General features: G+C 39.1%; 110 protein-coding genes and 1 tRNA gene (1 of these 111 cut by a window edge). 85 read left to right on the top strand and 26 right to left on the bottom strand.

Annotated elements, in window-relative coordinates; genetic code table 11:
- From H5092_RS00680 to fliD, 14 genes are all read left to right on the top strand, one after another.
- Positions 1-676, top strand: the 3' portion of a protein-coding gene (locus H5092_RS00680) for a flagellar hook assembly protein FlgD (protein WP_002959427.1). The gene continues 5 nt to the left of window position 1, outside the view; 676 of the gene's 681 nt are visible here — the last part of the coding sequence; the start codon falls outside the window, past its left edge; its stop codon occupies positions 674-676.
- A 60-nt stretch (positions 677-736) separates the two neighbouring features.
- Positions 737-2,104: a flagellar hook protein FlgE gene (gene flgE / locus H5092_RS00675; protein ID WP_182732722.1), complete on the top strand. Its 1,368-nt coding sequence runs from the start codon at positions 737-739 to the stop codon at positions 2,102-2,104.
- 157 nt (positions 2,105-2,261) lie between these two features.
- Positions 2,262-3,005 carry a flagellar basal body rod protein FlgF gene (locus H5092_RS00670; protein ID WP_024589964.1) on the top strand — a complete coding sequence of 248 codons (744 nt, stop codon included), beginning with the start codon at positions 2,262-2,264 and terminating at the stop codon, positions 3,003-3,005.
- 21 nt (positions 3,006-3,026) lie between these two features.
- Complete coding sequence (gene flgG, locus H5092_RS00665) at positions 3,027-3,815, top strand: flagellar basal-body rod protein FlgG (RefSeq protein ID WP_002959420.1); 789 nt, start codon at positions 3,027-3,029, stop codon at positions 3,813-3,815.
- A gap of 16 nt (positions 3,816-3,831) precedes the next feature.
- A complete protein-coding gene (gene flgH, locus H5092_RS00660; RefSeq protein ID WP_002959418.1) occupies positions 3,832-4,515 on the top strand; it encodes a flagellar basal body L-ring protein FlgH in 684 nt (227 codons plus the stop codon).
- Between the two features lie 11 nt (positions 4,516-4,526).
- Complete coding sequence (locus H5092_RS00655) at positions 4,527-5,621, top strand: flagellar basal body P-ring protein FlgI (RefSeq protein ID WP_182732721.1); 1,095 nt, start codon at positions 4,527-4,529, stop codon at positions 5,619-5,621.
- Between the two features lie 172 nt (positions 5,622-5,793).
- Positions 5,794-6,810 (top strand): flagellar assembly peptidoglycan hydrolase FlgJ, encoded by a 1,017-nt coding sequence (gene flgJ / locus H5092_RS00650; protein ID WP_182732720.1) that lies wholly within the window; start codon positions 5,794-5,796, stop codon positions 6,808-6,810.
- Between the two features lies 1 nt (position 6,811).
- Complete coding sequence (gene flgK, locus H5092_RS00645; RefSeq protein WP_182732719.1) at positions 6,812-8,815, top strand: flagellar hook-associated protein FlgK; 2,004 nt, start codon at positions 6,812-6,814, stop codon at positions 8,813-8,815.
- Positions 8,816-8,817: 2 nt separating this feature from the next.
- Complete coding sequence (gene flgL / locus H5092_RS00640; protein WP_182732718.1) at positions 8,818-10,071, top strand: flagellar hook-associated protein FlgL; 1,254 nt, start codon at positions 8,818-8,820, stop codon at positions 10,069-10,071.
- A 276-nt stretch (positions 10,072-10,347) separates the two neighbouring features.
- Positions 10,348-11,835: a flagellin gene (locus H5092_RS00635; RefSeq protein ID WP_182712647.1), complete on the top strand. Its 1,488-nt coding sequence runs from the start codon at positions 10,348-10,350 to the stop codon at positions 11,833-11,835.
- Between the two features lie 67 nt (positions 11,836-11,902).
- Positions 11,903-13,339, top strand: coding sequence for a tetratricopeptide repeat protein (locus H5092_RS00630; protein ID WP_182732717.1), 1,437 nt, complete (start codon positions 11,903-11,905; stop codon positions 13,337-13,339).
- A 133-nt stretch (positions 13,340-13,472) separates the two neighbouring features.
- On the top strand, positions 13,473-14,957 hold the full coding sequence (locus H5092_RS20795; RefSeq protein ID WP_182712670.1) for a flagellin: 1,485 nt from the start codon (positions 13,473-13,475) through the stop codon (positions 14,955-14,957).
- Positions 14,958-15,112: 155 nt separating this feature from the next.
- Positions 15,113-15,538, top strand: a complete 426-nt coding sequence (locus tag H5092_RS00620; protein WP_182712649.1) for a flagellar protein FlaG — start codon at positions 15,113-15,115, stop codon at positions 15,536-15,538.
- A gap of 61 nt (positions 15,539-15,599) precedes the next feature.
- The gene (gene fliD, locus H5092_RS00615; RefSeq protein WP_182721216.1) at positions 15,600-17,000 is read left to right on the top strand and encodes a flagellar filament capping protein FliD; all 1,401 of its coding nucleotides are present in this window, start codon (positions 15,600-15,602) and stop codon (positions 16,998-17,000) included.
- Positions 17,001-17,096: 96 nt separating this feature from the next.
- On the opposite strand, the gene H5092_RS00610 is transcribed toward fliD, so the two are convergent.
- Complete coding sequence (locus tag H5092_RS00610; RefSeq protein WP_182716012.1) at positions 17,097-17,411, bottom strand: hypothetical protein; 315 nt, start codon at positions 17,409-17,411, stop codon at positions 17,097-17,099.
- Between the two features lie 8 nt (positions 17,412-17,419).
- Entirely contained in the window at positions 17,420-17,821 is a 402-nt protein-coding gene (gene fliS / locus H5092_RS00605; RefSeq protein WP_182712652.1) for a flagellar export chaperone FliS, read from the bottom strand.
- Positions 17,822-18,242: 421 nt separating this feature from the next.
- Between fliS and H5092_RS00600 the strand changes: the two genes are divergently transcribed.
- Positions 18,243-19,679, top strand: coding sequence for a sigma-54-dependent Fis family transcriptional regulator (locus tag H5092_RS00600; RefSeq protein ID WP_182682706.1), 1,437 nt, complete (start codon positions 18,243-18,245; stop codon positions 19,677-19,679).
- Between the two features lie 339 nt (positions 19,680-20,018).
- Here H5092_RS00600 and H5092_RS00595 read toward each other — a convergent pair whose 3' ends face one another.
- Positions 20,019-20,612 (bottom strand): DNA-3-methyladenine glycosylase I, encoded by a 594-nt coding sequence (locus H5092_RS00595; protein ID WP_182732716.1) that lies wholly within the window; start codon positions 20,610-20,612, stop codon positions 20,019-20,021.
- A 132-nt stretch (positions 20,613-20,744) separates the two neighbouring features.
- On the opposite strand from H5092_RS00595, the gene H5092_RS00590 reads away from it, so the two are divergent.
- The 31 genes from H5092_RS00590 to H5092_RS00440 all read left to right on the top strand — a co-directional run bounded on the left by H5092_RS00590 (position 20,745) and on the right by H5092_RS00440 (position 50,949).
- The gene (locus tag H5092_RS00590; protein ID WP_024608170.1) at positions 20,745-21,857 is read left to right on the top strand and encodes a PAS domain-containing sensor histidine kinase; all 1,113 of its coding nucleotides are present in this window, start codon (positions 20,745-20,747) and stop codon (positions 21,855-21,857) included.
- Positions 21,854-23,320, top strand: a complete 1,467-nt coding sequence (locus tag H5092_RS00585; protein ID WP_182732715.1) for a sigma-54 dependent transcriptional regulator — start codon at positions 21,854-21,856, stop codon at positions 23,318-23,320. Before H5092_RS00590 ends, H5092_RS00585 begins: the two co-directional genes overlap by 4 nt.
- Positions 23,321-23,476: 156 nt before the next feature.
- Complete coding sequence (gene fliE / locus H5092_RS00580; RefSeq protein ID WP_039484631.1) at positions 23,477-23,809, top strand: flagellar hook-basal body complex protein FliE; 333 nt, start codon at positions 23,477-23,479, stop codon at positions 23,807-23,809.
- Positions 23,810-23,829: 20 nt separating this feature from the next.
- On the top strand, positions 23,830-25,545 hold the full coding sequence (gene fliF, locus H5092_RS00575) for a flagellar basal-body MS-ring/collar protein FliF (RefSeq protein ID WP_039484629.1): 1,716 nt from the start codon (positions 23,830-23,832) through the stop codon (positions 25,543-25,545).
- Entirely contained in the window at positions 25,538-26,578 is a 1,041-nt protein-coding gene (gene fliG / locus H5092_RS00570; protein ID WP_007581881.1) for a flagellar motor switch protein FliG, read from the top strand. The genes fliF and fliG overlap by 8 nt, the downstream gene beginning before the upstream one ends.
- Positions 26,579-26,581: 3 nt before the next feature.
- Positions 26,582-27,388 carry a flagellar assembly protein FliH gene (gene fliH / locus H5092_RS00565; protein ID WP_182732714.1) on the top strand — a complete coding sequence of 269 codons (807 nt, stop codon included), beginning with the start codon at positions 26,582-26,584 and terminating at the stop codon, positions 27,386-27,388.
- A gap of 18 nt (positions 27,389-27,406) precedes the next feature.
- Positions 27,407-28,741 (top strand): flagellar protein export ATPase FliI, encoded by a 1,335-nt coding sequence (gene fliI / locus H5092_RS00560; RefSeq protein WP_002959338.1) that lies wholly within the window; start codon positions 27,407-27,409, stop codon positions 28,739-28,741.
- Positions 28,741-29,187 (top strand): flagellar export protein FliJ, encoded by a 447-nt coding sequence (fliJ, locus tag H5092_RS00555; protein ID WP_182732713.1) that lies wholly within the window; start codon positions 28,741-28,743, stop codon positions 29,185-29,187. The genes fliI and fliJ overlap by 1 nt, the downstream gene beginning before the upstream one ends.
- Before the next feature lie 89 nt (positions 29,188-29,276).
- Complete coding sequence (locus H5092_RS00550; RefSeq protein ID WP_182732712.1) at positions 29,277-31,298, top strand: flagellar hook-length control protein FliK; 2,022 nt, start codon at positions 29,277-29,279, stop codon at positions 31,296-31,298.
- A gap of 57 nt (positions 31,299-31,355) precedes the next feature.
- A complete protein-coding gene (fliL, locus tag H5092_RS00545; RefSeq protein ID WP_002959335.1) occupies positions 31,356-31,886 on the top strand; it encodes a flagellar basal body-associated protein FliL in 531 nt (176 codons plus the stop codon).
- Between the two features lie 9 nt (positions 31,887-31,895).
- The gene (gene fliM, locus H5092_RS00540; protein ID WP_002959334.1) at positions 31,896-32,987 is read left to right on the top strand and encodes a flagellar motor switch protein FliM; all 1,092 of its coding nucleotides are present in this window, start codon (positions 31,896-31,898) and stop codon (positions 32,985-32,987) included.
- Positions 32,988-33,007: 20 nt separating this feature from the next.
- Positions 33,008-33,406, top strand: a complete 399-nt coding sequence (gene fliN, locus H5092_RS00535) for a flagellar motor switch protein FliN (protein WP_002959332.1) — start codon at positions 33,008-33,010, stop codon at positions 33,404-33,406.
- A complete protein-coding gene (gene fliO / locus H5092_RS00530) occupies positions 33,403-33,786 on the top strand; it encodes a flagellar biosynthetic protein FliO (RefSeq protein ID WP_002959331.1) in 384 nt (127 codons plus the stop codon). Before fliN ends, fliO begins: the two co-directional genes overlap by 4 nt.
- 4 nt (positions 33,787-33,790) lie before the next feature.
- Positions 33,791-34,531: a flagellar type III secretion system pore protein FliP gene (gene fliP / locus H5092_RS00525; RefSeq protein WP_002959327.1), complete on the top strand. Its 741-nt coding sequence runs from the start codon at positions 33,791-33,793 to the stop codon at positions 34,529-34,531.
- 40 nt (positions 34,532-34,571) lie between these two features.
- Complete coding sequence (gene fliQ, locus H5092_RS00520) at positions 34,572-34,841, top strand: flagellar biosynthesis protein FliQ (protein ID WP_002959325.1); 270 nt, start codon at positions 34,572-34,574, stop codon at positions 34,839-34,841.
- Positions 34,842-34,843: 2 nt separating this feature from the next.
- Positions 34,844-35,623: a flagellar biosynthetic protein FliR gene (gene fliR, locus H5092_RS00515; protein WP_024596364.1), complete on the top strand. Its 780-nt coding sequence runs from the start codon at positions 34,844-34,846 to the stop codon at positions 35,621-35,623.
- A gap of 9 nt (positions 35,624-35,632) precedes the next feature.
- Complete coding sequence (gene flhB, locus H5092_RS00510) at positions 35,633-36,763, top strand: flagellar biosynthesis protein FlhB (RefSeq protein WP_024596365.1); 1,131 nt, start codon at positions 35,633-35,635, stop codon at positions 36,761-36,763.
- Positions 36,764-36,835: 72 nt separating this feature from the next.
- Positions 36,836-38,947 (top strand): flagellar biosynthesis protein FlhA, encoded by a 2,112-nt coding sequence (gene flhA, locus H5092_RS00505; protein ID WP_039484610.1) that lies wholly within the window; start codon positions 36,836-36,838, stop codon positions 38,945-38,947.
- 21 nt (positions 38,948-38,968) lie between these two features.
- Positions 38,969-40,450, top strand: a complete 1,482-nt coding sequence (gene flhF / locus H5092_RS00500) for a flagellar biosynthesis protein FlhF (RefSeq protein WP_182732711.1) — start codon at positions 38,969-38,971, stop codon at positions 40,448-40,450.
- Positions 40,443-41,303 carry a MinD/ParA family protein gene (locus H5092_RS00495; RefSeq protein ID WP_002959312.1) on the top strand — a complete coding sequence of 287 codons (861 nt, stop codon included), beginning with the start codon at positions 40,443-40,445 and terminating at the stop codon, positions 41,301-41,303. The genes flhF and H5092_RS00495 overlap by 8 nt, the downstream gene beginning before the upstream one ends.
- A 26-nt stretch (positions 41,304-41,329) precedes the next feature.
- A complete protein-coding gene (locus H5092_RS00490) occupies positions 41,330-42,040 on the top strand; it encodes an RNA polymerase sigma factor FliA (RefSeq protein ID WP_002959310.1) in 711 nt (236 codons plus the stop codon).
- Between the two features lie 40 nt (positions 42,041-42,080).
- Positions 42,081-42,464 carry a chemotaxis response regulator CheY gene (cheY, locus tag H5092_RS00485; protein ID WP_004588308.1) on the top strand — a complete coding sequence of 128 codons (384 nt, stop codon included), beginning with the start codon at positions 42,081-42,083 and terminating at the stop codon, positions 42,462-42,464.
- A gap of 17 nt (positions 42,465-42,481) precedes the next feature.
- The gene (locus tag H5092_RS00480; RefSeq protein WP_024595388.1) at positions 42,482-43,255 is read left to right on the top strand and encodes a protein phosphatase CheZ; all 774 of its coding nucleotides are present in this window, start codon (positions 42,482-42,484) and stop codon (positions 43,253-43,255) included.
- A gap of 15 nt (positions 43,256-43,270) precedes the next feature.
- A complete protein-coding gene (locus H5092_RS00475; RefSeq protein ID WP_182732710.1) occupies positions 43,271-45,490 on the top strand; it encodes a chemotaxis protein CheA in 2,220 nt (739 codons plus the stop codon).
- 58 nt (positions 45,491-45,548) lie between these two features.
- Positions 45,549-46,712: a chemotaxis response regulator protein-glutamate methylesterase gene (locus H5092_RS00470; RefSeq protein WP_182724514.1), complete on the top strand. Its 1,164-nt coding sequence runs from the start codon at positions 45,549-45,551 to the stop codon at positions 46,710-46,712.
- On the top strand, positions 46,705-47,469 hold the full coding sequence (locus tag H5092_RS00465; protein ID WP_024606204.1) for a flagellar motor protein: 765 nt from the start codon (positions 46,705-46,707) through the stop codon (positions 47,467-47,469). Before H5092_RS00470 ends, H5092_RS00465 begins: the two co-directional genes overlap by 8 nt.
- A 1-nt stretch (position 47,470) precedes the next feature.
- Positions 47,471-48,430, top strand: coding sequence for a flagellar motor protein MotB (locus H5092_RS00460; protein ID WP_182721174.1), 960 nt, complete (start codon positions 47,471-47,473; stop codon positions 48,428-48,430).
- Between the two features lie 12 nt (positions 48,431-48,442).
- Complete coding sequence (locus H5092_RS00455; protein WP_002959298.1) at positions 48,443-49,213, top strand: ParA family protein; 771 nt, start codon at positions 48,443-48,445, stop codon at positions 49,211-49,213.
- Between the two features lie 3 nt (positions 49,214-49,216).
- Positions 49,217-50,008, top strand: coding sequence for a chemotaxis protein CheW (locus H5092_RS00450; protein WP_024595393.1), 792 nt, complete (start codon positions 49,217-49,219; stop codon positions 50,006-50,008).
- Between the two features lie 24 nt (positions 50,009-50,032).
- Positions 50,033-50,530, top strand: coding sequence for a chemotaxis protein CheW (locus H5092_RS00445; RefSeq protein WP_002959294.1), 498 nt, complete (start codon positions 50,033-50,035; stop codon positions 50,528-50,530).
- Positions 50,531-50,547: 17 nt separating this feature from the next.
- A complete protein-coding gene (locus H5092_RS00440; RefSeq protein ID WP_024595394.1) occupies positions 50,548-50,949 on the top strand; it encodes a DUF2802 domain-containing protein in 402 nt (133 codons plus the stop codon).
- Between the two features lie 29 nt (positions 50,950-50,978).
- Here the strand turns inward: H5092_RS00440 and H5092_RS00435 are convergent, their stop codons facing one another.
- The gene (locus tag H5092_RS00435) at positions 50,979-51,287 is read right to left on the bottom strand and encodes an EscU/YscU/HrcU family type III secretion system export apparatus switch protein (RefSeq protein WP_138488715.1); all 309 of its coding nucleotides are present in this window, start codon (positions 51,285-51,287) and stop codon (positions 50,979-50,981) included.
- Positions 51,288-51,289: 2 nt separating this feature from the next.
- Positions 51,290-53,743 (bottom strand): flagellar hook-length control protein FliK, encoded by a 2,454-nt coding sequence (locus H5092_RS00430; RefSeq protein ID WP_182732709.1) that lies wholly within the window; start codon positions 53,741-53,743, stop codon positions 51,290-51,292.
- Between the two features lie 103 nt (positions 53,744-53,846).
- On the opposite strand from H5092_RS00430, the gene ccmA reads away from it, so the two are divergent.
- Genes ccmA through H5092_RS00380 form a run of 10 tightly spaced genes read left to right on the top strand, consistent with a single transcriptional unit; the run spans position 53,847 to position 61,567 of the window.
- Positions 53,847-54,467, top strand: coding sequence for a cytochrome c biogenesis heme-transporting ATPase CcmA (gene ccmA, locus H5092_RS00425; RefSeq protein WP_152609331.1), 621 nt, complete (start codon positions 53,847-53,849; stop codon positions 54,465-54,467).
- A complete protein-coding gene (gene ccmB / locus H5092_RS00420) occupies positions 54,467-55,153 on the top strand; it encodes a heme exporter protein CcmB (protein ID WP_182732708.1) in 687 nt (228 codons plus the stop codon). Before ccmA ends, ccmB begins: the two co-directional genes overlap by 1 nt.
- Complete coding sequence (locus H5092_RS00415; protein WP_002959285.1) at positions 55,153-55,890, top strand: heme ABC transporter permease; 738 nt, start codon at positions 55,153-55,155, stop codon at positions 55,888-55,890. The genes ccmB and H5092_RS00415 overlap by 1 nt, the downstream gene beginning before the upstream one ends.
- A gap of 2 nt (positions 55,891-55,892) precedes the next feature.
- Positions 55,893-56,096 (top strand): heme exporter protein CcmD, encoded by a 204-nt coding sequence (ccmD, locus tag H5092_RS00410; protein WP_182732707.1) that lies wholly within the window; start codon positions 55,893-55,895, stop codon positions 56,094-56,096.
- Positions 56,093-56,572, top strand: a complete 480-nt coding sequence (gene ccmE, locus H5092_RS00405) for a cytochrome c maturation protein CcmE (RefSeq protein WP_002959283.1) — start codon at positions 56,093-56,095, stop codon at positions 56,570-56,572. The genes ccmD and ccmE overlap by 4 nt, the downstream gene beginning before the upstream one ends.
- A gap of 2 nt (positions 56,573-56,574) precedes the next feature.
- A complete protein-coding gene (locus H5092_RS00400) occupies positions 56,575-58,545 on the top strand; it encodes a heme lyase CcmF/NrfE family subunit (protein WP_182672316.1) in 1,971 nt (656 codons plus the stop codon).
- A complete protein-coding gene (locus H5092_RS00395; protein ID WP_182732706.1) occupies positions 58,542-59,111 on the top strand; it encodes a redoxin family protein in 570 nt (189 codons plus the stop codon). Before H5092_RS00400 ends, H5092_RS00395 begins: the two co-directional genes overlap by 4 nt.
- The gene (locus tag H5092_RS00390; protein ID WP_002959280.1) at positions 59,111-59,572 is read left to right on the top strand and encodes a cytochrome c-type biogenesis protein; all 462 of its coding nucleotides are present in this window, start codon (positions 59,111-59,113) and stop codon (positions 59,570-59,572) included. Before H5092_RS00395 ends, H5092_RS00390 begins: the two co-directional genes overlap by 1 nt.
- Positions 59,573-60,826 carry a c-type cytochrome biogenesis protein CcmI gene (ccmI, locus tag H5092_RS00385; protein ID WP_024595353.1) on the top strand — a complete coding sequence of 418 codons (1,254 nt, stop codon included), beginning with the start codon at positions 59,573-59,575 and terminating at the stop codon, positions 60,824-60,826.
- A 9-nt stretch (positions 60,827-60,835) separates the two neighbouring features.
- Positions 60,836-61,567 carry a VacJ family lipoprotein gene (locus tag H5092_RS00380; RefSeq protein ID WP_182732705.1) on the top strand — a complete coding sequence of 244 codons (732 nt, stop codon included), beginning with the start codon at positions 60,836-60,838 and terminating at the stop codon, positions 61,565-61,567.
- A 147-nt stretch (positions 61,568-61,714) separates the two neighbouring features.
- Here the strand turns inward: H5092_RS00380 and H5092_RS00375 are convergent, their stop codons facing one another.
- On the bottom strand, positions 61,715-62,941 hold the full coding sequence (locus tag H5092_RS00375; RefSeq protein WP_004335679.1) for an EAL and HDOD domain-containing protein: 1,227 nt from the start codon (positions 62,939-62,941) through the stop codon (positions 61,715-61,717).
- A 331-nt stretch (positions 62,942-63,272) separates the two neighbouring features.
- Here H5092_RS00375 and putP point away from each other — a divergent pair, with 331 nt between their 5' ends.
- On the top strand, positions 63,273-64,751 hold the full coding sequence (gene putP, locus H5092_RS00370; protein ID WP_149602304.1) for a sodium/proline symporter PutP: 1,479 nt from the start codon (positions 63,273-63,275) through the stop codon (positions 64,749-64,751).
- Between the two features lie 272 nt (positions 64,752-65,023).
- On the opposite strand, the gene H5092_RS00365 is transcribed toward putP, so the two are convergent.
- On the bottom strand, positions 65,024-65,341 hold the full coding sequence (locus tag H5092_RS00365; RefSeq protein ID WP_004335683.1) for a YebG family protein: 318 nt from the start codon (positions 65,339-65,341) through the stop codon (positions 65,024-65,026).
- A 314-nt stretch (positions 65,342-65,655) separates the two neighbouring features.
- Between H5092_RS00365 and H5092_RS00360 the strand changes: the two genes are divergently transcribed.
- A complete protein-coding gene (locus tag H5092_RS00360) occupies positions 65,656-65,952 on the top strand; it encodes a helix-hairpin-helix domain-containing protein (RefSeq protein ID WP_024595349.1) in 297 nt (98 codons plus the stop codon).
- Between the two features lie 24 nt (positions 65,953-65,976).
- On the opposite strand, the gene H5092_RS00355 is transcribed toward H5092_RS00360, so the two are convergent.
- Positions 65,977-66,279 carry a DUF6170 family protein gene (locus tag H5092_RS00355; protein ID WP_024595348.1) on the bottom strand — a complete coding sequence of 101 codons (303 nt, stop codon included), beginning with the start codon at positions 66,277-66,279 and terminating at the stop codon, positions 65,977-65,979.
- Position 66,280: 1 nt separating this feature from the next.
- Positions 66,281-66,799 (bottom strand): disulfide bond formation protein DsbB, encoded by a 519-nt coding sequence (gene dsbB, locus H5092_RS00350; RefSeq protein WP_024595347.1) that lies wholly within the window; start codon positions 66,797-66,799, stop codon positions 66,281-66,283.
- A gap of 530 nt (positions 66,800-67,329) precedes the next feature.
- Between dsbB and fadR the strand changes: the two genes are divergently transcribed.
- A complete protein-coding gene (fadR, locus tag H5092_RS00345) occupies positions 67,330-68,043 on the top strand; it encodes a fatty acid metabolism transcriptional regulator FadR (protein ID WP_004335692.1) in 714 nt (237 codons plus the stop codon).
- 362 nt (positions 68,044-68,405) lie between these two features.
- Entirely contained in the window at positions 68,406-69,011 is a 606-nt protein-coding gene (locus tag H5092_RS00340) for a peroxiredoxin (protein ID WP_182732704.1), read from the top strand.
- An 87-nt stretch (positions 69,012-69,098) separates the two neighbouring features.
- On the opposite strand, the gene H5092_RS00335 is transcribed toward H5092_RS00340, so the two are convergent.
- Both H5092_RS00335 and smpB read right to left on the bottom strand, forming a co-directional pair.
- Complete coding sequence (locus tag H5092_RS00335; RefSeq protein WP_182732703.1) at positions 69,099-71,690, bottom strand: TonB-dependent receptor; 2,592 nt, start codon at positions 71,688-71,690, stop codon at positions 69,099-69,101.
- Between the two features lie 428 nt (positions 71,691-72,118).
- Entirely contained in the window at positions 72,119-72,598 is a 480-nt protein-coding gene (smpB, locus tag H5092_RS00330; RefSeq protein ID WP_004335699.1) for an SsrA-binding protein SmpB, read from the bottom strand.
- 146 nt (positions 72,599-72,744) lie between these two features.
- Between smpB and H5092_RS00325 the strand changes: the two genes are divergently transcribed.
- Positions 72,745-73,185: a type II toxin-antitoxin system RatA family toxin gene (locus H5092_RS00325; protein ID WP_182715998.1), complete on the top strand. Its 441-nt coding sequence runs from the start codon at positions 72,745-72,747 to the stop codon at positions 73,183-73,185.
- A complete protein-coding gene (locus H5092_RS00320; protein WP_138488725.1) occupies positions 73,182-73,505 on the top strand; it encodes an RnfH family protein in 324 nt (107 codons plus the stop codon). The genes H5092_RS00325 and H5092_RS00320 overlap by 4 nt, the downstream gene beginning before the upstream one ends.
- 132 nt (positions 73,506-73,637) lie before the next feature.
- Here H5092_RS00320 and H5092_RS00315 read toward each other — a convergent pair whose 3' ends face one another.
- Positions 73,638-73,997: an outer membrane protein assembly factor BamE gene (locus tag H5092_RS00315; RefSeq protein WP_004335706.1), complete on the bottom strand. Its 360-nt coding sequence runs from the start codon at positions 73,995-73,997 to the stop codon at positions 73,638-73,640.
- A gap of 107 nt (positions 73,998-74,104) precedes the next feature.
- On the opposite strand from H5092_RS00315, the gene H5092_RS00310 reads away from it, so the two are divergent.
- On the top strand, positions 74,105-74,434 hold the full coding sequence (locus H5092_RS00310; RefSeq protein WP_024594786.1) for a GIY-YIG nuclease family protein: 330 nt from the start codon (positions 74,105-74,107) through the stop codon (positions 74,432-74,434).
- A gap of 94 nt (positions 74,435-74,528) precedes the next feature.
- On the opposite strand, the gene H5092_RS00305 is transcribed toward H5092_RS00310, so the two are convergent.
- Positions 74,529-76,448, bottom strand: coding sequence for a methyl-accepting chemotaxis protein (locus H5092_RS00305; RefSeq protein WP_024594785.1), 1,920 nt, complete (start codon positions 76,446-76,448; stop codon positions 74,529-74,531).
- A gap of 192 nt (positions 76,449-76,640) precedes the next feature.
- On the bottom strand, positions 76,641-78,113 hold the full coding sequence (gene ilvC, locus H5092_RS00300) for a ketol-acid reductoisomerase (RefSeq protein WP_004335714.1): 1,473 nt from the start codon (positions 78,111-78,113) through the stop codon (positions 76,641-76,643).
- 138 nt (positions 78,114-78,251) lie between these two features.
- Between ilvC and ilvY the strand changes: the two genes are divergently transcribed.
- From ilvY to H5092_RS00270, 6 genes are all read left to right on the top strand, one after another.
- Positions 78,252-79,157, top strand: coding sequence for an HTH-type transcriptional activator IlvY (ilvY, locus tag H5092_RS00295; protein WP_024594947.1), 906 nt, complete (start codon positions 78,252-78,254; stop codon positions 79,155-79,157).
- 116 nt (positions 79,158-79,273) lie between these two features.
- Positions 79,274-80,320, top strand: a complete 1,047-nt coding sequence (locus H5092_RS00290; protein ID WP_182715995.1) for a GGDEF domain-containing protein — start codon at positions 79,274-79,276, stop codon at positions 80,318-80,320.
- A 400-nt stretch (positions 80,321-80,720) separates the two neighbouring features.
- Positions 80,721-81,533: a MipA/OmpV family protein gene (locus H5092_RS00285; RefSeq protein WP_024594945.1), complete on the top strand. Its 813-nt coding sequence runs from the start codon at positions 80,721-80,723 to the stop codon at positions 81,531-81,533.
- 1 nt (position 81,534) lies between these two features.
- Positions 81,535-81,915 (top strand): DUF3019 domain-containing protein, encoded by a 381-nt coding sequence (locus tag H5092_RS00280; RefSeq protein WP_024594944.1) that lies wholly within the window; start codon positions 81,535-81,537, stop codon positions 81,913-81,915.
- 14 nt (positions 81,916-81,929) lie between these two features.
- On the top strand, positions 81,930-82,622 hold the full coding sequence (locus tag H5092_RS00275; protein ID WP_024589922.1) for a response regulator: 693 nt from the start codon (positions 81,930-81,932) through the stop codon (positions 82,620-82,622).
- 25 nt (positions 82,623-82,647) lie between these two features.
- Positions 82,648-83,895, top strand: coding sequence for an ATP-binding protein (locus H5092_RS00270; protein ID WP_004335732.1), 1,248 nt, complete (start codon positions 82,648-82,650; stop codon positions 83,893-83,895).
- A 91-nt stretch (positions 83,896-83,986) separates the two neighbouring features.
- Here H5092_RS00270 and H5092_RS00265 read toward each other — a convergent pair whose 3' ends face one another.
- Entirely contained in the window at positions 83,987-84,208 is a 222-nt protein-coding gene (locus tag H5092_RS00265) for a DUF3820 family protein (protein ID WP_024594942.1), read from the bottom strand.
- A 350-nt stretch (positions 84,209-84,558) separates the two neighbouring features.
- Complete coding sequence (locus tag H5092_RS00260) at positions 84,559-86,133, bottom strand: cation:proton antiporter family protein (protein WP_004335737.1); 1,575 nt, start codon at positions 86,131-86,133, stop codon at positions 84,559-84,561.
- Positions 86,134-86,399: 266 nt separating this feature from the next.
- Here H5092_RS00260 and H5092_RS00255 point away from each other — a divergent pair, with 266 nt between their 5' ends.
- Both H5092_RS00255 and H5092_RS00250 read left to right on the top strand, forming a co-directional pair.
- Positions 86,400-87,143 carry a sporulation protein gene (locus H5092_RS00255; protein WP_182720956.1) on the top strand — a complete coding sequence of 248 codons (744 nt, stop codon included), beginning with the start codon at positions 86,400-86,402 and terminating at the stop codon, positions 87,141-87,143.
- 69 nt (positions 87,144-87,212) lie between these two features.
- Complete coding sequence (locus tag H5092_RS00250) at positions 87,213-87,662, top strand: GNAT family N-acetyltransferase (protein ID WP_004335742.1); 450 nt, start codon at positions 87,213-87,215, stop codon at positions 87,660-87,662.
- 78 nt (positions 87,663-87,740) lie between these two features.
- Here the strand turns inward: H5092_RS00250 and H5092_RS00245 are convergent, their stop codons facing one another.
- From H5092_RS00245 to H5092_RS00220, 6 genes are all read right to left on the bottom strand, one after another.
- On the bottom strand, positions 87,741-89,096 hold the full coding sequence (locus H5092_RS00245) for a sodium-dependent transporter (protein ID WP_182720957.1): 1,356 nt from the start codon (positions 89,094-89,096) through the stop codon (positions 87,741-87,743).
- A gap of 204 nt (positions 89,097-89,300) precedes the next feature.
- Positions 89,301-90,593 carry a HAMP domain-containing sensor histidine kinase gene (locus H5092_RS00240; protein ID WP_182682682.1) on the bottom strand — a complete coding sequence of 431 codons (1,293 nt, stop codon included), beginning with the start codon at positions 90,591-90,593 and terminating at the stop codon, positions 89,301-89,303.
- 19 nt (positions 90,594-90,612) lie between these two features.
- Positions 90,613-91,317 carry a response regulator transcription factor gene (locus tag H5092_RS00235; RefSeq protein ID WP_004335749.1) on the bottom strand — a complete coding sequence of 235 codons (705 nt, stop codon included), beginning with the start codon at positions 91,315-91,317 and terminating at the stop codon, positions 90,613-90,615.
- Positions 91,318-91,341: 24 nt separating this feature from the next.
- On the bottom strand, positions 91,342-91,725 hold the full coding sequence (locus tag H5092_RS00230) for a DUF3019 domain-containing protein (RefSeq protein ID WP_182720958.1): 384 nt from the start codon (positions 91,723-91,725) through the stop codon (positions 91,342-91,344).
- Positions 91,715-92,497, bottom strand: a complete 783-nt coding sequence (locus H5092_RS00225) for a MipA/OmpV family protein (RefSeq protein WP_259395072.1) — start codon at positions 92,495-92,497, stop codon at positions 91,715-91,717. The genes H5092_RS00230 and H5092_RS00225 overlap by 11 nt, the downstream gene beginning before the upstream one ends.
- A gap of 478 nt (positions 92,498-92,975) precedes the next feature.
- Positions 92,976-93,779 (bottom strand): hypothetical protein, encoded by an 804-nt coding sequence (locus H5092_RS00220; protein WP_002963149.1) that lies wholly within the window; start codon positions 93,777-93,779, stop codon positions 92,976-92,978.
- A 112-nt stretch (positions 93,780-93,891) separates the two neighbouring features.
- On the opposite strand from H5092_RS00220, the gene H5092_RS00215 reads away from it, so the two are divergent.
- Together H5092_RS00215 and H5092_RS00210 are read left to right on the top strand one after the other, a co-directional pair.
- Complete coding sequence (locus H5092_RS00215) at positions 93,892-95,046, top strand: serine hydrolase (RefSeq protein WP_182695454.1); 1,155 nt, start codon at positions 93,892-93,894, stop codon at positions 95,044-95,046.
- The gene (locus tag H5092_RS00210) at positions 95,043-95,543 is read left to right on the top strand and encodes a histidine phosphatase family protein (protein WP_002963152.1); all 501 of its coding nucleotides are present in this window, start codon (positions 95,043-95,045) and stop codon (positions 95,541-95,543) included. The genes H5092_RS00215 and H5092_RS00210 overlap by 4 nt, the downstream gene beginning before the upstream one ends.
- An 82-nt stretch (positions 95,544-95,625) precedes the next feature.
- Here the strand turns inward: H5092_RS00210 and yhbY are convergent, their stop codons facing one another.
- Positions 95,626-95,922, bottom strand: a complete 297-nt coding sequence (gene yhbY, locus H5092_RS00205; protein ID WP_002963153.1) for a ribosome assembly RNA-binding protein YhbY — start codon at positions 95,920-95,922, stop codon at positions 95,626-95,628.
- Between the two features lie 88 nt (positions 95,923-96,010).
- Between yhbY and rlmE the strand changes: the two genes are divergently transcribed.
- From rlmE to H5092_RS00165, 8 genes are all read left to right on the top strand, one after another.
- Positions 96,011-96,640, top strand: coding sequence for a 23S rRNA (uridine(2552)-2'-O)-methyltransferase RlmE (rlmE, locus tag H5092_RS00200; RefSeq protein WP_002963155.1), 630 nt, complete (start codon positions 96,011-96,013; stop codon positions 96,638-96,640).
- A gap of 66 nt (positions 96,641-96,706) precedes the next feature.
- A complete protein-coding gene (gene ftsH, locus H5092_RS00195; RefSeq protein WP_039485975.1) occupies positions 96,707-98,650 on the top strand; it encodes an ATP-dependent zinc metalloprotease FtsH in 1,944 nt (647 codons plus the stop codon).
- A 78-nt stretch (positions 98,651-98,728) separates the two neighbouring features.
- Positions 98,729-99,574, top strand: coding sequence for a dihydropteroate synthase (folP, locus tag H5092_RS00190; RefSeq protein WP_182720960.1), 846 nt, complete (start codon positions 98,729-98,731; stop codon positions 99,572-99,574).
- On the top strand, positions 99,574-100,923 hold the full coding sequence (gene glmM, locus H5092_RS00185; protein ID WP_002962765.1) for a phosphoglucosamine mutase: 1,350 nt from the start codon (positions 99,574-99,576) through the stop codon (positions 100,921-100,923). Before folP ends, glmM begins: the two co-directional genes overlap by 1 nt.
- Before the next feature lie 71 nt (positions 100,924-100,994).
- Positions 100,995-101,744, top strand: a complete 750-nt coding sequence (gene tpiA / locus H5092_RS00180) for a triose-phosphate isomerase (protein ID WP_002962767.1) — start codon at positions 100,995-100,997, stop codon at positions 101,742-101,744.
- Between the two features lies 1 nt (position 101,745).
- Positions 101,746-102,099 (top strand): preprotein translocase subunit SecG, encoded by a 354-nt coding sequence (gene secG, locus H5092_RS00175; protein WP_002962769.1) that lies wholly within the window; start codon positions 101,746-101,748, stop codon positions 102,097-102,099.
- Positions 102,100-102,179: 80 nt separating this feature from the next.
- Positions 102,180-102,264, top strand: a tRNA-Leu gene (locus H5092_RS00170).
- Between the two features lie 209 nt (positions 102,265-102,473).
- Entirely contained in the window at positions 102,474-104,099 is a 1,626-nt protein-coding gene (locus tag H5092_RS00165; protein ID WP_024594860.1) for a methyl-accepting chemotaxis protein, read from the top strand.
- Between the two features lie 188 nt (positions 104,100-104,287).
- Here the strand turns inward: H5092_RS00165 and H5092_RS00160 are convergent, their stop codons facing one another.
- The 3 genes from H5092_RS00160 to H5092_RS00150 form a co-directional block, all read right to left on the bottom strand.
- Positions 104,288-104,695 (bottom strand): phosphate ABC transporter substrate-binding protein, encoded by a 408-nt coding sequence (locus H5092_RS00160; protein ID WP_182732702.1) that lies wholly within the window; start codon positions 104,693-104,695, stop codon positions 104,288-104,290.
- Positions 104,696-104,707: 12 nt separating this feature from the next.
- On the bottom strand, positions 104,708-105,838 hold the full coding sequence (locus H5092_RS00155; protein WP_024594859.1) for a porin: 1,131 nt from the start codon (positions 105,836-105,838) through the stop codon (positions 104,708-104,710).
- 320 nt (positions 105,839-106,158) lie between these two features.
- The gene (locus H5092_RS00150; protein ID WP_182695491.1) at positions 106,159-106,749 is read right to left on the bottom strand and encodes a LuxR C-terminal-related transcriptional regulator; all 591 of its coding nucleotides are present in this window, start codon (positions 106,747-106,749) and stop codon (positions 106,159-106,161) included.
- Between the two features lie 409 nt (positions 106,750-107,158).
- On the opposite strand from H5092_RS00150, the gene H5092_RS00145 reads away from it, so the two are divergent.
- From H5092_RS00145 to H5092_RS00130, 4 genes are all read left to right on the top strand, one after another.
- Positions 107,159-109,381, top strand: a complete 2,223-nt coding sequence (locus tag H5092_RS00145) for a TonB-dependent receptor (protein WP_149602317.1) — start codon at positions 107,159-107,161, stop codon at positions 109,379-109,381.
- 265 nt (positions 109,382-109,646) lie between these two features.
- Positions 109,647-110,768, top strand: coding sequence for a 4-phosphoerythronate dehydrogenase (locus tag H5092_RS00140; RefSeq protein ID WP_024594856.1), 1,122 nt, complete (start codon positions 109,647-109,649; stop codon positions 110,766-110,768).
- A 48-nt stretch (positions 110,769-110,816) separates the two neighbouring features.
- Positions 110,817-111,833, top strand: a complete 1,017-nt coding sequence (locus H5092_RS00135) for an aspartate-semialdehyde dehydrogenase (RefSeq protein ID WP_024594855.1) — start codon at positions 110,817-110,819, stop codon at positions 111,831-111,833.
- Positions 111,834-112,187: 354 nt separating this feature from the next.
- On the top strand, positions 112,188-115,343 hold a 3,156-nt coding region (locus H5092_RS00130; protein WP_310735999.1), incomplete at its 3' end, for a FimV/HubP family polar landmark protein.

Genomic DNA, 115,343 nt, shown 5'->3' with positions numbered 1-115,343 from the left:
TAACGATATTAGTACATCTTCATCCTATTTAGACTCTATACGCTGGCAAGAGCAACAAGTTGCTACCAGTGATAATGAGAGTGATGCGTTAACACAAGAAGACTTTTTCTCTTTGTTAACTCAGCAATTATCGTATCAGGATCCCAGTAACCCTGCGGATAATGACCAAATGATTGCTCAAATGACCAGCTTTACGATGGCGCAAGGGATTACAGATTTAAATACTAACTTTGAATCTTTAGCCTCTTCAATGACATCTAATTCAGCACTGCAAGCATCTACACTTGTAGGCAAACAAGCTTTACTAGAGTCAAACACCCTGGATTTAAATGAAACAGGTGATGCCAGAGGCTCTGCAGTGGCAGAAGAAGCCGTTGATAACTTAAAAATTAAAGTTACTGATGCATCAGGTCAGCTAGTAAGAACTATTGATATGGGTTCTCAGCCAGCAGGTGCGGTACGTTTTGCGTGGGATGGCAAAAATGAAGCTGGTGAGCGTTTACCTGAAGGTGAATACTCAGTAACCGCCGAAGGAAGTACTGACGGTGAATTTTCAAGCTTACCCATTGCTACATTTAAGAACATTGAAAGCGTTAATATTAATGGCTCAAGTGGCATTATTATTAACACTAAAGAAGGTGCGGTTAGGTTGACAGACGTCGCAGAAATCGCGTAATAAATTTTAATTATACTTCGCCTGTCAGCAGGCTAAATATTAACAGGTTAGAGGTGAATTATGAGCTTCAATATTGCATTAACTGGCTTAGCTGCCGCACAAAAAGATTTAGACGTAACTGCAAATAATATTGCAAACGTTAATACCACAGGTTTTAAAGAGTCACGCGCTGAGTTTGCCGATGTTTACGCTTCATCAGTGTTTAGCTCTGGTAAGACTAAAAATGGTGACGGTGTGCAAACAACCATGGTTGCGCAGCAGTTTCACCAAGGCTCACTGCAATTTACAAATAACTCACTTGATTTAGCAATCACTGGTGAAGGTTATTTTGCGATGACCGACGATTTATCTTCGCAAGATTTAACATATACACGTGCGGGTGCATTTAAGCTTAACCAAGATAACTTTATGGTTGACGCAAAAGGTAACTTTTTACAAGCATTCCCAGTTGATTCATCTACAGGTGATACAACGTCGGTAAGTTTGAGCACAACTGATCCAATTCAAATCCCTGATTCGTCTGGTTCACCTCGCGCAACAGAAAATGTATTTTTGTCGTTTAACTTAGATGCAACAGCAGATGCTCCGGGTATTGCTTTTGACCCAACATCTAGTGGTACTTATAACTCATCTACGTCAACAACGGTATATGATTCACTAGGTGAACCACATATTTTACAGTACTTTTTTGCTAAAGAAGATGATGCCGCAGCAGGTGGTACAGATAACAGTTGGGAAGTATACGCAACACTCGATGGCAAAGTAGTTGATGCCACAACTGGTGGAGAACAAACCGCGCCTTATACACCACTTACCACCCTTGGTTTTAACTCAAGTGGTTTGCCATCAACAACAGGTGGTGTGGCAAATACAAATACAACTACTTTTGATGAAATACTACTACCAGCGGGTTCTGGTGCTGGTTTATCAACATTACTAGACAATGGTGCAACTTTCCCAGGTACTGGTATTGAGCTTAACTGGCGCGATGAAAATAACACAGCAGGACGTATCCCAACTCAGTATTCAAGTGGTTTTGAAGTAAAAGCACTCGATCAAGATGGCTCAACAGTAGGTCGTTTAGCCGGAATTGATATAGGAACAGACGGTAAAATTGTCGCTTCTTACAGTAATGGTGACTCAACATTCCTAGGCCAAGTGGCTATGGTACGTTTTCCAAATTCACAAGGGTTATCACAAGTGGGTGATACAAGCTGGAAGCAAAGTATTGATTCAGGTGAACCTGTAGCGGGTGAAGCTGGTTCGGGTACGTTTGGTGGAATTAACTCATCAGCGCTTGAGCAATCAAATACTAACCTTACAAACGAGCTTGTAGACTTAATTACTGCACAGCGTAATTACCAAGCAAACTCACGTGCGCTTGAAGTTAACTCAACTATTCAGCAAAGTATTTTGCAGATTCGATAAGCTAAACCCTATTAAATATATGAGGCTGCATTTTTGCAGCCTTTTTTATAAGTCCTCTTTGCAAGCCCTTCTAAATACCTCTCAATGTTGCGTCAAATTTAATCTGGCACCTATTTTGCATTTGTAAGTTCAGAGATTTTTTATGTGAGTCGATACTATGGACAAAATGGTCTACATTGCGGCCTCTGGCGCTAAGCAAAGCCTACAAGGGCTTGCGCTTAAAGCCAATAATTTGGCGAATGCAAATACAACAGGATTTAAAGCTGACTTTGCCCAGGCGCGTTCTATGCAAGCGTTTGGCGAAGGTTTGCCTACACGTGTATTTTCAATGCAAGAGCGTCCGGGTTCAAACATGGTATCGGGTGGCATTGTTCAAACCGGGCGAGACTTAGATATCGCAATGAGCGATAACGCATGGCTTGCTGTGCAAGATGCCTCCGGTAATGAAGCTTACACAAAAGTGGGTACGTTAAACATTACAGCTCAAGGTATGCTCGTAACCAGCCATGGTCGTCAAGTTATTGGCGAAGGGGGACCTGTTATTTTACCCGTCCCAGTCGAAAAAATAGGGTTTAGCCAAGATGGCGCTATTCAAGTTCGACCACAAGGCGCTCCTGCTAACTTTTTAGAAGAAATCGACACGCTTAGAGTTGTTGAAGCAAATAGCTCACAGCTCGAAAAAGGTAACGACGGTTTATTTAGACCAAAAGCAAATGTAACAGTAGATACCTCTGCCAATGTAAAAGTTTTAAGTGGTTCGCTTGAAATGTCGAATGTGAATCCGGTTCACGAAATGGTCGACATGATAAGCCACCAGCGCCAATTTGAATTACAAGTGAAATTAATGAAAACAGCTGAAGAAATTGACGAGCGTCAAGATCAGTTATTACGCATAGTTTAACTTTAAAGTGAGGACACGATTATGAATCCAGCATTGTGGATCAGTAAAACGGGGCTAGACGCTCAACAAACCGATATATCGGTTATCTCAAATAATTTAGCGAATGCGAGTACCGTAGGTTACAAAAAAAGCCGCGCTATATTTGAAGATTTACTTTATCAAAATATTAATCAACCGGGTGGTCGTTCATCGCAAGATACCGAAATGCCGTCGGGCTTAATGTTAGGTGCGGGTGCTAAAGTTGTAGCTAACCAAAAAGAGTTTACGCAAGGCAACATGTTGACCACCGAAAACTCACTAGATTGGATGATTTCTGGCGAAGGTTTTTTTGAAGTACTGCAACCTGATGGCAATATTGCTTACTCGCGCAATGGTCAGTTTACTACTGATGGCGATGGACGAATTGTAACATCGGGCGCAGGTTACGTTATTCAGCCAGAAATGAATGTACCAGATGACGCGCAATCAATTACGGTTTCCCAAGACGGCGAAGTATCTGTACGTGTTGCAGGCCAAGCCGATAACGTTGTAATTGGTCAGCTGACTATTAGTGACTTTATTAATCCATCGGGTCTTGAGCCAATTGGTCAAAACCTTTATACCGAAACGGCTGTAAGTGGTGCGCCTGTACAAGGTAATCCTGGTGTTGAAGGGTTAGGTAGTATTATTCAAGGCTCACTCGAAACATCTAACGTAAATGTGACTGAAGAGCTGGTAAATCTAATAGAAACTCAGCGTATTTACGAAATGAACTCAAAAGTAATTTCGGCCGTTGACGAAATGATGAGTTACATCAATCAACAGCTTTAATAGAATAGGGGGAATTATGCGTAATATTATTTTATTTGCAGCGGGCACATTATTTTTAAGTGGCTGTATGTCTACGCAAAATAGTGAGGTAGTGCAGGACGACCCTTACTACGCACCTATGTACCCCGAGCCTATTTTAGAGCCGCTGGTAGCCACAGGTTCACTGTTTAATACTCATACATCAAACGACTTATATTCTGATAAAAAAGCGCTACGTACTGGCGATATAATTACGGTTAAATTGCAAGAGTCTACTCAAGCAACAAAAGCCGCTAAAACAGAAACAGACAAAGAAACTGACGCAAGCTTAGATCCCGTTATTGGCTTAGGTGGTCTACCTGTAAATATAGGTGGTGACAGCATTCAGTTTGGTATTGGTAGTGATTCGTCGTTTACGGGCGATTCAAAATCTAACCAGTCAAACAGCTTAGTAGGCGATATTTCGGTTAATGTAATGCGCGTTTTACCTAACGGTAATTTAGTTATACGCGGTGAAAAATGGCTAACGCTTAATACCGGTGAAGAGTTTATTCGTTTAGAAGGGCTAGTACGCCCTCAAGACGTAAGCGCCGATAATACGGTTGAATCAAACCGCATTGCTAATGCACGTATTCAATACTCAGGTAAAGGGCAAACGCAAGAGGCGCAAAGTCCTGGTTGGCTTACACGTTTCTTTAGCAGTTCGCTGTTTCCATTTTAGAGGGTAACAACATGAATAGCCTTAAAGCTTTATGTTTAGTTGTGTTATTAGGTTGGCAGTTTACTGCCAGTGCTGAGCGCATAAAAGATGTGTCTATGGTTGAAGGCGTACGCTCTAACCAATTAGTCGGTTATGGCTTAGTAGTTGGTTTGCCAGGCACTGGCGAGCAAAACTCATATACACAACAAAGTTTTAGAGGCATGTTGAACAGCTTTGGTATTACGCTACCTTCAACTCAAAGTCCTAAAATTAAAAATGTTGCCGCTGTGGCGGTGCATGCAGAATTACCCGCATTTAGAAAACCCGGACAAACAATAGATATTACGGTTTCTTCTATTGGTAGTGCAGGCAGCTTACGTGGCGGTACTTTACTACAAACTTTTTTAAAAGGTGTAGACGGTAACGTGTACGCAATTGCACAAGGTAGTTTAATTGTCGGTGGCCTAGGCGCACAAGGTCTTGATGGCAGTAGAGTTGTAATTAACACCCCTACAGTTGGTCGTATACCAAATGGCGCAACAGTGGAGCGCACCGTAGAAAGCCCATTTATGCAAGGCGATTACATTACCTTCAACCTAAACCGCCCAGACTTTACGACGGCAAAACGCCTAGAAAAAACAATTAATGACTTAGTTGGCCCAAATAGCGCACAAGCAATAGATTCTGTTTCTATTCGTGTTATAGCACCACGCGATGCATCCCAGCGTGTATCGTATTTATCAACACTCGAAAACTTAGAATTTAAACCAGCTGACATGGCCGCTAAAATTATAGTTAACTCGCGCACCGGTACAATTGTCATTGGCAAAAACGTTAAGCTTCAGCCTGCGGCTATAACTCATGGTGGCTTAACAGTAACAATTGCAGAACAACAAAACGTGTCACAACCAAATCCGCTAGCAAACGGTGATACAGTTGTCACGCAGCAGAGCATTATTGATGTAAACCAAGACGACTCGCGCGCCTTTGTATTTAATCCAGGTGTAAGCCTTGACGATTTAGTTCGCGCAATTAACGAAGTAGGCGCAGCGCCTGGTGATCTAATGGCTATTTTAGAAGCACTAAAAGAAGCCGGCGCAATTAACGGACAGTTAGTTGTTATATAAATAATTCAAGCCAATAAATAACGTATTACTTAAGCCCTATATTTTTGAAACAAGATATAGGGCTTTTTATTTACAGCAACTTAAGTTTATTATTTTTATCTTCCTTGTTTTATCGGTAGTGGCTCAATTTTTGCATTTTTAACTGCATTATTCATTTTGTGTCAAAAAGCCGATGGAAACTAATCACCTCGATAAACAAAACTTTTTTGATTTAGGCAACTTAGATTCACTTCGTAAAGAAGCCTTAACCAGTGGCGATGCATCAACTGATGCCTCTAAAGCTGCGCTCAAAAAAGCGGCCGCACAATTTGAAGCTATTTTTACGCAAATGCTGCTCAAAGGAATGCGCAAAGCAAACGAAGCGTTTGAAGACAAAGACAGCCCATTTAATTCAAGTGGTGTAAAGTTTTTTGAAGAAATGCACGATCAGCAACTTTCAACAGAGCTTTCATCAAATGGCTCGTTAGGCCTTGCCGATTTAATAGTTCAGCAGTTATCGCCTGAGTCTAAAAACTTTATGCCAGGCTCGGTGCTTAGAACAACCAACGATATCTTTAGCGATACACAAGTCGGTTCCGCTCTTCCTCATGAGCAAAAAAATAAGCAACCCGATCTTATCGTTAAGAGTACTAAAGCCGATATTGCTGAGCCTAAAGTCGATACTGCAGAGACTAAAACCGATAGCCCAACATTTAAAAATGCAGAAGAGTTTGTAAGTTCAGTGTGGGAACACGCTAAAACGGCAGCGCAAAAAATTGGTTTAAATCCTGCGGTAATGGTTGCACAAGCGGCACTTGAAACCGGTTGGGGTAAACACATTATTAATAAAAGTGACGGTGGCAGCTCAAATAACTTGTTTAATATTAAGTCAGATAAAAGCTGGGAAGGTGATAAAGCAAGCAAAATAACGCTTGAGTTTGAGCAAGGTACACCCGTTAAAAAACAAGCCAGCTTTAGAGCCTACGATTCAATTAAAGACAGCGTGAACGACTTCGTTGATTTTTTAACGCAAAACCCACGCTACAAAGAAGCATTACAAAATACAGCTAAACCAAACGACTTTTTAGATTCATTACAAAAAGCAGGTTATGCAACCGATCCAAATTATGCCAACAAAATAAAACAAGTGCTCAATAGCAGTCAGCTAAAAGACATTGCGGCAAACGTGATCCGCCAAGGAGTAGAGTAACATGTCGTTTAATTTATTGAACATTGCCAGTTCTGGGGTTAGAGCAAGCTCGGAGCTACTGCAAACGACAAGTAAAAATATCGCCAATGTAAATACCGAAGGCTATGTGCGTGAGCGTACAGAGTTTACCACTATGGTTGATAACCAAGTGGGGCGAGGCGAAACATACCGATTATTAAACGAGTTTGCTCAGTCACAGCTAAATCGTGACACCTCTAATAAATCGTTTTTCGATCAGTTTATTACTGAGGCTAATCGAGTTGATACTATTTTTTCTGAAGAGTCGAATAATCTTTCGACTGGTATTAACTCTTTATTTAATAACGTGCAAGAAGCGCTAAATCAGCCCTCGTCTACTGTTGCTCGCTCATTAGTGATGACAGATGCGCAAAGCTTAATTGATCAAATGGATAGGCTTTCGGGCATCGTGCTTGATCAAAAAAGTATAGTAAACGAGCAGCTCGAAATATTTTCAGATGAAGCAAACTCACTCATTCAAAGTATTAGTACACTAAATCAAAATATTGCAGCAGTTAATGGCACTAATAACGCCGCAGATGCCAGCTCTACCTATAACGAACGCGATAAAGCAATACGCGACTTATCAGAGCTAATAGACATAGAAACGCTTGATGGTCCAAATGGCGAAAAACTCGTTTTTATGGGCACAGGCGAAGCAGTTGTTATGCAAAATGGCGCATTTAACTTATTTTCGATGACAGGGGATCCTGATCCTAATTTTAAAGAATTCACGCTTGACGTTAATGGTGGCAAAGCTGTGCCGCTTGAAGTTGATGTAAGTAAGCTTAAAGGAAAAATTGGCGGCTTACTTGCTTTTAGAGATGACATATTAGTCCCTGCGCAAAACCAAATTGGTCAAATGGGCTTAGCTATTGCTGATGCATTTAACGAACAAAACAAATTGGGTATGGATGCAACAGGTCAGCTAGGGGGTAATATTTTTAATATACCTACCGTTGGCGCATATGCGTATCAAGCTAACACGGGCACTGCTGGTATGACTGCAACGGTAGAGCCAGGTAAAGGCAGTGAACTTCCTGCCAGTGACTTTATTATTACCTATACAGGCAATGCCAACGAAGTAAGTATTCAGCCTATAGATAACAAAGGCGATCCGTTAGGGCAGCCTTCACTTGCTGATATATCGTCAGGTGTTATTGATTCATCGACTATAACCTCAGGCGAATCATTTGGTCTTCAAGTAAATGTATCTGGGGTAGGTGTTGAGGGGGATCAATTTCAAATAAAGCTTAATTCAGATGCCGCTTCAAGTATTACACTTGCAACAGGGCGCGCAGAAGATTTAGCACTAGCATCGCCAATCCGTACTGCTAACGATTTAAATAATATAGGTACCGCTACTATTTCAGCGGGAGAAGTAACAAGTGTTACCTCCGGTGGTTTTACTACAGCACCAGGCTTAACAAACGGTGAAATAACGCTTGTAAAAACAGGTAATGCTAACGAATATCAAATTACTGATAATAGCGGAACGAGTACTTTTACTATTACGCCTCCTGCAAAAGGAATGTTATCGCAAGCGGGTGCTCCATTTGATACCTACGGATACGATTTTGATATAGAAGGTACACCAGCAACAGGCGACACCTTTACACTTGAGTTTAATGAAGGCGGCTTTGACGATAACCGTAATGGTTTAAAATTAGCTGATTTACAAAATGGCGAGTTAGTACGCTTAAACGTAGAAACAACAGCAACGGCCGATAACCATAAAACGTTCAACCAAGCTTATTCAGGATTAGTGAGTGATATAGGTGTTATAACTGGCCAAGCAATCACAAGTGGGGCTGCATTTGACGCTCTAGCACAGCAATCTGAGGCATGGTACGAGTCGTTATCGGGTGTGAACCTTGATGAAGAGGCTGCAAATTTACTGCGTTTTCAGCAATCATACTCAGCATCAGCACAAGTTTTAGCAGCAGCTCAAGAAATTTTTGACACCTTATTAAATGCGGCGAGGTAATTATGCGTTTATCAAATAATTTAATGTACCAAAACAACATAAATAAAATACTCGACAACCAACAAGGTGTTGCAAATGCTCAAGAGCGAGTAACAACAGGTAAAAAGTATTTAACCACCTCAGAAGCACCAGCTGCTATTTCGCAAGCTATGCTCTATTCAAATAAAATACAAACGAATGAGCAATATACTAAAAATATCGATCAGCTGAATGGCCGCCTAGAAACAGAAGAAAGCGTATTACAAAGCATAAATAGTAATATTCAACAAGCGCAAGAGCTCACTATTCAAGCAGGTAATGGTGCATATACTAAAGATGATTTAAAGACGTTTGCATCAGAACTTAGTGGCATTCAGCAAACGTTAGCTAACTTAATGAACACCCGCTCAGAAGACGGAAAGTTCATATTTTCAGGATATCAAGACAGCACGCAGCCGTATCAGTTTGATTCTGCAGCGGGTAAGTACACCTATAATGGCGACCAGGGCCAGCACCAGATAACTATAGCTGAAGGTGTTTCAATTAAGGCAAGTGATAACGGCTTTGATACGTTTGAAAAAACTAACGCGCGATTAAATGTAGAATCTAACACGGCAAGTGTTTCAGGCTCTATTACAGCGGCAAGTGTATATGTTGACGGCCAAGCTGAGTTTGATAAGTTTCATCAAGCAAATTACAACGCAGACCCAACAGCTCTAGCAACTGCAAATACATATAGTGTATTAGTAAGCCCAGGTGTTACAGCAACAGATCCACAAACCTACGAAATATACCGAGACGGCGCAGCATTAACCCCCGCAGTAACAGGTGAAGTTACTGATGAGCCTATCGATTTTGCAGGTATGAAAATTGAATTTGAAGGCACTGCACCAGGCCAACTCGATTTTAGCCTTGAAAAACCAGGCAAAGAAAACGTACTCAATACACTACAAGCACTTATTACCGGCCTTAACGATGGCACACTTGAAGGTGATGACTTTCAGCAAGTACTTGCTGATGGCTTAGTGCAATTACAAAACGCCAGTGAGCAAGTCGTGTTTACCCAAGCAAGTTTAGGTGGGCGTATGAATGCACTTGAAAGAGTAAGTGATTCAAACTTAGCACTCGATATTCAAAATAAAAGTAATCGCTCTAACTTAGTTGAAGTTGATATGGCAGAAGCTATTAGCGAACTAACCAAACAAGAAACGGCACTGCAAGCATCGCAAGCTACTTTTGGCCGTTTAACTAACCTTTCATTATTCGATTACTTATAAGCAGAAATACCTTGCCGCTTTACCTACTTTAAAGCGGCAATACTTTGCGGCAAAAATTGGCTACAAAACCGCGGCAAAAAAATGTCACTCCCTTCTAAACCACTTCACTATTTATTTACAATTTAATAAGCGTCATATTTATCAATAAAAACAGCATCTTAAAAATAAATTAAAGTTGGCACAGTAAATGCTTTTCTTACTGTAAGAAATTATCGAACAGTGGTTCCTGTTAAATCGTGTTGAACCACACTCTGTTTAAACCTAGGAGATGGTAAAATGGCATTAACAGTAAATACTAATGTGTCGTCACTAAACGCACAACGTAACTTAACTAAATCTGGCGAAGGCTTAGCAACTTCGATGGAGCGTTTGTCATCAGGTATGCGTATTAATAGCGCAAAAGATGATGCCGCCGGCCTACAAATTTCAAACCGGTTGACTACTCAGATTAACGGTCTAGCGGTTGCGCAGCGTAATGCTAACGATGGTATTTCAATGGCACAAACTGCTGAAGGTGCTATGAATGAATCTACTAATATTCTCCAACGTATGCGAGAGTTAGCTCTTCAATCAGCGAATGGTTCAAACTCCGCTTCTGATCGAGAGGCATTACAAAAAGAGGTTTCGGCATTACAGACCGAATTAACTCGAATATCAGATACTACCTCTTTTGGTGGGCAACAGCTGCTTAATGGTGACTTTGGCACTAAGCAGTTTCAAGTAGGGGCTAATGCAAATGAAACTATTTCTTTGTCATTAAATAGTGTTGCGGCAAGTGATATTGGTATTCAGTCATTTGATTTAGCTGGGACTGCTGCTGGCTTAGGTGAAGCTGGAGTTGCGGCAGCTGATGCAAGCTCAGTAACGGCTAATGGTGTTACAGCCGGTGGTCTTACTTTAGTTGGTAAGGATGGTGCAAACACACCTGTTACAAATGCAGCCGGTGCAAGTGCAAATACTATTGCCGATTCTATAAATGCTAATCAAGAATCTACTGGTATTACCGCAGATGCGAGAACTCAAGTTGAACTTTCAGGGTTGAGCAATGCAGGAGCCTTATCGTTTAAAATAAATGGTAATGTTATTTCAGCAAACCCAACATCAACAACAGATATGACTGCTATAGCTAATGCAGTAAACGCTCGAGCCGGTGAAACAGGTGTTTCTGCAGCCGTTGCTGAGACAGGGAATTTAATTCTAACGGATGAATCTGGTGAGAATATAAAGATTGAAGACTTTTTAGATTCCACAGGAACAGGAACTATTGTAGCTAAAGGTGTCGAATATGATGGAACAATTGGTGCAACAGCAATAACTTTAACTGGTGGTGGTAATGACTCTACTTCAGTTGCCGGTACCATTAGACTATCCTCTACTCAGGCTTTTTCTGTTACTGCTGGGGATGTAACATTAGGTGCAGATACCGCCGCTAATGTATCTGAATTAGATACTGTTGGATCTATAGATATTCAAACCCAATCAGGTTCACAAAATGCGCTATCTATAATTGATGGTGCAATTGCTCAGATTGATAGTCAAAGAGCTGATTTGGGTGCTGTGCAAAATCGTTTTGGCCATACAATTAGTAACCTAGCAAATATATCTGAAAATGTTTCTGCATCACGAAGTCGTATTCAAGATACAGACTTTGCGACAGAGACAGCGCATATGACTAAAAACCAAATATTGCAACAAGCAGGGACTTCAATTCTTTCTCAAGCTAATCAAATACCTCAGGCGGCTATTAGCCTTCTTGGCGGTTAAGTTTAATCTTGTTTTTTAAATATTTAAAAAAGGCTAATATCATAGCCTTTTTTTATGGGGATAAATTATGGGAATTAAGGAAAAAATTAGCAGAGCTAGTGAGCTATACAAACAAAGGGAATTTGACCTACTATCTGTATTATTAGAGCAGATATTAAAAAAAAATTCGAATCTTTTTGACGCGCTTCATTTAAAAGCTCTCATGCAGCATCAGCTCGGCGAGTTAGATGAGTCTATAAATATTTTTAATCGGTTAATAAAAAAAACTCCCTACAGAGCTTCGCTTTTTAATAACCTAGGTAATGTTTTTGTTGATAAAAAAGAATTCAAATCAGCAGAAAATAGCTACCATAAAGCACTGCAGATTAAAAAAAATTACTGTGAAGCTTTAATTAACCTAGCAAATACTCAAAAAAGGTTGAGTAAACACATTGATGCCGAGAAAAACTTCCAAAAAGCTATTCAAAGTAATCCAATTGAAGCTAAGTATTTACTAGACTTTAGTATTTTCCTTACAGAGCAAGGACGTTTCCATGACGCACTTAACCTGCAATTAAAAATTTTAGAAATGGATTCAAAGCAATCAGAAGTTTACTTTCAGATATTCAGTAACTTTATGTTTCTACATCAATATGAAGATGCTCTTGAGTTTGCTGATATTGGCTTAATGAGCCACCGGCTTGATGACTTTCAATTATGTGAGTTATTAATAGGTAAAGCTATTTTATTTTGGCTTTTCGATAATGATATTGAAGGAATGCAGGCTATATTGTTAAGTGAAAAAATACATACTATTGAGTCTAAAAATTTAAACTTAAAAAATCATCGTATTTTCCACCACTACCTCAAGCAACTATTTATATATCGTCAATCGAATCAGTTTAGCTATACAGCAGAAATACAACCCAGCATTTACTTTATATCTGAAAGTAATGGTTTTGCACCTAATGGAATGACAGTAAAATATCAAAATAAGAAAAATACAGTAAAGTCTCTTTTTATTACTGGTACAAAAATATTTCACCTGATAGGTGATTACAACCAGTACAAATCCAGCCTAAAAGTTGTTTTTAGCGGTCTGCCTAAAAGTAGTACTATTATTCTAGGTTTTGGTGAAATTGATTGCAGGGTTAACGAAGGCATATTTAATTACAGTTTAAAGCATGGTAAAGATCCTTTGTTAGTGGTTGATTCCATGCTAGAAAAATATTTTAATATGCTAAAAGAAGAAAATAAAAATAGGCATACTTTTATTATATATGGTGTTCCTTCCCCGCACCCCCAAGCTATATTGAGTCTTGATGTTAACAAAAAAAATGAATTTAAGCTTTTAATTGCCTACTTTAACTCTAAACTTAAAAAACTTTGTAAAACTAATTCCATGCCTTTTTTAGATGTGTACAAATTAACTGACGACAATGGCGTAAGTAATCTTAAGTATCATATAGATGTTCATCATGTTAAACCGAATACTGTTTCTGAACTTTTCGAATTACAAAAATAAATAAAAATACAAAAAAGATTAAAGTTATTTTTTTTGCTGCCGTTAACCTAATCAGTAAGGAGCTTGAACATATAATTGTGATAGCTCTTGGTTAAACTTAAACAGCAACATTACGAAAGTAATCAGGAGTTTTATTATGATTTCAGTAAATACAAACGTATCTTCACTAAACGCTCAACGTAACCTTTCAGCTTCAGGTTCTGACCTTGCAACGTCAATGGAGCGTTTATCATCGGGTATGCGTATAAATAGCGCAAAAGATGATGCGGCAGGTCTGCAAATTTCAAACCGTTTAACTTCACAGGTAAATGGTTTAGCGGTTGCACAACGTAACGCTAACGACGGTATCTCAATGGCGCAAACGGCTGAAGGTGCAATGAATGAGTCTACCAACATACTACAACGTATGCGTGAACTTGCATTACAATCATCTAATGGTTCAAACTCAGCTACTGACCGTGAAGCATTACAAAAAGAAGTTTCAGCGTTACAAACAGAACTAACACGCATTTCAGATACGACTTCGTTTGGTGGGCAGCAATTGCTAGATGGTAGCTTTGGTACAAAACAATTCCAAGTTGGTGCTAATGCTAACGAAACAATTTCTGTATCTTTAAAGAATATTAGTGCGAGTAACATTGGTGTACAGTCATTCGATTTGGCTGGTACCGCTGCCGGCTTAGGTGAAGCAGGTACTGCTGGTGCAACTGCAGCAACAAACGGTAATGGTGTTACTAATGGTGGTCTTACGTTAGTAGGTAAAGATGGTGCTAATACTCCTATTACAAATGCTGCGGGAGCTAGCGCTTCTACCATTGCCGATTCTATAAATGCTAATCAAGCAGATACCGGTATAACAGCTGATGCTCGTACGCAAGTTGAACTTTCTGCGTTAAGTAACTCAGGAGCGTTATCTTTCAGCTTAAACGGAAGCGTTATTTCTGCTAATCCAACATCAACAACAGATATGGCTGCAATTGCCGATGCTGTTAACGAAAGAGCTGGCGAAACAGGGGTTTCGGCTCAGGTTGCAGAAACTGGTAACCTAATATTAACTGATGAGTCTGGTGATGATATTAATATTGAGGATTTCGTTGATTCTACAGGAGCAGGCACAATAGTAGCTAAAGGTGTAGAATATGATGGAACAGTTGGTGCAACAGCAATAACCTTAACTGCTGGCGGTACTGCGGACTCTACATCAGTTGCTGGGAGTATTCGATTATCATCTACTCAAGCGTTTTCTGTAACATCAGGTGATGTAACTTTAGGTGCAGATACTGCAGCGAATGTTTCTGCATTGGATACTATTGGTGATGTTGATTTATCTACAGCTTCAGGCTCTCAAAATGCGTTGGCTGTTATTGATGGTGCGATTGCTCAAATCGATAGTCAGCGAGCAGATTTAGGTGCGGTACAAAATCGATTGGATTTTACTATCAGTAACCTCTCTAATATCTCAGAAAACGTATCTGCATCACGCAGTCGTATTCAAGATACTGACTTTGCAACTGAAACTGCAGAGATGACGAAAAACCAAATCTTGCAACAAGCGGGTACATCAATCTTGTCGCAAGCGAATCAGTTGCCACAAACAGCACTTAGCTTATTAGGTTAATAAGTCAAAAGTAATAGCTTAATGGTTAGCTAACTAATACATAAAGTCAGTATTAGTATTCTAAAAAAGGAGGTGGCTTTAGCTACCTCCTTTTGTGGTTTAAGAATATAAACTAAGCTATTGTTGGTTTAATTAAGTACACATAGGAATCTGTTATGAATACAATTACTTCAAACGCAGAAATTACAACATTACCGACTCCCATTGCTGGTGATGATAAGCAAATAGGACAAGCTGCTCACTCTTTAACTGAGCGAGCAATTGATGATGTAAAGCAGACGGATGCACAAAATCAACAAAAATTACAGCAAAATCAATACAACAATAATAATCAAGATGAAAAAGCTCAGCCGTTAGAACGCGAACAGCTAGAACAAATGGCGCAACAATTGCAGGATTTTATGGGTGAAATGAACCGCAGCTTACAATTTAAAGTTGATGAAGATTCAGGCCGCGATGTGATTAAAGTGCTCGATAAAAACAGTGGCGAAGTTATTAAGCAATACCCTTCTGAGGAAGTATTAAGTTTAGTGTCTAAACTGTCTGAATCTGCAGGAATTTTAATTGACCAAACAGTTTAGTTGGTAGTTGTAATTACCAATATTAAGTTAATATATTTTTAAGTATTCAAAGAGGTGAAGTATGGCTATTTCGTTTACTGGTTTAGGTTCAGGGCTAGCGGTATCAGATATTGTTGATGCACTTGTCAATGCTGAACAAGCACCGGCTGAGTCTCGCTTAAATACTACAGAAGGTAAATTAACGACAGATATTTCTGCTGTTGGTGCACTTAAGTCAGCGCTTGAAAAAGTGCAAACCTCAATGGAAGCATTGGGTGATAGCGACAAATACCAACAACGTAGTACATCAGGTACTGATGACTTTATATCTATAAGTGCAGACGAAGATGCTCAACCAGGTGGTTATGATGTAAAAGTTAACAACTTAGCCACGGAGCATAAAATATTGTCGCAAGCATTCGATGCTGATACGGCGGTAGGTGAGGGAACAATGACCCTAACCTCTGGTGATAATAGCTTTGAAATTGAAGTCTCAGATACTGCGACACTTAGTGAAATTCGTGATGCGATAAACGATAGCAACGATAACGACAGTATTAATGCGACTATCATTACTGATGATAGTGGCCAGCATTTGGTTATGTCCGCTAAAAATAGCGGTGCAGAAAATGAAATTAAAATAGAGATTGCTGATACCGATGGTAATAACACTGATGTAAATGGTCTTTCCCGTTTGGCATTTGACACTGCTGGTGTGCAAAATGCGAGTGAAGTAATTGCAGCAATTGATGCATCAATTACCATTGATGGCTCGCTAACTGTAAGTAGTTCATCTAATGAATTTGCCGGAGTGATTGACGGTATAACAATAACAGCTAAAAAACCGCACGATATCGATGACGACATAAGCGACATATCAATTACCGAAAATAATAATAATATTAGAGCAGGCTTAAATAGCTTTATTGAAAGTTATAATGAGCTGTTAGAGCTGAGCAATAACCTAGGTGCCTCAAGTGAAGCGGGTGCAGGAGTCATGGCTGGAGATTCACTACTTCGAGGCGTTATGTCAAAGCTTCGTAGTGAAATAACTGAATCAGTTGATTTAGGTGACGGTAACTCGTTATCACTTTCGCGGCTAGGTGTAGAAACAGACCGTTATGGTGTTTTAACGCTAAATACAGAAACACTCGATGAGCAAATAGACGCAGATGTAAATTTAGTGCAGCAGTTTTTTGTAGGTAATGACGATGATGGCTTCGCACAGTCTTTTGATGAGCTAATGAGCTTTTATACAGATTCTGACGGCATTATCCAAAACCGAATTGATAGTAAAACAAATCAGCTAGACGATTTAGATGATCAGCGCTTGGACCTTGCCAGTAAAATGGAGTCGCTATCGTCTCGCTTATATGCTCAATATAATGCGATGGATTTATTAGTGGCGAGCCTTAATAACACCAGCAGTTATGTTCAAGCTCAATTAGAGAATATGCCAGGCGTAGTACGAGATAACTCTTAGTAGATAAGTATGATATTAAATTAATAACTAAATTAAGAAAGCACAAAAAAACCGTTATTTAAAACGGTTTTTTTGTGTTTTCTATTTGAGTAGATTTTAGCGACTTGCTTTATAAGCTTTAATCGCCTTACCTGATTTTTTATGTTTAATAATAGCTTTAGATGACTCGTTTTTTGCACTATTCGCTTTTACTAAAATGGTATTTATACTAAGCTGAATTAATTCTAATTGCTTTGCGCTTGGGCCGTCGCTGCTTTCGCACCATTGCTTTAGTTCAACATTTAAAGTGTCTAAAAGAGGCCGAGCTTCGTCTGCGTTATTATCATTTACTAACACTTCAATATTACTAAGCAACGTTTGTATGAGCTCAGAGTAGTTTGTTAGTTGCTCTGAAGATGTTGGCGAGTCCATAATTTAAATTAAACCGCAGGGCTTCGTTGATCTAGTGGAATGTTATCCCAGCCTTCTTTAATTTCTTTAACAATACTTGATACTTCCACAATTGCTTCAATATCGTTGTTTATGTTCGCTTGCGTTAAACGGCGTTGGCAGTAGTCGTACAGTGCCAATAAATTGTTAGAAATACTAGGGTCTTGTTCTACTTCTAAATTAAGTGCGTCTTGCAGTGCACCAAATAATAAAACACAGGCCGAAATATTTTCACCTTTTTTTTGTATTTCTTTGCGCTCAATAAACCCTTTTGTTGCTGCTAAGCGACCGATGATATTACTGAATATAAGGTTTATTTGTTCGTAAGGGGCCATTTCGGCAATACTACTGGCACGAACTTGACTGTATTTTTTTACTGAGACATGAGCCATGGGAAAATCCTAAAATTTAAAACGATAAAATTATGTGAAAGCTAATATAAAAAATTAATTAAGCTTTTATACTTTTATAAGAACAAAGCAATATTAATGCCAAGCATTTTCACTTATTTATGTATCGGCATTTGTAACTTCAACTTAAATTTATAATTGAGTTTATTTACTAACAATAGCATTTTTATTGCAGAGTAAATTAATTTTTAGGGCTAAGTTATAGTTAGGTAATAGTTAAGTAATGGCTAAGTTAAAACTATAACCCATACTTAATGATTAACTATTAAGTATGATTGACTTAACTAGCCCGCCTGTTTTTTGGCGTTTATGTCAAAAAACTGCCGCTATCACTTGCATCCATGCTGAACTGGCTTACAATTTAACTAATTATACAAATTAGTGAAAGTACGGCTCGCTAAATATGATCTTGATTTTAGATAATAATAACAACCGCGCAATAGGATTAAATGCTTCACTTGGCTTTATTGGTGAAGCTGTTCAACTATTAAGCGAAGACTGCTTTGAACAAGAATGCAAAAAATATCAGCAGCAAGAATGCATGATCATTTTAGGAGCATTGCAATCACTTGACCACGAAAGCTTAATTAAACGCTATCCAACATTACCCTTTTTGTTAATTGGCGAAACGCTAAAACCACTATTAAGTATAGCTAATGTAGTGGGGCTTATTTGCGAGCCGTTTAATCACGAAGTAACAACTCAGTTACTTCACGATTGCCAGCAGTATCAGCGCATGTTGCCAAATGAGCATAAGCATTCTAAACCACATAAAACTTTTGACGGACTTGTTGGTGAAACAGAAGCCGTAAAAGATGTTCGCTTTTTAATTGAACAAGTGGCAAAAACCGACGCTAATGTTTTAATTTTAGGCGAATCAGGCACAGGTAAAGAAGTGGTTGCCCGTAATGTACACTTGCTTTCAAAGCGTATTAATGGACCGTTTGTACCTGTAAACTGTGGTGCTATTCCGGCTGAGCTGCTCGAAAGTGAACTCTTTGGCCACGAAAAAGGCGCGTTTACTGGTGCTATATCGGCTCGTAAAGGGCGCTTTGAACTAGCTCAAGGCGGGACGCTATTTTTAGATGAAATAGGCGATATGCCACTGCAAATGCAAGTTAAGTTGCTGCGAGTATTGCAAGAACGCAGCTACGAACGTGTTGGTGGTACAAAGGCAATCCAAGCTGATGTACGCGTTATTGCGGCCACGCATCGTAATCTTGAAACAATGATTGAAGAGGGTAGTTTTAGGGAAGATTTATATTACCGTTTAAATGTATTCCCTATCGAAAACCCATCGCTGAGTGAACGTGCTGATGATATACCGCTGCTTTTAAAAGAGTTAATGCGCCGTGTTAACGACCAGACTGGTTCTACCGCTAAGTTTACAGAGCGCGCAGTTGAGAGCTTAAAAGAACATGCTTGGCCTGGTAATATTCGTGAGCTTGCTAATTTGGTGGAGCGTATGGTTATTATGTTCCCTGACAAAGTGGTCGATATTCCTGATTTACCTAACAAATATCGTTACATTGAAGTTGAAGCCTACGAGCCAGAATACCCTGAAGAGTTAATGGAAAAAGACGCCTTTAACGATATATTTAGCACAGGCTTTAGTGATTACGAAAGTGAGCCAGACGCTGAGTTTAGCCAAACGGGTAGTGGGCTATTACCTGATGATGGTATTGAACTTAAAGATTATTTAGCCGAACTTGAAATAAGCTTAATTACCCAAGCGTTAGAGCGCTATGATTACGTTGTAGCTCGCGCTGCAGAGATATTAGGGGTTCGCAGAACAACACTCGTTGAGAAAATGAAAAAGTATAATCTTTCAAGAGATTAAGGTTTAAAAGCAGCTGTCAGTGTTAAGTTATAAATTGGCCAAACACAGTAGATAAAGAACCCCTCGTTTTGTAGGTGCGGTTTTATACCGCACTTTACTTAAAAAATATTAGCAAGAGCGCGAAGTAAATTCGCACCTACACGGTTTTTACTTTTGTTGTAGACGCTAGACTTGCTCGCGTGAAAAGCGTAGCTTTTAATCATTTAAATAAAACGTTATTTCACAAAGAGAAAAAACGAGGATAAATGAGAAACCATAGCCAACTTACGCGTTACTTCTCTATAGCGCAGCGTCTCTTAACCTCTTTGTGAACTCATCACTTTTATGGTTAGAAATCACTTACTCACTAAAAGTCTTAATAATTTCTTCTTTTCTAAAACAATCATTACTGTGATCGTTAACCATACCGCAGGCCTGCATATGCGCATATACCGTTGTTGGGCCTAAAAACTTAAAACCCCGTTTTTTTAAATCTTTAGCAAATGCAGTTGATGCCTCTGTAATTGCTGGGTAGTCCTCAGCGTTATTTAAATTACTTATAATCGGTTTATTATCGACAAACTGCCATTGGTAGTTACTAAAACTTCCAAATTCTTTTTGTATTTCTATAAAGAACTTTGCGTTGTTAACAGTTGCCGCAATTTTTAAGCGATTGCGCACAATACCCTCATCAAGCATTAATCTCTCAATGTCATCTTGTGTGAATTGTGCCACTTTATCTACATCAAAATTAGCAAATGCTTTTTTATAACCGCTGCGCTTTTTTAAAATTGTGTACCAGCTTAAGCCGGCTTGCGCTGATTCAAGAGTGATAAATTCAAACAGCTTTGTATCATCATAAAGAGGGACGCCCCATTCTTCATCATGGTAAATAACGTAGTCGGGTTTAGTGGTGTCGAGCCACGGGCAACGGCACTTTTTTTGCTCACTCATTATTATTCCTTTTTGTGTGCGTCATTTTTATGTCGCTCAAATTATTGATGTAACTCAATGATATGTATGCAAATAAATTTTGGTATAAATCGTGCATTTAGACATATATCTACATCAATTCGAGATTTGATTATGGCCCTTGCCAGCGTGCTAAAACCACAGTTTTTTTCTGCAAATCAGTATAACCCATGTTTACTTCAAGAGGAGTACATTGGTGAATTAAGCGATCTGCGCAAGCAAGCAAGTTGGCTTTCGCATTTGGTTGATACCATGCCTGCAGGCGTGGTTGTACTTGATGGCAAAGGGTTGATTGCAAAAGCGAATCAAATAGCGATTGATATGCTTGGCGAGCCACTTGAAGGCGAACGCTGGTTTAATGTTATTCAGCGCTCTTTTAGGCCACATCAAGATGATGGCCATGAAGTGTCTTTAAAAGACGGACGCCTAATAAAGCTTGATATTACTGCTTTAGCACCAGAGCCTGGGCAACTTATTTTAATGACGGATTTAACCGAAACTCGCCGCTTACAAAAACGTGTTGCACATATGCAGCGATTAAGCGCGCTGGGTAAAATGGTTGCATCATTAGCGCATCAAGTACGTACGCCGCTTTCAGCCGCTATGCTTTACGCAGCTAATTTAGGGTCTAAGCGCTTACCCGAAGCATCTCGCGATAACTTTCAAACAAAGTTAATGTCGCGTTTAAAAGATTTAGAAACTCAAGTAAACGACATGCTGTTATTTGCTAAAAGTGGCGATCAGCAAGTTGTTGAGCAAGTTTCAATGCAGCAGCTTTTAACCGAAGTTAAAGCGGGTGCTGATGCGATGGTCGCACTTAATGAAAGTGAACTGGATGTAAGCTTACCAGAACCCGATATACAAATAGTTGGTAATAAAACGGCATTGGCCAGTGCTATTCAAAATCTTGTGCACAATAGTATTCAAGTTATTGGCAGCGGCGCAAAAGTAAAAATTAGCGCACAAAGAGATTTAAAAGATTTAGATATGGTTCGTATTAGTGTGAGCGACAATGGCCCAGGTGTTGATTTAAGCCAAAGCGATAAAATTTTTGAACCATTTTTTACTACAAAAAGTCAGGGCACAGGTTTAGGGCTTGCTGTAGTGAGTTCGGTGGCTAGTGCGCACCAAGGCCGTGTTGATGTGACTAATAATACGCATGGTGGTGCCTGCTTTAGCTTGTTACTGCCTATTAAGGCAACATCTAAATTAGAGGGGTCATTATGAGTAACACTATTTTAGTTGTCGAAGATGACGCAGGGCTTCGTGAAGCCTTAATAGATACCCTTGAAATGTCGGGTATTGAATGTGTTGCAGCGAGCAGTGCTGAGCAAGCAATGTTACTACTTAAAAAAGATCAATTTTCGCTTGTTGTAAGCGACGTGCAAATGGGCGCAATGAGTGGGCTTGATTTACTACGCAGTATTAAATTAAACCATCCTGATTTACCTGTATTGATGATGACGGCGTATGCCACAATTGACGATGCGGTAGAGGCCATGCGCCTAGGTGCAATTGACTACATGGCAAAACCATTTGCACCTGAAGTGCTGTTAAATATGGTGAGCCGTTATTTGCCTGAAAAAGAAAAAGAAACCGACGGCCCCATTGTTGCTGACCCAACTAGTATTCAATTATTGGAGCTTGCAAGTAAAGTAGCACGCTCTGATGCAAGTGTAATGGTACTTGGTCCAAGTGGTTCAGGTAAGGAAGTACTTGCGCGTTATATTCATGATAAGTCGAGCCGATGTAATGAGCCATTTGTAGCGATTAACTGCGCGGCTATTCCTGAAAATATGCTCGAAGCCACGTTATTTGGTTACGAAAAAGGGGCTTTTACGGGCGCGATTCAAGCATGTCCGGGTAAGTTTGAGCAAGCACAAGGCGGCACTATTTTACTTGATGAAATTACTGAAATGGACTTAGGGCTACAAGCTAAACTTTTACGCGTACTGCAAGAACGTGAAGTAGAGCGTTTAGGGGGGCGTAAAACAATTCAGCTCGATGTACGTATTTTGGCAACCAGTAATCGTGATTTAAAAGAAGCTGTGTCTGAAAATCAGTTTAGAGAAGATTTATATTACAGGCTTAATGTTTTTCCACTTATGTGGCGACCATTGTGCCAACGCCCTGGCGATATTATTGTATTGGCTAAGCATTTAATTGAGCGCCATATAAGTAAAAGCAAAGAGCCTATGGCGTATTTAGATAAAGCTGCTGAGCAAAAGTTACTGGCTCACGCGTGGCCTGGTAATGTACGCGAGCTTGATAATGTTATACAGCGTGCGCTTATACTGCGCACGGGTAACACAATAAACGAGCATGCTATTTTTATCGAAAACTTAGTATCTAATAACTTTGTTATGGAGCCTTCATTGGCACCGGCGCAAACCGTATCGCCAACAGAATTAGCTCATGCAGATAAAGGTGTTGATAAAAGCACGTTAAGCTCTGCATATTATGATGAAAAATCGCATGCTGAGGATGAGCCTAATCAAGGTTTGCTAGCGGCAGATACCGGTAGCTATAAAGATGAGCTTAAAGACAAAGAGCATCGTATTATTTTAGAAACCCTTGCACGTTGCCAAGGTAAGCGTAAAGACGTTGCTGAAACGTTGGGTATAAGCCCACGAACTTTACGTTATAAACTAGCGCAAATGCGCGATTTAGGTATTTCACTTCCTGCATAACCTCCTATAAACCCTAAGTTTGCGCTGCGAGCTTAGGGTTGTCAAAACTCTGACTCACACAAATTAAAGTTAACCTACTGTATTTTAATGATTAATTATTTGGCATGCTTTGTGCTTTATTACTTATAAGAGTTCACTGCGTGTCAGAGATAAATTATGAAAATTCAAAACAGTGCTGTATTTCAAGAAATGCAATCAATGGCTTTAGAAGCCGGCCGTAATAATCAAACTAATAAACTGCCAACTCAGGTGCAGTCTACTTCTACAGCACAATTTGGCGACATGCTAAGTGATGCAATAAATTCAGTGCACGGGTTACAACAAGATGCCGCGCAAAAAGTAACAGCAGTTGAGATGGGGGATCGAAGTGTATCTCTTGCTGAGGCGATGATTGCTTCTCAAAAATCGTCAGTTGCTTTTGAGGCTACAGTACAGGTTCGTAATAAACTTGTTGAAGCTTATAAAGAAATCATGAACATGCCCGTTTAATTAGGTAGTGGAGAATTATTGTGGCGCAATCTAACCAATCTACAGACCTAGCACTTGCTGGTGGCGGTATTGACCAAAGTGGTGGTGATGATCAACAAGAACAAAAGTCAGGCTACTTAAGTGCTTTAAATGGTGTTGATGTATTGCGCCAAGTAACATTGGTTATAGCATTGGCTATTTGTTTAGCTATCGCGATTTTTATTATTATTTGGGCTCGTCAGCCAGATATGCGTCCGTTAGGCAAAATGCAAACAGAAGAGCTTATTCAAACATTAGACTTTTTAGATGCGCAAAAAATTGAATACCAACTAGATGGCAATGTTGTATCGGTTGATGAAAGCGAATACCAAAACATTAAATTGCTAATGACCCGCGAAGGGTTAGAGCAAGGCCCTGCATCTGGCTCCGACATAATTATGCAAGATATGGGCTTTGGTGTAAGCCAACGCTTGGAGCGTGAACGTTTAAAACATGGTCGTGAACAGCAATTAGCACGCACCATTGAAGAGCTAAATAACATTACTCGCGCCAAAGTATTGTTAGCCATCCCTAAAGAAAACGTATTTGCCCGCAGAGAGAAAAAACCATCCGCTACTGTTGTATTAACACTTAAGCGTGGCCGCTCACTTGACCGTGAAGAAGTAGACTCTGTTGTTGATATGATTGCTTCAGCAGTACAAGGCTTAGAGCCTGCACGTGTTACGGTTACTGACCAAAATGGTCGATTATTAAATTCAGGTTCGCAAAGCTCATTAGCAGCACGCTCTCGTAAAGAATACGATTTAGAACGTAAGCGCGAACAAGAGTATCTTGAAAAAATAGACAGTATTTTAATACCGGTTGTTGGGCTTGCAAACTATACAGCTCAAGTTGATTTGAGCATGGACTTTAGCTCAGTTGAGGAAACTCAAAAGCGTTATAACCCAGACCTACCAGCGGTTAGAAGCGAAACCACATTTGAAGAAAATAACATTGGTGGTTTAGCTGTTGGTATTCCTGGTGCGCTTACAAATCAACCACCGCTAAACTCAAACATCCCTGAAGTTGCAGGACAAGGCGGCGCAGGCACAGCTACGTCACCAACACGTAGCCACAAAGAAGCAACACGTAATTATGAACTCGATACAACTATTTCTCACAAGCGCCAGCAAAGTGGTGTAATACGCAGAATAAGTGTGTCAGTTGCTGTTGACTATGTCCCTAAAGTGGGAGAAAACGGCGAAACAACTATGGCCCCGCGCTCGGTAGAGGCATTGTCAAATATTCGTCGCTTATTACAAGGTGGTGTAGGTTTTGATATGCAACGTGGTGATGCACTTGAAGTAGTAACAGTGCCGTTTGTACGTGAAGCAACAAATTTAGCAATAGAAGTGCCACTGTGGGAACAAGACTGGTTTATGAAAATAGCCCGCCTTGTACTAGGCGCCTTAGTTATCATTGTATTGATAATGGCAGTAGTAAAACCAATGCTTAAGCGCTTAATTTACCCAGACGATACACTAGAAGAATACGACGAAGATGCATTAAGTTCAGGCGTAGATATTGGCGACAATACACTTGATATGCTAAATAAAGACTTTGATTCTGCTTCGGTTGGTTTCTCAAGTGATGGTACACTGCAGTTACCGGATTTACATGGCGACGAAGATTTACTCAAAGCAATTCGTGCCCTTGTAGCTAACGAACCAGAACTATCATCACAAGTAGTGAAAGCGTGGTTAACAGAAGATGACTGATCAAGAACAAAAACAACTCCCGCCAGCCTTTGATGTTGATAAGCTAGATGGGGTAGATAAAGCCGCTATATTACTTTTGAGTTTATCAGAAGAAGATGCTGCGCAAATTCTTAAACACTTAGAACCTAAACAGGTGCAAAAAGTGGGTATGGCGATGGCTGGGCTACAGGATTTATCTCAAGCTAAAATTAGCGCTGTACACAACTTGTTTATAGAACAAATTCAAAGCTTTAGTACCATTGGTTTTCAGTCAGAAGACTTTATTAAAAAAGCGCTTACAGCAGCACTTGGTGAAGACAAAGCCGCTAGCCTTATTGACCAAATTGTTATGGGCTCAGGTGCTAAAGGCTTGGATTCATTAAAATGGATGGACTCTAAGCAGGTAGCAAACATTATTCGTAATGAGCATCCGCAAATTCAAACCATTGTATTATCGTATTTAGAGCCAGAACAGTCAGCTGAGATTATTGCTCAGTTCCCTGAAAAAGTGCGTTTAGATTTAACAATGCGTATTGCAAACCTTGAAGAAGTTCAGCCAGCAGCACTGCAAGAGCTAAACGAAATTATGGAAAAACAATTTGCCGGCCAAGCAGGTGCACAAGCCGCTAAAATGGGTGGCTTAAAAGCAGCTGCAGATATAATGAACTACCTAGATACCAATGTAGAAGGGCAGTTAATGGACTCTATTCGTGAGCATGACGAAGAGATGTCGCAGCAAATTCAAGACTTAATGTTTGTGTTTGAAAACTTAATGGATGTTGAAGACCGTGGTATTCAAGCAATCCTGCGAGAAGTACAACAAGACGTATTAATGAAAGCAATTAAAGGCACCGACGATGCCCTTAAAGATAAGATACTGGGCAATATGTCTAAGCGTGCAGCCGAAATGCTTGCTGATGATTTAGAAGCTATGGCACCTGTTCGTATAAGTGAAGTAGAAGCGGCGCAAAAAGAGATTTTATCAACAGCGCGTCGTTTATCTGACTCAGGTGAAATTCAGCTGGGCGGCGGCGGTGGCGAGGAGTTCTTGTAAACCATGAGCAAACTCAAAGGGCGCACACTTCGGGCTGATGAAGCAGATGAATTATTAAAAAACTGGGCTATTCCAGATGTAGCACTAGATGAGAGCAGCTTTGGCAATCGCTCTACAGCTTACGGTACACCGCTTAGTGATCTGTATAAAAAAGAATTAGCTGAAGAAATGCCAATTGATGAGCCACAAGAACCAGAATTGCCTGCGCTTACTATGGTTGAGCTTGAACGCATTAGGCAAGACGCCTACGAAGAAGGCCTCAAGCAAGGTCATGAGCAAGGCTACATAGACGGTTTTGAAAAAGGCGTTGGCGAAGGCAAAGAGGCTGGCTACAAAGAAGGCTTAGAGCAAGGTAAAACCAAAGGCCTTGATGACGTAAAACCATTAATTGAAGAGCAGTTAACAAGTTTAAAAACTATTTTAGAGGGACTTACTGCACCGCTAGATAAAGTCGATGAACAAGCTGAAAAGCAATTAGTACAACTTGCTAGTATGTTAGCGGAAGCTGTTATTTATCAAGAAGTAAAAACATCGCCAGATGTGATTTTACATACGTTAAAGCAAAGTATAGATTCTCTTAATGCCGAGCAAGAAAAAGTACGAATTCATTTAAACCCCGAAGATTTAGAGCTCATAAAAGAGAGTTACGGTGAACAAACCATTATTGATAATAACTGGCAATTAATGGCAGAGCCCACTCTTGAGCGCGGTGGCTGTGAAGTTAAAACAGCGCAATCATCACTCGATATGACCCTTAAAACACGTGTCAAAGAAACGTTGGATAGTTTTTTGCATAATAGTGGTATCTAACTATTTTATTGGCGTGTTATGTCAACTCAACGTGCACCTTTAAGCGAACGCTTATCTCAATATCAACAACATATAAAAACCCCAGCGCCTGCTGTGGCAGGTATTTTAACGCGTGTTGTTGGCCTTACCCTTGAGGCTAGAGGTTTACGTGCTCCCGTTGGTAGCCAATGTAAAATAGAAACTATGAACGGCTTTGTAGACGCCGAAATAGTCGGTTTTAACGATCAAACTTTGTACTTAATGCCTAATGATCATATCTCTGGTGTACTTCCTGGTGCGCGTGTAATTCCTCAAGTTAATAACTTAGGTTTACCTGTAGGGATGAGTTTACTAGGGCGCGTGGTTGATGGCTTAGGGCGACCGCTAGATGGCCTTGGTAAAATTAATGCTGAGCATCATTTAAAGTTTGCACAAAATACTATAAACCCGCTTTCAAGAAGACCAATCACTAAGCCTATGGATGTAGGTGTACGCGCTATTAACTCGGTTATTACAGTAGGGCAAGGCCAGCGCATGGGCTTGTTTGCAGGCTCTGGTGTGGGTAAATCAGTACTTCTCGGTATGATGACCCGAGGTAGCGAAGCCGATGTCATTGTTGTTGGTTTAGTGGGGGAGCGTGGTCGCGAAGTAAAAGAATTTATTGAAGAAATACTCGGTGTAGAGGGGCGCAAACGTTCAGTTGTTGTCGCAGCGCCCGCTGATTCATCACCGCTTATGCGTTTAAAAGGCTGTGAGAGCGCCGTAACTATTGCAGAGTATTTTAGAGATCAGGGTTTAAACGTATTATTGTTACTCGATTCGGTAACGCGTTATGCAATGGCGCAACGTGAAATTGCACTTGCTGTAGGCGAGCCGCCTGCTACAAAGGGTTATCCGCCTTCGGTGTTTGCTAAATTACCTGCGCTGGTGGAACGTGCTGGTAATGGCGGTGAAGGGCAAGGTTCAATTACCGCCTTTTTTACGGTGTTGAGTGAAGGCGATGATATGCAAGACCCTATTGCTGATGCAGCGCGAGCTATTTTAGATGGCCACATTGTATTATCGCGTGATTTAGCCGACAGCGGGCACTATCCCGCTATAGATATAGAAAAATCGATTTCGCGTGTTATGCCTCAAGTCGTTTCTGAACCACACATGCAACAAGCCCGTGTACTTAAGCAAGTTTATTCAATGTATCAACAAAACAAAGATATGATTACTTTAGGTGCTTATCAAAAAGGGACCGATCAAATGCTCGACCAAGCCATAAATATGATGCCAAGAGTAAATGCATTTTTACAACAAGGTATGCGAGATGTCATTAGTTACGATGATGGTCTGCAAGGTCTTGCTCAGTTACTAGGACAAGCATAATGGCTAAAAATAAACTCGATTTATTGCTCAAAATTGAAAATGATAAAGAAGAAAATTTGCGCATGAGTTACTTACAAGCCAATCAAAATTTGCAAGCAAATCAACAAAAGCTGCAAGGCTTAAATAACTTTAGACTTGAATATTCTCAACAGTTACACCTAAAAGGTAAGTCGGGTTTATCTAGTGCAGGGTTTGGTCAGTACCATGCTTTTATAGCTAAAATTGAAGAGGCAATTCGCCAACAAGCAAGTACAGTAAATACCGCTAAGCAAGTTGTTGCTCAACGTAAAACGCTATGGCTTAAGCAGCAAATTAAAGCTAAAGCAGTTGCCAAATTAATCGAGAATCAAAAACTCAAAGCAAATGCGTTAATGGCTAAAAACGAGCAAAAAATGTTAGATGAGTTTTCAGCTAATCAATTTTTTCAACGTCGGAAAGCTTTGTAATTCAGGCACGTTAATTGCTTTGTTACTTAGTGGTATTTAACTTTTGGCGGTATGCGGTGGCATATTGCCGTAATGGTATTAGGTGATTTATGGCGATGAATAACATTTCGTTTTTAGTTTCTTCTGAAAAAGATTCACTGTTAGCTTTTAAAGACAATAGCTTAGCTAATGGCGAAGGAAATTTAGGCGAGGAATTTTTAAGCCAGCTAAACGAAGCGCATAACGCTATGGGGCCTTTGCTTAAGGGCAATAAAAATCCCGATGCCGAAAACTCGATTGCCATACCGAAGCATAAACAGCCAGAAGAAAATGAAAATCTGAGCGTAAAGCTAGATGAAATAACAACAGACGAAGTTACTTTTGTATCTGTTGAGATGCTTGATCAAATTAATTCAGCACAAGCAATGAGCACCTCGATTAATAAGCCGTTCGATGCAACTAAAAGTATAGAATCAGAAAATGCAGAGTTAGAAACCATCACAGTAATTTTATCTGCTAATACAAGTGATGAAGTAACGACTGAAGAAGCGAATACAGCGAGTGTAGTGCAAAATCCAATTGCCACTAATGTAGACTCTAAAACGGCTAAATTAATTGATTCAAAAAGCGATAACTTAAGCTCACTACCTTTGAGCTCTTTACCATTAAATGAAGGCAAGCATCGGAAAAGTGGTGTTGCTGATGCTATTGAAGGGTCATTAAATTCTATAAATAAAAAGCCAGATGACAGCCCTGGCTCTACAGTAGAAAAACCTGAATTTGCATTAATGAGTTCTAAAGAGCAGCTAGGACAAAATAAGTCTGCTGATAAAAATAATACAGTTTTGCCAACACCCGCCGACAAAGCGAGCGTTACTCAGTCTCCTTTAGCCACAACTGAAGGTGATAATAATGCAGCAATAGATACGTTAATGACTAAAGATGCGAGCTTAATTAAAGCTAATAGCGTTATTGCTAGTTTAACGTCTGAGCAGCGCTCACAACTTAACGCGCAAGTTAAGGTATTAGAGAACGCTGATTCAACAAATAGCGCAACTAGTAACACTTCAAATCTTAAGCAAATGCTTGCACAATTTATTACTGATAACGAAAAAGCGCAAAGCACGGTAACAAAACACTCTTTTAGCGCAGAAATAAATTCACTTAATACAACTGAAAAACAAAGTTTATTAACGCAATTAAACGCATATATTAAAACAGAGCAGCCTAAAGGCGATCAGTTGTCAGTGCTTAAGCAAACAGTTAATGAGTTAAAAGCTTCTATTGAAATTGGGCTTGCTGATACCGCTAAATCAGACTCAAAAACGTTTGTGGCCTCAGAGACTCCTAATACAGTATATGATCCACAAAAGTTAAGCTTAAAGGCATCTACAAACGAAGGCGCGGATATTAATAAAGCCGTAGCAACCTCAGCTAAGCGTGATGATTTATTAAAATCATTTGAAGAGTTACAAAAAGATGGGCTTAGAAAAATAACGGCAGAACAAACTCCTGGACGCGTAGCACAAGTATTTACGCAAATTACAGCCGCTTTAAATACTCAGCAAACGAGCACATTAAGCCAATACGACTCATTAAGTTACGAGCAGAGCTTACTTGATACCCAAATAATTCAAACTCAACAATTACAAAGTACATCACAAGTTAAGCAAGTAAGTATTGATCCAGGTGTAATGCAGGCAATTAATATTGTTAAAAGTGATGCAGCTAAATTACTGCAAGAGCGCGTTAGCTCAATGTTGAGCATTAATAATAAAGAAGCAGAAATTCGCCTCGATCCTCCAGAAATGGGCAGCATGCAAATACGTATTCGTAGCGATGCAGAACAAGCACATATAAACTTTGTTGTACAAAACCAGCAAGCCAAAGAAGCGCTTGAACAATCAATGCCGCGCTTACGTGAAATGTTAGCGCAACAAGGGTTAGAGCTTGGTGAAAGCACTATTTCTTATGGGCAATCAGGTGGTGAAACAGCTGAGCAAAGTGAGAGTGGAGCCCAAGGTAATTTGGCTAATAATAAGTCAGTTAATGATGAAAATGACGAGCAAGCAAATAACACTGCACAAAGTTCTCGACAACAAACTTCATCATCAATAGATTACTATGCCTAAGTACTGCTATTATAATAGTTAAAACAAGCAAGTACCTTTGCGATTAAAGGAATCATGATGGCTGAAGAAGCAAGTTTAGAAATCGAAGAAACCGGTAAAAGTAAAAAGAAACTAATAATAATCATAGTAGCTGTACTACTTATTGCAGGTGGTGCTGCGGGTTACTTTTTTATGTCAGGTTCGGATGCGCCAGTTGAAACCTTAGATGAAGAGACTGCGATGTCGACTGATGCTGCTCCTGCAGCTTCTGGTTCATCAGCAGAAGTTGGTAGTGCTTTATATGTTGCTATGCCACGCCCATTTGTATTTAACGTGCCTGGCTCAAGTCGCGATAGAATTGTACAAATTAAAGTACAATTATTAGTACGTGGCGAAGTAAATGAAGAAACAGCCAAAAAACATATTCCACTAATAGAAGGGACGCTATTAAGCGTGTTTTCTACTACAACAGCTGATGAATTAAGTACGAGCTCTGGTAAAGAAACACTTCGTTTTTCTGCACTTGAAAAGGTACAAAAAGCCTTAATGGATGTTGAAGGCAGTAAAGTAATTGAGCGGGTATTGTTTACCGGCTTTGTGATGCAATAAGGGGTTAGCGTGAGCGATTTATTATCCCAAGACGAAATTGATGCGCTATTACATGGCGTTGATGACGTTGAAGAGGAAGATATACACGAAGGTGAAGATGGCGGGGGAAGTACGCTTCAGTACGATTTTTCTTCGCAAGATCGGATCGTACGTGGTCGTATGCCGACGCTGGAAATTGTTAACGAACGCTTTGCTCGTCATATGCGAATTAGCCTATTTAATATGATGCGTCGCACCGCAGAGGTGTCTATTAACGGCGTGCAAATGATTAAGTTTGGCGAATATATTCATACTTTATTTGTTCCAACCAGTTTAAATATGGTCCGTTTTAGGCCTTTAAAAGGCACTGGCCTGATTACCATGGAAGCACGACTTGTGTTTATTTTGGTAGATAACTTTTTTGGTGGTGACGGGCGTTATCATGCAAAGATAGAGGGCCGAGAATTTACCCCAACAGAGCGCCGGATTGTACAAATGCTCCTTAAAATAATCTTTGAAGATTATAAAGAAGCATGGGCACCGGTTATGGATGTATCGTTTGAATATCTCGATTCAGAAGTAAACCCAGCTATGGCGAATATTGTAAGTCCAACAGAGGTTGTGGTTATTAGCTCTTTTCATATTGAGCTTGATGGCGGTGGCGGCGATTTTCATATTGCACTTCCGTATTCGATGCTTGAGCCAATCCGAGAGCTTTTAGATGCGGGTGTTCAATCTGATACAGAGGATACCGACTTACGTTGGAGCAAAGCACTTCGCGATGAAATAATGGATGTTGAGGTTGATATGTCGACTCAGTTACTTGAAGTTGATTTGACCTTAAAGCAAATTATGGAATTAAAAGCAGGTGATATTATTCCGGTTGAAATGCCTGAGCATATAACCGTATTTGTTGAGGAACTCCCTACATTTAGAGCCAAGATGGGTCGCTCTCGCGATAATGTTGCGCTTCAAATTAGTGAAAAAATTAAACGACCTGATTCAGTTAAATCTGAGCTGCATGTGTTTACCAAAGGCGGCAAGAAAATTGACTCAGATGCAGAATTAGCAGAACTAGAAGATGATTTACACCTCTCTGACGGTGTAGACTTAGACTGGTAATTGATTAAAAGGTTAAAAGTATGAGCGATGATCAAGACACAATGGATGAATGGGCAGCAGCATTAGCAGAAGCCGAAGGCCCAGATGATAGTGGCGAAGCACATGTTGCAGAGCTTGATGAGTTAAGTGATTCAAAACATGAAATGAGTGGTGATGAAAAACGAAAACTCGACACTATTTTAGATATCCCCGTTACTATTTCAATGGAAGTAGGGCGCTCTAAAATCAACATTCGTAACTTACTGCAACTTAATCAAGGCTCTGTTGTTGAGCTTGACCGTGTTGCGGGTGAGCCGCTAGACGTGCTAGTTAATGGTACTTTAATCGCTCATGGCGAAGTAGTTGTAGTAAACGACAAATTTGGTATTCGCTTAACTGACGTGATAAGCCAAGTAGAGCGGATCAAAAAATTACGATGAGCTTATTAGTTGCTTTAACGACTACCGTTTTTTCAAAAGCAGATGTGGCAACACCCACTGGGGATATACTCTCTATGGTGCTGTCGCTTGTAATGGTGCTAGTACTGATTATTGTACTGGCATTTTTTGTTAAAAAGCTTAACCCTAATTTAGCAAATAGTGATGAGTTTAAAGTAGTTAGAAGTCTACCTTTAGGTTCTCGCGAGCGTTTAATGGTTGTTGAGATAGATAATGCTCAGCATTTACTTGGTGTAACTCCCCACAGTATTAATTATTTACACAAGTTAGAAACCCCATTAAGTGAAAAAGAACTGCCTGAACTCGCTAAACGATTTGGTAAACTTTTAAACCCGCAATCAAACCAAAATAAAAAGAATTAAACCTATGACAAAGTGGCTGCTTATTATTTTTGCCATGGTGTTTGTACCAAATGTAAGTGCAGAAGGAATTGATGCCCTTACCATTACAACAAACGCTGATGGCACACAAGATTACTCAGTAACGTTACAAGTTTTAGCAATTATGACGGCGCTGAGTTTTATACCGGCCGCCATAATTATGATGACCTCTTTTACACGAATTATTGTTGTACTCGCCATTTTGCGCCAAGCAATTGGCTTACAGCAAACACCGTCAAACCAAGTGTTATTAGGTATGTCACTTTTTTTAAGTATTTTTATAATGGCGCCTATTTATCAGCAGGTAAACGAGCGAGCTATAGAGCCTTACTTAAATGAGCAGGTTACATCAGTAGAGGCTTTAGAGCTTGCTAAAGAGCCAATGAAAGCATTTATGCTTTCACAGGTGCGTTTAAAAGATTTAGAAACGTTCGCTAAAATTGCTGGTTACGATCAGCTAAATTCGCCACAAGATACGCCATTAATAGTGTTAATACCGGCCTTTGTAACCAGCGAACTGCAAACGGCATTTATAATTGGGTTTATGTTTTTTATCCCATTTTTAATTGTTGATTTAGTGGTCGCTTCGGTATTAATGGCGATGGGTATGATGATGCTTTCCCCCATGATAGTGTCCTTACCGTTTAAAATTATGCTGTTTGTACTTGTTGATGGTTGGAGCTTAGTGATGGGGACTCTAGCTAAAAGCTTTGGTTTAGGGACTTAGTATGCAAAGCATTAACATGACCCAACAATAGGAGTACAACATGGAACCGGAAATTTTTGTTGATATTCTAAGTGACGCGCTGTTTTTAGTTATTAAATTGGTGTCTGCAATCGTTGTCCCAGGCCTAATTATTGGTTTAGTGGTTGCTGTGTTTCAGGCGGCAACATCAATCAATGAACAAACGTTGAGCTTTTTACCTCGTTTATTAATTACCATTAGTGCGCTAATTGTAGGTGGGCACTGGCTTACTCAAGAACTGATGGATTTTTTTACTCGCCTAGTATTACTTATTCCTGAAATTGCAGGTTAAACGTGGAATACCCCTTTGCTGTCGTTATTCAATGGTTGAGCGATTTTTTGCTGCCCCTGGTACGCATTAGCTCAATGATTATGATTATGGCTGGTTTAGGGGCTAAAAATGTCCCTACGCGTATAAAAATGGGTTTATCAGTTGTTGTAACTTTTCTTGTTGTTCCTGTTCTGCCGCCAGCTACATTCACTAATTTATTTTCGTTTGAGATGATTTTAGTCGTTATTCAACAAATGCTGATTGGTGTTGCTATTGGTTTTGCATCTATACTTTTATTAAATACCTTTGTTTTAGCAGGGCAAATACTTGCGATGCAAACCGGTTTAGGTTTTGCTTCGGTTATTGACCCCTCTAATGGCGCAAGCGTCCCAGCGGTTGGCCAGTTTTTCCTTATTTTGGCCACCTTGTTATTTTTTGCTTTTAACGGTCATTTAATGATGATTCAAATGGTGGTGCATAGCTTTCAAGTGCTACCCATTGATGGCACATGGTGGTCTGTAGATCATTACTGGGACATAGTGACTTGGGGCGGCTGGATGTTTACTACAGCACTGGTACTCTCACTTGCACCGCTTACCGCAATGCTCGTTATTAATATGTCGTTTGGGATTATGACGCGTGCAGCGCCGCAATTAAATATTTTCTCTATTGGTTTTCCGTTTACCTTGGTAGCGGGACTTATTATTATTTGGGCAACACTAGGTAACTTTGTTACTCAGTTTGAGTTTCAATGGTTAAAAATGGTTGAGCTAATGTGTACTTTAGTTGGTTGCTCACCTTAGGAGAAAGTCATGTCTGAAGACTCAGGACAAGAAAAAACAGAAGAACCGACATCCAAAAAGCTTGAAGAATCTAAAAAGAAAGGCCAAATAGCACGCTCAAAAGAGTTAGGTACCATGTTTGTGCTTATTTTTTCGGCTATATCGCTTTTGATGTATGGTCCTGAAATTGGTAAAGGTTTATACAATGTAATGGGCCGAACCCTTAGCTTAAACCGCAACGAAGCCTTTGATACCACTAAAATGTTTGCCGTGTGGGGAGAGGTTGCAGACGCGTTGATGTTTCCTATGGCTATGTTTGTGTTAATTATTGTTTTGGCCGCATTTATTGGTAATACGTTACTCGGTGGTTTTAACTTTAGCTGGGAAGCTGCTGCACCTAAAGCAAGTAAAATGTCGCCAATGAAGGGCTTTAAGCGGATGTTTGGCCCACAAGCGGCTATTGAGCTTGTAAAGTCACTTTTAAAATTTGGTTTAGTAGCAAGTTTTGCAGTGTTTTTAATTAATACTTATTTTGATGAAATACTGCATTTAAGTTTAGAAAGTGCGCCGGGTAATATTATTCATGCCTTAGAGATTTTAGGGTGGATGTTTTTAGGCCTTTCGTGCACTTTAATTGTTATTGCCGCCATTGATGCACCATTTCAAAGTTACAACCATAACAAACAACTTAAAATGACAATGCAAGAAATTAAAGATGAGTATAAAAACTCTGAAGGTGACCCACAAATAAAAGCGCGCATTAGGCAAACACAAAGGCAAATGTCGCAAAACCGCATGATGCAAGATGTTCCTGACGCTGATGTTATTGTTACCAACCCAACTCACTACTCTGTAGCATTAAAATACGACACGGAGCGCGCAGGTGCGCCTATAGTGCTTGCTAAAGGCATTGATGAAATGGCGATGCAAATTCGAAAAGTAGCAATAGGGAATGAAGTACCTATATTAGAATCCCCCATGTTGACCCGAGCGCTTTATCATACGGCTGAAGTAGGAGAGCAAATACCCGATCAGCTATTTACCGCAGTAGCGCAAGTTTTAGCGTATGTATTTCAGCTTAAGCGCTTTAATAAAGGGCGCGGTAAACGTCCAACTAAGCTCAATAAAAAGCTGCCAATCCCCGATGCCTACAAGTATTAAACCGTTAACTGAGTAACTTGGAATAGTTATTGCAAATTCTACGTAGTGTCAATTTTTTGAAATTGTAGAATTATGAGTTTTAAAGCGGTATTACAACAACTTAACAGAGACAAAAAAGACTATGCCAAAGGGGTAGGTACACCTTTGCTTGTGCTTGCTGCCTTGGGAATGGTGATTTTACCACTACCGCCATTTTTACTCGATATCCTTTTCTCGTTTAATATTGCTCTCGCGTTAGTGGTTTTACTTGTAACTGTTTACACGATGAAACCAGTTGAATTTGGTATTTTCCCCTCTGTATTACTAATCGCTACAATTATGCGCTTAGCACTTAACGTTGCCAGTACTCGAGTTGTGTTACTTGAAGGCCATAATGGTGGTGACTCTGCCGGTAAAGTAATTGAAGCGTTTGGCTCAGTTGTTATTGGTGGTAACTACGCAGTTGGTTTGGTTGTGTTTTTAATCCTGATCATTATTAACTTTGTAGTAATTACTAAAGGTGCTGGTCGTATTTCTGAGGTATCTGCGCGTTTCACCCTTGATGCAATGCCAGGTAAACAAATGGCAATTGACGCCGATTTGAACGCAGGCTTTATCAGCGCAGAACAAGCGCGTGACCGCCGCGAGGAAGTAACTCGCGAAGCTGATTTTTACGGCTCAATGGATGGTGCGAGTAAATTTGTAAAAGGTGATGCGATTGCAGGTATTGTTATACTAATCATCAATATTGTTGGTGGTTTATTTGTCGGTATGATCCAGCACAATTTGAGTTTTGGCAATGCAATGGAAGTATATACATTACTTACCATTGGCGATGGCTTAGTTGCTCAACTCCCTTCTTTACTGCTTTCAATTGGTACCGCGATTGTTGTAACACGCCAAAATGAGTCGCTCAATATGGGGGACCAATTTAAGAAACAACTAGGCAACGAAAAGTCACTCTTTATTGCATCTGGTATTTTGATCATCATGGGCTTAGTGCCTGGTATGCCGCATATTGCTTTTTTAAGTTTAGGTGCGTTACTGGGTTACTTAGCTTACTACACACAGCAAAGTAAATTAAAAGCTGCTGCGGCAGAAGCTGAAGAGGCCGCTAATGGCGGAAGCGTTGCAACGGGTGTTGCTAATAAACAAGAACAAAAAGAACTAGGCTGGGATGACGTTCAGCAGGTTGATGTAATTGGCTTAGAAGTCGGTTATAGATTAATTCCGTTAGTGGACCAATCACAAGGTGGTGAGCTACTTAATCGTATTAAGGGGGTGCGTAAAAAGCTTTCTCAAGAGCTTGGTTTTTTAGTGCCGCCAGTACATATACGCGACAACTTAGAGCTTGACCCTAACGCTTACAGAATAACACTAATGGGGGTTTCAACCGGTGAAAGCGAGCTTAAGCATGGCGACGAGCTAGCGATTAACCCAGGACAAGTATTTGGTCCAATTAAAGGGGTTGAGACAAAAGATCCTGCGTTTGGCCTTGATGCAGTATGGATCAAGCCAGATCAAAAAGATGAAGCACAATCACTAGGTTATACCGTTGTAGATTCAGCCACGGTAGTTGCCACTCATATTAGCCAGTTATTAACTAACAGTGCAGCGTTATTACTAGGGCATGAAGAAGTTCAAAACCTACTTGATATGCTTGCTAAAAGCCATCCTCGCTTAGTGGAAGGACTAGTACCTGATGTATTGCCATTAACTGCTATTGTAAAAGTACTACAAAATTTATTAAATGAAGGCGTGGCTATTCGCGATATGCGCTCAATTGTTCAAACCCTTGTTGAGTATGGCCCACGTAGTCAAGACCCTGATGTATTAACGGCTGCAGTGCGTATTTCACTGCGTAGATTAATTGTTCAAGATGCGGTGGGAATGTCATCAGAAATCCCTGTCATAACCTTGGCGCCTGAGTTGGAACAGATGTTGCATCAGTCATTACAAAATGCAGGCGATGAAGGTGCCGGTATTGAGCCAGGACTTGCAGAGCGACTTCAAGTGTCATTGACACAAGCGCATCAAAATCAAGAAATGGCCGGCGAACCTTCTATACTGCTAACGTCAGGAATGTTACGCACTGTGTTATCTCGTTTTGTTAAGTACACCATTCCAGGATTGAGAGTGATGTCTTATCAAGAGGTACCAGACGAAAGACAGATCAAAATTGTAAGCTCGGTAGGCCAACAATAAGATTTTAACAGGGGTTGAATCATGAAAATTAAACGTTTTTTTGCTAAAGATATGCGCACAGCACTTAAAGAAGTTAAAGATGAGTTAGGTGTTGATGCGGTTATTATGTCAAATAAAAAACTGGCTAACGGTGTAGAAATTGTAGCGGCAGTTGATTATGACAAAGCAGCCCCTAAAGTAGCAGCGCAACCACAACGCCCTGCAGAGCCGCGTACTCAGGCGCCACAACAAAGCATCCATAACTTTGTAAAACCAGAGCCACAGCGTGCCAAGCCTGAGCCTCAGGCAAAAGTTGCTGACAGCCTACAAGCATTATTAGAGCGTCAATCACCGCGTCCTCGTTCTCCTGAGCTTGCATCAATGTTTTCACAATCGGGTATTGATACTACTGATAACTATCAAGAACCAGATATGGGGCAGCGTACTAAAAATATGTTTGCTCCTGAAGCTGCTGCGCCAGTTCGTCCACAAACTCAAGCGGATAGCTTAGGTTTTGATGATTTAGACCGCGACTTTGATGATTTAGATAGCCCCGTAACCACTCGCCAACAAGCACCTAATAATGAAAGCGAAGAAATGACAACAATGCGTGAAGAAATGAACGCAATTCGTCAATTACTTGAGCACCAAGTATCAGGCTTGATGCAGCAAGATATGGCGCGTCGCGATCCAACACGCGCTTGTATGGTTGACCGTTTAGTCGGTATGGGTATCGATAAAGAAGTAGCACAGCAAATGGCATGTTTTATACCTGATGATGTGTCTCGTAAGCAAGGTTGGAAAGCATTGTTAACTATGGTCGAAGATCAAATGCAAACAACCAATAATGAAATACTTCGCCAAGGTGGTGTATATGCGTTAGTGGGTCCAACAGGTGTGGGTAAAACAACGACTGTTGCTAAGCTTGCAGCTCTAGGCGCACAAAAATATGGTGCCGATAAAGTGGCGTTAATAACCACTGATACATACAGAATTGGTGCTTATGAACAACTTGCAACATATGGTCGTATTATTGGTTGTGGTGTTAAGCAAGTTAAAGATGCTAATGAATTAGCTGAAGTTTTATATCATTTACGAAATAAACGTCTAGTATTAATTGACACAGCAGGTATGAGCCAGCGAGATTTACGTTTAACTGAGCAATTAAACACATTAATGCGTAACCAACGTGTAGATATTCGCAGCTACTTAGTACTTAGCGCGACAGCACAAATTAATGTATTGCAAGAAACTGTACGCCACTTTAAAAAAGTACAGTTAAGTGGCTGTATTTTCACTAAGTTAGACGAATCATTAAGTTTGGGCGAGATTATTAGTATTGCGATTCAAAATCGCCTTCCAATAGGGTATCTTACTAATGGTCAACGAGTACCAGAGGATATTCGTGTTGCAAATGCTGAGAAACTAGTTAAAAAGGCTGAGCAATTATATTTAAAAAGAACAAAAGCACAACATTCAAGGCACCAAGCAGTGGCGTCAAGCACAGTAGGGATGTATGATTAACACAGTATTAGATCAAGCAAGCGGCCTGCGCAAAATGAGTCAAAACAATAACAACGGCGTAAAAGTTATCGCTGTAACCGGTGGTAAAGGTGGAGTAGGGAAAACAAATGTTTCTCTAAATACAGCTATTGCACTTGGGCAGCAAGGTAATCGAGTATTAGTGTTGGATGCTGACTTGGGTTTAGCAAACTGTGATGTGATGCTTGGTTTACGTGTAGAGCGTAACTTGTCACATGTCTTGTCTGGTGAATGTGAGCTTGATGAAATTTTAGTTGAAGGCCCTGCAGGAATTAAAATTGTACCCGCTACATCGGGTTCGCAAAGTATGGTTGAATTATCACCATCTGAGCATGCTGGGCTAATTCGTGCGTTTAGCGAATTGAATACCGAATTTGATATTTTAATTGTAGATACAGCTGCTGGTATTTCAGACATGGTACTGAGCTTCTCGCGTGCAGCGCAAGATGTAATGGTTGTTGTATGCGATGAGCCGACATCAATCACCGACGCTTACGCACTTATTAAAGTATTAAGTCGTGAGCACGGCGTTTATAAATTTAAAATTGTTGCCAATATGGTGCGCAGTATGCGTGAAGGCACTGAATTGTTTGCAAAGCTATCTAAAGTTACCGACCGCTTTTTAGATGTATCAATGGAGCTAGTAGCAACGGTTCCTTATGATGAAAATATGCGCAAAGCAACACGTCGTCAAAAAGTAATAGTAGAGCTCTTTCCAAATTCGCCAGCCGCTCTTGCGTTTAAAACGCTGGCAACAAAAGCAGTTAAATGGCCAATACCCAACCAACCATCTGGGCATTTAGAGTTTTTCATTGAGAAACTAGTAAACGGTTAATTATGACAACACTGGTGAATAGAGCTATGGGATATCAATCAACACAAAATTTAAATGTGATTGTTGAGAAGCATGCATCACTTGTTAAAAAAGTGGCATGTCATCTAATTGCTCGATTACCACCTAGCGTTCAACTTGATGATTTAATTCAATCAGGAATGATAGGTTTAATAGAAGCTTCCAAAAACTTTGATGCAACAAAAGGCGCAAGCTTTGAAACTTTTGCAGGTATTCGTATTCGCGGTGCTATGCTTGATGAAATGCGCCGTGGTGATTGGGCTCCTCGTTCAGTTCACCGTAAAAACAGGCAAGTTGCAGAAGCAATTACTGAGCTCGAAAGTAGTCTGAACCGCGAACCAACGGATATAGAAGTTGCTGAAAAACTTGAAATTTCGCTCAATGAGTACCATCATATTTTAAATGATGCGAATACGAGTAAAATATTAGGTATTGAAGACCTTGGTGTAGATGAGGATGTTATTACTCCTGTAGGCCAAGATTTAGCACAAGATAAACCTTTTAATAATGTTAAAAATGATAGGTTTAATGAGTCTTTGCTAAGTGCAATTAAGTCATTACCAGAGCGTGATGCAATGGTGCTTTCTTTGTACTACAACGATGAAATGAATTTAAAAGAAATAGGACATATACTCGATGTAAGTGAATCGCGTGTAAGTCAGATACATGGTCAGGCGATGATTAAGCTTAAAGCTAAAATCAATGACTGGATAAATTAGTAGTAAGTAAACAAAGGTTAATACCTCACTGGGGGATGTTTTGGATAAAAACATGAAAATTCTTGTAGTTGATGATTTTTCAACGATGAGACGCATTATAAAAAACCTGTTACGTGACTTAGGTTTCACTAACGTTCAAGAAGCTGATGATGGGTCTACAGCTTTGCCTATGTTGCAAAATCAAGTGTTTGATTTTGTAGTTACGGATTGGAATATGCCTGGAATGCAGGGTATTGATCTTTTAAGAGCAATACGTGCAGACGAGAAGTTAAAACATATCCCTGTATTAATGGTAACGGCAGAAGCTAAAAAAGAACAAATAATAGCTGCGGCGCAAGCTGGCGTGAATGGTTATATTGTTAAGCCATTTACGGCTGGAACATTAAAAACTAAATTAGAAAAAGTATTTGAACGCTTAGGCTAATGATGGGGGAGAGGCTTATGCCAGCACCAGCTGCGCCTCAAATAACGTTAGAACAAGCTCGTCAGCTCGTTGTTTTTTTAGAAAATGATGAGCAAGACAAAGCAAATCAGTTGATTTTAGAGGCTGCATCTAAAGAGCAGTCTGAATTATTTGCTGAAGTTGGAAAGTTGACTCGTCAACTGCACGAAGCCCTTAAAAGTTTTGAGCTTGATACTCGCTTAACTGATATAACGACAGATGCGATTCCAGATGCTAAAAAGCGGCTTAATTATGTTATAGAAATGACAGAAAATGCGGCTAATAAAACAATGGATGCAGTGGAGGCCAGTTTACCTATAGCTCAACAGTTAGCGGACGAAATATCTCATATCAAACCGACATGGGATCGTTTAATGAGCCGCGAAATTGAGCTTGGTGAGTTTAAGCAACTTTGCCATAGCATCGATAAGTTTATGAACAACTCTCATCATAAGACTGATGAGCTTCAAAACTTAATGACAAATGTATTAATGGCTCAAGACTATCAAGACTTAACAGGTCAAGTTATTCGCCGTGTTATTGAACTTGTTAGGGAAGTAGAAGAAAGTTTACTTCATCTTTTAACTGCGTTTGCTGAACAAGACGACACTAACAGCACCGCGAATAAAGTAGAACAACAAAAAATAAAAGAACCAGTTGCCACACAAACTTTAGCAGGTCCTGAAGGCCCTATTATTGATAAAGAATCGCGTAATGATGTTGTATCTGATCAAGATGAAGTTGATGATCTTTTATCAAGTTTGGGCTTCTAAGAGGAGAGTAACTGCATGTTTGAAGTCGATGAAGATATTTTACAAGACTTTCTTGTAGAGGCTGGAGAAATCCTAGAGCTTTTATCTGAACAGTTAGTTGAGCTGGAAAATAATCCAGAAGATACCGAGTTACTAAACGCTATATTTAGAGGTTTTCACACTGTAAAAGGTGGTGCAGGCTTTTTAGCTATGACAGAACTTGTTGATGCTTGTCACGGTGCTGAAAACGTATTTGATTTACTACGTCAAGGCGTGCGAACAGTCAACTCAGAGTTAATGGATGTTATTTTACAAGCACTAGACACCATTAATGAGATGTTTGCGACTATCCAAAACAGAGACAAGCCTGAACCTGCAGATCCTGAATTACTTCATACTCTTCATATCTTAGGTCTACCTCCAACAGAAGCCGAAGCCACTGAAGCCTCTTCACAAACAGAGGTTGAACAACCTCATAATGAAGTGGTGGATACACCGGTAGCTGATGATGAAGATCCGTTTGCATTTGATGAACTATTTAGCGGAGCGCCTTCGGTTAGCGATGCTGAAATAGATGAAATCACTGAAGACGAATTTGAAAGCTTACTTGATGAGCTGCACGGTAAAGGACAAGGTCCTGCAGTTGAAAAACCAGTAGCAAGTAGTAGTGATTTTAGTGGTGATATTACTGATGATGAATTTGACAGCTTATTAGACGAGTTACATGGTGTTGGCAGTTTTGGTGAAGTTACGAGCAAACCTGAACAAAATGATGCCAATAAAACACCTGTAGAATCTGCTATACCAGCTGTAAATACAGTTAATTCATCAGATGATGAAATTAGTGATGACGAATTTGAAGCGCTTCTTGATGAACTTCATGGTAAAGGCACTGCTCCTAAATCGATAGAAAGTGCGCCAGCTGCAAAACAACCTGAACCTGTTTCACCGCCAGCTAAACAAGTGAGTGAACCAGTAAAAAAAGCTGAGCCAGCTAAAGCTCCTACTCCAAAACCAGTTGAAAAAGCGCCAGAGAAGCCAGCAGCTAAAGCACCACCAGCAGCAGCTCCAAAAAAATCAGCGCCACCAGCTGCAGAAACCACTGTTCGCGTAGATACAAAACGACTCGATCAAATTATGAATATGGTTGGTGAGTTAGTTCTTGTACGAAATCGTTTGGTTAGTTTAGCGACTAACTCAGACAGTGAAGCGATGGGTAAAGCAATCTCTAACTTAGATGTAGTGACTGCGGATATTCAAGGTGCGGTTATGCAGACGCGAATGCAACCAATTAAGAAGGTATTTGGTCGCTTCCCTCGCGTTGTACGCGACTTAGCACGTAGCTTAAATAAAGATATTGATTTAAAACTTATTGGTGAAGAAACCGATCTAGATAAAAACTTAGTTGAAGCACTTGCCGACCCGCTTGTGCATTTAGTTAGAAACTCAGTTGACCATGGTATTGAAATGCCCGCTGTTCGTGAAGCAGCTGGTAAGCCTAGAACAGGTAATGTTACTTTATCAGCGTCTCAAGAGGGCGACCATATTTTGCTAACCATCAAAGATGATGGTGCAGGTATGGATGCTGAAAAACTGAAAAAAATTGCAATTAGTAAAGGCGTACTCGATCATGACCAAGCGAGTCGACTTTCTGACACCGAAGCATATAACCTGATTTTTGCACCTGGCTTTTCTACAAAAGAAGAAATATCTGATATTTCAGGCCGTGGTGTAGGAATGGACGTAGTTAAAACTAAGATCACGCAACTCAATGGCTCAGTAAGCATTCAGTCTGAACTTGGTGTCGGTACTATTTTAGAAATAAAAGTACCACTTACCTTGGCTATATTACCGACATTAATGGTCGTTGTTGGCGCACAAACATTTGCGTTACCACTGGCTGGTGTTAGTGAGATATTCAATTTAGATTTAACGAAGACGAATGTAGTTGATGGGCAATTAACAATTATTGTGCGTAAAAAGGCGATACCGTTATTTTACCTTGAGCATTGGTTAGTAAAAGGCTCAGATCGTTCTCAGCGAAAATCTAAAGGTCACGTCGTTATTGTACAAATTGGTACGCAACAAATTGGTTTTGTTGTTGATTCATTAATTGGCCAAGAAGAAGTAGTGATTAAGCCACTTGATGCGTTACTTCAAGGAACACCAGGTATGGCAGGGGCTACAATAACTTCGGATGGTGGCATTGCACTGATTTTAGACGTTCCAAACATGTTAAAACATTACGCAGGCTAATAATAAAGTAGGTATATATTTAATATATACCTACGCATAAATTTAATAAGAGAGCTAAATGGCCGTTAAAGTTTTAGTTGTTGATGATTCAAGCTTTTTTCGCCGTAGAGTAAGCGAAATCCTTGAGCAAGATAGCGATATACAAGTTATAGGCTTTGCTGTTAATGGCAGAGAGGCTGTTGAGAAAGCAGCTCAATTGCGTCCTGACATGATCACCATGGATGTCGAAATGCCTGTGCTTGATGGTATTAGCGCAGTTAAAGAGATAATGGCGAGTAACCCAACTCCTATCTTAATGTTTTCATCACTTACACGTGATGGTGCAACAGCAACGTTTGATGCGTTAGATGCTGGCGCAATGGATTTTTTACCGAAAAAATTTGAAGATATTGCACGCAATAATGAAGATGCAATTAAGCTTTTGCAAAGTAAAGTAAAAGATATAGGGCGAAGACGTTTACCGCGAACATTTAGAGCGGCAACACCAGTTAAACCATCCATTTCAACTAAACCAACAAGTTCACTTTCGCAAAGAGCAAGCACATCAACAACTCAAATCAAGCAGCCTGATAGAAGCTTTCAAAGAGCTGCGCCTGCTGCATCGACAAGTTCAAATGTTGCCTCAATGCGAGCAAGTGGAAAACAATATCAACTTTTAGCTATTGGTACTTCTACAGGTGGTCCTGTTGCTCTGCAAACTATATTGACTCAATTGCCTGCTAATTTTCCTCACCCTATTTTACTTATTCAGCACATGCCCGCTGCATTTACACCTGCGTTTGCAGCGCGCTTAAACGGTTTGTGCCAAATAAAAGTGAAAGAAGCACAACAAGGCGATCGCTTACAACCAGGAACTGCTTATTTAGCGCCTGGCGGGCAGCAGATGATGGTAGAGGGGCGTGGAGCAAATAGAACGCTGCGCGTATTTGAAGATCATAGCGAGAGAATAAGTTATAAACCAAGCGTAGATGTAACGTTTGCTAGTGCAGCTAAAACGTATCAAGGCGATGTACTTGCTATTGTTTTAACAGGTATGGGCGCTGATGGTCGTGATGGTGCAAGAATGTTAAAACAAACGGGGGCAACTATTTGGGCACAGGATGAGAAAAGCTGTGTCGTTTATGGAATGCCCCAAGCAATTGCTAATGCGGGGCTTTCAAGTGAAAGCTTAGCATTGAGCGATGTTGCAGCACGTATAATGAGAGAGGTAGGTTGTGGATAAACTCTCAATATTTGGACTATTGGTAGCACTTAGTGCAATAGGTCTAGGTTATTCTTTAGAAGGCGGTGTTGTTTCAGCTTTATTTAATGGCCCTGCGCTTATTATTGTACTAGGTGGCACGCTTGGCGCTGTTATGTTGCAAACCTCTGCTAGCACATTCAAAAAAATGCTAAATATGAGCTCGTGGGTTTTTGTTGCACCACAATACGATATTGAAGACGCAATAGAGCAAGTTAAACGATGGTCTCATAAAGCACGTCAAGAAGGTTACTTAGCGCTTGAGAATGAAGCTTTAGCTCACCCAGATGCGTATGCAGCAAAAGGTTTAAGCTTACTTGTCGATGGCTGCTCAGAGCAAAAACTACGAGACACGCTTGAAATTGATTTACTGCTAGAACGCGATCGTTTGCTTGAAGCCGCGCGTGTTTATGAAGCAATGGGGGGTTACAGCCCTACCATTGGTATTTTAGGTGCGGTGCTTGGCTTAATACAGGCAATGTCGTTTATTACCGATCCACAAATGCTTGGCGCCGGCGTTGCAACGGCATTTATTGCGACCATTTATGGTGTTGGTTTAGCTAATTTATTGTTTTTACCTATGGCAAATAAGTTAAAACAGCGTGTAGAGCAAAAAATGCTTTACCATGAAATGCTTGCTGAAGGCGTTATTGCAATAAGCATAGGTGAAAGCCCAGTAAATATAGAATTAAAGCTTGAAGCCTATCGTGTAGAGCGCCCTAATTTAGTGGACGAATAACATGTTACGCCGACGACTTCGTCACTCTGCTGCTAAAAGTCAACATACCGAACGTTGGCTTGTATCGTATGCCGATTACATGACTATTATGTTTGCTTTTTTTGTGGTTCTGTATGCGATAGCGATTAATAAAGAAGAACAATTCCAAATATTGTCAGATTCCCTTGAACAGGTTTTTGATAAGTCAGCTCGCCAATACTCCCAGCAAGGTGAAGGTGTCAACGGTAATGGAATATTGACAGATAGAGTGACACCTGAACAAGAAGTTCTTTATGGCGAAAGTATATTAAAAGAAGAGCAAGGTCCTGAGCTACTCGACGGCCAAAGTGATACAAGCAACATCCAGCAAAAGTATTTAGGCAAACCTCTTGATAGTTTATTAATTAAATTACAGTCAGCGCTTATTGATGAAATCCGTGATGGAGAAGCCAGTTTAGAGCTTAACCAAGATTGGCTGATTATAGAGCTAAGCTCAGGTATGTTATTTTCAAGCGGTAGTTCAGTTGCACACTCTCGAGCAAAGCAGGTCGTCAAGATTGTTAAAGATATTATTGCACCAGTAGATAACTATGTAAGAGTACGAGGTTATACTGATGATGAAAGTATTCGTAATGAGATATTTCGTTCGAACTGGGAACTGTCGGTAGCTAGAGCCACGTCAATTTTAGTAGAGCTGGAAGCACTAGGCATTAATTCAGCTAGAATGGCGATAGAAGGTTATGGCCAATATTCACCTTTTGCAAGTAACGATACAGAACAAGGGCGCGCAGAAAATCGTAAAGTTGTTATCGCACTTTCTAAGTATGGATTACCGCCAAAACAAGAGGTTAAAAGTGACGGGCAAGCTGATGAGCCTGCAGTGATTGAACCTGAAATTGAACTTCCTTCAGATGACGATACAATAAAAGTAATTCGTTTGCCTCATGGTGGTATTCGCATAACAACGCGCAATGAACAGTAATTAGGATGTAATGTGAAGATTTGGACTGTCGCTAATCAAAAAGGAGGGGTTGGTAAAACAACAACCGCAGTGAGCCTTGCCGGTATTTTGGCATTACAAGGTAAACGTGTGTTGCTTATAGATACAGACCCTCATGCGTCACTCACTTATTACTTTGGCATTGACTCAGAGGATTTAGAAGTTAGTGTGTACGATATTTTTGCCCGTGGTACAAGTATGCAAAGTGAAGAGATACTCCAAGCTTTGTGTCCATCAACACTTCAAAACCTGGATATTTTACCTGCGACTATGGCAATAGCTACGCTTGATCGAAGTATGGGTAATAAAACAGGGATGGGGTTAATACTAAAAAAAGCGCTTGCAAAAATTAGCGAACATTACGATTATGCCATTTTAGATTGCCCTCCAGTTTTAGGGGTGTTAATGGTCAATGCGCTTGCAGCAAGTGAGCGAATTTTAGTGCCAGTGCAAACGGAGTTTTTAGCACTCAAAGGGCTTGATAGAATGATGCGTACTATGGATTTGATGCAATCCTCTCAAGCAAAAGATTATCAATATACTATAATTCCTACCATGTACGACAAACGTACTAAAGCATCGTTAGAAGCATACAAAACATTGCAAAGTACATATGGTGATAAAGTTTGGCCAGGTGTGATACCGGTGGATACCAAATTTAGAGATGCAAGCTTTGCACAAAAAGTACCTGTAGAGTATTGTCCTCGCTCGCGCGGTGTATACGCATATAAAGCACTGCTAGAATATTTAATTGAACAAGGTTAATGAATGAGTAAGCAATTGTTTGCTAATGAAAAAGTAATGAAACAATACCTTGGGGCTTTGTTATGTGAAGATGAGCCTGTAGATAACCTTGAGCCAGTTGCAAAATTACTTGAGCAAATCCCAGATGATTCACAACAGCATATTCATTCAAAACCTAAAGAACAATTAAAAGCAGCAGAGAGTACATTTGATAATGACTTGCTCAATGTTGAAATTGAGCCAATAGCTGAGCCAGCGTTTGAAACTGAAAAAGTTAATGAAGTGGTTGACGAGGAAGTAATAGCACCTGCAATTACTACTATAGAAAAGCCAGAGCTGGAGATTGTAACTACTAGCCAATCAGACTATTTTGATGGTGAATTTCAGGCATTGTTTTTTGAAGTTGCTGGCTTGACCTTGGCTGTGCCATTAAAAGCACTTGGTGGAATACATCAATTAGGTGAAGTAAATCATTTGTTTGGTAAGCCGAAATGGTTTAAAGGCGTTATGCTCAACAGAGAAGAAAAGCTTAATGTTGTTGATACTGCGCGTTGGGTTATGCCAGAAAAATATGATGATAAATTAGAGGCGTCTTTAGATTATCAATATTTGATTACACTAGGTGATAGCCAGTGGGGTTTATTAGCTGAAAAGTTGATAAATAACATTACATTGAGTAAAGAAGATGTAAAATGGCGTACAAACAAAAGCAAGCGCCCATGGCTTGCTGGCGTTATAAAAGAAAAAATGTGTGCTTTGATAGACGTAGATAATTTAAATATATTATTAGAGAAAGGCTTAGATAGCCGTCAGTAGTAATGACCATTACGGGGTAATAGCATGAATCAAGATAAATTACTGTCAGCAAATAAAAACGCAGATAATAACGATGAAATTTTACAGTGGGTTACGTTTAAGCTAGAGGAAGAAACCTACGGCGTAAATGTAATGCAAGTACAAGAAATACTTCGTTATACAGAGATAGCTCCTGTACCAGGTGCACCTTCATATGTGATTGGTATTATTAACTTACGCGGCAACGTTGTTACCGTTATTGATACTCGTGCACGTTTTGGTTTGCTAGCTGCTGATGCAACTGACAACTCTCGCATCTTAATTATTGAAGCAGAAGAGCAAGTTATTGGTATTTTAGCCGACAGCGTATCGGAAGTGGTTTACTTGCGCAGCTCTGAAATCGACAGTGCGCCAAATGTTGGTACTGAAGAAAGCGCTAAGTTTATTCAAGGTGTTTGTAACCGCGATAATGAATTACTGATTTTGGTTGATTTAAATAAGTTACTCAGTGATGACGAATGGGATGAGTTAAGCGATATATAAGCTTTACCAAATAAATTATGGTGTTACTTAGTATAGCTATATCAGCGTTAGCGGTAGGACTTATATCGCTGGCGTTAATTATTGCATTAAAAAATAAACACGCGAATGAAATTAATGCTGTATCGCAGCAGCTTAAAGATAGCTCTGAGCAGACTCATATTTTGCGCAGTGAAATTTCGGAGATTAGAACCGGGCTCTTAAGTATTGGTAAGCGAGTGCTTGAAGTCGAACAACAAAACCAAGATTTAATGCAACAGCAAGCGGCGCAAAAATACGATGACCCTGATGCTAAAATTTACTCTCGTGCTGTAAAAATGGTTGAGTTAGGTGCAGACCTTGATGAAGTAATACGCGAGTGCGAACTACCACGAGCAGAAGCCGAATTACTATTTTCATTACATAAACAAAAAGGTGCTTAGCGCCTTTTTTTATGTGCGGATAAATTGGCTCAAGCCTTAATATTTAACTTACCTTGAAAATCCTGCCAACCTGGCGGAAATTGACCTCTTAATACATACGAAAACGCAATAAGCTCTGCAATAACATAATAAAGCTCTTTAGGAATTTCTTCTCCTAACTCTAAATGCGACAACGTTTTAGCAAGTGCTGCATCTTCGTGGATCATAATTCCTTTTAGTTTAGCCGCTGCTATTATTTCATCAGCTAATTCACCAAATCCCTTAACACTTACAGTCGGTGTGTTACCAGCTTCGTACAAAAGCCCAATGGCTGATTTATTAATCGGTGTTTCACTCATAGCTAAACCTTAATATTAATAATTGCGTGAGATTTATAGAATGCCTGATTGTTGGCATCGCCTCTCTTTAAGTTGAGCTCGCCAACTTGTAAGCCATGTTTAGCTAGTTTTGATCTTAAATTATCTAAGTGAGGATGAGCAATTGCACTTACTTCTTGGCTCGAGGCTAATAGCTGGCAATCGAGTGCTTTATCCATTAACTCAGCAGTAATTTGTAGCTGCCCAAGTTGGGCATAATCAAAGTTTAATCTGACAAACCATACATTTTTATCTTCTAATTTACCGGCGCTTGGCTTTTTATACTGTCCAAGTGTTATTTCTGTTTGGGCTGCTTCTGGAGGTAATCTCATCGGTAATAAAAATTGTGCAAGCGGGTTTGTGTCTGGCTGTTGATTTGGTGTTGAGACACTTACTTGGGTAAGTGTGTTTTTAACGTGTACGATTTCGCTGGCCAAAGCTTGTACTTGAGCTTGTTGAAGCTGTTCAAGCATTTTTGCTCCCGTGTTACCCATTTTAAAAGTAGGTATAAGTACTTGTAAGAGAGCATCTAAGCCAGTTTGATTATTAAAACTGATAGGCGTTGCTGATTGGTTAATGAGAGGCGCAGCTAAAATACTCACAGCCACCTGTTCAAGCCCTTTAGTGAAACTACTTTGCAGCATATCACCCGCTAGTTGAGTGGGCTGTAAAGTAGCAAGTATCTCACGCTGTATGGTTGCAGGGTTTATGTTATTACTTGAAACCATACGGTTAAATGCTTGATTAATTAAGCGAGTTAAATCAGGGGTGTCTTTTATTGCCTTATCTGTAATATCAGTAATTTGACTGCTTAAAAGTTGTTTATTGTAAGCCAGCCTATCTGTAGGGGTTGTGGCATCAGGAAGCTTTAATAATGTACTTAATAGTTTTGCTTCTATTGGTTGTAGCATTTGACTACGAGAGGGCGCATTAGATAACGGCTCAGTTAACAAGGTAATGCTTTTAGTGTTCACTGTGCTTGTGTTGTTTTGATTATTATCGTTTATTGCAAGCTGTGCTGAGGAGGTGGTAAGTCCCTTAGTGACTACTTCATTGGTAGGGTTAACCAAGGCGTTCGGTTTACTGTTTTCACTAGTAATAAGGGGTTTTAATTGGCTTGCTTTTAAATCACTTAGCTTAGCGCTCGCCACTTCACCTGAGGTAGTATTATTTGTTATTGGCGTGTAGGTTGTTGCTGTGTTTGCAGGTGTTTGCCAAACACTAACACTTCCTTTTACTAGTTGCGTTAATTGTACAATCGGCGGGAGCCTTGAAAAGTGCTCTGGCAAAATATTGCTCGTATTGTTATTTAACGCAGTACTCACACTTTGAGTAATGTTAACTCTATTTAGCGGTGATTCACTCAGTTGTATAGCTAAAGACGTTTTTTGTTGCGCGGGCGAAGTTGATAGCTGCGTTAACTCAGATTTACTTATTGTAGCAAAAGGTTTATTTTCAAAATATTTAACCGCATCATTAATTCGCGTTTTTAAATCACTAAAACTATTTTGTAGCCACGATTTTATTGGACTATTTAGGGTCAATAATGGATTTACTTTAATATTACTCGCAGAAACGGCTACTTCAGGTGCATTGCTTTTTTGCGCTAAAAGTAACTCGTTAAATGGTTTAGAGAATGAGTTGTTAAGCGTTACTTTTATATTGTTTGTATCGGTTTTAATAAATAATTTATCTGCCTGGTTTACTAAATTCACTTTAATAGGTGTATTAGGTAGCTCGGCAAGTTGTTGATTAGTAATAGGTGTTGTAAATGAACCTGACTTTTGAGGATGAGTTAAAATAGCCAGTTTTGGTGTTACTTGAAGCTGCGCACTGGGTAATAAGGCCGCGAGTAAATTAGTAAGTTTAGTTTGGCTAAGTGGTTGCGAGTGAACCGTATCAGCAAAGCGGTTAATAATATTAATCTGTGCGCCTTTATTAGTCGTACTAACAACTACTTTTAAAGGCTGTTCTGTTGTAAGTAACTGGGCTACGTCTTTATTTATGGCAATACTTGCGTTGAGTTTATCAATAACTAACTTGGGAGAAGGGGATACAGCAACTTGTACATCCATTGGTTGGCTTTGTACCTCAGTGCCCGTGCTTACATAATTTAACAAGCGCTGCAATTGTACTGGCTGATTTAAAGTAAGGGTTGTACTGTTTGGCGAGATGTTGAGCTGCTTACCATCAGGGCTGATCTGTATGTTAGCACTGACTATTTTTTGCAGGTTTTGTGGTGCGCTTGTAGTGCCAAGCCTTAATGTTTGCCAATGCTTATCAATAAATACATCAAGCGTAATCGAGTCTTTCGAAAATTGGATGTTTTTAGCCGCAAGTACCTCACTAGGTAACTGTGGTAACTCATTGGTCTGGCTGTGAGCAGATTGATTGATAACCAATGAGTTAGATAATGTTATTTGCGTTGGTGTATTCATTATTTTAAATCAAGTTTTTGTTAATCGATTATAAAGCAATATTCGTATTACCCTATCATTATGGTAGACTAACGCCTAATTTTTGGCAGAGAGAATCGTCATCTTGTTACACATTAAGTCCGTCACCTGCATCAAGCAAGATCGTTGTTTGTTTGCGGATCTTAATTTTAGCCTTAATAGCGGTCAAATCATGCAATTAGCGGGTCCTAATGGGGCTGGTAAAACATCGCTACTGCGTATTATTGCTGGCTTTTCTGTGCCTGATGAAGGGTCTGTTCTGTTCCAAGATCAACCTATATCTAAGTACTATGAAGAGTATGCCAGAGAGCTGCTTTTTATAGGGCATAAAACAGGTGTAAGTACTCAGCTTAGTGCAGTTGAAAATGTTCGCCACTGGTTACAAATTAATGGCTACATAAATGAGCCTGATTTATATCCTATTTTAGCGCAACTTGGCCTTGTTGGACTTGAAGATGTACCCGTTAGAATGCTATCTGCTGGACAACAAAGACGTGTAGCGCTTGTTAGGCTTTGGTTAAGTGATGCTAAATTATGGGTACTTGATGAGCCATTTACCGCGCTTGATAAAAGCGGTGTCGCCTTTTTACAGCAGCGATTTACTGAACACTTACAAAGCGGTGGTGCCATTTTATTAACGACCCACCAAGACTTAACGACCCACTTTAGTAACTTACAAACGGTTACACTGGAGTATCGCCACTAATGACTCGTCAACACTCTTATTGGTTGCTATTTAGTGCGGTATTTACCAAAGATGTAAAACTTGCGTTTCGCCAGCGCGCCGAAATTGTAAATCCTATTTTATTCTTCTTAATTGTAATTTCATTATTTCCGTTAGCAATAGGGCCTGAGCCCGGTCTACTTGCGAGAATGGCGCCAGGTATTATTTGGGTTGCCGCATTACTCTCTACCATGTTGGGTTTAGATAAGTTGTTTAGGGATGATTTTAACGATGGCTCGTTGGAGCAGTTAATTGCATCCTCTTATCCATTATCGCTAACCGTACTTGCTAAAGTGGTTGCTCATTGGGTGGTGACAGGTTTACCGCTTGTATTAATGACCCCGCTATTTGCATTGTTGTTAAACCTAGAAAGTACGGCGTTAACAGCAACCGTTTTAACATTATTATTAGGCACACCATTATTGAGCTTTATTGGCGCAATAGGCGCTGGGCTTACTGTGGGATTACAAAAAGGGGGTATTTTGATGAGTTTACTCGTACTGCCTTTGTATATTCCTGTTTTGATTTTTGCAACGTCGGCTATCGATACCAGCACCATGTCGCTGGATTATAGTGGGCAGCTTGCCATCCTTGGTGCAATGTTACTTATTGCTATTATTAGCGCACCAATTGCCATATCGTCAGCTTTAAAAGTGAGTGTAAGTTAATGTGGAAGTGGTTACATCCCTATGCTAAAGCAGAGCGTGCATACCAGTTATGCAATACGTTACTGCCTTATTTTGCCGTAGTTACCGTAGTTAGTATGATTGTTGGATGGGTATGGGGGCTTGGTTTTGCACCTGCCGATTACCAACAAAAAGACAGCTACCGTATCATTTTTATTCATGTGCCTTCTGCCATTTTATCTATGGGTGCTTACTCCTCAATGGCCATTGCCGCCATTGTTGCACTTGTATGGCAGCTACGAAATGCCGAGCTTGCTGTTATTGCTATTGCGCCTGTTGGTGCATGTATTACTGCTATAGCGCTAATTACTGGCGCTGCTTGGGGCAAACCTATGTGGGGTGCTTGGTGGGTATGGGATGCACGTTTAACGTCTGAGCTTATTTTATTATTTTTATATCTTGGCGTGCTTTCGCTTTACCATGCATTTGAAGATAAGAAGTCAGCAGGGCGTGCGGCTTCTATTTTAGCAATTGTTGGCGTAATTAATTTACCTATTATTCATTACTCTGTTGAGTGGTGGAATACGTTACACCAAGGTGCAAGCATTACAAAGCTAGACACAAAAGCAATAGATCCAAGTATGTTTTGGCCTCTTATGGTTAATATTTTAGCCTTTGCTGCTTTTGTTGGAACAGTGACTTTAATTCGTCTTAAAAATGAAATTTTGCAACGAGAAAAGCACCGACCGTGGGTGCGCTCGTTGTTAAATAAGGGGTAATTATGCAGTTTGACTCTTTTTCTGATTTTATTGCAATGGGAGGTTATGGATTTTATGTCTGGCTTTCTTTTGGTACATGCGCACTTATTTTACTCGGTATTTTAGTGAACTCTTTGGGAGACACCAAACGTATTATGGCTTCAGTGGAGCAACAAATAATACGTGAAGCGCGAATTAAAAAAGCTAAGCAGGAACAAATCTCATGAATCCAAGACGTAAAAAGCGACTATTGGTAATTATTGCCGTACTGTTTGGTATTGGTGGGTCAATTGGTTTAGTGCTTTATGCACTGCAAGAAAATATTAATCTTTTTTATACGCCAAGCGAATTAATTGATGGCAAAGGCCCTAACAAAGAAAAACCACATATAGGTCAAAAGTTACGTATTGGCGGCATGGTTGTGCCAGGCACGGTTGAGCGTAATGAACAAAGCTTACAAGTAAGCTTTAAGCTAATAGATACAGGTCCATTAGTGACTGTGCGTTATCAAGGCATATTGCCAGACTTGTTTCGTGAGGGGCAAGGCATTGTAGCGCAGGGCGTATTAGTCGAGCCTAATGTTATTGAAGCATTTGAAGTGCTAGCAAAGCATGACGAAGAATATATGCCAGCAGAAGTTGCAGAGGCAGTTAAAGGTATTAAGCACGAAAAACCAAAATACAACTTAGATAGTGGTAATTAGCTATGATCCCAGAAATTGGTTATTTTTCTTTAACGCTTGCCATGGTGCTAAGCGTTTTACTGTGTATTTTTCCTCTTTGGGGCGCGCATACTGGTAATCTTCGGTTAATGCGTGCGGCTCCATCTTTAGCAATAGGCCAGTTTGCTTTTGTACTAATCTCTTTTGCTGCACTTATTTATGCAAGTTTAACAGACGACTTTACCGTATCTTACGTAGCGTATCATTCAAGTAGTACGCTGCCTTGGTACTATAAAATCACCTCTACGTGGGGCGGTCATGAAGGTGCTATTTTATTATGGTTAGTAATGCAAGCGGGTTGGACTGCTGCTGTAGCAGCGCGTTCTAAATCATTACCTTGGGTATTACGTGCTCGCGTACTGGGTGTACTTGGCTTTTTAGGTGTAGGTTTTATGATGTACACCTTACTGCTTTCAAGCCCGTTTGAGCGCCTACTTCCTTATTTTCCGGTAGAAGGGCGTGACTTGAATCCGCTGCTTCAAGATCCAGGTATGATTATTCATCCACCATTACTGTACATGGGTTATGTGGGGCTGTCGGTTGCTTTCTCTTTTGCTATAGCTGCATTGTTAACAGGTAAACTTGATAACACATGGGCTAAATGGTCACGCCCGTGGACGATGACTGCGTGGGGTTTCTTAGGTTTAGGTCTTACTATTGGTAGCTGGTGGGCGTATTCAGAACTAGGCTGGGGCGGCTGGTGGTTTTGGGATCCAGTAGAAAACGCAGCGCTTATGCCTTGGCTTGTTGCAACCGCATTACTGCATTCATTAAGTGTGACAGAAAAGCGCGGTATATTTAAATCATGGACCGTATTACTCGCAATTGCAGCATTCTCTTTAAGTTTGCTAGGTACGTTTATTGTACGCTCGGGTATTATTGTATCGGTACATGCGTTTGCTACAGACCCCGATAGAGGCTTATTTATACTCGCCTTTTTAGGCATCGTTGTCGGTGGTGGCTTGGCGTTATATGCAATGCGTGTGTCACAAGTTCACAGTGAAGGACGATACAAGCTGGTATCGCGCGAAGTGGCGTTATGGCTCAATAATATATTTTTAGTTGTTGCTACATTAATTGTTATGTTAGGTACATTGTTGCCAATGGTTCATAAAGAAATGGGCTTAGGTAGTATTTCTATTGGCGAACCGTTTTTTAATAAGATGTTTGCAATAATTTTAGTACCGTTTGCTATTTTGATGGGTATCGGACCACTTTTACGTTGGAAGCAAAACAAGTGGGCTTTTTTGCAAAACAAAATATTAATGGGCGTATTAGCAAGTGTTGTGATTACCTGCGCTTGGTTATTCTCAAGTTACGATTTAGTAAAACCACTTACGTTATTAGCGACAACACTGGCAGTTTGGATTGCAATATCAACAGGGATTGATATTTACACCAAAGCAGCTGTGCACGGGAGCTTAAAAGAAGGCTTAAAACGCTTTACTGTAAGTTACTGGGCTATGGTACTTGGGCATATTGGTATTGCATTTATTATTGCGGGCGTAACACTTACCTCGGCTTATTCAGTAGAGCGTGATGTATCGATGAAACCGGGTGAAATAGCACAGCTTAATGAGTATGAATATCGCTTTGATGGTGTTAAAACTATCCGTGGGCCAAACTACAGCGGTCATGCGGGCGTTGTATCTGTGCTTAAAAATAATGAGCTAGTAACACGTTTACACGCCGAAAAACGTAAATATGACATTGGTATGCAGTTTATGACTGAGGCGGCAATAGATGCCGGTTTTAAACGTGATTTATATTTAGCATTAGGTGAGCAATTAAGTGGTGATGCATGGTCACTTCGCATTTATCATAAACCATTTGTACGCTGGATATGGATTGGTGGTGTGCTTATGTCATTAGCAGGTTTCATGATTTTGTTTGATAAACGTTACCGTACATCAGCTAAAACAGCCCGTAAAGATGTTCCGGAGAGTGTTTTATGAACCGTAAAATTTTAGCTATTGCGCCGCTTTTAGTGTTTGCTTTTGTGTGTGTATTTTTATACCAAGGTCTTTTTGCCAACCCTCGTGAAATTCAAACAGGGCGGTTAGGTCAAGAAATGCCAGCATTTAATTTACCTGATTTAATGCAAGACAATAAGCAGTGGACTAACGAGTCGTTAAAAGGTGAAGTTTACTTATTAAATGTATGGGGTACGTGGTGCCCAACATGTTTAGTCGAGCTTGGTTATTTAACTAAGTTACGTGAGCAAGGCGTTAAAATTATTGGACTATATTACGTACAAGGTTACGACTCTGATTTTGATGGCCCGTTTGATATGCAATCACTTCGCAGCGAAGTCACTGATATGCTGCAACGTGCAGGTGACCCTTACCAATTTAATATTTTAGATTTACACCGTACTTTGTCGTTGGATTTAGGCGTATCGGGTGCGCCAGAAACTTTTTTAGTCGATAAAAAAGGCACTATTTTGTTGCATCACACCGGTGATATAAATCCGCGAGTATGGCGTGCTAAATTTGCGCCAATTATGCAGGAGCTTAAATAATGAAGTGGTTACTACTTACGCTTAGCCTTTTTGTAAGCATGGGGGCGTTTGCACAGCAAGATCGCTATCAATTTGATAACAACAAACAAGCAATATTGTTTGAAGAGCTAACCAAAGAACTACGTTGCCCTAAGTGTCAAAATCAAAACATTGCGGACTCCGACGCTGTTGTTGCTAAAGACTTGCGCGATAAAGTGCTCGTATTGGTTAAAGAAGGTAAAAGCAAAGACGAAGTGATTGATTATATGATTGACCGCTTTGGCTATTTTGTTCATTACGACCCACCTGTTACACCAGCGACTTTAGTGCTGTGGGTACTACCAGTATTAATTGTAATTGTTGGCTTTGGCTTTATTGTTATTCGCCAACGAAAAGCATCAGTAAAACAAACATGGAGCAGCGACGATGAAATGCTGCTAGCGAAGCTAATTGAACAAAATAAACGTCAGGAGCAAAGCTAAATGATTTTAATGTGGGCGTGTTTTGCCTTACTCACACTGGTTGCTCTTAGCTTTGTTATGATACCTTTTTTAAAAAAAGAGCGTGTTCAAACGATTACTCATAACGCCAATGCTGAATTAATTAGTATTTATGAGCAGCGTTTAGTCGATTTGCAAACTGATTTAGATAATCAACGCATTGATAGCGTAAACCACGCAGAATCAATTGTTGAATTAAAACGTCGCTTATTGAACGAGCTATCACCAGAGAAATCACTTAACAGCAAAGGTAATAACCGTATTTTTGCTTTAACAGGCGGTGCATTTGTTCTTGCACTTACAGGGATTTTTTATAGTTTTACAGGCAGTCAGCAGCAAATTTCGGCTTGGCATGACGCAATGGATAATTTAGCTGATTATGGCGAGCGTGCTGTAATGCAAAAAGGTGAGCCGCTTAGTCAAAATGAGCTGCAGGCTTTTGCATTGGCGCTTCGTACTAAACTTAGCCGCTCTGGCGATGATGAAGTTGCTTGGATGCTACTTGGTCGAGTGGCTATGTCGCTTAATGAATTTGACATGGCGCAGCAGTCATTTGATAAAGCACTACGTATGAACCCTGATAATATGCAGGTTCTTATTAGTTACAGTCAGGTTTTATTACTTGAAGGTAGCGAAGCTAATATGACTCGCGCGGCAGGTATGCTTTCAAAAGTGCTAAACGTTGAGCCTACTAATTTAGATGCTATTTCGTTACTAGCGCTGATAGCGTATGAGCGTAAAGATTGGCCGCAAGCTAAAACTGCATTTGAAGTTTTATTGGCGAGCATGGAAAAAAATGATTCACGTTATAACATGATCTCCGAACGTATTGCTGATATTGAGCAACAAATGCAAAGTGAAGGCTCAGTTATGCCAGTTACTACTACAACGGGTGCTATTGCAGTTACAGTCGACATTGCAAAAGAGCTTATTGATAAACAGCCAAAAGACGGTATTTTGTTTATATTTGCAAAAGCTGCAACTGGCTCACCTATGCCATTGGCTGCTGTTAAGCTTACTAAATATTCATTTCCAATTACAGTTGAGTTGAGTGATAGTAGTGCAATGGTTGCAGGGCTTAACCTATCTAGTGCAGAAAATATTATTATTTCGGCGCGTATTTCTATCGATGACTCTGTTATGCCAAGCTCTGGTGAGCTAGAAGGTCATTCACAGGCGTTAAAGCGTGAAAGTGTAAGTGACTACCAACTTCAAATTGATACATTAATACCTTAAGGACGTTAGATGTTAAAACACAGTTTTACTTTTTTATGTTTATTGATACTAGCCGGCTGTGCTCAAGTCCCTCAAAGCAAAGTAGATGAAAGAGATCCGCTGCAAAGTATTAATCGTCCATTATATGACTTTAATATGGATGTACTGGATGCTTATTTGTTGCGCCCAGTTGCTGTAGGTTATGTTGAAGTAACGCCTGTACCGGTAAGAAACGGTATTGTTAATTTTACAGGTAATATCACCGCACCTGTAGATATGATCAATGCGGGTTTGCAAGGTAAACCGGGTAATGCAAGCGTGAGCTTAGCACGCTTTTTAGTTAACTCTACTGTCGGTCTGTTTGGTATCTTTGATGTTGCAAGCTCACTAGGTCTTGAAATAGTCGATGAAGACTTTGGACAAACGTTGGGTGTATGGGGCGTAGGTGATGGCGCCTATTTAATGCTACCAGGTATGGGGCCAACAACAGCACGTAACCTGACCGGTGATGTAGTCGACAACTTTGTATTACCTGAAGTTGCGCTAACGACTCCACAAACTATTTTAGTATTTGTTTTAAAAGCAGTTGAGGCGCGTGCATCATTAATCCCACAAGAAGGGCTATTAAATGATTCACTTGATCCGTACTTATTTGTAAAAGATATTTACTTCCAGCGTCAAATTTATGAGCTGTACGATGGCAATCCACCAGTTAAAGAAGAGCCAGCTGATTTTGATGAAGACTTTTTAGAAAGTTTATAATTGAAGCCACTAATAAAAACGCCAGCTAAATGCTGGCGTTTTTATTTACTGTTTATATAGAATCTGAACTTTGGCTAGAGAAAAATAAACTTAGATATCATTATGATTCAATATATTAGTAAATGTTTTAACCAGAGTTCGGGTTACTTATTTTTCGTTAACTATTAACTGCATTTGCTCATTAACCCAAGTCAGTGCTTCATGATAGGCATCAGGAACTTTTTCACCTAGGTTTAGTTCTTTCGTTAATTCGTTTGCGGCTGACCAGTTAGCTTGTTCATAATACTTAACTAAGTTTAAATATTTTGCCAGCAAGCCTTCATCGTTTAATAACGCTGCTTTTATGTCATTCGAAAGTGGAAGCTTTTTCATAACGCTTTCCATACTCTCATCTAAAATAGCATCCATAAGAGACATCATACCGGTTAAAAATGCCATGCCGGTATCTTTAAATTGTCCATGGGATATAGCGAGTAACTCACCAAAACGAGCGCGCGTAAGCGATAGCCTAATTAGCTCTACAGGTTTATCTGCTGATACTTGTGCTGCAAATAATAATGATAATAGTTTTTTAATTTCGTTAGCGCCAAGCACTATAAGGGCTTGCTTAATGGTACTTATTTCAGCACGCCTTGCAAAGGCAGCAGAATTTGAATACCTAAGTAATTTGTAAGATAGGTTTACATCACGCTCAAACACATCAGTGATTTTTTTAAGATCCATATCAACGCTTGATGTTTCGTAAAGTAATTCAGCTAATGCCATTTCTGAAGGCGGTAGAGCCTTACTTTGTACCATTTCCGGTTTGGAGAAGAAAAATCCTTGGAAATAATCAAAACCAAGCTCTAGAGCTTGTTGGTAAATTTCATAGGTTTCTACTTTTTCGGCAAGTAACTTAATATGCGAGTGCAGTTTTAAATCATTAAGAACCGTTTTTATTGTATCTATATCAGATGCTAAAAAGTCTATTTTAATAATATCAATAAATGGATAAAAGTGGCGCCAAACAGGCTGATGAATATAGTCATCAAGAGCAATAGTGTAACCTTTATCTTTTAGATCTTTCACTATGGCTAATAATCGCTTCCCAGGTTGCACAGTTTCAAGGATTTCTACAACTACAGTATCTTTGCCCAGTAGTGTTGGGTAGCCCTTTGATAGCGTTTCTAGGGTGAAATTTATATAGGCGGGTTTATTGTCGGTTAAATCTTCTAAGCCGAAATTAAACTGACTACCTTCAATTAGTCGTGTAGTTGCCTCGTCACCGTCTATATCGGGAAATACGTTATCAACGCCATCGCGAAATAAAAGTTCATATCCGATGAGCTTTTTATCTCTGTCTAAAATAGGTTGGCGTGCAGCGTAAAAATACATAAACAGTTCCGTAAGAGTAATCTAATTAGTTATTGTAATAATATATGGCAAAAGACTCAAAATAGCATTACGTATATTTGCTAGATTAATAAATTATCATTAAAAATTAAGGTCTTTCTAGTATTTAATTTATTATATTTCACCAATTCGCTTTAAAATTATTCAACATGAGTATTTTTGTATCAGGTGAGGGCAACAAGTTGGAGATTTTATTATCAAGCATGATATAGTCAGCGAGAATGGTTTTTACCCCAATAGTGTCTTAACTATAAAATTTTAAGAGTCATTATTTGGATTAAAGCCTATTATTAATAATTATGCGGAGGCTAATTTGGAAACAGGAATGATTATTTCACTAGCATTATATTTTATTGTAATGTTAGGTATCGGACTATATGCATATAAGCAATCTACTGACGATGTATCTGGTTACATGTTAGGTGGACGAAATCTATCTCCAAGTGTAGCTGCACTGTCTGCAGGTGCATCTGATATGAGTGGCTGGATTTTAATGGGCCTACCTGGTGCGATGTTTGTTACTGGTTTTAGTAGTACATGGATAGCAATTGGCTTGGTGATTGGTGCTTGGTTAAACTATCTGTTAGTTGCACCGAGATTACGTGTTTACACTGAAAAAGCAAATGACTCTATAACCATCCCAGACTACTTTTCAAATCGCTTCAATGATAAATCCAACCTATTACGTGTTGTATCAGCTGTGGTAATTATTGTTTTCTTTACTCTTTATACTTCATCTGGTGTTGTCGCTGGTGGTAAATTGTTTGAAAGCTCATTTGGTTTAACTTATGAAATGGGTTTATACATTACAACGGGCGTAGTTGTTTTATATACCTTGTTTGGTGGTTTTTTAGCTGTAAGCTTAACTGACTTTGTGCAAGGTTGTATTATGTTCATTGCACTTATTCTAGTACCAACGGTTGCATACTCTTTGCTTGAACAACCTTTAGAATCAACTTTACATAGCGTAAATCCAGATATGCTTAACTGGATTGGTGCAGGTTCTGCATTAGGTATTATTTCTGCAATGGCTTGGGGTTTAGGTTATTTTGGCCAACCACATATCATTGTTCGTTTTATGTCGGTACGTAGTGTTAAAGATATGCCTAAAGCACGCCGTATTGGTATGACATGGATGATTGTTGCTGCCATTGGTGCTGTTGGTACTGGTATATTTGGTGCAGCTTATACTTATGAGAACAACATTGTAGTTGAAGACCCTGAAACAATTTTCTTAATTCTTTCTGAGTTGCTGTTCCACCCACTTATTGCTGGCTTTTTACTTGCTGCAATTTTGGCTGCGATTATGAGTACTATCTCATCTCAATTATTGGTTAGTTCAAGTTCATTAACAGAAGATTTCTATAAAACATTCTTACGTAAAGATGCCAGTGATAAAGAGCTAGTTGCTGTTGGCCGTATAAGTGTTGCCGTAGTTGCTATGTTCGCTATTTATTTAGCTTACGACAGAGATAGCTCTATTTTAGACCTAGTAAGTAATGCGTGGGCTGGCTTTGGTGCTGCGTTTGGACCACTTGTATTGTTTAGCCTTTATTGGAAACGCATGAACTTTGCTGGTGCGTTAGCTGGTATGTTAGTAGGCGCATTTACTGTGCTAATTTGGATATATGGACCATTTACTATCAATGGTGAAAGCTTAAGTAGCTTTATGTACGAAATAGTACCGGGCTTTATTTTAGCGAGTATTGCAATTGTTGTTGTTAGCTTAGTAACAAAAGAGCCTGAGCAAAACATCACTGCTTTATTTGATGAAGTAGAAAAAGAGCTTTAATTAGCAATTACTACTTATTTTAAAGTGAGTAGTAATTAATACCAATCCGCAATAATACTTAATCATTTTGCGGGGCTAAACGTGTTGCTACCGGCGTTAAAAAATTCTCATTTAGTACAACTAAATATCGAATTTTTGCCTAGCTATCAACACGTTTTTCCACCCTAAAGAGATCATTTAATTAAGCGAATTAGTATAATAAAAAAGGGAGCAACTTAGTTGCTCCCTTTTTTATTTAGTTTGTCCCGTTCGAGGAGGGAACACTCTATGAATTAACTTACTTTTTTATCGTTGTTATCTTCAATTGATGCAACGTTATCTGACTTTTTACTTTTTGCTGGCGCTTTGGTAACAGCTGGATCTTTGCCACCTTTTAATATGGTCATAAAATCATCTTTGCTTTTCGCTATTTCTAAAGCAAGTGATTCAATTTGTTGCTCACTAAGCGGTACGTCTACCTTTTCTAGCATCAGCTCAAGTGATTCTGCTATATCGAGCATCTTGTCATAAGCATCAGCTTCTTTTTTGGTAGTAAACGTCATACGCTCGACTCCGTTTCGTTCTACAACATATTTAACAACAACAGCCATGATTTCTCCTGCAAAATTGCTTGGCACCGTGGTTTTTAAAAAACCATTAGATTACTGTTTTTATGTACAGTAATGGTTTGTAAGTAAATTTGCAAGCGCGAAGTATTAATTTTTAGGTGTCTTAAATTTGACAAAAAACGGTAACTTTACTTTAGTTAAGCAATCACTTTGTTGTACCAGCTGCATTTTCAGGATTTCGGATCATAGTGATAATGCGTTTAGGTACACTTTAAGTGATGAACTTTACAGTTCCTTATTTATTGATTTCCTGAGCAATACTCAAAATTAAGAAAAGAAGAATAAGGGCAAGTTTAATGAAAACGTTAAAAAATTTACTCATCATAAGTTTATTATGTTTACTACCCGCGACTACCGCGTATGCACAATTATCAGAAGTAACTAAGCAAATGCCTCAAGCTGAGACAATTAGTATAAATAATGCTGATGCAGAGATGCTTGCTAAGTTACCTGGTATAGGTAAGAAAAAAGCGCAGGCAATTGTGGATTATCGTGAAGAAAATGGCGAATTTAAAAGCGTTAGTGATTTATCGCAAGTTAAAGGGATTGGCAAAAAGCTTTTAGCTAAATTAGAGGGGAAACTTACACTTTAATATTTCTAAATAGTAATCAGGGTGCTAGGCGCCCTGATTAAATTGTTTTAGTGCATCGCTTAAGTGCTTTTTAGCAAAGTTAATTTCAATAGGTGTAGTTAATAGTGGATAGCACAATCCGCCAAGTATCAAAAATGGTATTAATATCCAACCTTTAAATACAGTGAATATTAAAAATAGTGGGCTAAGTAATAGCAGTTTTATAATACGCAATAGAACTTTATCAGTTGGCGATAGCTGACTTAATGCAAGCGCAATTACGTCTTGACGCTGGCGTACTTTTAAATGCTTAAGCTGGTCTAATTGGCTTGAAAAAAATGTAAACATATCAAATCGACTTTTTAATTGATAAACGGGCAATAATTATAATAAATAGCGTTAGTGAGAAAATCCCAAATATCACTTCCATCCAAGCAGGCATGCTCATGCCAACAAACTGCCAATCTATATTTCCACAATCCCCGGTAGCTTGAAAAAAGCTAGGTATCCATTCATGTAGTGGCATAAATGATGGGAAATTTGGTTCAAACTCGCAGCTAAATGCAAAAGGGTCTGTGGTGGTCTGCATATCAATATGTTCGCGAGCAATTAAGTATCCCCAAACACTCGATATTCCCCAAATAACATACGCTATCATACGCACAGTTTTACTTTGTGGTTTACTTGAGCCTACAATCCCTGCGCCTAATAACCCCAATACTGCAGTGCGTTGATATATACACATTATGCAAGGCGCTAACCCCATTTTGTATTGAAAGAAAAGAGCGGTAACTTCAAGTAAAAAAACGATAGCTGTAAATAAAAGCCACGGGGTTCGTTGGGTAGGTAATTGTGCAAGCCAGTTCATAAAAATTCCGCGTTTTAATAGGACGTTAGATTATGACGTAGGATAAAGTATGCAGCAACAAAAAGGAAAAAAAAGCTACCGAAGTCGCTTTTTATAAGATGAAATTAATGACTACTCAATTCAGCCTTAGCAAAGGTTAAATGACGTTCTATTATTTTCCCATCGATACATAAGCTCAGTTATATTGCTTACTTATACTAAGGTGATGCATCATCTAAAGAATTTTTTATGGTTGCACTTTTTTGTACTTTTTCTTATGGCAAGTGCGGGATAAGTTAATTAAGCTCAGGCGCTGCGTAAATAAAAATATCTCCATAATAACAATGTACCTACAATGAATATTACTCTAGATATTCATGCATTGTAGCTAAATTAGAGAAACCCAAATTTAATTATTTATTAATTTTAAATTTCTACCCATTTGCTTTATTAATATATATTACTTTACTTGTTAGTTGTGCTTCGTCTGGTACAATCAGTCAGTTATTCGTGTAAAACGATGAGTGTTGATTAATTCGAGTGGGAACTGGATGAGAATTTTTAAAGCGAAAAGCCCAGCAGGATTTGCTGAAGAATATATAGTTGAGTCCATTTGGAACGGCGATTTCCCTCCAGGTTCAATTTTACCTGCCGAGCGAGAACTTTCAGAGTTAATTGGTGTTACAAGAACAACCTTGAGAGAAGTATTACAGCGTTTAGCACGTGATGGTTGGCTAACAATTCAGCATGGTAAACCTACAAAAGTAAATAACTTTTGGGAAACGTCTGGCTTAAACATTCTTGAAACATTAGCGCGCTTAGATGAAGACAAGATGCCAGAGCTGACAGATCAGCTTTTATCTGCACGTACTAATATTAGTGCTATTTATACACGTGCTGCAATTAAGTTAAATCCTGAGCGCGTGATTGAAATTTTATCACAAAGCCATGAGCTAGAAGACACCGCTCAAGCATTTGCTGACTATGATTATAAAGTGCATCACGAATTAGCCGTTGCGGGTAATAACCGTATTTATGTATTAATACTTAATGGTTTTAGAGGCTTTTATTCAAAGATTGGTTGTCATTACTTCTCTGATGCCGGAACTCGTGAACTTGCTCGTCAGTTTTATAAAGATTTAACCATTTTGGCAGAAAATAAAGAGCATGATGGTGCTATTTCGATGATGCGTAAATACGGTCATCAAACAGGTGAGATTTGGCAAAAAATCCGTGGTGATATGCCCTCAGATATAATGGACTAAGTCTAAGCGAGAAACCTGCATTTGCAGGTTTTTTTATATCTATAAAATTTAGCGCCACCGTATATGAAATTCTAAAAAGTTTAATGTATAAACCACTTCGATATTTTTAAAATTTCTACTTAGTTACAACGCAACTTACCCTTTAAAATAGACCTATTATTTAAGCATATTAGTGCAAGTTGCAAGTGTTCGTTATTTTCGATTGCTCACATCGTTAAATGCGATTGTTCTTTTGCAGTGAATAACTTTAGAATGCCAATTAATTATATGTATGCGCTATTGGTTTTTAATTTTTAGCGCCCATATAAGTACCAGCATTGCGAAAGCAATTGAAAACAAACTCAAAATATTTGGAGAATAAAATGGGTGTATTAGTAGGCCGCCAGGCACCAGACTTTACCGCTGCAGCTGTTCTTGGTAACGGTGAAATTGTAGATAACTATAACCTTCATGAAACAATTAAAGGTAAAAAAGCAGTTATCTTCTTTTACCCACTAGATTTCACGTTTGTATGTCCTTCTGAACTTATTGCATTTGATAAGCGTTTTGAAGAGTTTCAAAAGCGTGGCGTAGAAGTAATTGGTGTTTCTATCGATTCACAATTCTCACATAACGCATGGCGTAACACTGCTGTTGCAGACGGCGGTATTGGTAAAGTTCAATACGCACTAGTTGCAGACGTTAAACACGAAATTTGTAAAGCATACGACGTTGAGCATCCAGAAGCGGGTGTTGCGTTCCGTGGTTCTTTCTTAATTGATGAAGAAGGTAACGTACGTCACCAAGTAGTGAACGATTTACCACTAGGTCGTAACATCGACGAAATGCTTCGCATGGTTGACGCGCTAGCGTTCCACACTGAGCACGGTGAAGTATGTCCTGCTGGTTGGACTGAAGGTAAAAAAGGTATGGACGCAAGCCCTGAAGGCGTTGCTAAGTTCTTATCTGAAAACGAAGGCGAGCTATAATTTAGCCCTTAGTTTTAAATAAAAAAACCGCCAATTGGCGGTTTTTTTATTTGTAGCGTTAGCTCACTTTAAAATAAGCTCGCAAAGTTAAAACGAGAAACTAACTTTAGTGTAGAAGTATCGGCCTCTAGGGTTGTGTACACCTGAGGCATAACCGTATAGATCAGCGTCGCCATCACCAATTGCAAATGGTGGCTCTTCATCAAATAAGTTATTTACACCTAGCGATACTTTAGTTGAGTCAGTAACACGATAAGATGTTTGTAAATCTACCAATGTTTGCGAATCAACCATACGTGATGTATTGCTATCAAAGTCTAAATTACCGTCAAAATCAATATCTGGGGTATCTTCAAACTCACCTACATAACTGATGTTTACGTTTGTATTAAACTCGCCAATTTCCCAGTTTGTAGAGAAAATCCAGCGGTGCTCTGGATAGCCATACTCACCGGTGTAATCGCGGCCATCTTTTTCAAATTTATCTTGGTATGCCCATTCTAAATTAAATTTCAATAAACCTAAGTCATCAAGTGAGTGATTGTAGTTAGCTGAAACATCGACCCCAGATACTTCTTGCGAAGAAACGTTTTCAAATGTGCTGTAAATTTTTTGAATTGTTCCTAAGCTATCGCCACCTGTAGGTGTTAAGCGCACACATACAGTACTATCTTGGTTATTACACTCAGAGTTATAAATTGGACCAAACTCTTGCTCATCAATTTTGTTATCTTGAGTGATGCTCCACACATCGACACTTAAACCAAACTCAGCAGAAGGCGCCCAAATAAAGCCGACATTCCATGATTCTGATTCTTCAGCTTCAAGGTCAGGGTTACCAGCAAATTCAATGTTGTAATCAAGTGCATCACAATCAAGGCCCGTTGCTTCACATCGGTATGTATCTACAAAGAATTGGCTTTCTTGAGATGGACCTAAACCAACTTGTGCCAGAGAAGGCGCTCTAAAGCCTTGTGCCCAAGAGCCACGCACTGTGATTTCATCAGTAGGCGCCCAGCGAAGAGCTACTTTAGGGTTTGTTGTTGTACCGAAGTCACTGTAGTCATCGTAACGGCCAGCAAGTTGTAGCTCTAAATTATCAGCAAGAGGGATAGAAAACTCGACATAGGCTGCGTATTGTTCACGATCTGCAGATGCAGATACAGACTCTGTGCCAAATATTAAACCACGTTGAAATTGATCATCTGGAATGTCATTAACGTCTTCTTCACGGTACTCAATACCTGCAGCCATCATTACTACATCATCGCCAAAACTAAATGCTTCACCTGTAATGTTTGCATCAAAGGAAGTCATGTGAGACTCACCACGACGCACTAAGCTTGTTGTAATACGATCAATTACAGCAGGGTCGTTGTATGTGCCACCAAATGGATTGTAGTTTCCTGCATCAATTTCTTGTTGTAAGAAATCAGTACGCACCCAACCTTGTGTTCTATCACCTGTTTGCAAAGATTTACTTCGGCCTTTTTGTACAGCGGTTTCCCAGCTCCAGTCATTAAACTCACCTCTAAGCCCTGCAACAAAGCGAAGAGTATCTGATTCAATATCCCATTGGCGTGCGCCAGCATCAACTGTACGGTAACGACCAATTTGAATGTCTTCACCAAATGGATTGTTAGGGTGGCTAGCTGGGACAGTTAAGCCTGCATCTTCATCAAGGGGAGTAGGGGCTCCGGCCGCAACAGACGTATTGTGCTGTACTGCCATTTCTAAAAAGCCCGTAATGCCATTATCAAAGTTATATTCAAATTGAGAAATAGCACCCACGCGTTCAGACGCTGGTGCGATATAACCGTAGGGGCCGTAATCAAATAAACAACTGCCGCTTGAAGTTGCATTTTCAGCAGGACAAGCCGGATCAATTGTTTTAACACCGTCTACATAAAAATATCCAGGGAAGCCACGAGATGAGCGAAAATCTTCACCACCATAAGGTGATTGATTTGCTGTACCTAAGCTGCCCATTTCATCAGAAGAAAGAGATGTATTTTTAAAGTAATCGATAATAACTGATGCGCTACTTTTCTCGCTAGTAGTACCCCATACTAAACTTGCTGTTGTTTCTTCATAATTGGGACCATCAGTACCACCGTAGCCCAAATTAACTTCAACACCGTCAATGTCTTTTTTCAAGATTACGTTTACCACACCCGCCACTGCGTCTGAGCCGTAGATAGCTGAAGCACCATCTTTTAGTATATCGATTCGCTCAATGGCAGAAACTGGGATACTGTTAATATCTACAAATGAGTTTGTGATACCTTCGGCAAATGCACTAATAGATACACGACGGCCATTGATTAGTACGAGCGTAGCATCAGCACCTAAGCCACGTAAACTAACAGCAGCAGACCCATTTGCAGTTGAATCTTGGTTGTTACCACGTGTTGAGAAAGTACCGCTACCCGCGACAGGCATTCTTTCGAGGAGTTGTTGTAGGTTGTCATAACCCATGTTCTCAATATCAGCTCTTGCGATTGATTGAACCGGAGAAGGTCCTTCGATATCTGAACGTTTGATTCGTGAGCCAGTTACTTCAATGCGCTCTACTTTGTTAGCTTCTTCAGCAGCGTAAGTTGTTGTTGTAAAACCTGCTGAAAGTGCGATTGTAGCACCTGCAATTAAGCTAGGTGTAAATGCAGTTGATTGCTTCATCCTTAAGTCCTTGTTGATATGTTATAAATTTAGTTGCTCTTTACCAATCCTTTTTAAACTGTTAAATAAATCCCATATTTAAGCGGATTGATATAACAAGCGACGACATTAATATCATGTAACTTAAGTGTTAGCAATTAGACTGAAATGTGATTTTAGTATGGTTTTTTGTGTATTTTTGGATGATTTTAAAACAGATGTTATGCGCTGAAGAAGGTTGAAATAGGCGCATATGCTTTATTTTGGAAATAACAAATACAGCCTAAATGCGAGTAATAATTAAATTAATTAATTCACAATAAAATTGTAATAAATTATTTACATGTATATTCTGAATGAATAGTAATCTTGTTGTATATTAATAAAACAAATAATAGTTGGTTTTTTTTAATAAAAAAAACGCCTAACTTGTTAGTTAGGCGTTGTGCTTATACTTTGTGTTTCATTAAACGTTCTTTTTCGCGAGACCAATCTTTATTTTTCCCGTCGTCACGTTTATCGTGCAACTTTTTACCTTTTGCTAGATGAAATTCAAGTTTCACCCAACATTTTTTCCAGTACATAGCTGTAGCTATTAATGAATAGCCATCTCGCTCTGTTGCACCGAGTAGACGGTCAAGTTCGCGTCTGCTTAATAGTAACTTACGATAACGCAACGGATCGCAAATTACATGGGTTGATGCACTATTAAGTGGCTGGATTTGCGCGCCAAGCAAAAATGCTTCGCCATTTTTAAGATGAATATAAGTTTCGGTGATGTTTACCTTACCTGCTCGGATACTTTTTACTTCCCAGCCTTGTAGTTCAACACCTGCTTCAAACTTATCGTGTAAAAAATACTCATGTCGCGCTTTTTTGTTTAGCGCGATGGTATTACTTGTCGATTTTGATGAATTTTTCTTAGCCATAGTGCCCTATAATATACGTAATGTGAGATGTTTTACATCGATTTTTTAATAATGCTTTTAAAAATTAAGCTTTAATTTAAGCAGCATGAAAATTTGGGGAAACGCGCAAAGCTTGCTAAAATTCGCCCACACAGTTGGGAGTGAGTATGCCACAAATAGAAAAAAGTGCGCTGGTTATGTACAGCACTAAAGAGATGTTTGATCTAGTTAATGATGTAGAAGCTTATTCGCAGTTTTTACCAAATTGCTCAGACTCAAAAATTGTTTCACAGCATGATAATAACATGACCGCGAGTTTAGAAATATCCAAGGCGGGTATAAAAAAGTGGTTTACCACCGAAAACACCTTTGTTGATGAGCAAACAGTGTTACTAAGCCTTGTTGATGGACCATTTAAGATGTTAAAAGGACGTTGGCACTTTCAAGAGCTTGACGCCAAAGCATGTAAAGTTCACTTGCAACTAGAATTTGAATTTTCAAGTAAGTTAATAGAGCTTGCCTTTGGTAAGATTTTTAACGATGTTGCAAAAAATATGGTGAGTGCATTTACTCAACGTGCAAAACAGGTTTATGGAGCGAGAGCATGATTAATGTTGAGGTGGTATTTGCATTACCAACCACGGCCACGTGTTTATCAATTGAAGTGCCACTAGGGACTACAGTCGAGCAAGCTGTTATTCAGTCAGGTATTATACAAAAGTGCCCTGAGATAGATGCTACATCGCTAACTTTAGGTGTGTGGAATCGAACTGTAAAAGCTAACTATGAGTTAAAAGACGGTGACCGTATAGAAATATATCGTCCATTAATTGCAGATCCTAAAGATGCGCGTAGAAAGCGTGCAGAAAAAGCTAAAGAAGAAGGGCGTGCAAATAAAATAACGGGTGGCCGCCCACTCGAAAAGTAACGAAAATCGGTATAAACGTGGAAAATTTAACGGATTAAATCACACGCTGACGTTGTTTAAAATGGTAAAAGCTTTTAAATAAACCAATAAAAAAGGTGAGCCATGCTCACCTTTTTTTACCACTTGAGAAATTTATTGCTCGAGCGGTGTAGTAAAGTTTTCAGGTTGGTCATAATCACCTGAAATTGAAACTAACTTTTCATTTTCAAAGTTAATTACTAACTCTTTATTTTGCTCGTTTTTACGGCCTTTATTGAAGCTGTAAATATAACGCCAAGTATTGTTATCAAAGGCGTCTTCGGCAATAGGTCTGCCTAATACGTAAACAACTTGCTCTCGAGTCATATTTACACGAAGTTTTTCAACATCCGATTGCTCTAAAAAGTTGCCTTGTGGGATGTTAATTCGGTATACCCAGCTAGAGCAACCTGCTGCTGAGCTAAGTGTTAAAGCAACGATAAGCCAAAGAGAAAAAGTTTTTAACGACTGCATTGTTAGTTGTGATCCTTATTTTTTATAATCTGCATGATACCGATTAGTCACTGAAGGTAAAACCCTTTTAAGCAATTGTTTTATGTTAAGGGCGTTAAGGTAATGTTTTGACCATAAATAATGAAAAAAGTTTACAGCACATCGAAACGAATATTTTAAAAACGGAGTCTACTTGGTTTTTATATATAGTTGAGACACGATTTGGTCATTGGTACACAGGGATCACGACTAATGTTGAAAAACGCTTTGCAACTCATCAAGCCGGCAAAGGGGCCAAAAACCTTAGAGGGAAAGGGCCGCTTTTACTTATTCATCAACAACAAGTTGGTAATAAAAGTGAAGCAAGTAAACTTGAGTATCAATTAAAAAAGCTCCCTAGAGCCAAAAAAGAAGCATACGTTTTAGCATTTAATACCGGCGACACAAAAATCATTTAGTTAATTTACTTAGATTAAACCTTATTCGCTGTGGGCAAAAGCTAGCTTTTAATATAGCTTTTGCTCATAAAGGAAATATAGCCGTTATAGCTGCTTAGCGATGTTTTTCAAAGGTAGCGACAAGTGCATCGAGTGTTTGAGCGCTGTTTGCCAAGTCACGAATAGCTTGCTCTGTATTGATTTGCTCGCTCATTGCTTTATCGCTAATTTCACTTATTTGCTCTATGTTACGACCTACATCAGCAACCACATTACTTTGCTGCTCAGTTGCAGTTGCAATAAGCGTAGCCATATCGTTTATTTGATTAGCTGTTTCGGCTATCGCATCGAGTAATTCTACTGAGCTTTGCATGGCTCCAACGCTTTGCTGCGCTTTATCTTTTGATTGGCTAATATCGTTAACTACATCATCAGATATTCTTGTAAGCTCTTCAATCATAGATTGAATTTCGGTGGTTGATTGCGATGTACGGTTTGCCAGAGCGCGTACTTCATCAGCAACAACAGCAAAGCCTCGGCCGTGCTCACCTGCGCGAGCAGATTCAATTGCCGCGTTTAAAGCAAGTAGATTAGTCTGATCCGATATCCCTCTAATTGAATCCACAATACTTGCTATATCAACCGTTTTTTTAGAAAGCAAAGTAACTTGCTCTGTTATGCCATCAATATCGCTAGCTAGGGCTGAGATAGTTGCCTGGCTTTGTAATACTTGTTTATGGCTTTGAATGGTGTTCTCACGGCTGTTATCGGTTAACTTAGCTGTATTCGCTGCGCTTTGTGCTATTTCTTGCACTGTAGCGCCCATTTCGTTGATAGCTGCTGCGACAGATATTGTTTGCTCTTTTTGATTATCAATTGCTTGCGAGTTTCGTTTTGCCTGTTCAAATACATGATCAGAACTTTGGCGAATATCGTGGCTTTCACTGGCAACTTGAGTAATCGCTGTTTCTATTTTATTTATAAACTGGTTAAAGCCATTACTTAGATTGTTGAGCTCTGGTTGGCTCGATTCTGGTAAGCGGTACGCTAAGTTTGCATCGCCAGAGCCTAAGCGTGAAAATAACTCAGCCATTTTAGAAAGTGGAGATGAAAGAGAGCGAGCAAGTAAGTAACTAATCAAGCTAGCAACTAATGCGGTGATTACTGTAAAAGTAAATATTTGCCATTGTAGGGTGTTTACACTTGCGAATACTTCACTTTTTGGTACTTGAGCTACAACATATAAGTCAGTGTTTTTAATTGGGGTTGCAGCTATAAGAGTAGGTTCGCCATTTAAGCTAATTTCTTCTAGTGCAAAGCCATTACTATTAAATAGTTGGCTGTGAATATTTGCAGTATATAAATCGTCAATATTTGCTTTTGCTACTTTATTGGCATCTTTATGAAGTTGAATTAATCCATTTTTATCTGCAATAAATACAAAACCTGTTTGCTCAATTTTAAATTGCTGTAATAGCTTTTGCATATCAGTGATGCTTTTTGCAAGACCTGCTAAACCAGTACCATTAGCCTGCTGATGGTTTACAAACATTTTTACATCATTGGCTGACTCTTGATAAATACTGATAGAATAAGGTTGTTTTGATTGCTTAAAAGCAAAGAACCAGCCATCGGCTGCATCATTTTTTAACACACGCAAAAACCCATTCTGGTTCCAGTACTGTGCAGTGTCTCTATTTGCCCAAGATGCTGTTGCTAAATCGTATTGCTGGGCAACACGATTTAATTCTTTTAATAATAAGGTGTCGTCTTGATTACTAGACTGAGCCCACTGTAAAACAAATTCGTTTGATGATAGTTGCTGAGCAGCACCAAGTAACTCATTAATTTCACCGCCTATATGATTACTGATTGTTTGCAGTTTACTAGGTAGCTCTGACTCGATCATACGTTGCTCAATTATGTCTTTAGAGCTGTATAAAGAGGTCAAGCCAATCAGTGCCGCTACGCATATAGCAATAACACTGCCTAAAGCTGTGATTTTTTGAGTAATAGAAAGGTTTTGTATCGTCATGATATTAATTAATTTTACAACTGAGTAGAGGACTATACTAGCACATTATTTATTTAGAGCTAGATATTGCCTACTGTGAAATGAATAGAAGGTAGCGTGTTATGGTTAAAATTTTATGTATATGCATAAAAAAGCCCATAAGCAAAGCATATGGGCTTGGTTTCTAACAAGCGAAACATTTATCGTTTAGGGTTAAACAATCTTTTTCATTGCTGACATGTAGCCACGTAATTTAGCACCTACTTTTTCAACTGGGTGTTCACGAAGGGCGGCGTTAATTTGAATTAATGTTTGGTTATCAACTTGGTTACTGTGCTCGCCAAGGCCTTTACCAATGACATCTGTATCAATTTTTTTCATAAAATCTGCAAGTAATGGCAAACATGCATGGTTATATAGGTAACATCCATACTCTGCAGTGTCAGAAATTGTACGGTTCATTTCAAAAAGCTTTTTGCGTGCAATAGTATTAGCAATTAATGGCGTTTCATGTAAAGACTCGTAGTAAGCTGACTCTTCAATAATACCGGCTGCTGTCATGGTTTCAAAAGCAAGTTCAACACCTGCTTTTACCATTGCTACCATTAAAATACCGTTATCAAAAAATTCCTGTTCTGAGATTTCTACATCGCCAGCAGGGGTCTTTTCAAAGTTAGTCTCTGCTGTTTCAGCGCGCCATTTAAGTAAGTTTACGTCATCGTTATTCCAGTCTTCCATCATAGTGCGTGAGAAAGTGCCGTCGATGATGTCATCTTGATGCTTATTATAAAGCGGGCGCATAATTAGTTTTAGCTCTTCGCTTAGTTCGAACGCTTTTACTTTTGCAGGGTTTGAAAGGCGGTCAAGCATGTTTGTAACGCCGCCGTACTTAAGTGCTTCGGTAATTACTTCCCAGCCGTATTGAATTAGCTTTGATGCATAACCCGCATCAACGCCTTTTTCTATCATTTTATCAAAACATAAAATAGAGCCAGTTTGTAACATGCCACATAAAATGGTTTGCTCGCCCATTAGGTCTGACTTAACTTCAGCAATAAATGATGATTTAAGTACACCTGCACGGTGTCCGCCAGTCCCTGCTGCATACGCTTTAGCTTGTGCTAAACCATGACCTTGAGGGTCATTTTCTGGGTGAACAGCAATTAGAGTTGGTACACCAAAACCGCGTTTGTATTCTTCACGTACTTCAGAACCAGGACACTTAGGCGCAACCATGATTACAGTAATGTCTTCACGTACTTGCATGCCTTCTTCAACAATATTAAAGCCATGAGAGTAGGCAAGTGTAGAGCCTTTTTTCATAAGCGGCATAATTGCACTTACTACAGCAGTATGTTGCTTATCTGGTGTTAAATTAAGTACTACATCAGCTGTTGGGATTAGTTCTTCGTAAGTGCCAACAGTAAAGCCGTTTTCAGATGCGTTCAAAAATGATTGGCGACGCTCAGAAATAGCTGATGCGCGTAATGTGTAAGAAACATCTAAACCAGAGTCACGTAAGTTTAAGCCTTGGTTTAAACCTTGTGCGCCACAGCCTACAATAACTAGTTTTTTACCTTTAAGTGCATCAACGCCATCGGCAAATTCGCCTGCGTCCATAAATTCACATTGCGCTAATTGCGCTAATTGCTCGCGTAAAGGTAAGGTATTGAAATAATTCGCCATTGTTAGTGTCCTATAAAGTCATGTTTGTTAGATGCGCAATGTTTACTGCGCTTACAAACACCATATGTAAAATCGTTGCTTGCGTAAAATGATATATTTGAATTAAAGTGTTTCATAATATGAAATACAGGGGGTTGGATGGAACATAAGCACTTAAACTACTTTTTAGCGTTGGCTAAAACACTTCACTTTGGGCGCGCAAGTGAGCTTTGCCACATAAGCGCACCCACTTTGAGCCGAAATATAAAACATTTGGAAGAAGAAGTTGGAGTGGCATTGTTTATCCGCGATAACCGAAGCGTTAAATTAACGCGTGAGGGGGAGTCCTTTATTGATTACGCAACGGCAACGCTTGCTAATTGGCAACGTTTTAAAACGAATGTAAAAGACCCACAACAGCATATTTACGGCAAAGTAAGTATTTATTGTTCTGTAACTGCATCTTATAGTTTTTTACATCAAATATTAGAACAACTTCGTGCGCAGCATCAGTACATAGAAATAACATTAAATACCGGTGACCCAGCACTTGCTATAAATCGTGTCCTAGATGGCCACGAATTAATGGCAATTGCAGCTAAGCCTAATAAATTACCGTCGCAAATTGCCTTTGTTGATATTGGGCACTCACCACTTTTATTAATTGGCCCAAAAATTCAATGTCCGATCACACAAAAGCTTACACAAAATAGTGATGACATTAATTGGTCTGATTTAGAGTTTATTGTCCCAGAACAAGGTTTTTCTCGCCAAAGGTTAGAGCACTGGTGGCGCAAAAATAATATTCACGGAAAAATCTACGCCCAAGTTGCAGGACATGAAGCAATGGTATCTATGGTGAGCTTAGGGCTAGGCGTCGCAATGGTCCCTAAAATAGTGCTAGATAACAGCCCGCTGCAAGATAAGGTACAAATCCTAACACCAAAAATGCAAGCACCTGAAGGGTTTGATATCGGTTTGGCGGTATTAAGAAAAGAGTTAAATGACCCTGCAATCAGTGCGTTGTGGAATATTGCGCAAACTTTAGAAGCAAAAGCAATTTAATATGCACACAGAGCAAGCAAATTAGTTAAATAGTATTAATATAGGTTGCGTATGAGTTTACTATTACTTAACATTGAGTGCTAATAATAAAAACAATGACGCTTGAGAGTTTATTTATGAACCACGCCGTATCACTTGCTCATTCTGCTCAATGCCTTAAAAAGGCGATTCCTTTGATGGTAAAATACCGCATGCCGGTTACGCCTATCAACTATGCAATTTGGTACTGTTACATTCAAGGGAGTAACCCTTCATTAAATGCTGAATTAGACCATGTTATTGCTGAGCAACAAACATGCTCACAAGACAAAGCAAAAGAAATTTTTGATAAGCATTTAACGCAAGACGATCTGGCTTTCTTTCAAGAAATGACTGAAAAGTTCCATACAACTATGGAGCAGGTCCAGCAAGATATAAGCACCACGCTTGAGCATTCCAAAAGCTTTACAACAAGTTTAGTTGATTCACAAAATGAATTAAATATGCTTGCTGATGTAAATTCTTATAATGAAATATTAGGTTGTGTAGAGCGCTTAACCGATGATTCTATTGCTATGCAGGATTATGCTAGAGAATTTCAAACTAAGTTAGCTGTTGCTTACAACGAAATAAAAGATTTAAAAGAAGCACTTAATATTTCAAAAGAAGCAGCTGATACCGACACGCTTACGGGGTTTTATAACCGAGGTAAGTTTGATTCAGATATCGTAAAATTTTGTTTAGAATACTCAGAGAAAGCACAGGAAGATTCTCTTGCCGTACTAATTATGTTTGATATTGATCACTTTAAACGTTTTAACGATGACTTTGGTCATCAAAAGGGTGACGAAGTGTTGAGGTTAGTTGCCAAAAAAGTGAGAGAAAATACAACTGAAACAGCAAATATATATAGATACGGTGGCGAAGAGTTTTGTATAACAGCTTATTTTGACACTATTAACGATATAATAGCGTTTGCCGATTGTATACGTTTAGCTATTGCGAAATTAGCGATTCGTAAAAAGCATGATATAACAGCTAAACGTGCTATTTCTGCAAGTTTTGGTTTAGCTATTTTACGTCCATTTACTAATAGCTCAGTTTTAGTTGAGCGTGCAGATAGAGCCTTATATATCGCAAAAACACATGGCCGAAACCGAATAGAAATAGCCCCTGATATTTAATAAGCATCAGAAGCTTGATTTATTACGGCTAAAGCCGCTATTAACTTTGGTAACCTAGTAGCTTGTAAGGTTAATAAAAAAAGTTGTTAGAGTTGGCTTCCTGCAGATTTTATTTGAATTAAAGCATTTGCGAGGTTATCCCTCATTTCCAAAGTTTCTCAAAGCAGTGCCAGCTTAGCCAACGCACATAACTAATTTGAAGGGTTTGTCACTTCAAAAACACAAAAGTTAACATTTGTGTATACAAATTGTGAATAATTGTAACCAGCTAGAGCTAGTTTAAAAAGACCTTGCTAGTATGGGGAACTTACTTAATTTAATACTTTGATGTACGCTGATGCGGTATTCCTTCTCCTTATTAACTGCTCTATGTTTTAGCACTTTGTTTGCTTGCCTTTCGGTGCAAGCAACACAGGCAAGCAAGCATGCTGACGATTATACAGAGCAAGATATAACAACTGATCGCCTGCATTTGAGTTTAAGCGTTGGGGCTGGAGTTATAACCAACCCTTTGCATGGTGGAGATAATATTCCGCTTGTGCTTATTCCACAAATTGCGTTTTATGCAGAGCAATGGTTTTTTGATAATGGCCGCCTTGGCTATTCATTTTCACAATCCCCAAAGCATCACTTTAATCTAGTTAGTGAACTCAACTCTGAATCTCGCTTTTTTATAGACTGGCACCCTAAAAATGTATTTGCATTGCAAAGTAGTGCTCTTAATAATCAGTTTGTAATGCAAAATGAAGCCTCGTCCTCTCGCTACGCTGATATTGATAATTTGCATAAACGGCAAATTGCCTTGGATGCGGGTATTGCATATCACTATGTAAATGATGACCATGTTTTTTCAGTTCAGGCTCTGCATGATATAACCGATGTTTATCGAGGTGTACGCGGTGCATTGCAGTGGCAATATCATACTGTGCTAGGAAAGCTTAAAATAAAGCCAACACTTGGAATAAACTATAAATCTGCGGAACTAAATAGCTATTTTTATGGACTTAATGAGGGTGAAACTCAATTTGGCAAAATAGACGTTGGTAGTAGTTGGCAACCTTATGCTAAAATCGACGCCCGTTGGCCACTGAGTAAGGCTGACTCTCTTCGTTTTCATGTAGCATATTACGACTATTCGGCTATGGATGGCAGTCCGCTCTTTGAACGTACTTATTCAATGACTGCATTTATAGGATTCGATCGTACTTTTTAATATGAAGTATTCAATATTAGTTGTGTTTATTACCACTTTTTTTAGTGGTTTTAGTGTGGCACAAACCCCTGTTTTTAGTGTTTCTCCAAAAGTCTGCGTGGTTTCCGAACAGCAGGATTTTTGCGATCTTGATTTACAGTTTAAATGGCTATTAAACACCTATAGTGATGTCTGTTTGTATCAACAAGAACAACTACTTCAATGCTGGCAGCAGCAGCGTTCTGGGCAATTTAATTATAAAGCGCGTGTTCAGGTGGAGACCATATACTCCTTAATCAATCCTCATACGGGTGTGTTAATAGCAAAAACACAGGTTGAAGTACAAAGCGCCCATGCTAAAAAAAATAGGCGTAGGCTTCGCTCTCCGTGGAGCTTTTTTTAATTTAGGAGCAACTAATGCCAAAAATTTTACTTGTTGAAGATGATCTCGGTTTACAACAGCTAACAAAAGATTACCTTGAACATAATGGCCTTGAAGTCGAAGTGTTAGAGCGTGGTGACGAAGTGTTTAATTACCTAGAAAACAATACACCCGATTTAATGATTCTAGACGTTATGCTGCCAGGTAAAGATGGCTTTAGCGTTTGCCGCCAAGTAAGAGATAAATTTACTCTACCAATTTTAATGTTGACTGCTAAAGGTGAAGACTTCGACCAAGTGCTTGGTTTAGAACTTGGTGCTGATGATTATGTAATAAAACCAGCAGAGCCACGTGTATTACTAGCGCGGATCAATGCATTACTACGACGTGGGCAACCAATAGTAAAGTCTAGTGAAGAACTGCAGTTTGGTGATTTAGTCATCGATAAAACAAGCCGTATTGTAAAACTAAGTGATTCAGAGATTGTATTAACTTCGCACGAGTTTGAACTACTATGGCTATTAGCGTCAAATGCGGGTGAAGTACTAAGCAGAGAACATGTGCACCAACATATGATTGGCCGTCAATACGACGGACTTGATAGAACTGTGGATGTACGCGTATCACGAATTCGTAAAAAATTAGGCGATAATAGTGATAAGCCGTATCGTATAAAAACCGTATGGGGACAAGGCTATTTATTTGTTTCTGATGCATGGGATCTTTAGAACTATTTAAGGTTAATCGGCTGTAATGGGAAAACTGTTTACCAGCTTATACTTATATATCATTGTTTCATTATTTGTTGTAAGTGGTGTTATTGAGCAGCTGTGGCCCTATGAAGAGTCGCAGCAGCAGGTCTTCTTAGACGATGAGTTTGGGCAATCACTGTGGTTGCTTTCACAAACCCCAAATGGTCTTAAAAAACTAAAGCATAACTTTGAAAGTAAAGTGATTGAACGACGTGATTTAATACTTCCTCAAAAACAACAATCGCAGCTAAATCAAAACCACTACTTATATTTGTATGATAAGCAACAACGCATTGTTTGGTATGTAGATCTCGGTAATGATTCATTACTTCAAGTAGGACCGGTAGGCGTATTAACGCAGCAATCATCTTCTGTTTGGCCGTATTTATTACTACTTATTATTGTAGGCATACCAGTTGGGCTATGGAGCTTTTTACTCTGGCGTGACTTTGCAAAGCTACGTAAAGCATGTGAAGCGGTAGAGGGTTTGCAAGACTTTCAACTAAATGACTCTTCTAAGTCTTTCTTTTTACCTATAACTGATACATTAAAGGTAATGCAGCAACGTATTGAGTTTTTACTTAGTGCGCAGCAAGAACTTACCTCATCGGTGTCGCATGAGTTTAGAACACCACTAGCACGTTTAAAGTTTGCAATAGTCATGCTACAAGAACAAATGCTTGACGAAAAAGGCGAAAAATACCTAACAAACATGCAAACAGACATCAGTGAGCTTGAGTCACTAGTTTCTGAAATGCTTGAATACGCGCGATTAGACTCTCAACAACCAAGTTTACAGCCAATAAACTGCGATTTAGCTGGGCTGGTAAAAACCACTGTTGAAAAGCTAAATTTTGAAGCTAGAACAACGCTCTCTATAAACCTCCCTGAGCATTTAAACTACTACTGTGATAGCCACTTTATGGCGCGAGTATTTCAAAATTTAATTGGCAATGCGCTCAAATACACTCATCAACAAGTCAAAATTTCATTGCTACAAGAGGCAACTCACATAGTATTGATTGTTGAAGATGATGGTGAAGGGATTGACCCCGTTGAGCGAGAAAACGTATTTAAGCCTTTTACTCGATTAGATAAAAGTAGAGGCAAGGACACTGGTGGCTTTGGTTTAGGGCTTGCTATAGTTGCTAAAATTGTGTCGTGGCACCAAGGAGAGTGTAAAGCAGAAAGCTCAAGCTTAGGTGGTGCTAAATTTATTGTATATTTACCTCTCAAATTTAAGACATAAAAAAAGCGCCTAAGGCGCTTTTTTTGCGGTTAAAAACCAAAATCAACAAGTAGCAATATAATAGACCGCAAGTATTTAAAAAAGTTCTCAATTATTTTTTATTTTTTTCAAGTAATGGCATTAACATTTGCTCAAGGCCATTTAGTTTAACCTCATACATCATCGCTAGTTGGCTACCAAGTTTCGAGTTAGGAAATCCCTGCTGTTTGAACCACACCAAATAAGGTTCTGGTAGTAGTAATAAAGGGCGCCCAGCATATTTCCCAAAAGGCATCGTTGTATTTACAGCTATTTTTAATTGTTTTGGATCCATAAGAGTTACTTAGGTTTTAAAGTCTGCATAAGTGTAAGGGATTTTAGAAATATAAAATAGGCTGTGACGGGCAAGAAACAGCCTATTTTGCGAGGGAGTAGGCCCTCTGATTTAATAATTTTTTGTTGATTAATATAAACCTAGTTGAACTTTAATTAGCTGGGATCTAATTAAGTTATTATTAGAACATGGGGTTTTATTTAACCAACATGGATAGTCTACCTGTTTTTTATGGTCGTGGTTAAATGGCTTGTAAAGGAATGTAAATAGAATTGCTTTTCATTTAAAAACTAATAACAAAGCCTTAATGATTTTAAGGCTTTGTTATTTATAGACGTTATAAAAAGTGATTATTCGTTAAATAGCTCTTGTTTAACGTGCTCTGCAAAACCACTACCTGCTTCTAAGTAAAAGTTATAAGTAGAATGAACACCCATTTCTTCTAGCTCTTTTTGTTGATCAGGGTAGTTTGCAATAGCTGTTACTTGGCCTTTATAACCTGAGGCTTGTAGTTGCTCTAGCGCAAAAATATTTTGCATATGCTTTGGCATTGCAAGCATGACCATTTCTACTTGCGAATGATTTACTCGTTGCCAAAAGTCAGGATCTGTTGCATCAGCAATTAATACGTTGCGGCCTCTGTTAACGTGCTTATCTACCACTTCAGGTTTTATATCTATGCCTGCAACAACATTTGGGTGAGTCGCGTTGATTGTTTCATAAGCACCAGTACCAATACGTCCCATACCAAAAATGACTATTTTAGTATCGTTTAGGTTAACAGGTAGCTCTTCAGCTAAACGAGTTTTGCTTTCAAACTTTAATAGCCAGTGCTCTATTTTTACGTATAGCTCGTTTGAGCGCTTATTTAACGGCGAGGCAATTACAAAGGTAATAGAAACAGCAATTGCCATTACGGCCAGCCACTCAGAAGTGATCATGCCTGTGCTAGCTGCTACTGCACATACAATTAACCCAAATTCACTGTAGTTAGATAAACTAAAGGCGGTAAGTAATGATGTACGTGCGCGTAGTTTGAATATATTTGTGAACACGTAATAAAGCGCTATTTTAATAGGTAAAACTAAAACAAGTATGATAGCAACGATTAATGAGCTAGTGGTTAGCTCTGCGCTCAAGCCAATACTTAAGAAAAAACCGACTAATAATATGTCTTTTAAATTAAGCAGAGATTTTGATAGTTCTCCTGCTTTTTTATGTGGTGCAAACATCATCCCAATTATGAGTGCGCCTAGGTCGCCTTTTAATCCTGCAAATTCAAATGCATGATAACCAGCAACTAAAGCAAAGAAAAAACCAAATAATGGTAATAGTTCACCATGTTTAGAGCGATTTAATACGCCATACATGACAGGTCGTAATAAAGGCAGAGCAATTATTAATGCAATTGCCCATACATTTGGAATTTTACCTGTACTAATCGCTAAAAAGATAACAGCAAAGATATCTTGCATGACTAGTATACCAATGGCTATTTTACCGTGAAGGCTTGCCATTTCTCCGCGTTCTTCAAGCACTTTTACTGCAAATACAGTACTTGAAAAACTAAGCGCAAACCCAACTAATAAAGCACTTTGCCAACTTAAATCAATAAACAGTGGAATAGCGAAAACACCAAGCAATAACATAAAGCCACTAAAAAGCGCGCTGCTAAAAATAATATGCAATGTTGCAGGCGCCCACACTTGGGGTTTAATTAAACTGTTTACCTTTAGCTTTAAACCAATACTAAAAAGAAGAAGGGTTACGCCAAGTGCTGCTATTGTATCGAGCAACTCTGTACTTTTATAACCCGATAAATTTAAAGCAAAACCTGCTAATAAAAATCCAATAAGAGGAGGCAGCTTTAACTGATAAACAGCAAAGCCACACACAAACGCGGCGGCAAAATAGATTAGTTCCATAATTCTTAATATCACTTCATTTGGGGTTGCAGTGTAACGAAAAATTTATACCATTGAAAATAAAAATAGACCTAAAAATGAACGCGTCTAATCAAATACTTGCCTAGCTGTGTATAAAAAATGCGCATCAAACATATATTTAATCGTAAATAGCATGTAAATAACATTTTTTCACTGACATTGGCTTTTAAATATGGTTAAGATGCGATAACGAAGAAGTTTAAGCAAGAGCAAATAATAGAACCGCTCAGCTTAAGGAGAAATATATGTTTAAAAAGATTTTAGCGTCGGTAGGTATTGGTGCTGCAAAAGTAGATACTGTTTTAGAGACTGAACACCTACAACCTGGTCAGCTTTTTAACGCACAAATAGTCATTACCGCAGGTGATGTTAGCCAAGATATTGCAGGCTTAGATTTATTACTTATGACCCGTGTTAAAGTGGCAGGTGATGATGGCGATTATTTCACCAATCATGTGATTGACCAATGGCGAATTACAGATATAGGTACAATTGAGCCGGGCGAAATTAAAAGTATCCCTTTTGAAGCACGTCTTCATTCTGAAACACCTATTACAGAAATTAATGCAGGTTACAATCAATCTCATGTGTGGCTTGAAACAGGTTTAGATATTGATTTAGCACTTGATCCGAGCGATAAAGACCATTTACATATTTACCCTAATGAAGCTGTTAAAACGTGCATGCAGGCGATGGAAAAGCTAGGTTTTAGCTTAATGAAGGCTGATGTAGAAAAAGGCCATTTGCGCGCTTCAACATTTCAATCGTTATCGGGTTGTTATCAGGAACTTGAATATAAGCCAAATAGCCGTAGTTTATTTGGCATTCAAGAGATCGAGTTGTCATTTGTACCAGAGGCACATAAAACACATGTGCTTATAGAGCTAGACAGGGCCTTTAGAGGCGATGGTTATGTAGATTTAACCATAGAGCATGACCACGTGAATTTATCGCAGTTGTGCGACCAACTAGAGCGCTTATTTGCTTAATATAAACTAACAAGTGAATAATTTTATTAAACCCGGCCTAGGCTGGGTTTATTGTTTATAGGATTTAAAATGCAATTTAAATGTGAGCAGTTTAATGCTTTAGATGCGCATACTCTTTTTACTATTATGCGAGGACGTGTAGACGTATTTGTTGTAGAGCAGGCGTGCCCTTACCCTGAACTTGATGATGTAGATATTGATTTAAATACACAGCATTTATATACACTAGACAATGGGCGGCTACACACTTATGCCCGATGCTATGAAAAAAATGAGCAATACAGCGCAATAGGGCGCGTGCTGGTAAGTAAAAGTGCGCGTGGCAAAGGCGACGCCACTGTACTTGTAAGTAAAGCTATAGAATGCTGTAAAGAGCGGTGGCCTGAACGAGATATTTATATTGGCGCACAAACCTACTTACTTGATTTTTACCGCTCCTTTGGCTTTGAAGATTACAAAAGTGAATATCTAGAAGACGGTATACCTCATCAAGATATGATTTTAAAACTCACTCAATAAATCCAATTTAAGCAGCTATAAAAAAGCCCACTAATGTGGGCTATTTTATTTAAAACTATTTTAAGGCTAAGGTATCATTTAGCTCAATAGTGAGTGTAAAAACACCATGCCAATAGCCAGTGGACATACAAACTTAGTATACCAAGGCCATATTTTCCAAAACAATGTATTGTGAACCTCTGGGTTACCCTCTTGAATTGCTTTTAGTAATGAGCCTCTATACCAAATCCAGCCTACAAATATACAACACATAAGACCAAGTAAAGGCTGAGCTACTTTTGTAGTGAGAGTGATTACTAAGCCAAATAAGCTGCTAAGGTTACACACAATTGTAATGCTAACGACAGCGATTAGCGCCCCAATTAACCACGTTGCTTGAACGCGTTTCATCCCAAAGCGCTCTACGGTGTATGATACTGGCGCCTCTAACATTGAAATAGATGATGTTAAAGCGGCAATACTCATTAACGCAAAAAATGAAAAACCCACAAATAAGCCAACTTCGCCCATTCCATCAAATAAAGCGGGGAGTACCTGAAACACTAATGTATCTTCAGAGAGTAGCTTACCCGTTGTGGCCGAGAATATTTCAACGCCTTGAGCTTGTGCTACGTACATAGCCGGAATAATCAGTAAACCTGCAACAAAGGCTATAAATACATCAATAAGGGTCACATAGGCACCTAAAGAAACAAGATTTTCTTTTTTACTAATGTACGAGCCGTAAATAATCATTACGCTAGTGCCAAGCGATAAAGAGAAGAAAGCTTGCCCTAATGCACTTACTAATAGTTTTGCGTCAAAAATAGATGAAAAGTCAGGAACTAAGTAGGCTTTTAAGCCTTCCATAGCACCATCTTGCGTCATCACATAAGCAATAAGTGCAAATAAAATGCCTAAAAGTGCAGGCATTAAACGCTTAGACCACTTCTCAATACCGTTTTCAACGCCTCTACTTATAATAGCGACAGTTAGTACGATAAAGATCATAGTGAATATAATATTTCGAGTAAGTGATTGCTCGCTTAACCATGTAGATGCTGTGTTGGCACCAACTAAAGTGGCTATAGGTTCAGCTGTGGCGCTGAGCATCCAACCGGCAACAATGGCGTAAAAGCTTAGTATAAAGCCAGCGCATAAAATACCGCCAAAACCAACAGCAAAGGCAAAGTGTTTTTGCCATGGCTTATTAGATATTTTTTGAAGTGATGACACTGCGTTTGCTTGGCCATGACGTCCAATCATAAGTTCAGCCATTAAAGCGGGGTAGGCTAAAAAGAACGCAAGCACTAAATATGCGACTAAAAATGCAGCACCGCCATTACTTGCTGTTTGTGTAGGGAATCCCCAAATATTGCCCAAACCAACGGCAGAACCCGCGGCGGCCATAATAAAACCAAAGCGAGAGCTAAACTCGCCTCTAACTGCGCTCATATTATTGTACTTCTCTATTGTGTGACGGCGGTGACAATCTACTGGAAATGTAAAAAAATAAAAAGTGCTTATTTGCTGATCTAGCACAAATTAATAAGTAAAGTGTATGTTATAACCATCGATTTTAATTGTTGTTATTAAGTCGTTTAAAATAACGAGTTGATTTTGTTTAATAATTGTTAATTACAGTCTGTAACTATTGCTTTACGGATTATGGTGCTGTGCAATAGTGAGAGTAAAGCACGCACCACCTAACTGGGTGCTTTTACTTACTTTAACGCTGCCATGATGCCAATCAGCTACTTTGGTAACAATGGCTAAGCCAAGGCCATAACTCTTATCGGCTCTGTTACGGTGATCTTCCTCTCTAAAAAATGGGCTAAATACATTACTAAAGTTCTCTTGTGCGATACCTGGGCCGTCATCTTCTACCGTTATTATAAGCTGTTGCTCGTGTAACTTTGCACTGAGGTAAATATGTTGGTTTGCAAAATCACATGCGTTAGTTAATAAGTTAGTAATTGCACGGGCCAGCCAGTGAAGATCTGCATTTATTATTTTATCTGTACTATTGAGTTGTACGTTGAGCATTTGCATTTCAAGTTTTGGTGCAAGTTGAACTAAAATATCTTCAAGGTAGGATTTAATATTGGTTGATGAATAGGTTAGTTTATTCGCGTTTTGCTCTAATGTAGCAAATGCTAAATAGCTACTAAGCATCGATTCCATATGATCTAAATCGTTTTCCATACGGGTTAAATACTGTTTTACTTTTTGCTCATCATGGCTATCTAATGCCGCATCTAAACCAAATCGCAGGCACGCGATAGGGGTGCGGATGTCGTGAGACAAGCTCGAGGCCATTAGTTTGTTTTCGGCGACGAGTTTCTCTATTTGGCTAGCCATGCGGTTAAAAGTAAGTTCCACATCTTTTATATAGGTAAAGTGCGATACCTTTATTCGGGCTTGAACATTACCAGAGGCAAACTTTTTAGCGGCTTCATTTAAGACAGTTAGTCGTTTAGCTAAGGGCGCGATAATAAACCCCATAAATACACATAGGCCTGCGTAAAATAGTAGAGTTAATATAATGTCGTTATGCTGCTCGCTATCAAAAATTTTATCTAAGCGCATTGATAAGTGAAAAGGATTTAAAACGTCGCTACTATAAAGCATATAAAAGCCTTGCTGATCCTCTAAAATCAGCCCACCTGGCGTGTGCATTTGTAATAATAAAGAAGGTGGTAAGGCGAGTGACTCATTTGGCTTGTAGTCAATTAAAACATCAAACTCTCGGGCTAGTTGTTTTACATAATCGCTGCGCTCAGATGTAGGTATGTTAGCTAACTGCTTATTAAAACCCATGATCATTTTACTTTGCTGACTAAATTCATCTTGTGGGGTATGCGCTTGTTGACTAAAAGCATCAATAAGCCAGCCCAATACCACAATAGATAAAAGTGCACTGCCTAGAAGCGATATATAAAACTTTTTCATTTATTTATTCATCGCTCTATTACCACGCGGTAGAAACAAGTAAATATCCACGGCCCCAAATAGTTTTAATTTTTTCGGGGTTTTGTGGATCATCATTAAATTTTTTACGAAGTGCAGAAATAAGTACATCAACACTTCTATCAAGCCCGTCGTACTCTCTACCTTTCGTCGCTTTAAATACGGCATCGCGTGAGACAACTTGACCTGCATTGCTTGCAAGGTAGTGTAATAATAGATATTCGGCGCTTGATATGTTTATATCTTGCTCGTTAAGGGTCACATTTCTAGATTCGGTATTAATACTAAGTGCACCAACTTGAATAATGCTTTGGCTAACCTGTGGCTTATTTGGCTCATTGTTTTGACGCAGTGCTGCTTTTATTCGCGCTAGTAATGCACGCGGACGCACCGGTTTCATTATGTAGTCGCTTGCGCCAACTTCTAAACCAATAACTTCATCCATCTCTTCATCGCGTGCGGTGAGCATTATAATAGGCGAATTATAAAAGCTACGAAGCTCTCTACATACGCTAATACCATCTTGCCCCGGGAGCATAATATCAAGGAGCACAATATTTGGGTTTAACGTTTTGACCTTGCTAACAACTTCGTCACCACGATGACAAACATGCGTTGTATAGCCTTGCTCTGTTAAATATTCAGCAACCCATTGCGCTAGTGATGCATCGTCTTCAACAAGTAAAATAGTGCCGTAGTTATCCATAAAATATCCCTAATACGATTGGTATTAAAATAGTCGCCAGCGGCGTTTTTTTTGTCTGTTTTGATAAACCCATTGTAGTTTTACTTCTGCTGTACTGATGACTTTGGATGTATTGCTATCAAATAGTTCAAATGAAATGCTTTGCTGTGAGTCAAAAGCATAATTTAAAGTACCACTTTGTTGCTTTAGCCAACATTGCATAATGTACTTTGAAGTTGCATCGCGTAGGCAGTAATTACCAATGATAGGCTGCTCCCACGTAAGTGTAACATCGGCATAGCAATTACGCCCTTCGCGCAGTGCAACGCAAGTGTCGGGTAGTGCTATGAGTGCTTCAGGGGGGTCCTGCGCTTTAACAGTAAAGGTACTGGGAAAGATCAGTAATACCCAGATCCATCTAAAATACATAACGTAGGCCTACCTTGGCTTTATGTTGATATCCTTGGGAAATAATTGGACTGTCGTCAATTTCTTTTGAAAACCATGTAGTAAGCCAACCGGATAAAAACACCCAATCTTGGCTTATTGGATATTCAGCATGGAACTCAAAGATGATACTAGTACTGGCATTGCTGCTATAAATCGGGCGAAGGCTGGTGGCTTCATCGCTATCAATGCCAAAGTAATAATTTGTAAAGTCAGCAGAGTAGGCGCTTAAACCAACACCAGATCTAAACTCCCAGTTTCGCCATGGCAAAATGTGGGTAAAAAAGCTATTTATAACCCAGCCATTATGGGCACCAGATACGTCATGAAGGTATTCAAAGGAGAATTGTGAATTTTCAAATCGGCGCGAGAGCCTAAGACCAACATCAAAATCGTAATTACGTTTTTTAATACCTTGGAGTTCTTTTATAACACCGTGGTTATAAAACCCGAGGCCTTTTTCGTCAAACCCGGCTTGAGTATTTGTGCCAAGTATATCTAAGCCCCAATCAAATTTATCTATAAGGCTGTAACCAATTACAAGACCACCGCTGAGTTGATTGTGATCAAAATCAAGATAAAATTTATCGTAAGAAACAGCAAGACTTAAATCAAGCTCAACGCCTTTATCGTAAGATTCGATACCGATTAGGTAAGAATCTTCAATATAAAAGCCCGCACCTGCACTCCAATCCCACGCAAAGCCTTGGGTTGGTTCTAACGTATTGTCTGCATAATAGCGATTACTTGCCATACTTGTGGTGCTAAAAATAAAGCAAAAAAGCAATGTTATGCTAACTAAAGTATGGTTAAGCAAAGTGTTTTTCATCCCTATGGGGCCTAATTATTATTTGTTATTAAGCGTAGTATATTGTTAATTCGTTCCTTTAATCTGTAAAAAAATGTAGTAAGTGTTAGGTCTGTTGAACTTTCAAGGTTAAATTTTCAGCAGCCTGTTTGGTATTTAGGCAAGGCAGAGCCTATGCAGTGTGGCTATTCCCCATAAATGGGCGATAACGTAGCATTAATGCCAAACAGGCGCTGCCCAAAGTGTTTTTCCTAAGGGCTATTTACGCTTTGTTGCTCGGTTTTTACTTATTATTACATGGATGTAAGCCATTAGAATAACGCAGGAGCAGTTATCGAGCCCACTAGGTTACAAACCTAACGCCGCGATTAAATAGCCCCTAGTTTGAACAAATTTTAATTCGTAAAGATCAACAGACCCTAATTTACTGAACTTTAATTTTATCGATTAATATACTGCTTAAGTAAAACTGCATCATAGGCGTTAATGCGCTTACTTCTGTTCTGTTACATGGACCACTAAGCTTGGCAAGGCTAGATAACTTTGACAACGTTTTGTACTGAGGAATTTGAATGTCTTTTCCAAGTCTTTCCATGCGGGCTTCATCAGTATTTTGCTGATGGACAAAAGCGACAACCTCAAGCTCATTAGTTATTTTTTGCTCTTCGGTGAAACTATAAACTAGTGGCTCACGATGAAAACTTGCACTATCAATAGAAGATTTAGCAAACCAAACAACATCACCTGATGCTTTGTGTGTGAGGCGCATACTTACTTGTGCAAATATTGCAGCGCATTCCTGAGTTGGGTATTGCTGAGCAATATCTGAATATAATGTAAAAGGGTTCTCAGGTTGCTTTATTGCGTACTTAACATCGTCAGTGAAAGTTAAATCAAGTTGCTGAATAGTTAGTGTGTAGTCGCTGTTATTTTTAGTGGTTACTTTTAGTTGTTTATCGTTAAGTGCTTGGCTAATTTGCGATAAAAGTTTATCGGTTACACTTGCCTTATCGGTAATAATTTTTACAGTTTGGTTTCTAACTACCTTATGTGCAGGAAGTTGAACGGATTTAACTTTTGGGGATGAGTGTTCTGTGGTGTACTCAAGCTGGTAGGTCTGACTTTTTAATGTTGGCTTTAATGGCATAGCCAGTGGCTCGGCCGGCTGCTTTGTAAGAGTACAACCAGTTGATAATATAACAAAAAGTGACACAACTAAAAAACGCATAAGTACTAAACACTCACTAAAAACCAAATAATCGTCGTATTGTACGTTAGTCCAAACAAAACTTCATGATATTATCTACATAGATGTAGTTAAAAAGATAAAATTTATAAAAATGAAGTATCTCAAATCTTTATTGTATAGCCTACCTGCTTTGTGTTTGTTGTTTAGCTCTGTGAGTTATGCAGCAAAAGCAGATCCTGATTGGGATGCATTTGTAAAAAAGTACGGCCGTTATACGCAAAAAAAACTGAAAAATAAAGGTATACCAGGCGCTGCACTTTCGATTGTAAGTACAAATAACTCAGACTACATACATACTATGGGTGTAACTAAAACCCGAAATGGACAAAAAGTAAATAAGCATACCCGGTTTAGGCTCGCGTCTGTTTCTAAAACATTTGCAGGCTCGTTATCTGCTAAATTAGCCAATGAGGGTTTACTTAAATTAGATAAAGCTGTTAGCGATTACATAACTGAGTTCAAAGGGACTGTTTATCAAGATGATTTAAAGGTATTTCACCTTCTAAGTCATGCAAGTGGTTTAGTGCCTAATGCGTACGATAATTTGATAGAGTCTCGTATGGATTACCCCAGTATTGTTGAAAAATTACTTAGTGTTAAACCTATTTGCAAACCAGGCGAATGTTATGGTTATCAAAATGTTATGTTTAGCCTTATAGGTAATGTGATATTACAAAGCAGCGGTAAAAGTTACGCGCAGTGGTTACGAGAAACTATTTTTGCGCCTTTAAAAATGAGTGATGCCAGCTTAGGTTTTGAATCTATGGTTCAGGATGAAAATTACGCATTACCACACGTGCGCGGTACAAAACGTTGGTATAGCGCTAAGCTTAAAAAAAATTATTATAAAGTGGGACCTGCAGCGGGTGTAAACGCAAGTGCAAGTGACATGGCCATTTGGTTAAAAGCCCAGCTAGGGCAATACCCTGATGTTTTGTCATTGGATACTCTAGCAAAGCAAACGCGTCCTTATACACATACAAAAAAAGAAATGCATCGCAGGGTGTGGAAAAAACACCTTAATGAGGCTTATTACGGACTAGGTTGGCGGGTTTATAATTATGCTGATGAAACGCTTTACTATCATAGTGGCTGGGTGCAAGGATATCGAAGCGATGTGGTTGTGTTTCCCCAATTAAATGTTGGTTTTAGTTTAATCGTTAATGCTGAAACCGGTGTAATAAATGAATTAACGACTGAATTTATCGACAGGCTATTAGAATACAAACGAGGTAAAAAAATATGAATAAAATAATATTAGCAATCACTTTTTTAGCCTTGTCATTTAATTGTAGTTTGGCATTTGCCGCACCTGACGAGGTATATTTGTTTCGTCATAGCGAAAAGTTAACGGGGAAAAACCCAGCGCTCTCAGAAGAGGGGAAGGCACGTGCAAATAATTTAGTTACTTTGTTTAAAGAACATCAAAATATACATCTTTTTAGCAGCAACTATAAACGCACGTTGCAAACAGCCGCACCTTTGCAGGCACATTTTAATACCAAATTAAATGTGTATAACGCAGGTGAGCTAGGTGATTTAAAAAATGAGTTACTCAAACTAAAGGGTGTAGTTGTTGTTATTGGGCACAGTAATACGACGCCGCAACTGGCTGAACTACTCTCCAATGAAAAAGTGCCAGCTATGAGTGAGACACAATTTACTCAGTATTTTATATTGCATAATAAGCCCAGAAGTAATGGCACTGATTATGATGTAACGCACCATACAATGAGCTTTTAAATTAAAAAGTGTTAGGTAACAAAAAACCAGCATTAAGCTGGTTTTTTAATTTAAACGTACTAAATCCTTTAAATAGGATTAATTAATTACGTGGTAAATGTATTTTTTTCTCAACACTTTGACGATAAAGCACAATAGTGTGACCTATCGTTTGTAGCTTAGTCGCACCAGTTTCACGTACGATTGCTTCAAAAATAAGTGCTTTTGTTTCACGATCATCAGTTGGAACTTTAACTTTGATTAATTCGTGAATTTCTAATGCACTTTGAATTTCGACTACTACGCCTTCGGTTAAACCGTTAGAACCTAGTAAAACTACAGGCTTGAGGCTATGTGCCTGACCTTTTAAAAACTGCTTTTGTTTGTTTGATAATGTCATGTTTATACAAATTTTGCTGAATATGGCTTGAATTAAGGGTATTCTAACGCCATCTAGAGAATATTACTAATTAGTTGCGTGTTAATTTATGACAAATAAAAAACAGTCAGCCAGTTCACAGCGATGGCTGAAAGAACATTTTGATGATAAATATGTTCAAGAAGCGCAAAAAAAAGGCTGGCGTTCACGAGCGGTTTTTAAATTAGATGAAGTACAAAATAGAGATAAGTTACTTCGCCCTGGTATGACCGTTGTTGATTTAGGAGCAGCTCCAGGAAGCTGGTCACAGTATTTGGCAGAAAAAGTAGGTGACAAAGGTCAAGTAATTGCCTGTGACATATTACCTATGGACTCACTTGCGGGTGTTGACTTTTTACAAGGTGACTTTCGTGAAGAAGCTGTGTTAAATGCGTTGCTAAAACGTATTGATGGTAAAAATGTTGATGTGGTACTCTCTGACATGGCACCAAATATGAGTGGTAATAACTCAGTAGATCAAGCGGGTAGTATGTATTTGGTAGAACTTGCGCTGGATATGTGTAGTCAAGTACTAAAGAAAAATGGCGCATTTATTGTTAAGGTTTTCCAAGGTGAAGGCTTTGATCAATACTTGCAAGATGTACGTAATAGTTTTAAAGCAGTGAAAATACGCAAACCTGATGCCTCACGTGCCCGTTCTCGGGAAGTATATATAGTAGCGACTGGATACAAACTGTAGTACAGTTGCTTGGCGTTTAGTTGAATTTAAATTAATTGGATACAAGAGGTTAACCCCTTGAGCGATATGGCGAAAAATTTAATACTATGGCTGGTGATTGCAGTTGTGCTGATGTCAGTCTTTCAGAGCTTTAATGGTGGCGAGCAAGTTGATCGTCAAACAAGTTACACTCAATTTGTTAAAGATGTCCGCAGTGGCTCTTTACAAGAAGTTATTATCGACCGCGGTACAGGAAATATTACTGGTACTAAGAGCAGTGGTGAACGTTTTCAAACAACGATGCCAATGTACGATGAAGACTTAATAAATGATTTACTTAAAAATGATGTAAATGTGAAGGGTGTACAACCTGAAGAGCAATCATTCTTAGCAAGTATATTTATTTCTTGGTTCCCGATGATACTGCTTATTGGTGTATGGATATTCTTCATGCGTCAAATGCAAGGCGGCGGCGGTAAAGGCGCTATGTCATTTGGTAAGAGTAAAGCTCGTTTAATGAGCGAAGATCAAATTAAAACAACGTTTGCAGATGTTGCTGGTTGTGATGAAGCGAAAGAAGATGTTACCGAATTGGTAGACTTTTTACGTGACCCTTCTAAGTTTCAAAAGCTTGGCGGTAGTATTCCTAAAGGCGTACTAATGGTTGGTCCTCCTGGTACTGGTAAAACGTTACTTGCAAAGGCTGTTGCGGGTGAAGCGAAAGTACCGTTTTTTACAATTTCTGGTTCAGATTTTGTTGAAATGTTTGTCGGTGTGGGTGCGTCACGTGTACGTGATATGTTTGAACAAGCTAAAAAAGCGGCACCTTGTATTATCTTTATAGATGAGATTGATGCGGTTGGTCGTAAACGTGGCGCAGGTATGGGCGGCGGTAACGATGAACGTGAGCAAACACTCAACCAAATGCTAGTAGAAATGGATGGTTTTGGTGGTAACGAAGGTATTATCGTTATCGCGGCAACTAACCGACCAGATGTTCTAGATCCTGCATTACTTCGTCCAGGTCGTTTTGACCGCCAAGTAGAAGTTGGTTTACCTGATATCCGTGGTCGTGAGCAAATACTTAAAGTACACATGCGTAAAGTGCCATTAGGCGATAACGTAGAGGCGGCTCTTATAGCGCGTGGAACACCAGGTTTTTCTGGCGCTGATTTAGCGAACTTAGTAAACGAAGCTGCACTTTATGCTGCACGTGGTAATAAACGTGTTGTAAGTATGGCTGAATTTGATGCTGCTAAAGATAAAATCATGATGGGCGCAGAGCGCAAAACCATGGTGATGAGCGAGCAAGAAAAAGAAATGACAGCATATCACGAAGCAGGCCACGCAATTGTGGGCCGTATGGTTCCTGAACATGATCCAGTTTACAAAGTATCTATTATTCCACGTGGCCGTGCGCTAGGTGTAACAATGTACTTGCCTGAACAAGACCGTGTTAGTCATTCAAAAGAGCTTTTAGAATCAATGATTTCAAGCCTTTATGGTGGCCGTATTGCTGAAGCGCTTATTTATGGTGCTGACAAAGTAACAACGGGTGCAAGTAACGATATTGAGCGCGCAACTGATATTGCACGTAAAATGGTTACACATTGGGGTTTAAGTGAAAAGCTAGGTCCATTGCTTTACGCTGAAGATCAAAACGAGATGTATATGGGTGGTGGCGGAAGCCGTGCATCTAGTATGTCGGATGATACTGCTAAAGTAATTGATGCTGAAGTACGCTTGTTTTCAGATCGTAACTACCAAAGAGCAGAAGAAATATTAAAAGAAAATATTGATATTCTTCACTCAATGAAAGACGCGTTAATGAAATACGAAACAATAGACGCTAAGCAAATTGATGATTTAATGGCGCGCCAACCAGTGCGTGAGCCGCGCGATGCTCATGACCGCCATGAAGCTAAGCCGGTAAAAGAGCAAGAGCCTCAAGAGCCAGTGCTTGATGAAAGTCAAAAAGCGGATGATTCATCGAAAAAAGATGAAACAAACCTTGATGACAAAGCTGAATAATCGTTAAAATAGTAATGAAAGCCCCGAATTTCGGGGCTTTTTTGTATCAGCTATTTAGAAAAAGAATAAAGGTTGGCAATGACTAACATATTAAAGCTTCCGAGAGGGCGTACGCTTAATCTTGAAAAGCCCGTTATTATGGGAATATTGAATGTAACGCCAGACTCATTTTCTGACGGCGGGCAGTTTTTAGACCCCAAAATAGCGCTAAAACGCGCAATGCAATTGTTAGAGGATGGTGCGCAAATAATTGATATTGGGGGGGAGTCTACCCGCCCAGGCGCACCAGATGTGAGTTTAAAAGATGAACTTGCCCGAGTAATCCCCGCTATTAAAGCGATACGTCAGCACAGTGATTGCGTTATTTCAATTGATACCAGTAAAGCACAAGTAATGGAGCAAGCAATACTTGCAGGGGCAGATATAGTCAATGATGTAAGAGCTCTACAAGAAATAAACGCCTTAGAAACGGTTGCGCAGTATGAAGATGTAGCAATTTGTTTAATGCATATGCAAGGGCAACCTCGCAGCATGCAGTGCGCACCTCATTACGACAATCTGTTTGCAGATATAAATATTTTTTTTAGTGAACGTATTAAAGCATGTGAAACAGCAGGGATTAAGTTTGAGCGACTTATTCTAGACCCTGGTTTTGGATTTGGAAAAACACTTAGCCATAACTATCAAATATTGGCTAAGTTTGATGATTTTAACAAGTTAGGTTTGCCATTATTGGCCGGATTATCTCGTAAGTCGATGATAGGTAATCTATTAAATAGAGAAACAAATGAGCGATTAGCGGGCAGCTTAGCGGGTGCGTTAATCGCGGCGCAAAATGGCGCAAAAATTATTCGTGTACATGACGTTAAAGAAACCGCAGACGTACTTGGTGTATATCAAGCCTGCGAGAAAGGAATTGCATAATGAAAGAAAGAAAATATTTTGGTACTGATGGCGTACGTGGTCTAGTAGGAACGCCACCTATTAACCCTGAGTTTGCAATGAAGTTGGGTTGGGCTGCAGGGCGCGTATTATCTCAAAGTGGTACTAAAAAAGTCATTATAGGTAAAGATACGCGTATTTCTGGCTACATGCTTGAAACTGCACTTGAGGCTGGTTTAATTGCCGCTGGTATTGATGTTGTATTACTGGGTCCAATGCCGACACCTGCAGTTGCGTATTTAGCGCAAACATTTCGTGCAGAGGCAGGTATAGTAATTAGTGCCTCACATAACCCTTATTACGATAACGGTATTAAGTTTTTCAATGGGCAGGGTCTAAAGCTTGACGATGAAGTAGAGCTTCAAATTGAAGCGATGCTTGATGAGCAAATGACATGTGTTGCTTCAGATAAACTAGGTAAAGCTTCGCGTTTAGTTAGTGCAGACGGCCGTTATATAGAGTTTTGTAAGAGCCAGTTCCCCCAAGGGTTATCTTTAGAAGGGCTTAAAATTGTTGTCGATTGCGCAAATGGCGCTACATACCATATAGCTCCTTCTGTCATGCGCGAACTTGGCGCTGAAGTTATAACACATGCATGCGAGCCTAATGGCGTTAATATAAATCATGAATGTGGCGCTACTCATGTAGATACCCTTAAACGCAAAGTGCTTGAATTTAAAGCTGACGTAGGTATTGCATACGATGGGGATGGCGATCGTGTAATGATGGTTGATCATAATGGTCGTGTATTTGATGGTGACGATTTAGTTTATATTATTGCTTGCCAAGCTGCCGAAGATGATATGTTGGGTGGAGGTGTAGTTGGCACTGTAATGTCTAACATGGGTCTTGAAAATGCTTTAAAAGCAAAAGGTATCGAGTTTGCTCGCAGTAAAGTGGGTGACCGCTATGTAATGGAATTACTACAGCAAAAAGGCTGGAAAATTGGCGGTGAAAGCTCAGGCCATGTATTAAATTTAGATTTAATTAGCACGGGTGATGGCATTATATCAAGTTTGCAAGTACTTGCAGCTATGGTTGCACAAAACCGTACACTACAAGATTTGGGTGCTGGTTTTACTAAATATCCAATGAAAATGATTAACGTGCGCTATACCGCTGGAACAGATCCGACAAAAGCGCCAGAGGTACTTTCAGCTGTAGCAGAAGTTGAGCTTGCTTTAGGGGACAAAGGCCGAGTTTTACTGCGCAAATCAGGCACAGAACCTGTTGTTCGTGTTATGGTTGAAGCCGAGCAAGAAAAAATTGTAATAGACAGCGCTCAAAAAATTGCAGCTGTTGTAGAATCTATGAGCAAACAGACTGATTAATAACAATAACCTCTTGTAACTTTGGGCGAGAAAAGTTAATATCTCGCCCGCTTTCTAATGTGGAGTGGAAAATGGCAATACGCAAGGCGATGGTCGCAGGCAACTGGAAAATGAATGGTTCGTTAGAGCTAGTTAAACAAATGTCTGATGCTATTAACGATGTAAAATCACAAGAGATGGACATTGTTTTATTTCCTCCATTCCCACTTGTACCTGCGATGATAGCTAGTGGTGTTTCTACAGGTGCTCAAACTGTTTCTGAAAATACACCTGGTGCGTTTACCGGTGAAGTAGACGGACAGCTTCTAAAAGACTTAGGTGCAACTTACGTACTCGTTGGTCACTCAGAACGCCGCAGTATTTATAACGAAAGTAATGAAACTGTCGCTGAAAAGTTTGCTAGAGCACAAGAAGTTGGGTTAACACCAATTTTATGTGTTGGCGAAAGTGAAAGTGAGCAAGAAAACGGTCAAACCGAACAAGTCGTTGCTGCACAAATTGATGCAGTAATTGAAAAATTAGGTGTAGCAGCACTGAAAGATTCTGTGATAGCATACGAGCCCGTTTGGGCCATAGGCACAGGTAAGACTGCATCGCCAGAGCAGGCACAAACTGTTCATAAATTTATCCGTGATAAAATTGCTGCACTTGATAGCACTTTAGCACAAGGGCTTTCCATCTTATATGGTGGTAGCGTTAATGAAAAAAATAGCGAATTATTATTTGCACAAACAGATATAGATGGCGGCTTAATTGGCGGCGCAAGTCTAAAAGCAGAATCTTTTTCTGCAATCTGTAACAGTGCAAAAGGGACTGTATAAGATGTACGAAATTTTATTAGTAGTTTATTTAGTTGTGGCTTTAGCTCTAGTTGGAATGGTTTTAATTCAACAAGGTAAAGGCGCAGATATGGGTTCTTCATTTGGTGCTGGTGCTTCAGGCACGGTTTTTGGTTCGTCTGGTGCTGGTAACTTTATGACAAAAACAACCACAAGCTTAGCAACAGTATTTTTTGTTTTAAGCATTGTGCTAGGTAACCTAACTGCAGGTCAAATTAAAAAGACTGACGAGTGGGAAAACCTAGAAGCAGCTCCTGCAGTAGAAACTGTAGTTCCTGTTGAAGAAGATGTTCCGGTAACATCTACGAAAGAGCAAAGCTCTGACGTACCGAACTAATTTAGCGTAATGCTATCGTTAAACGATTTATACTCCTCAAATAAATCATATGTTTAACAAATAAGCGAAAGCTTAAAAATGCGGATGTGGTGGAATTGGTAGACACGCCACCTTGAGGGGGTGGTGCTTTCGGGCGTGGGGGTTCAAGTCCCCCCATCCGCACCAAATTTAGAAGCCAGTAACAGAAATGTTACTGGTTTTTTTGTGCCTGCGATTTAAATTGAATGTTATTTGTACTTTCTTTTTTTAAAGGGCAATTAGTTATGTAGAATTTTGAATTGTTTGTAAAAAAAACTAGAAATTTTACAAATTTAGTTAACACTTATGAGTAATAAGCCGATAATAGATTTAGACAATAAAATAAGGTATTCACAATGGCTTCAGGCTTCACTTTTCAAAATCTCAGCATAAGTAAAAAAATACATGCGATTACGAGTATTGCTGTCGTTGCATTTTTAGTGATTGTTCTGATCAACTATTTTGCTATGAATGATAATAGAATTGCACTTGATGAAATGGAAAAATCATCCTACAAAGTTGTTAAGTTAACATCTGCTAATGTTGGCATTTTAGAGAAGCTGGACGAACTTTACACCCAAGCCGTAACATTTGGTGAGCAAGATTTAGTCGAGAAAGCATCTGACACATACAAGCAACTTGAGTTGAATATTATTGCGATAGAAAAAATAAATGCCTCTTACATTCACAGTGACACTAAAGAGCAGCTCGCAAATTACGAAAAAATATCAGCGACTATCGCAAATGGCATGGTAAATGGAACAGCAGATTTTAGTAAAATTCAACAACAAGCACAGAGGAAAACAGCGCTTTATAACGATGTCCTAGAAAAGTTTAAGGCAGCACAAGTCAAAGCTGACGATCGTTTTTTTGAACTTGTTGCAAGCACAAAGGACCGCTCTGATTACGCCCTTACGTTAATGTTAGTTGTTTCTATTGTATCGCTTATTTTATTGCTCTTTATGGCTATTTGGATAGCTAAGCGAATTGCTTCTTCGGCAAGTGATGCGGCAAATAATTTAAGCTTATTAGCAAGCGGTAAAGGCTCGCTAAGCACTAAATTGACAGTTAACTCTGAAGATGAAATAGGTCAAGTATCTATAAACTTCAACTCTTTTATTGGCATATTGAAAAAAACGGTGTTAGAAATTATCGCGGTTTGCGAACCGTTAATGGAAAACTCTACTCGCTTAGTGCAGGGGATGGAACAAGCGGAGCGTGCAACGACTAAACAAACCACTGATGCTGAGATTGTAAAGCAATCGATGGAAGAGATGAAACAGAGTGTAGGAGATATCTCTCAATCAGCTGCAAGTGCTTCTCATGCAGCGCAAACGGCTGAGAAAGAAGTTGAGCAAAGTCGAACTCAAGTACAAACATCAGTAACCGCTTCTCGTACGTTAAGTGATGAGATTAATCACGCTGCTACAACTATCAATAAATTAGCAGACGATACAAAAAATGTGTCGCAAATATTAAATGTTATTACATCAATAGCGGAGCAAACAAATTTACTTGCACTTAATGCTGCCATTGAGGCTGCCCGTGCTGGTGAGCATGGCCGAGGCTTTGCTGTTGTTGCTGATGAAGTTAGAGAGCTTGCATCGCGAACTGCTCACTCTACAAATGAGATTCGAGAGCTGTTGACTACTTTAACTGAAGCGGCTAACGAATCAGTTACTGCAATGACGACTGCAAGAGATATGGCTACAGATAATGCAACTGCAGCAGAAAAAACGGGTATTTCTATAGAGAAAATTGCAGAGCAAATGTTAGAAATAAATGGAATGAACTCACAAATTGCTGCTGCCACAGAAGAGCAAACATCAGTTGCTGCTATGGTTGTAGAAAACGTGACAAATATGCACGTATCATTTGAAGATACAATGGACTCGCTAACGGCTGTGAGGGATGTAGCTAAAAACCTTCATTACCTTTCAGATAACCTATTAGATGCCACGGCTAAATTTAAAATTGAGTAACGTAGCTAAATCAATTCGAAGTAATGCTTATTCAATTTGAGAGGGCAGATCAGACGCTAGCTGTGTTAAAATTTCTATTGAACAGTTTTTCTCCCTCAAAATATCTTACTTAATCGAGCGAATTGTTATTAAAGTTAAGTTATAAAAAAACCACCGATTTGGTGGTTTTTTTTATTTAATAATAGCAATTAAAAGGTAGCAATCACTTTAACTTTATCAGTTGCTTTATTGCTATCTATATAGCCGATTGAATCACCATTAGCGGCAACAAAGTCAATGACAGCTTGATCTGAATCAAACTTTTCAGGCGGTGTTCCTTTACCTGTAAAAACAAGTTTTGACCAATAGGCATTTAATTGGCTGCTCGATTTACCTACCACTTTAGAATTGAATTCATCAGCAATAGCGGTACCGTTTTGAGTTGCTGGGTTGACCTTATTGCCGTTATCAAACGACTTGGCCTTTCCTAAGTAAATTTTCTTAATAGTCTCTGCATCAAGTGCATTTGCATTACCAGGATTTACAATTACTGCAACTTCAGCCAAAGCACCGAAAGAACATAATGAAAGCGCACTAGCGAGGATTAATTTTTTCATATTCCGCTCCAATTAAAATACTAAATCAACACCAACGGCTACTACATCCGTTTCAGTGTCAGTGATGTCATCATCAAATCGACTGAAGTCAATTTTAAATGCAGCAGAAGGGTGGAAGTCATAACGTGCGCCAATTGTGTATACGTTACTCTCTGCACGCATGCTCTCTAGGGCAAAGTTCACTGTAGTATTTAATAAAGGAATTGATTCAAGAGTATTAAAACGTGATGAATCATGTTTATCATCATTTTTTTCATAGGTGAAGTGAACAATAACATCGTCTATACGATAACCGGCAGAGGCATAGTATTGTGATTGTTCAGCCAAAATACTTCCCTCTACTTCAAACTGTGTATATTCAGCATCAAATAAGAAGTTATCATAGTCAATAGAGAAGCCAATACCAACAAAAGTTGTTTCATCTTCGTCAGTAGTAAGATCATTTGCTGTGCTCGTTAAACCGTTAGTATTAAGTACTTCAACAAGTCCAATTAAACCGCTGTCATTAGATGAAATGCTTGTGTCGGCCACAATATATGCAGCTCGTGCACTGAACCAGTCGTATGATAGGCTCCAGTTTATACCGCCTAAATTATTTAACTCAGCAGGTAAGCTATCTCCAAATACATCTATATCGCCATCAAAAGCGCCATAAAACCCTTGCAAAGTAGAGTCCCAATCTCCTAATTGATTGTTGTAAACAACACTCAAGCCTTCATAAGTCGAAAATGGGATACCGTATACTGAGCGAGGTGGACGTACCCAGCGATAAGCATAGCCAACATCCAAGAAATCTGAGTATTTATAGAAAGGAACACGCATTTTACCAGCGCTAAATTGCAGTTCATCGCTGTATTCATAAGTAACATATGCCCATTCGAATGTGGCGTCAAAGTCGTCCTCTCCACGCGCAATAATTTGAGCCGTAGCCGTTAGCTTCTCTTGAAGATCAGCAGATAGTTGTAAAGCGAACTTACTCTCATTTTTAAATGAGATATCATCGTCATATCCGTATAAGGTTTGATCACTGTCTAGGCTTTTACCACCCACTATAGATGCAAAACCATTAATACGTACTTCAGCGCTTGCATAGCTAGATGCAAGTACAGCACATACAGCTACTGCTACAGATAGCTTTTTCATATGTATTTCCTATTTGTTATTTAGATGTTGATTTCAATAGGATTATAGAAGTGATAGTGTTTTTTATCTAATAAATTTAGGAAGTTAATAAAAATAAATTTAGTAACGGCTTTTTAATTTTGTAACATATATATTTTATGTATGTATTAAAAGCAGAATAGTATGATTTTATTAGAATAAACTTTAAATCTAGTTAATAAGGCTTTTTAAAATGGCGGGAATATTATAACTAAATTTTCTTTTTACGTTCTTTGGTTAAGGAGTTAGAACGAATGTTGCTGGTAATTACAATAGCTATTATCAAGTTTGCTTAATCGGTTTTAACTATTGATCTTATTTAAGTTTTTTTGACACCAAAGCAATGCTTGTTGCTTGTTTTTTACAGCGATTTTTTGATACACCTTGTGTAAATGTACACGAACTGTAGCTTCACTGATAAATAAAGTGTCTGCAATTGCGCTTGAATGTAAGCCAGAAAATAATAAGTTTAATACTTTCATTTCTTTGCAGGTTAAGTTATTTGATTGCAGCGTAGTTTGTTGTTCACTCGCTAGCATTTGTCTCATCCAACCATCAGTTACCGCACGTGGAAACCAAAGTTTTCCTTGTTCTATTGCTTGTAATCCTTGCTGCAGTAGTACTTCGTCAGTGCCTTCATAAAACAAACCTTTCAAATTAGGCCACTCTTTTAATGCCAAAACATCACCGTCTTTGGGCACGTCAAAAATAACGAGTCCTTGGTGACCGTTTTTTAGCATAAACTGATTTATAAGTTCATGGTTTGTAATAACATTTAAAGCTTGATAATTGACAAGTAGGACGTTGAAGTCAGCTGCGACACAAAAAAGTGATGTGTAATTTGGGCTGGTGAAGCATGTGGGGCTTTTATTGGCTGTATTTTCAATATTCATAATATTCTATCCATAGACTACATTTTAGCACTATATTCTTATTTTTAGTTAATTTCAATGATACCTGAATGTGTTTTAGCTCTTTTTTTATACACTAAAGTACATGTATGAGTATGTTTTATGCGCTCTTTAAAGTAGTATTTATGAGATTTTTTGTTTTAAAACAGTTCATTAGTGAGGTAAATATTAGAAGGGTTTATTTATGATAATTCATTTAAAGCTAACAATGCTTAAATTACTGTCATTTTCTATGAATTTATTTAAATAATCTTATACATTTATTCACAATAATGTCATATAATACCTGTCCAGAGGAAAGATGCTATTTAGCGTCTTTTTTTATGCCTAAAATTTATATTATTAATATAGAAGCATAACAAAAATCACACGGTATCCTTTGGAGAATATTTTGAAACTACGCACACTCTCACAGTTAAGCCTAGCAATTGTCGCTGCACTATCTACCTCAGTAAATGCTGAAGAAGCTAAAACAACCGCAAAACAAGACGCGTTTGAAAAAATCGAAGTCACAGCTCGTAAACGTACAGAGAGCTTATTTGAATCTCCAACCGCTATCACATCAATTGGGGCGAACCTAATTGATAAAGCCAATATGAGTAATCTTGAAGATATTGGTAAATATGTTCCAAACTTAAACATCACCCGTTACGGTGTTGGTAATGCAGCACATGCGTCTGTATTTATTCGTGGTATTGGTCTGCAAGATCACATAATAACTACTGATCCAGGTGTAGGCGTATACTTAGATGGCGTTTATTTAGGTCGTCAAATGGGTTCTAATTTATCATTACCTAATGTTGAGCGTGTTGAAGTGCTTCGTGGTCCACAAGGTACTTTATATGGTCGTAATACATTAGGTGGCGCTGTAAATGTAATTACAAAGCAACCTGGTGATGAAGGTATTGTAACTACTTCAGCTAAGCTGGGAAGTCGTGGACGTATTGCTGGTGATGTTTATTTTAATAACTCACTAAACGATGAACTAAGCATGTCTGCGAGTGCATCTTACAAAACACGTGATGGTGTTGGTGAAGCTGTTAATTTAGCAAATCCAGAGAAAGAAATTGGTGAGGAAGAGGAATTCAGTGGTCGTGTAGCCCTTAAATGGCAAGCGAACAGCGATTTAGCATTCACTTTTGCTTTAGATGGAGTTGATAACGAGTCAGGTCAATCGCCTTACACAATTGAATTAACTGACCCGCTAGATGCAAACGATGTGTTTAATGGCGACTTCCCATTATTGACTCAAGATTTAATTCCATCAGACCCTGATGATTTAGGTACAACCGTTGCAGGTATTGAATCAACTTCTTACTCAGGTTGGGGCACATCGTTCTCGGCTGATTGGGCAATTAACGATACTTATACTACTAAGTTTATCTCAAGCTACCGTACATCTGAGTATGAAGGTGGCCTAGATGACGATGCATCACCTTTAAACTTATCTGAGTTTCCAGAAGAGGGCGGAGCTGATCAGTACTCGTTTGAAATTCAACTAAATGCAACATTTGATAATATGGACTTTGTGTCAGGCCTTTACTTTTTTAATGAAGATGGCTTTACACGTTCAGGCCCATTTGTATTCAGCCCATTTAATACACCCAATGGCTTATTGAATGACGGAGTAACAGAATCATTTGGTGGTTACGGCGATTTTGAAATTAACCAAGAAACTAATTCTTACGCAGCCTACTTTAATGCAAGCTACGATTTAACTGACGATTTAACGGTAGGTGGTGGTCTTCGTTATTCAAAAGATGAAAAAGATGCAAATGCTATATTCCCATCATTTCCTACTCGTAAGTATGTAAGTGCAGATTTTGATGCAGTTACGTGGGATGTAAATGCATCTTATCAGCTTAGCAATAATATGAATGTGTATGGCCAGATTCAAAAAGGCTACCAAACAGGTGGTTTTCCACCGCGCCCATTTGGTGGACCAGACCAGTTTGTATCATTTGACGAAACGAAAGCGATTAACTACGAAATGGGTCTAAAAGGCCAAGTACACGAAAATGTATCTATGATGCTTGCGGTATTTGTGACTGATTACACTGATTTAGCATTACCGTTTTCAGACCCAACAGCTGGTGGCGGTTTCGTAACAATTGTAGAAAATGCGGGTCAGTCTAAAGCACAAGGTATTGAGCTTGAAACAACCGTCGCTATTACTGATGACTTTACTATTCGCAGTGCAGTTGGTTATTTAGATTCTGAAATAACAGAAGTGGCTGAGGGTGTACAAGGTATAGGTAAAGGCGATTCACCAGCACTAACACCACGCTGGACTGTCATGGTTGCACCTTCTTACTTTATGGATTTAGAGAGCGGCGCAACACTTGCATTTAATGCTAACTATTCGTACCGAAGCGAAATGCAAGGGCAATCAGTTTATAACCAAAGTGAGACAATTGACTCTCGTGAACTAGTTGGTTTTAATATTTCCTACACTAATCCATATGGCGATATGGAAGTTACACTGTATGGTGAAAACGTTCTAAACGAAGTTTACGACGTTGGTCGTCTTCAACAATCAGGTTTTGTTGGCGTAATGCGCAGTAATGATCGAAGTGAATTTGGTTTGAAATTCAAAAAAGATTTTGAGCTATAAACTAAAATCAAGTAAATAAAATATAATGTAATTGAAGTTTATTTTGCATAATAAAGGCCGAATCATGCTGTGATTCGGCCTTTGTGTATTCAATAGTAAAGTTATTATTCGCATCGTTTAAATTCCTAATTTAAATTGCTGATTTAAAACAATCCACATCCCCATTTTTGAGTGTTTGTATTAACTAAAATGCGCCTTTTTAGTTTGTGTAAAGGCTAGGTTGTTCGCTACAATGGCGCCTCTTAATTGCCAAACGGACTCTGTAATGAAAATTCTTGCCGATCAAAATATGCCTTTAGTTGAGCAGTACTTTGCAGACTTTGGTGAGGTTGAGCGTTTTGATGGTCGTAAATTAACGCCTGAACAATTAATAGATGTAGATGTTCTTCTTACTCGTTCGGTGACAAATGTTAATCATGAACTTTTGGTACAAGCTAACAAGTTGAGCTTTGTAGGTACTGCCACAATCGGCATTGACCATATTGATACGCAATTACTGCATGATAGAAATATTGCTTTTACAAGTGCACCTGGTTGTAATGCTGTTGCTGTAGCTGAATATGTAATTAGTAGCTTATTTGCATTAAGCCAAGAAAATGCGCGTCCATTGTGTGGTCAAACAATTGGTATTGTAGGGATGGGCAACATTGGTACATGTTTGGCGCAAAAATTAAAAGCATTAAACGTAGTTGTACTGCTGTGCGATCCGATTAAGCACGAACAAGGCTTATTACAAGAGCATGTAGCGCTTGATGAGTTATTAGCGCAGTCAGATGTTGTTACTTTTCACGTTCCCCTTGTTAAAAGTGGCGAGCATAAAACACTGCACATGATGGGTAAAGAGCGTTTAAAGGCACTTAAGCCAGGAACCACGCTAATTAATGCAAGCCGTGGCGATGTAATTGATAACCAAGCATTACTTGAGGTAATGGAAGCTGGGGCTGATTTAGATTTAGTACTTGATGTATGGGAGAAAGAACCCAATATTTTAACTGAATTACTAGAGCATGTTCGTTACGCTAGTGTGCACATTGCAGGGCATACACTTGAGGGGAAAGCTCGTGGTACACAAATGTTGTATCAAAAACTGTGTCAGCTCAAAGGTGTTGAGGCGATTAAATCGTTGGATGATTTTTTACCAACACCAGCCGTTACAAATGCAACTGTTACGCAAAGCCTTAATGAGCAAGATATTGCCCGTTTAGTGCATTTAATTTATGACGTTCGCCGCGATGACGGAATATTACTTCGTCGTCTAGAGAGCGACGGCTTTGATAGTTTACGTAAAAACTATCCTATAAGGCGAGAATTTAGCACTTTATTTCTACAAGGTGATAGCTCACAACTAGCAGCACTTAGCCAGCTTGGCTTTAGCATAGCTGAATAATTATTTAACTAACGATGTTGTTTTAATGTCGTTTATAGAGGAAGAAATATGTCGCAAAAATATAACGTTGCCGTACTTGGCGCTACTGGTTTAGTAGGCCGTCAAATCATTGAAACGCTAGCAGATCGTAAGTTTCCTGTTGATCAGCTTTTTTTACTTGCTAGCAGCCGCAGCGCAGGTGAAGATATAAAGTTTCGTGGTGAGACCATTGAAGTACTTGACGTTGAAGGCTTTGACTTTAGCCAAGCGCATATAGGTTTGTTTTCTGCTGGTGGCAGTGTATCTGAAAAATATGCTCCTATTGCTGCTGAAGCCGGCTGTATTGTAATCGATAATACATCGCACTTTAGAAATGATTTTGAAATACCACTCGTGGTGCCAGAAGTTAATGCTTCAAGCCTAGCTGATTTTAGAAATCGTAATATTATTGCTAACCCTAACTGTTCAACTATTCAGATGATGTTAGCACTTAAACCAATTTATGATGCTTACGGAATAGACCGTATTAATGTATCTACTTACCAAGCTGTATCGGGTGCAGGTAAAGACGCGGTTGATGAACTTGCAAAGCAAACAGCTAATTTGATGAATGCACGCCCTATGGATAATAAAGTATTTCCAAAGCAAATTGCATTTAACGTTATTCCTCAAATTGATAGCTTTGAAGATAATGGCTATACGCGCGAAGAAATGAAAATGGTAAACGAAACTCATAAAATTTTGGGTGATACCACTATTGCAGTGAACCCAACGTGTGTACGTGTTCCCGTATTTTTTGGGCACTCAGAATCAATTAATATTGAAACGCGCATGCCTTATGACTTTGAACACGTTAAACAACTTTTAAAAGACGCGCCTGGTGTCGAGCTAATTGATGATGAAGGTGACTACCCAACAGCAGTGTCTGACGCTAGTGGTAACGATACTGTGTATATAGGTCGATTACGTGCTGATATTTCTCATCCTCATGGATTAAACATGTGGGTTGTAAGTGACAACACTCGTAAAGGTGCTGCAACTAATAGCATTCAAATTGCAGAAGAGCTTATTGCCAATTACATGTAATAGTTAATTGCGCTAAACATGCTTTTGAAGCGGTAAACAGTAGTTGTTTGCCGCTTTTTGTTTATATGGCTTGTCAAATTTTTGCCGTTTAATTTTAAAAATACAAAAACTGATTGATAACACTCAATAAATTAATATTTATAAAGATGTTTTAAGGCATTTATTTTCAAGGTGTTGCGATGGATATTACGCTCTAACTGGTTTATAGTTTGTAATTGGAATAGAGCTTGCAATAAAAATAGATTGTAATAATAAATGCGAGTCAGTCATTTGGCTGATAATAGCAATAATAAACAATATTTATGCACTTAAGTTTTAGGTGTTTTATTAATATTTAAATATTAAAGGATCAGCATGCGCGGTTTAGCTACACTTATTATATTAGCGTCTGCATTGATAGTAACGCCAGTTTACTCTCAGGACAGTACCCAATTAAAGGGGCCTAAAGGCGTTGACTATGGTGCGCAAGGGCGATCAATTGGGCCAATTAAACCAACTGATACGCTTTGGCGTATAGCAGCTAAAGTGCGCCCAGACAATTCTGTCAGTATTTATCAAGTTATGCAGGCTTTGTATAACAAAAATCCCGATTCATTTTTAGAACAAAATCTTAACCACATTCAAAATGGTGCCTATTTAAAAATCCCTACCTTAGCCGAAATAAAAGCTGTAAATACGCAGCTCGCAAAGCAACGCTCTGAGCAAGATGATGCATTATGGGAAAAGAAAAAAAATGGCACGCTTACACAAAGCGAAATTAACTCAGCGCAAACAAAAGTAACTCAAGCGCGTAAAATTGATGTAGACGATGCTAAAAAAGAGATACAGAAAGAATTAAATGAAATAAAAACAGAGCAAGGTACTAAGCTTGTTGAGTTACAACAACAGTTTAAAAGCTCAGTTAGTAATGTAGAAGAGATTTTAGTTGAAAATAATAATCTTAAAAAACAGTTATCAGGAATATCTAAAGAGCTCGAAAACTTACGTTTGCAATTAGGACAAGACAGCGAAATTCAAAATCAGTTAAAAGAACTCATCGTTAAACAAAACGAGATTATTGCCCAACAAAAAAAACAAGAAGTAATACCAAAAGAGTCATTTGATTTTGGCTCATTATTTTCAAACCCCATAGTACTGGGCTTGTTAATGTTTATTCCTGGGTTACTGATTATTTTTGCAATCGTTATGTTTTTACGCAAACGAGCAAGTAATCAAGAAGAGCCGCAAAACGATGATGACTTTTTACCACAAACCCCAACTTATACTGGCGATGATGATTTAGGCCCAAGCTTAAATGACGATCCAATTGTACCTGACCCTTTAGATGACTTGAGTGTTCAATTAGATGATAGTCTCGAAAGTGATATGTTGCCTAATGATGATTTAGACGACGGCTTAGATGATTTTTCTGGCGACGAAAATTTACTTGATCAGGATGAGCTCGAAAGCTTGCTAAGCGATGACATTGTTTTTGATGATGAAAATACCGATGACGATGATGAGCTCGATATTTTTATGCAGCAAGGGTTTGATCAACCTTCAGATGAAAACGCTGAAGATATAGATTTAGACTTATCTGATGACTCAATTAACAATGATGAAATCCTAACTAATGACGATTTAGATAGCTTGTTTGATGAAGACGATAGTCTACCTGAGTTTGATGCACCGCAAACAAGCGAAGCTTTAGAGGATGACAGCTTAGAATCTCATGATGAAATGGCGGCTTTAAGTGAACAGCTTGCAGATGAAGATAATTTTGATATAGATGAATTATTAGATCAAACATCAACAGAATTAGATACCTCAAATAACACTTCAGCTGAACTTGATACAAGCGACGACTTTGATTTAGACGATATAGATAGCTTAATTGATGAGGCGAATGACCCAAAAAGTGATGTGGTAGATGACTCACTTGATGCAGAGTTACTCGACGAAGATGAACTTCTAGAAGAAAGCGACGACTTTGATTTAGACGACATAGATAGCTTAATTGATGAAGCAGCAGTTGATACTGCAGATGACTCATTAGTTGAGGAAAGTGACGACTTTGATTTAGACGATATAGATAGCTTAATTGATGAAGCCGCAGTTGATACTGCAAATGATTCATTAGTTGAGGAAAGTGACGACTTTGATTTAGACGACATAGATAGCTTAATTGATGAGACTGCGGTTGATACTGAGAATGACTCTTTAGTTGAGGAAAGTGACGACTTTGATTTAGACGACATAGATAGCTTAATTGATGAGGCAGCAGTTGATACTGCAAATGATTCATTAGTTGAGGAAAGTGACGACTTTGATTTAGACGACATAGATAGCTTAATTGATGAGACTGCGGTTGATGCTGCAAATGATTCATTAGTTGAACAAAGTGATGGCTTTGATTTAGACGATATAGATAACCTAATTGATGATGAAGTAAAAAATTCAGATGTAAGAGATTCAGAAATTGATAATGCATTGGCAGACTCAGTTGAGGATTTAGCAGATGCTCAAGAAGAATTAAATGTTGATGATATTGAGTCGCTTGCTTCATCATTAAATAAAGAGCCCGAGCTTGACGATGAGCCTGAACTTGCAGAAGAACCTGAGCTTAAAGAAGAACCTGAACTTATAGATGTAACGGTTGATGATTTTTCAGATACATCAGAGTCGCTTCTTGATCCTGAAGATGCGCTTGAAGAATATACAGATGATACTTTAAAGAGCGTTGATGAGCTTTTAAATGAGCTACAACAAGCGACGGATGATGACTATATAGAAACACCAGATTGGTCTTTAGATGAGCTTGAAGACGATCTTGAAGAGATAGAAGTAGATCTTGGTGACGATCCGTTAGCGGGCGACGATGACTCAGATCTTACAAAAATTGAAGAGCAGCTTGATAGCGATCTTATAACGCCAAGTGAAGAGTTAGATGAATATCCTGAACTTGAATTAGACGATGATCATTCATTATTGGAGAATGAATCTTCGTTTGAGCCGCAAGAACCTAAAGAAAATGCACCGAGTGAAGAAAATGCAGTAGCACTTAGTCAAACAGAGAAAGATCTCGCAAATGCGCTTTCTGAAAATGCTAACTTAGATAGCTTAGAAGATGATTTTGATGATGAACTATTAATTGATAATGACTTCTCTGAATCAGAAGCTAAGGTTGAAGACGAGTCGTTTGATGATGATTTACTGCAAGAAATTAATGACGGAATTGATTCTGTTGAACCAGTTAGTATAGAAGAGGATACCAAACCTCTTAACCTTGATGAAGTTCAAGAAACACTAGAAAGTGAGTTGCCATTTACCCCCGAAGAATTACAAGGTGATGATTTAGACGGTGAGGCGCAGGGAGTCGCTTCCAGCCAAGCTGAGCAGGACTTATCAAATGCGCTTTCTGAAAATGCTAACTTAGATAGCTTAGAAGATGATTTTGATGATGAACTATTAATTGATAATGACTTCTCTGAATCAGAAGCTAAGGTTGAAGACGAGTCGTTTGATGATGAT

Source organism: Pseudoalteromonas sp. SR41-7 (assembly GCF_014163935.1).
In the GTDB taxonomy this organism is placed as follows: domain Bacteria; phylum Pseudomonadota; class Gammaproteobacteria; order Enterobacterales; family Alteromonadaceae; genus Pseudoalteromonas; species Pseudoalteromonas distincta.
Note: the sequence above shows the minus strand (reverse complement) of the source record. Positions and strands in the feature narration are given on the sequence as shown.

Coding starts and splice junctions, on each gene's coding strand:
- fliG (WP_007581881.1), top strand. CDS start 25,538: ATGACTGATCAAGAACAAAAACAACTCCCGCCAGCCTTTGATGTTGAT.
- H5092_RS00290 (WP_182715995.1), top strand. CDS start 79,274: ATGAACCACGCCGTATCACTTGCTCATTCTGCTCAATGCCTTAAAAAG.
- ftsH (WP_039485975.1), top strand. CDS start 96,707: ATGGCGAAAAATTTAATACTATGGCTGGTGATTGCAGTTGTGCTGATG.
- H5092_RS00375 (WP_004335679.1), bottom strand. CDS start 62,941: ATGTATTTTTACGCTGCACGCCAACCTATTTTAGACAGAGATAAAAAG.
- H5092_RS00220 (WP_002963149.1), bottom strand. CDS start 93,779: ATGCGTTTTTTAGTTGTGTCACTTTTTGTTATATTATCAACTGGTTGT.
- secG (WP_002962769.1), top strand. CDS start 101,746: ATGTACGAAATTTTATTAGTAGTTTATTTAGTTGTGGCTTTAGCTCTA.
- fliJ (WP_182732713.1), top strand. CDS start 28,741: ATGGCTAAAAATAAACTCGATTTATTGCTCAAAATTGAAAATGATAAA.
- H5092_RS00325 (WP_182715998.1), top strand. CDS start 72,745: ATGCCACAAATAGAAAAAAGTGCGCTGGTTATGTACAGCACTAAAGAG.
- H5092_RS00430 (WP_182732709.1), bottom strand. CDS start 53,743: ATGAATACACCAACGCAAATAACATTATCTAACTCATTGGTTATCAAT.
- flhA (WP_039484610.1), top strand. CDS start 36,836: ATGAGTTTTAAAGCGGTATTACAACAACTTAACAGAGACAAAAAAGAC.
- H5092_RS00655 (WP_182732721.1), top strand. CDS start 4,527: ATGAATAGCCTTAAAGCTTTATGTTTAGTTGTGTTATTAGGTTGGCAG.
- H5092_RS00265 (WP_024594942.1), bottom strand. CDS start 84,208: ATGGATCCAAAACAATTAAAAATAGCTGTAAATACAACGATGCCTTTT.
- H5092_RS00630 (WP_182732717.1), top strand. CDS start 11,903: ATGGGAATTAAGGAAAAAATTAGCAGAGCTAGTGAGCTATACAAACAA.
- ccmD (WP_182732707.1), top strand. CDS start 55,893: ATGCAGTTTGACTCTTTTTCTGATTTTATTGCAATGGGAGGTTATGGA.
- H5092_RS00160 (WP_182732702.1), bottom strand. CDS start 104,695: ATGAAAAAATTAATCCTCGCTAGTGCGCTTTCATTATGTTCTTTCGGT.
- flgL (WP_182732718.1), top strand. CDS start 8,818: ATGCGTTTATCAAATAATTTAATGTACCAAAACAACATAAATAAAATA.
- H5092_RS00260 (WP_004335737.1), bottom strand. CDS start 86,133: ATGGAACTAATCTATTTTGCCGCCGCGTTTGTGTGTGGCTTTGCTGTT.
- H5092_RS00240 (WP_182682682.1), bottom strand. CDS start 90,593: ATGAAAAAGTTTTATATATCGCTTCTAGGCAGTGCACTTTTATCTATT.
- smpB (WP_004335699.1), bottom strand. CDS start 72,598: ATGGCTAAGAAAAATTCATCAAAATCGACAAGTAATACCATCGCGCTA.
- ccmE (WP_002959283.1), top strand. CDS start 56,093: ATGAATCCAAGACGTAAAAAGCGACTATTGGTAATTATTGCCGTACTG.
- H5092_RS00495 (WP_002959312.1), top strand. CDS start 40,443: ATGATTAACACAGTATTAGATCAAGCAAGCGGCCTGCGCAAAATGAGT.
- H5092_RS00245 (WP_182720957.1), bottom strand. CDS start 89,096: ATGAGCGCAGTTAGAGGCGAGTTTAGCTCTCGCTTTGGTTTTATTATG.
- H5092_RS00445 (WP_002959294.1), top strand. CDS start 50,033: ATGAATCAAGATAAATTACTGTCAGCAAATAAAAACGCAGATAATAAC.
- flhF (WP_182732711.1), top strand. CDS start 38,969: ATGAAAATTAAACGTTTTTTTGCTAAAGATATGCGCACAGCACTTAAA.
- H5092_RS00275 (WP_024589922.1), top strand. CDS start 81,930: ATGCCAAAAATTTTACTTGTTGAAGATGATCTCGGTTTACAACAGCTA.
- H5092_RS00470 (WP_182724514.1), top strand. CDS start 45,549: ATGGCCGTTAAAGTTTTAGTTGTTGATGATTCAAGCTTTTTTCGCCGT.
- H5092_RS00150 (WP_182695491.1), bottom strand. CDS start 106,749: ATGAATATTGAAAATACAGCCAATAAAAGCCCCACATGCTTCACCAGC.
- H5092_RS00390 (WP_002959280.1), top strand. CDS start 59,111: ATGAAGTGGTTACTACTTACGCTTAGCCTTTTTGTAAGCATGGGGGCG.
- ccmI (WP_024595353.1), top strand. CDS start 59,573: ATGATTTTAATGTGGGCGTGTTTTGCCTTACTCACACTGGTTGCTCTT.
- ccmB (WP_182732708.1), top strand. CDS start 54,467: ATGACTCGTCAACACTCTTATTGGTTGCTATTTAGTGCGGTATTTACC.
- H5092_RS00270 (WP_004335732.1), top strand. CDS start 82,648: ATGGGAAAACTGTTTACCAGCTTATACTTATATATCATTGTTTCATTA.
- H5092_RS00395 (WP_182732706.1), top strand. CDS start 58,542: ATGAACCGTAAAATTTTAGCTATTGCGCCGCTTTTAGTGTTTGCTTTT.
- H5092_RS00355 (WP_024595348.1), bottom strand. CDS start 66,279: ATGTTTACATTTTTTTCAAGCCAATTAGACCAGCTTAAGCATTTAAAA.
- H5092_RS00400 (WP_182672316.1), top strand. CDS start 56,575: ATGATCCCAGAAATTGGTTATTTTTCTTTAACGCTTGCCATGGTGCTA.
- fliI (WP_002959338.1), top strand. CDS start 27,407: ATGTCAACTCAACGTGCACCTTTAAGCGAACGCTTATCTCAATATCAA.
- H5092_RS00610 (WP_182716012.1), bottom strand. CDS start 17,411: ATGGACTCGCCAACATCTTCAGAGCAACTAACAAACTACTCTGAGCTC.
- flgJ (WP_182732720.1), top strand. CDS start 5,794: ATGGAAACTAATCACCTCGATAAACAAAACTTTTTTGATTTAGGCAAC.
- H5092_RS00600 (WP_182682706.1), top strand. CDS start 18,243: ATGATCTTGATTTTAGATAATAATAACAACCGCGCAATAGGATTAAAT.
- H5092_RS00475 (WP_182732710.1), top strand. CDS start 43,271: ATGTTTGAAGTCGATGAAGATATTTTACAAGACTTTCTTGTAGAGGCT.
- H5092_RS00590 (WP_024608170.1), top strand. CDS start 20,745: ATGGCCCTTGCCAGCGTGCTAAAACCACAGTTTTTTTCTGCAAATCAG.
- flgK (WP_182732719.1), top strand. CDS start 6,812: ATGTCGTTTAATTTATTGAACATTGCCAGTTCTGGGGTTAGAGCAAGC.
- H5092_RS00315 (WP_004335706.1), bottom strand. CDS start 73,997: ATGCAGTCGTTAAAAACTTTTTCTCTTTGGCTTATCGTTGCTTTAACA.
- H5092_RS00620 (WP_182712649.1), top strand. CDS start 15,113: ATGAATACAATTACTTCAAACGCAGAAATTACAACATTACCGACTCCC.
- H5092_RS00460 (WP_182721174.1), top strand. CDS start 47,471: ATGTTACGCCGACGACTTCGTCACTCTGCTGCTAAAAGTCAACATACC.
- H5092_RS00165 (WP_024594860.1), top strand. CDS start 102,474: ATGGCTTCAGGCTTCACTTTTCAAAATCTCAGCATAAGTAAAAAAATA.
- H5092_RS00440 (WP_024595394.1), top strand. CDS start 50,548: ATGGTGTTACTTAGTATAGCTATATCAGCGTTAGCGGTAGGACTTATA.
- H5092_RS00280 (WP_024594944.1), top strand. CDS start 81,535: ATGAAGTATTCAATATTAGTTGTGTTTATTACCACTTTTTTTAGTGGT.
- H5092_RS00480 (WP_024595388.1), top strand. CDS start 42,482: ATGCCAGCACCAGCTGCGCCTCAAATAACGTTAGAACAAGCTCGTCAG.
- flgE (WP_182732722.1), top strand. CDS start 737: ATGAGCTTCAATATTGCATTAACTGGCTTAGCTGCCGCACAAAAAGAT.
- ilvC (WP_004335714.1), bottom strand. CDS start 78,113: ATGGCGAATTATTTCAATACCTTACCTTTACGCGAGCAATTAGCGCAA.
- H5092_RS00360 (WP_024595349.1), top strand. CDS start 65,656: ATGAAAACGTTAAAAAATTTACTCATCATAAGTTTATTATGTTTACTA.
- H5092_RS00215 (WP_182695454.1), top strand. CDS start 93,892: ATGAAGTATCTCAAATCTTTATTGTATAGCCTACCTGCTTTGTGTTTG.
- H5092_RS00320 (WP_138488725.1), top strand. CDS start 73,182: ATGATTAATGTTGAGGTGGTATTTGCATTACCAACCACGGCCACGTGT.
- glmM (WP_002962765.1), top strand. CDS start 99,574: ATGAAAGAAAGAAAATATTTTGGTACTGATGGCGTACGTGGTCTAGTA.
- fliQ (WP_002959325.1), top strand. CDS start 34,572: ATGGAACCGGAAATTTTTGTTGATATTCTAAGTGACGCGCTGTTTTTA.
- folP (WP_182720960.1), top strand. CDS start 98,729: ATGACTAACATATTAAAGCTTCCGAGAGGGCGTACGCTTAATCTTGAA.
- H5092_RS00435 (WP_138488715.1), bottom strand. CDS start 51,287: ATGAGTGAAACACCGATTAATAAATCAGCCATTGGGCTTTTGTACGAA.
- fadR (WP_004335692.1), top strand. CDS start 67,330: ATGAGAATTTTTAAAGCGAAAAGCCCAGCAGGATTTGCTGAAGAATAT.
- H5092_RS00595 (WP_182732716.1), bottom strand. CDS start 20,612: ATGAGTGAGCAAAAAAAGTGCCGTTGCCCGTGGCTCGACACCACTAAA.
- flgH (WP_002959418.1), top strand. CDS start 3,832: ATGCGTAATATTATTTTATTTGCAGCGGGCACATTATTTTTAAGTGGC.
- fliE (WP_039484631.1), top strand. CDS start 23,477: ATGAAAATTCAAAACAGTGCTGTATTTCAAGAAATGCAATCAATGGCT.
- H5092_RS00140 (WP_024594856.1), top strand. CDS start 109,647: ATGAAAATTCTTGCCGATCAAAATATGCCTTTAGTTGAGCAGTACTTT.
- H5092_RS00635 (WP_182712647.1), top strand. CDS start 10,348: ATGGCATTAACAGTAAATACTAATGTGTCGTCACTAAACGCACAACGT.
- H5092_RS00550 (WP_182732712.1), top strand. CDS start 29,277: ATGGCGATGAATAACATTTCGTTTTTAGTTTCTTCTGAAAAAGATTCA.
- H5092_RS00335 (WP_182732703.1), bottom strand. CDS start 71,690: ATGAAGCAATCAACTGCATTTACACCTAGCTTAATTGCAGGTGCTACA.
- H5092_RS00490 (WP_002959310.1), top strand. CDS start 41,330: ATGGGATATCAATCAACACAAAATTTAAATGTGATTGTTGAGAAGCAT.
- H5092_RS00135 (WP_024594855.1), top strand. CDS start 110,817: ATGTCGCAAAAATATAACGTTGCCGTACTTGGCGCTACTGGTTTAGTA.
- yhbY (WP_002963153.1), bottom strand. CDS start 95,922: ATGACATTATCAAACAAACAAAAGCAGTTTTTAAAAGGTCAGGCACAT.
- H5092_RS00340 (WP_182732704.1), top strand. CDS start 68,406: ATGGGTGTATTAGTAGGCCGCCAGGCACCAGACTTTACCGCTGCAGCT.
- flgG (WP_002959420.1), top strand. CDS start 3,027: ATGAATCCAGCATTGTGGATCAGTAAAACGGGGCTAGACGCTCAACAA.
- H5092_RS00230 (WP_182720958.1), bottom strand. CDS start 91,725: ATGTATTTTAGATGGATCTGGGTATTACTGATCTTTCCCAGTACCTTT.
- flhB (WP_024596365.1), top strand. CDS start 35,633: ATGTCTGAAGACTCAGGACAAGAAAAAACAGAAGAACCGACATCCAAA.
- H5092_RS00585 (WP_182732715.1), top strand. CDS start 21,854: ATGAGTAACACTATTTTAGTTGTCGAAGATGACGCAGGGCTTCGTGAA.
- tpiA (WP_002962767.1), top strand. CDS start 100,995: ATGGCAATACGCAAGGCGATGGTCGCAGGCAACTGGAAAATGAATGGT.
- H5092_RS00450 (WP_024595393.1), top strand. CDS start 49,217: ATGAGTAAGCAATTGTTTGCTAATGAAAAAGTAATGAAACAATACCTT.
- H5092_RS00380 (WP_182732705.1), top strand. CDS start 60,836: ATGTTAAAACACAGTTTTACTTTTTTATGTTTATTGATACTAGCCGGC.
- fliN (WP_002959332.1), top strand. CDS start 33,008: ATGAGCGATGATCAAGACACAATGGATGAATGGGCAGCAGCATTAGCA.
- H5092_RS00225 (WP_259395072.1), bottom strand. CDS start 92,497: ATGGCAAGTAATCGCTATTATGCAGACAATACGTTAGAACCAACCCAA.
- H5092_RS00415 (WP_002959285.1), top strand. CDS start 55,153: ATGTGGAAGTGGTTACATCCCTATGCTAAAGCAGAGCGTGCATACCAG.
- ilvY (WP_024594947.1), top strand. CDS start 78,252: ATGGAACATAAGCACTTAAACTACTTTTTAGCGTTGGCTAAAACACTT.
- fliD (WP_182721216.1), top strand. CDS start 15,600: ATGGCTATTTCGTTTACTGGTTTAGGTTCAGGGCTAGCGGTATCAGAT.
- H5092_RS00250 (WP_004335742.1), top strand. CDS start 87,213: ATGCAATTTAAATGTGAGCAGTTTAATGCTTTAGATGCGCATACTCTT.
- fliL (WP_002959335.1), top strand. CDS start 31,356: ATGGCTGAAGAAGCAAGTTTAGAAATCGAAGAAACCGGTAAAAGTAAA.
- fliP (WP_002959327.1), top strand. CDS start 33,791: ATGACAAAGTGGCTGCTTATTATTTTTGCCATGGTGTTTGTACCAAAT.
- fliO (WP_002959331.1), top strand. CDS start 33,403: ATGAGCTTATTAGTTGCTTTAACGACTACCGTTTTTTCAAAAGCAGAT.
- fliH (WP_182732714.1), top strand. CDS start 26,582: ATGAGCAAACTCAAAGGGCGCACACTTCGGGCTGATGAAGCAGATGAA.
- H5092_RS00670 (WP_024589964.1), top strand. CDS start 2,262: ATGGACAAAATGGTCTACATTGCGGCCTCTGGCGCTAAGCAAAGCCTA.
- H5092_RS00155 (WP_024594859.1), bottom strand. CDS start 105,838: ATGAAAAAGCTATCTGTAGCAGTAGCTGTATGTGCTGTACTTGCATCT.
- dsbB (WP_024595347.1), bottom strand. CDS start 66,799: ATGAACTGGCTTGCACAATTACCTACCCAACGAACCCCGTGGCTTTTA.
- H5092_RS00255 (WP_182720956.1), top strand. CDS start 86,400: ATGTTTAAAAAGATTTTAGCGTCGGTAGGTATTGGTGCTGCAAAAGTA.
- rlmE (WP_002963155.1), top strand. CDS start 96,011: ATGACAAATAAAAAACAGTCAGCCAGTTCACAGCGATGGCTGAAAGAA.
- H5092_RS00365 (WP_004335683.1), bottom strand. CDS start 65,341: ATGGCTGTTGTTGTTAAATATGTTGTAGAACGAAACGGAGTCGAGCGT.
- fliS (WP_182712652.1), bottom strand. CDS start 17,821: ATGGCTCATGTCTCAGTAAAAAAATACAGTCAAGTTCGTGCCAGTAGT.
- H5092_RS00235 (WP_004335749.1), bottom strand. CDS start 91,317: ATGGATAACTACGGCACTATTTTACTTGTTGAAGACGATGCATCACTA.
- H5092_RS00305 (WP_024594785.1), bottom strand. CDS start 76,448: ATGACGATACAAAACCTTTCTATTACTCAAAAAATCACAGCTTTAGGC.
- H5092_RS00210 (WP_002963152.1), top strand. CDS start 95,043: ATGAATAAAATAATATTAGCAATCACTTTTTTAGCCTTGTCATTTAAT.